The organism is Flavobacterium cupreum (assembly GCF_003996965.1).
GTDB classification, from domain to species: domain Bacteria; phylum Bacteroidota; class Bacteroidia; order Flavobacteriales; family Flavobacteriaceae; genus Flavobacterium; species Flavobacterium cupreum.
This window is the reverse complement of sequence record NZ_QWDM01000009.1, coordinates 115,343-230,685: the sequence shown is the minus strand read 5'-3', so window position 1 is coordinate 230,685 and position 115,343 is coordinate 115,343. Positions and strand designations below refer to the sequence as shown.

79 protein-coding genes and 1 pseudogene (2 of these 80 running past the window's edge) are annotated in these 115,343 nt (G+C 39.6%); 46 read left to right on the top strand and 34 right to left on the bottom strand.

The genetic code is table 11. The annotated features are described in order from the left end of the window. Window positions 1–393: the 5' end (the start) of an exonuclease domain-containing protein gene (locus tag D0817_RS15550; RefSeq protein WP_127339299.1), read on the bottom strand. 996 nt of this gene lie to the left of the window's left edge; only the first 393 of its 1,389 coding nucleotides appear in the window; it begins with the start codon at window positions 391–393; its stop codon lies off the left edge, out of view. A 220-nt stretch (window positions 394–613) separates the two neighbouring features. Further along, window positions 614–1,534 carry a phytanoyl-CoA dioxygenase family protein gene (locus D0817_RS15545; RefSeq protein ID WP_127339298.1) on the bottom strand — a complete coding sequence of 307 codons (921 nt, stop codon included), beginning with the start codon at window positions 1,532–1,534 and terminating at the stop codon, window positions 614–616. Between the two features lie 239 nt (window positions 1,535–1,773). Between D0817_RS15545 and D0817_RS15540 the strand changes: the two genes are divergently transcribed. Both D0817_RS15540 and D0817_RS15535 read left to right on the top strand, forming a co-directional pair. Then, on the top strand, window positions 1,774–2,358 hold the full coding sequence (locus D0817_RS15540) for a Crp/Fnr family transcriptional regulator (RefSeq protein ID WP_127339297.1): 585 nt from the start codon (window positions 1,774–1,776) through the stop codon (window positions 2,356–2,358). A gap of 85 nt (window positions 2,359–2,443) precedes the next feature. After that, the gene (locus tag D0817_RS15535; protein ID WP_127339296.1) at window positions 2,444–3,544 is read left to right on the top strand and encodes an SDR family oxidoreductase; all 1,101 of its coding nucleotides are present in this window, start codon (window positions 2,444–2,446) and stop codon (window positions 3,542–3,544) included. A gap of 469 nt (window positions 3,545–4,013) precedes the next feature. Here the strand turns inward: D0817_RS15535 and D0817_RS15530 are convergent, their stop codons facing one another. The 3 genes from D0817_RS15530 to D0817_RS15520 form a co-directional block, all read right to left on the bottom strand. Then, a complete protein-coding gene (locus D0817_RS15530; RefSeq protein WP_127339295.1) occupies window positions 4,014–5,555 on the bottom strand; it encodes a hypothetical protein in 1,542 nt (513 codons plus the stop codon). A 428-nt stretch (window positions 5,556–5,983) separates the two neighbouring features. Then, window positions 5,984–6,721, bottom strand: coding sequence for a hypothetical protein (locus tag D0817_RS15525; RefSeq protein WP_127339294.1), 738 nt, complete (start codon window positions 6,719–6,721; stop codon window positions 5,984–5,986). 241 nt (window positions 6,722–6,962) lie between these two features. Further along, entirely contained in the window at window positions 6,963–7,334 is a 372-nt protein-coding gene (locus D0817_RS15520; RefSeq protein WP_127339293.1) for a hypothetical protein, read from the bottom strand. A gap of 395 nt (window positions 7,335–7,729) precedes the next feature. Between D0817_RS15520 and D0817_RS15515 the strand changes: the two genes are divergently transcribed. After that, entirely contained in the window at window positions 7,730–8,758 is a 1,029-nt protein-coding gene (locus tag D0817_RS15515; RefSeq protein WP_127339292.1) for a rod shape-determining protein, read from the top strand. A gap of 117 nt (window positions 8,759–8,875) precedes the next feature. Here D0817_RS15515 and D0817_RS15510 read toward each other — a convergent pair whose 3' ends face one another. Then, entirely contained in the window at window positions 8,876–9,814 is a 939-nt protein-coding gene (locus D0817_RS15510) for a ring-cleaving dioxygenase (protein WP_127339291.1), read from the bottom strand. Between the two features lie 319 nt (window positions 9,815–10,133). On the opposite strand from D0817_RS15510, the gene D0817_RS15505 reads away from it, so the two are divergent. Continuing rightward, window positions 10,134–11,720: a sigma-54 interaction domain-containing protein gene (locus tag D0817_RS15505; protein WP_127339290.1), complete on the top strand. Its 1,587-nt coding sequence runs from the start codon at window positions 10,134–10,136 to the stop codon at window positions 11,718–11,720. An 8-nt stretch (window positions 11,721–11,728) separates the two neighbouring features. On the opposite strand, the gene D0817_RS15500 is transcribed toward D0817_RS15505, so the two are convergent. From D0817_RS15500 to D0817_RS15425, 15 genes are all read right to left on the bottom strand, one after another. Continuing rightward, window positions 11,729–12,346 (bottom strand): TMEM175 family protein, encoded by a 618-nt coding sequence (locus tag D0817_RS15500; protein WP_127339289.1) that lies wholly within the window; start codon window positions 12,344–12,346, stop codon window positions 11,729–11,731. A 306-nt stretch (window positions 12,347–12,652) separates the two neighbouring features. Then, window positions 12,653–13,003, bottom strand: coding sequence for a cupin domain-containing protein (locus D0817_RS15495; protein ID WP_127339288.1), 351 nt, complete (start codon window positions 13,001–13,003; stop codon window positions 12,653–12,655). After that, entirely contained in the window at window positions 13,003–13,623 is a 621-nt protein-coding gene (locus D0817_RS15490; protein ID WP_127339287.1) for an alpha/beta hydrolase, read from the bottom strand. The genes D0817_RS15495 and D0817_RS15490 overlap by 1 nt, the downstream gene beginning before the upstream one ends. 156 nt (window positions 13,624–13,779) lie before the next feature. After that, window positions 13,780–14,073, bottom strand: coding sequence for a GNAT family N-acetyltransferase (locus D0817_RS15480; protein ID WP_127339286.1), 294 nt, complete (start codon window positions 14,071–14,073; stop codon window positions 13,780–13,782). 6 nt (window positions 14,074–14,079) lie between these two features. Further along, window positions 14,080–15,438 (bottom strand): sigma-54-dependent transcriptional regulator, encoded by a 1,359-nt coding sequence (locus D0817_RS15475; protein ID WP_127339285.1) that lies wholly within the window; start codon window positions 15,436–15,438, stop codon window positions 14,080–14,082. 9 nt (window positions 15,439–15,447) lie between these two features. After that, the gene (locus tag D0817_RS15470) at window positions 15,448–17,724 is read right to left on the bottom strand and encodes a tetratricopeptide repeat-containing sensor histidine kinase (protein WP_127339284.1); all 2,277 of its coding nucleotides are present in this window, start codon (window positions 17,722–17,724) and stop codon (window positions 15,448–15,450) included. A gap of 54 nt (window positions 17,725–17,778) precedes the next feature. Further along, window positions 17,779–18,441, bottom strand: coding sequence for a YoaK family protein (locus tag D0817_RS15465; protein ID WP_127339283.1), 663 nt, complete (start codon window positions 18,439–18,441; stop codon window positions 17,779–17,781). A gap of 7 nt (window positions 18,442–18,448) precedes the next feature. After that, on the bottom strand, window positions 18,449–18,922 hold the full coding sequence (locus tag D0817_RS15460) for a Dps family protein (RefSeq protein ID WP_127339282.1): 474 nt from the start codon (window positions 18,920–18,922) through the stop codon (window positions 18,449–18,451). Between the two features lies 1 nt (window position 18,923). Next, window positions 18,924–19,352 carry a DoxX family protein gene (locus D0817_RS15455; RefSeq protein WP_127339281.1) on the bottom strand — a complete coding sequence of 143 codons (429 nt, stop codon included), beginning with the start codon at window positions 19,350–19,352 and terminating at the stop codon, window positions 18,924–18,926. An 11-nt stretch (window positions 19,353–19,363) separates the two neighbouring features. After that, entirely contained in the window at window positions 19,364–21,250 is a 1,887-nt protein-coding gene (locus D0817_RS15450) for an amidohydrolase (RefSeq protein WP_127339280.1), read from the bottom strand. A gap of 7 nt (window positions 21,251–21,257) precedes the next feature. Then, window positions 21,258–22,007 carry a M17 family peptidase N-terminal domain-containing protein gene (locus tag D0817_RS15445; RefSeq protein WP_127339279.1) on the bottom strand — a complete coding sequence of 250 codons (750 nt, stop codon included), beginning with the start codon at window positions 22,005–22,007 and terminating at the stop codon, window positions 21,258–21,260. Between the two features lie 17 nt (window positions 22,008–22,024). After that, window positions 22,025–23,413, bottom strand: a complete 1,389-nt coding sequence (locus D0817_RS15440) for an alginate export family protein (RefSeq protein ID WP_238160890.1) — start codon at window positions 23,411–23,413, stop codon at window positions 22,025–22,027. A 119-nt stretch (window positions 23,414–23,532) separates the two neighbouring features. Further along, window positions 23,533–24,165 carry a hydrolase gene (locus tag D0817_RS15435; RefSeq protein ID WP_127339278.1) on the bottom strand — a complete coding sequence of 211 codons (633 nt, stop codon included), beginning with the start codon at window positions 24,163–24,165 and terminating at the stop codon, window positions 23,533–23,535. A 149-nt stretch (window positions 24,166–24,314) separates the two neighbouring features. Next, the gene (locus D0817_RS15430) at window positions 24,315–24,632 is read right to left on the bottom strand and encodes a phosphoribosylpyrophosphate synthetase (RefSeq protein WP_127339277.1); all 318 of its coding nucleotides are present in this window, start codon (window positions 24,630–24,632) and stop codon (window positions 24,315–24,317) included. A 70-nt stretch (window positions 24,633–24,702) separates the two neighbouring features. Beyond that, window positions 24,703–25,521: an alpha/beta fold hydrolase gene (locus D0817_RS15425; RefSeq protein WP_127339276.1), complete on the bottom strand. Its 819-nt coding sequence runs from the start codon at window positions 25,519–25,521 to the stop codon at window positions 24,703–24,705. Between the two features lie 597 nt (window positions 25,522–26,118). On the opposite strand from D0817_RS15425, the gene D0817_RS15420 reads away from it, so the two are divergent. Further along, the gene (locus tag D0817_RS15420) at window positions 26,119–26,310 is read left to right on the top strand and encodes a cold-shock protein (RefSeq protein ID WP_127339275.1); all 192 of its coding nucleotides are present in this window, start codon (window positions 26,119–26,121) and stop codon (window positions 26,308–26,310) included. 91 nt (window positions 26,311–26,401) lie between these two features. Here the strand turns inward: D0817_RS15420 and D0817_RS15415 are convergent, their stop codons facing one another. The 3 genes from D0817_RS15415 to D0817_RS15405 all read right to left on the bottom strand — a co-directional run bounded on the left by D0817_RS15415 (window position 26,402) and on the right by D0817_RS15405 (window position 28,779). Continuing rightward, window positions 26,402–27,028, bottom strand: a complete 627-nt coding sequence (locus tag D0817_RS15415) for an NAD(P)-dependent oxidoreductase (RefSeq protein WP_127339274.1) — start codon at window positions 27,026–27,028, stop codon at window positions 26,402–26,404. Window position 27,029: 1 nt separating this feature from the next. After that, complete coding sequence (locus tag D0817_RS15410) at window positions 27,030–27,842, bottom strand: inositol monophosphatase family protein (protein ID WP_202866484.1); 813 nt, start codon at window positions 27,840–27,842, stop codon at window positions 27,030–27,032. A 76-nt stretch (window positions 27,843–27,918) separates the two neighbouring features. Continuing rightward, window positions 27,919–28,779, bottom strand: a complete 861-nt coding sequence (locus tag D0817_RS15405) for a helix-turn-helix transcriptional regulator (protein ID WP_127339273.1) — start codon at window positions 28,777–28,779, stop codon at window positions 27,919–27,921. Between the two features lie 360 nt (window positions 28,780–29,139). On the opposite strand from D0817_RS15405, the gene D0817_RS26530 reads away from it, so the two are divergent. The 6 genes from D0817_RS26530 (at window position 29,140) to D0817_RS15375 (ending at window position 34,329) form a co-directional block, all read left to right on the top strand. Further along, on the top strand, window positions 29,140–29,415 hold the full coding sequence (locus tag D0817_RS26530) for a DUF1565 domain-containing protein (RefSeq protein ID WP_127339272.1): 276 nt from the start codon (window positions 29,140–29,142) through the stop codon (window positions 29,413–29,415). 56 nt (window positions 29,416–29,471) lie between these two features. Then, window positions 29,472–30,836, top strand: a complete 1,365-nt coding sequence (locus tag D0817_RS15395; protein ID WP_127339271.1) for a right-handed parallel beta-helix repeat-containing protein — start codon at window positions 29,472–29,474, stop codon at window positions 30,834–30,836. A 53-nt stretch (window positions 30,837–30,889) separates the two neighbouring features. Further along, window positions 30,890–31,459, top strand: coding sequence for a Crp/Fnr family transcriptional regulator (locus D0817_RS15390; RefSeq protein ID WP_127339270.1), 570 nt, complete (start codon window positions 30,890–30,892; stop codon window positions 31,457–31,459). Between the two features lie 130 nt (window positions 31,460–31,589). Next, window positions 31,590–32,384 carry a type 1 glutamine amidotransferase domain-containing protein gene (locus D0817_RS15385; RefSeq protein ID WP_202866483.1) on the top strand — a complete coding sequence of 265 codons (795 nt, stop codon included), beginning with the start codon at window positions 31,590–31,592 and terminating at the stop codon, window positions 32,382–32,384. 110 nt (window positions 32,385–32,494) lie between these two features. Beyond that, window positions 32,495–32,803, top strand: coding sequence for a putative quinol monooxygenase (locus D0817_RS15380; protein ID WP_127339269.1), 309 nt, complete (start codon window positions 32,495–32,497; stop codon window positions 32,801–32,803). Between the two features lie 131 nt (window positions 32,804–32,934). Next, a complete protein-coding gene (locus tag D0817_RS15375; RefSeq protein WP_127339268.1) occupies window positions 32,935–34,329 on the top strand; it encodes an aldehyde dehydrogenase family protein in 1,395 nt (464 codons plus the stop codon). Window positions 34,330–34,534: 205 nt separating this feature from the next. On the opposite strand, the gene D0817_RS15370 is transcribed toward D0817_RS15375, so the two are convergent. Then, on the bottom strand, window positions 34,535–34,945 hold the full coding sequence (locus tag D0817_RS15370) for a VOC family protein (RefSeq protein ID WP_127339267.1): 411 nt from the start codon (window positions 34,943–34,945) through the stop codon (window positions 34,535–34,537). A 348-nt stretch (window positions 34,946–35,293) separates the two neighbouring features. On the opposite strand from D0817_RS15370, the gene D0817_RS15365 reads away from it, so the two are divergent. The 9 genes from D0817_RS15365 (at window position 35,294) to D0817_RS26255 (ending at window position 42,966) form a co-directional block, all read left to right on the top strand. Further along, the gene (locus D0817_RS15365; RefSeq protein WP_127339266.1) at window positions 35,294–38,239 is read left to right on the top strand and encodes an Ig-like domain-containing protein; all 2,946 of its coding nucleotides are present in this window, start codon (window positions 35,294–35,296) and stop codon (window positions 38,237–38,239) included. Window positions 38,240–38,551: 312 nt separating this feature from the next. Continuing rightward, window positions 38,552–39,898: a hypothetical protein gene (locus D0817_RS15360; RefSeq protein WP_127339265.1), complete on the top strand. Its 1,347-nt coding sequence runs from the start codon at window positions 38,552–38,554 to the stop codon at window positions 39,896–39,898. An 18-nt stretch (window positions 39,899–39,916) separates the two neighbouring features. Beyond that, window positions 39,917–40,327, top strand: coding sequence for a hypothetical protein (locus tag D0817_RS15355; RefSeq protein WP_127339264.1), 411 nt, complete (start codon window positions 39,917–39,919; stop codon window positions 40,325–40,327). Between the two features lie 109 nt (window positions 40,328–40,436). Further along, window positions 40,437–40,793: a hypothetical protein gene (locus D0817_RS15350; protein ID WP_238160888.1), complete on the top strand. Its 357-nt coding sequence runs from the start codon at window positions 40,437–40,439 to the stop codon at window positions 40,791–40,793. A 5-nt stretch (window positions 40,794–40,798) separates the two neighbouring features. Continuing rightward, the gene (locus tag D0817_RS15345; RefSeq protein ID WP_127339262.1) at window positions 40,799–41,230 is read left to right on the top strand and encodes a hypothetical protein; all 432 of its coding nucleotides are present in this window, start codon (window positions 40,799–40,801) and stop codon (window positions 41,228–41,230) included. A gap of 3 nt (window positions 41,231–41,233) precedes the next feature. Continuing rightward, the gene (locus D0817_RS15340) at window positions 41,234–41,650 is read left to right on the top strand and encodes a hypothetical protein (RefSeq protein WP_127339261.1); all 417 of its coding nucleotides are present in this window, start codon (window positions 41,234–41,236) and stop codon (window positions 41,648–41,650) included. A 5-nt stretch (window positions 41,651–41,655) separates the two neighbouring features. Continuing rightward, entirely contained in the window at window positions 41,656–42,066 is a 411-nt protein-coding gene (locus D0817_RS15335; RefSeq protein WP_127339260.1) for a hypothetical protein, read from the top strand. Window positions 42,067–42,110: 44 nt separating this feature from the next. Further along, entirely contained in the window at window positions 42,111–42,542 is a 432-nt protein-coding gene (locus D0817_RS15330; protein WP_127339259.1) for a hypothetical protein, read from the top strand. A gap of 244 nt (window positions 42,543–42,786) precedes the next feature. Next, the gene (locus D0817_RS26255) at window positions 42,787–42,966 is read left to right on the top strand and encodes a hypothetical protein (RefSeq protein WP_238160887.1); all 180 of its coding nucleotides are present in this window, start codon (window positions 42,787–42,789) and stop codon (window positions 42,964–42,966) included. Window positions 42,967–43,042: 76 nt separating this feature from the next. Here D0817_RS26255 and D0817_RS15320 read toward each other — a convergent pair whose 3' ends face one another. Continuing rightward, window positions 43,043–43,804, bottom strand: coding sequence for a phosphatase PAP2 family protein (locus tag D0817_RS15320; RefSeq protein WP_127339258.1), 762 nt, complete (start codon window positions 43,802–43,804; stop codon window positions 43,043–43,045). A 194-nt stretch (window positions 43,805–43,998) separates the two neighbouring features. Then, window positions 43,999–47,949 carry a hybrid sensor histidine kinase/response regulator transcription factor gene (locus D0817_RS15315; protein WP_127339257.1) on the bottom strand — a complete coding sequence of 1,317 codons (3,951 nt, stop codon included), beginning with the start codon at window positions 47,947–47,949 and terminating at the stop codon, window positions 43,999–44,001. A 389-nt stretch (window positions 47,950–48,338) separates the two neighbouring features. On the opposite strand from D0817_RS15315, the gene D0817_RS15310 reads away from it, so the two are divergent. The 8 genes from D0817_RS15310 to D0817_RS15275 all read left to right on the top strand — a co-directional run bounded on the left by D0817_RS15310 (window position 48,339) and on the right by D0817_RS15275 (window position 61,894). Beyond that, window positions 48,339–51,344, top strand: coding sequence for a SusC/RagA family TonB-linked outer membrane protein (locus tag D0817_RS15310; protein WP_127339256.1), 3,006 nt, complete (start codon window positions 48,339–48,341; stop codon window positions 51,342–51,344). Between the two features lie 18 nt (window positions 51,345–51,362). Continuing rightward, entirely contained in the window at window positions 51,363–52,889 is a 1,527-nt protein-coding gene (locus tag D0817_RS15305) for a RagB/SusD family nutrient uptake outer membrane protein (protein WP_127339255.1), read from the top strand. Window positions 52,890–52,967: 78 nt separating this feature from the next. Then, window positions 52,968–54,146, top strand: a complete 1,179-nt coding sequence (locus tag D0817_RS15300; protein ID WP_127339254.1) for a glycoside hydrolase 5 family protein — start codon at window positions 52,968–52,970, stop codon at window positions 54,144–54,146. Between the two features lie 1,082 nt (window positions 54,147–55,228). Continuing rightward, window positions 55,229–56,269, top strand: a complete 1,041-nt coding sequence (locus D0817_RS15295; RefSeq protein ID WP_127339253.1) for a glycoside hydrolase family 43 protein — start codon at window positions 55,229–55,231, stop codon at window positions 56,267–56,269. Between the two features lie 318 nt (window positions 56,270–56,587). Continuing rightward, complete coding sequence (locus D0817_RS15290) at window positions 56,588–58,408, top strand: glycoside hydrolase family 2 protein (RefSeq protein ID WP_127339252.1); 1,821 nt, start codon at window positions 56,588–56,590, stop codon at window positions 58,406–58,408. A gap of 147 nt (window positions 58,409–58,555) precedes the next feature. Then, window positions 58,556–59,584, top strand: coding sequence for a glycoside hydrolase family 43 protein (locus D0817_RS15285; RefSeq protein ID WP_127339251.1), 1,029 nt, complete (start codon window positions 58,556–58,558; stop codon window positions 59,582–59,584). Between the two features lie 24 nt (window positions 59,585–59,608). Continuing rightward, window positions 59,609–60,781, top strand: a complete 1,173-nt coding sequence (locus tag D0817_RS15280) for an aldose epimerase family protein (protein ID WP_127339250.1) — start codon at window positions 59,609–59,611, stop codon at window positions 60,779–60,781. A gap of 135 nt (window positions 60,782–60,916) precedes the next feature. Beyond that, complete coding sequence (locus tag D0817_RS15275; RefSeq protein WP_127339249.1) at window positions 60,917–61,894, top strand: glycoside hydrolase family 43 protein; 978 nt, start codon at window positions 60,917–60,919, stop codon at window positions 61,892–61,894. Between the two features lie 72 nt (window positions 61,895–61,966). Here D0817_RS15275 and D0817_RS15270 read toward each other — a convergent pair whose 3' ends face one another. The 4 genes from D0817_RS15270 to D0817_RS15255 form a co-directional block, all read right to left on the bottom strand. Beyond that, a complete protein-coding gene (locus D0817_RS15270; protein WP_127339248.1) occupies window positions 61,967–62,590 on the bottom strand; it encodes a methyltransferase family protein in 624 nt (207 codons plus the stop codon). A gap of 69 nt (window positions 62,591–62,659) precedes the next feature. Continuing rightward, window positions 62,660–63,226 carry a Crp/Fnr family transcriptional regulator gene (locus D0817_RS15265; protein ID WP_127339247.1) on the bottom strand — a complete coding sequence of 189 codons (567 nt, stop codon included), beginning with the start codon at window positions 63,224–63,226 and terminating at the stop codon, window positions 62,660–62,662. A 96-nt stretch (window positions 63,227–63,322) separates the two neighbouring features. Beyond that, window positions 63,323–64,843 (bottom strand): PAS domain-containing sensor histidine kinase, encoded by a 1,521-nt coding sequence (locus D0817_RS15260; protein ID WP_127339246.1) that lies wholly within the window; start codon window positions 64,841–64,843, stop codon window positions 63,323–63,325. A 99-nt stretch (window positions 64,844–64,942) separates the two neighbouring features. Beyond that, window positions 64,943–65,248, bottom strand: coding sequence for a TIGR03643 family protein (locus D0817_RS15255; RefSeq protein ID WP_127339245.1), 306 nt, complete (start codon window positions 65,246–65,248; stop codon window positions 64,943–64,945). 310 nt (window positions 65,249–65,558) lie between these two features. On the opposite strand from D0817_RS15255, the gene D0817_RS15250 reads away from it, so the two are divergent. The 8 genes from D0817_RS15250 (at window position 65,559) to D0817_RS15215 (ending at window position 78,822) form a co-directional block, all read left to right on the top strand. After that, window positions 65,559–66,242 (top strand): SDR family NAD(P)-dependent oxidoreductase, encoded by a 684-nt coding sequence (locus D0817_RS15250; RefSeq protein WP_127339244.1) that lies wholly within the window; start codon window positions 65,559–65,561, stop codon window positions 66,240–66,242. A 15-nt stretch (window positions 66,243–66,257) separates the two neighbouring features. Continuing rightward, window positions 66,258–67,691, top strand: a complete 1,434-nt coding sequence (locus D0817_RS15245; RefSeq protein ID WP_127339243.1) for an SDR family oxidoreductase — start codon at window positions 66,258–66,260, stop codon at window positions 67,689–67,691. 318 nt (window positions 67,692–68,009) lie between these two features. Next, on the top strand, window positions 68,010–68,390 hold the full coding sequence (locus D0817_RS15240; RefSeq protein ID WP_127339242.1) for a response regulator: 381 nt from the start codon (window positions 68,010–68,012) through the stop codon (window positions 68,388–68,390). A 120-nt stretch (window positions 68,391–68,510) separates the two neighbouring features. After that, window positions 68,511–69,953: an ATP-binding protein gene (locus D0817_RS15235; RefSeq protein ID WP_127339241.1), complete on the top strand. Its 1,443-nt coding sequence runs from the start codon at window positions 68,511–68,513 to the stop codon at window positions 69,951–69,953. A gap of 3 nt (window positions 69,954–69,956) precedes the next feature. Then, entirely contained in the window at window positions 69,957–70,388 is a 432-nt protein-coding gene (locus tag D0817_RS15230; RefSeq protein WP_127339240.1) for a response regulator, read from the top strand. Window positions 70,389–70,433: 45 nt separating this feature from the next. Further along, window positions 70,434–76,793, top strand: a complete 6,360-nt coding sequence (locus D0817_RS15225) for a HAMP domain-containing protein (protein WP_127339239.1) — start codon at window positions 70,434–70,436, stop codon at window positions 76,791–76,793. A 10-nt stretch (window positions 76,794–76,803) separates the two neighbouring features. Beyond that, entirely contained in the window at window positions 76,804–78,039 is a 1,236-nt protein-coding gene (locus D0817_RS15220) for a response regulator (RefSeq protein WP_127339238.1), read from the top strand. A 180-nt stretch (window positions 78,040–78,219) separates the two neighbouring features. Next, window positions 78,220–78,822: a murein L,D-transpeptidase catalytic domain-containing protein gene (locus D0817_RS15215; RefSeq protein WP_127339237.1), complete on the top strand. Its 603-nt coding sequence runs from the start codon at window positions 78,220–78,222 to the stop codon at window positions 78,820–78,822. 97 nt (window positions 78,823–78,919) lie between these two features. Here D0817_RS15215 and D0817_RS15210 read toward each other — a convergent pair whose 3' ends face one another. The 3 genes from D0817_RS15210 to D0817_RS15200 form a co-directional block, all read right to left on the bottom strand. Continuing rightward, complete coding sequence (locus tag D0817_RS15210; protein ID WP_127339236.1) at window positions 78,920–79,339, bottom strand: helix-turn-helix domain-containing protein; 420 nt, start codon at window positions 79,337–79,339, stop codon at window positions 78,920–78,922. 21 nt (window positions 79,340–79,360) lie between these two features. Next, the gene (locus tag D0817_RS15205) at window positions 79,361–79,765 is read right to left on the bottom strand and encodes a helix-turn-helix domain-containing protein (RefSeq protein WP_127339235.1); all 405 of its coding nucleotides are present in this window, start codon (window positions 79,763–79,765) and stop codon (window positions 79,361–79,363) included. A 186-nt stretch (window positions 79,766–79,951) separates the two neighbouring features. Continuing rightward, entirely contained in the window at window positions 79,952–81,007 is a 1,056-nt protein-coding gene (locus tag D0817_RS15200; RefSeq protein ID WP_127339234.1) for a serine hydrolase domain-containing protein, read from the bottom strand. A gap of 800 nt (window positions 81,008–81,807) precedes the next feature. Between D0817_RS15200 and D0817_RS15195 the strand changes: the two genes are divergently transcribed. The 10 genes and pseudogenes from D0817_RS15195 to D0817_RS15155 form a co-directional block, all read left to right on the top strand. Then, window positions 81,808–84,999 carry a SusC/RagA family TonB-linked outer membrane protein gene (locus D0817_RS15195; protein WP_127339233.1) on the top strand — a complete coding sequence of 1,064 codons (3,192 nt, stop codon included), beginning with the start codon at window positions 81,808–81,810 and terminating at the stop codon, window positions 84,997–84,999. Window positions 85,000–85,011: 12 nt separating this feature from the next. After that, entirely contained in the window at window positions 85,012–86,436 is a 1,425-nt protein-coding gene (locus tag D0817_RS15190; protein ID WP_127339232.1) for a SusD/RagB family nutrient-binding outer membrane lipoprotein, read from the top strand. Between the two features lie 447 nt (window positions 86,437–86,883). Further along, the gene (locus tag D0817_RS26435) at window positions 86,884–87,018 is read left to right on the top strand and encodes a hypothetical protein (protein WP_262708222.1); all 135 of its coding nucleotides are present in this window, start codon (window positions 86,884–86,886) and stop codon (window positions 87,016–87,018) included. 17 nt (window positions 87,019–87,035) lie between these two features. Next, window positions 87,036–87,335, top strand: a pseudogene (locus D0817_RS15185) (response regulator); the annotation flags it as partial. A 53-nt stretch (window positions 87,336–87,388) separates the two neighbouring features. Further along, window positions 87,389–90,754, top strand: a complete 3,366-nt coding sequence (locus D0817_RS15180; RefSeq protein ID WP_127339231.1) for a CheR family methyltransferase — start codon at window positions 87,389–87,391, stop codon at window positions 90,752–90,754. Between the two features lie 446 nt (window positions 90,755–91,200). Beyond that, window positions 91,201–100,068 (top strand): non-ribosomal peptide synthetase, encoded by an 8,868-nt coding sequence (locus tag D0817_RS15175; RefSeq protein WP_127339230.1) that lies wholly within the window; start codon window positions 91,201–91,203, stop codon window positions 100,066–100,068. Window positions 100,069–100,080: 12 nt separating this feature from the next. Continuing rightward, window positions 100,081–105,639: a non-ribosomal peptide synthetase gene (locus tag D0817_RS15170; RefSeq protein ID WP_127339229.1), complete on the top strand. Its 5,559-nt coding sequence runs from the start codon at window positions 100,081–100,083 to the stop codon at window positions 105,637–105,639. 60 nt (window positions 105,640–105,699) lie between these two features. Continuing rightward, window positions 105,700–108,081 carry a TonB-dependent receptor domain-containing protein gene (locus D0817_RS15165; RefSeq protein ID WP_127339228.1) on the top strand — a complete coding sequence of 794 codons (2,382 nt, stop codon included), beginning with the start codon at window positions 105,700–105,702 and terminating at the stop codon, window positions 108,079–108,081. A 70-nt stretch (window positions 108,082–108,151) separates the two neighbouring features. After that, window positions 108,152–109,777 (top strand): MBL fold metallo-hydrolase, encoded by a 1,626-nt coding sequence (locus D0817_RS15160; RefSeq protein WP_127339227.1) that lies wholly within the window; start codon window positions 108,152–108,154, stop codon window positions 109,775–109,777. Window positions 109,778–109,885: 108 nt separating this feature from the next. Further along, a protein-coding gene (locus D0817_RS15155; protein WP_127339226.1) for a non-ribosomal peptide synthetase crosses the window boundary here: on the top strand, window positions 109,886–115,343 show its 5' portion. Its footprint extends 4,718 nt past the window's final position; only the first 5,458 of its 10,176 coding nucleotides appear in the window; the start codon lies at window positions 109,886–109,888; the stop codon falls past the right edge of the window.

Below are 115,343 nucleotides of genomic sequence, written 5' to 3'. Positions count from 1 at the left end.
ATACGAACTCAGTCCCGGTTTAATTTTTCGGGCAGCGCGAACGGTACAAAGTTTTCGGGCGGTCCATTTAAAACCCGCCTTTTCAATCTCATGACGCACAAAAGAATAATCGAAGTTGACATTATGGGCAACGAATATCCTGTCGGTCAGGAGTTCCAGTACTTTTTCGGCAATATCATCGAAAATAGGGGCATGCTGTACCATTTCGTTGTTAATACCGGTTAGGGCAAAAATCGGAAGCGGTATCTCTTTTTGCGGATTTACGAGTGTTTCGTATTTGTCTAGTACAGTTGTGCCGTCGTGAATAATAATGGCAATTTCCGTAATCCGGCTGCCACTGGCATTACCGCCTGTGGTTTCGATATCTACTATGGCATATTGCATTTTTTTCATCCGGAACTAAATTAGGGGCAGCTTTATTAGTTGATTTTCATTGATTCTTAAGAAGTTGAAAATCGCACCTGCAAAAATAGCACAGATTAGAGTAGGATGTATGGACGGGATTGTTCTAAATTGTAACAAAAATAGTGGTCGGTTTCAGTATTCTGATGCGAAGTTATGCAGCTGCCGCAATACCGGAAAAAGATTCTCGCTGGAGTGCTGCTGAGAGGAATTACAGCCATTCCCCCGACGTATCATAATCTTCCGGGAAATAGGTAAGATACTGAACCATTCTCGGGCTTTTTCCCCTGTTTGGAGCGGCACAGTGCGGTAAGGTATTGTTCCAGATGATAAAATCGCCGGCGTTTCCTGTGATGGGTTTTGGGTGTAAAGTCTGAATTGCTTTTTCTCTTGGATTTTCATGTGGTTCCAGGTTTTTCAGCCAGTCTTTTACTTCGTTATGAAAGCCGGGAACGCAATGGAATGCACCATCGTGAATTCCGCAATCGGTGAGGTAGAGCAGGCCCTGAAGCCCAAACGGAATGGGCTGCCTTAAACTCGTATCCCAATGCAGCGGACTTCCTAAAAAAACAAATGAGTCATTTTCAGGAGGATTAAAACTCACTTTGTCAATCGTTTTGTAAATTTTGGTGGTGTTATAAAGCTGTTCGTATGCTTTTTTTATTCTTGGGGAAAACCGGTTGCGGTTTAACGTTTCATGATCTGAAAAATTAAGCATCAGTCCTTTTTGATTTTCATGCCGATTGTACCAGGTTTCTTTGTTGGCGGGATCCATTTTCAGGAAATCCCAGATCGCCTGCTGGGTAGCTTCGCAATCTGCTTTCGAAATAGCGTTTTTTACAATAACGTAGCCATTTTGATTCCAGAATTCAAGATCCTGTTCAGAAAGCACTTTATCCTCAGAATCCTCAGCCCCGCTGTTTTCGTTTTTCTTTTTAGCCGTAATCCAGGTTTTAAAGGTTTCAAAATCAGGTTTTTCAAAATATAAAAACTGTAACGTATCTTCCATGCCAATACCCAGCTGATAGAGCGTTTTCATTTCGGTATCCCAGTCCTGACTGTCAGTTGCACCAGCTAAGCCGGTGGGATGCAGCGTGCGTTTCCATAGTTTTTCAAGAATAATCCAGGGCATATTTTGGCAGGTTAGGAGTGAGATCGATTTTAGAATGAACCAAAATTAATCCATTTGTGGCTTTCCGCTTAAAGTATAAATACGTGTTTTTAGGTTCACGCTAAATTTGGAGTTACCGGATATTTTTAAATGGTATTCTTAATCATGTTTTCAATAAGTCTGTTATCGGGATCATTTAAGTTAAAAAATAAATACCCTACATTTGTTTAAACTTCATAATTCCTAAAGTAAACATCAGAATGTACGATATCATTTTTAAACATCTTGAAGAAAAAGTCCGGTTAACGCAGGAGGAAAAAGAAGTAATAAAGACTTTTTTTAAACCTAAGAAACTGAAGAAAAAACAGTTTGTCGTGGTAGAAGGCCATGTCTGTACCTACCTTACATTTGTTTCGAAAGGACTTTTAAAATCATACCATTCCGATGATAAAGGCAATGAACATATCAACCAGTTTTCACCGGAAGGCTGGTGGACATCAGATATGAGCAGTTTCTTTAGTGGCGGCATTTCCTTTTACAGTATTGATGCTATGGAAGATTCGGAAGTCCTGCTCATTACGAGGGAAGATTTCGAAAATTTAACGATTGAAGTTCCTGTAATGGACCGTTATTTCCGTTTGCTTTTTCAAAACAGCTTAATTACAAAAGAGCGGAGATTAATAAGTTCGCATACCCATACTGCGGAAGAAAAATACAGGCATCTGGTAGAAAACAACCCTGATCTGATGAAGCGGATTCCCCAAAATTTATTGGCTTCGTATCTTGGCCTTTCGCCGGAAACACTAAGCAGGTTAAAGAAAAACGTCATCATTGGACCCAAATAGTTGATCTGGATCAATTGAATTTCTTGTTTTAAGTCATCTTCCCGAAGCCTGTTTTGAAAGTACCTTTGTAAAAAATAAAGTACTTATGAATTCTCAAAAATTACCAATACAGGAAACAGCAGGCAATAGCGCGTTGGTGGTAGGAGCAACCGGTATCGCCGGAAGTAATCTTGCAAAAAAACTGCTGGAAATAGGATGGACTGTCTTTGGACTTTCCCGCAATCCGAAAAGTGATACCGAAGGTTTGATTCCGGTTGCCGCTGATTTGCTTAATACCGAATCATTAACGGCTGCCTTAAAAGATATTGCGCCTACACATGTTTTTTTTACGACCTGGATGCGAAAGGATACCGAAGACGAAAATATCAGGGTCAATAGCGCCATGGTTCGAAATGTACTGGACGTATTATCTCCTAAAAAATCCATACAACATGTTTCTTTAGTAACGGGCTTAAAACATTATTTAGGGCCCTTTGACGCTTATGCCAAAAGCGGAACGTTACCGGAAACTCCATTAAGGGAAGAACAGCCGCGATTAGACCTGCCCAATTTTTATTACGCTCAGGAAGATGAAGTGTATGAAGCTGCTGCGCGTGATGGCTTCAGCTGGAATGTACACCGCCCGCATACTTTGATTGGAAAAACGATCGGGAATGCGATGAATCTCGGAACTACATTAGCAGTTTACGCGACGATCTGCAAACAGGAAGGAACTCCGTTTGTATGGCCGGGTTCAGAAGCACAATGGAAAGGGGTCTCTGATGTTACGGATGCTAAAATCCTGGCCGACCAGATTATATGGGCTGCAAGTACTCCTGAAGCCCACAATCAGGCTTTTAATACCGCTAATGGAGATGTTTTTCGCTGGAAATGGCTTTGGCCAAAGATTGCGGAGTGGTTTCAGATTGAATTCGAGGGGTACAGCGGGACGATTCAGCCACTGGAAACAGTACTAAATACCAAACATGAAAGCTGGCGTGCCATCACAAAAGAAAACCATTTGATCGAAGGAAACCTGGATCAGCTAGCATCGGCATGGCATACGGATCTTGATTTAGGGCGTCCGCTGGAAGTGATGACTGATATGTCAGGAAGCAGAAAGTTAGGGTTTACGGGGTATAAGGATACTAAAGATTCGTTTTTTGAATTATTTGAAAGGTTAAGAAATGATAGAATAATTCCCTGATTTAATTAGATAATTAGATAATTGGATAATTGGAAAATGAGATAATTGGATAATTGGGAATGAGATAATTGGGTAATTAGATAATTGGAAAATGAGATAATTGGAAAAATGAGATAATTTGAAAATGAGATAATTGGATAATTGGGAAATGAGATAATTGAAAATGAGATAATTGGAAATGAGATAATTGGAAAGTGAGATAACTAGATAATTAGATCATGGAATGTAATCAAAAACAGTGTCAGGCTGAGCGTAGTCGAAGCCCCGTTCATGTGAAAAAAGCCTTCGACTCCGCTGAGGGTGACAATCAGGTAATTTAAAGCATTGTGTTATTTGATAATTGGACAACAATTGTTATTTTGTTATTTGATAATTTATGGCACTTTGTTATTGAGTATAAATCTCCTTGAATAAAAAACGGGACAAAGAAGTTTTTCTTTGTCCCGTTTTTGTATTTTTTGGATATATTTTAGTTATCGCAGAACGAACCGATTTGCTGTAAATGCCTTTCGGTTTGGTATTTATTGAAGTTGTCCCATTTTGGAGGGAAACTTGCTTTTTGTCCGTACATCGCATCCACGCAGAAATTGTTGTCCTTGTATTTGTCATGTAAAACAGCCAGAATTTTAAAGAAAAATTGATCGAGCATGGTGATGGCTTCAAATTCTGATTGTAGCGTGCTGTAATTAGAATCTGATGGATTTAACAGTTGCAGTAAATCCAGAAGCTCTTTCTTTTCCTCTTCATTGATTTCAGTAGCATAACCCATTTTTAAGGTTTTAAAAACCAGGTTATTCCACGCTTTGCTGTCGTGTCCCCACTGCACATCAGGCAGGTTTAGGGAATGTTCGCAAATCAGAATAATGGAGAAAAGAACATCGTTTAAGTACTCCGCCGGGAATTCGTCAAAACTTCTGAATTCGAAACCGCTCTGGTACATTTTTTCCTGATTAAAATCAAGTCCCACTTCCGAAAGCATTTCATATTCCATTTCGGCTTCAATCTGATCGCGCCACCAAATGTTTTCTTCTTTTTCAAATTTCAGCAGTTTTCTGAAATCGTCTACCTTGTAGGTTAGGATTTTGCCTTTTGGCATTGCCTTATTGTAAGTTCCCACGCCAATGTAACGGGACATGGCATTTCTCATGGAACCCAAAGTAAATTTTTTGTCTAAGCTGTATTTATCACTGATCACGCCCATAATATCAGGACTTCCAAGAGTGGCTATGAAAAAAGGCTCAAACCATTGTAATAAATAAATGGCGTTGGCATGTGTTTTTTCAAATTCATTGTAATCCACAATTCTGCTGTCTTCCGTTAATGACGGTAAGGTGATATGAAAATGGTACGTTCCGTTATTGAACAACACCAGGTTTTCCTGATTCGTCATAAACATATTCAGGCCGTTGTTGTAATCCGGAAAATTTAATTTTCCGTTGAGCACAGACGATTCGTTGATTTTGTCCAGAAACAGTTTTTTCGTCGCTTTCAGTTCTTTGCAGGAATCAGCGATGGTTCTGTTTTCAAAATATTTGGTTACAAATTCGATCGAATCACCATCAAAATGTACAGATCCCATCGTTTTGTTTCTCTGGGTAATCATACTCTGAATGTTGTACGGCTGATCTTCCAGGAAAAGTTCCATAATCGATTTGCCCAGATACTCCGGATTTTCAAGCGGTTGTGCAATCGTCTCACCACTTTCCGTATCGATTAATGGTTTTATGGGCGATAACGTTTTGTGCTGATAATTGATATCGAGCTTTTCCAGAGAATGACTGTTCATCATCCGGCTTACTTTATAGCTTTCCGTAAGGCTAAAAGCTTTTTTCAGCATAGGAGCCAGGCTTTCAGGTTTATAGCATTTTCTGTAATCAATACTATATTTCTCAAAGCCAATTTTTTCTTGTATAAATTCACCAGAAACTATCAGGGGTTCTTCAAACTGCATGTAGGTTTCGTTTTCCAATCCTATTCCCCAATAATATTTTTTTGTCTGATTGTCTTTCATTTATACTTACTTTCTTTTTTAAGGTTAATTATAATTTTTAAAGCATTATTTCATTTGAAGATACAAATCCGCGTTACCATTAGAGACAGGAAACCTATAATGGATGAAGCACATTACTGCCTCCATTATAAAAGTTTTCGTTTACTTTTAAAAATATAGGAATTTGTATTTTAGAAATTTCGCACTTTTTATCGACGGAAAGATCAAATAAGGAGTAAAATTTTATAATAAGGCTATAAAATTACCAGTGTTATTAATCGCTTTTGTATCAATAATTTAAGCAGGGGAACGGCTAAATCACAACTTTTGCTGTTCTTGTTTTTTCTAAGTTGCAAAAGTAGTTTTTTATTATCGTATTTCCAAGTAGTTAACTCACTGATAATCAATATTTTTTTTTGAATGTTGAAACCATCCGGCGAATTGTATTTTTATTCGTGGTAATAAAACACATAAGAGGAATACAGTTCATCATTCCACCAGTCTTTTCTGACCTCCGAAAAGTAATTGTAATTCAGTTTTCCTGCCTGTGACTGCAGCGGATACACCACAACACCATTTTCACGGTACGCCTGATGCAGATCAGTTTCAGGAACTACGGGCACAATATGTCCGGAGAGTCCTTTTTCCCTTCTTTTGGCGCAGATTATTCCAATTCCGCCATGGGCATTTACCTTCTGCTGGATTTCTTCAGCGGTAAACATTCTTTCCCACCCAAAATTCGGTCCCCATTGTAAAAACCAGTCGTGTATGGCACTGGAATAAATGCGGTCTACGGTTTGTTCAAAAACGGCTTCTACATCTTGTCCCTGCAGAATTTTTTCCAGGGATTCGGGTGTCCACCAGACTGTTGGGACATATACTTGGGCAAAATAGCAGTAATCGTAAGAGTAGACATTGCAGTAGGTGTCCTCTACAGTTCTTTGATATCTAAGACTGGTTTCCACGTCCAGTTTATCAATAATCCGGGCAATACTTTCTTTTTTGCTGGCGGTATCTGTCAGGTCCCGGTATGGAATGGTCGCATCCATTAGTGGTTTTTCTTTCATTTCCATAGAATCCAGCCGCGATTCCGGATCCGGCAACAAATGGGCTTTCTTAATTTGAATATTCGATAGTGTATGATCATCTAAGGGTAACGATGCTACTGATACAGTATGTTTTTCCATCTTGACTGCTTAAAATTAATTGGCCTGACGCTGCTGAATTGATTGTTTGTACAGCGTAATTTGGTTAGCCAGCGGGTAAATGTAAGGATTTTAAGTTTCTAAAGAGTTTTAGAAAAAGACAAATTACAGAAAATAATGTGATTTATGTACTTGTTTTGCCGCGTTTAAACACGAAAAAAGGCCTACTGTTACGTACGCCTTTTTGCTTTGAAACTATAATATGTTTACTAATCCTACTCTTTTATACTTCCTCTTCCTCGTCTTCATTGTTGATCACATCGTCATCATCATTGGTAATTGACTCGTCGTCCGGATCATTTTCTGATCTGACGTCTGAATGGTTTTGAGATTCAGTCGGTGTGATTTCCATCTCTTTGATGAATTCCTCCTGATATTGGTACGGATCTTCGTCCTTTGCATAATTATCAGGATCAACGGGCGTATTCTGATCTATATAATCAGGATCACTTTCTCCGAATTCGGGTAGTTGTTCTGTATTGGTTTTATGTCTGAACTGATCTTCGTTTTCAATTGTATTTCCATCAACCAGCGTATTCTGATCAATAAAATCCGGGTCTGTGTGACCGTATTCGTTGCTGTTTTGCTTTTCCATGACGCTGTTTTTTTTAATTAATTATATTTTTCTTCTGAAATAAGCCGATCGTATTTTTTCAAATTAATTACGATTCGGAATTACTCTTAAAGCTGTATTACAAATTTACCCAGAGATCTTTCGGATTTATTATAGAAAAATAAATTATAGTTGCATAATTTATAGGTGTTTATGCGAAAAATAATCGTAAATTCACTTCATTCTTCCGGTTTGGGAAAACACATTTCAATTCGAACCCCATACTGCTTATCATTTTAAACCTCAGACCTTTCCGACGAAATATTTCACCGTATCTGCAACGGCTGCTGTTGTTAAATTTTAGGGCTGCGTTCGAATTTTCTTATTTTGGAGAGAATAAAACAATAACAATCAACGTTCTTAAACAAAACTATATTATGGGCTTATTTGATTTTATGATAGTGGAAATAGCTATGGATTTGGGAACCGCAAATACTTTGATAATTTACGATGGAAAAATCGTAGTAGATAGTCCTTCCATAGTGGCCAGGGATATTCGAAACGGGAAAATTATTGCGGTAGGCCAGGAGGCCAGTTTGATGCAGGGTAAGACACACGAAAATATTAAAACCATTCGTCCGCTTAAAGACGGGGTAATTGCAGATTTTGATGCTTCTGAAAAAATGATCAGCTGGTTTATCAAAAATATTCCGCAGATCAAGAAAAACTTTTTTACGCCCGCACTGCGAATGGTCGTTTGTATTCCCAGTGGTATTACCGAGGTGGAAATGCGAGCGGTAAAAGAATCCTGCGAACGCGTAAACGGAAAGGAAGTGTTCTTAATTCACGAACCTATGGCCGCTGCTATCGGAATTGGTCTGGATGTGATGCAGCCGAAAGGAAATATCATCGTGGATATTGGCGGTGGAACTACAGAAATTGCGGTAATTGCACTTGGAGGAATCATTTGCGATAAATCGATAAAAATTGCCGGTGATGTTTTTACTAATGATATCCTGTATTATATGCGAACACACCATAACTTGTATATTGGGGAAGGTTCTGCCGAAAGAATAAAAATTGAGGTGGGTGCCGCAACGGAAGACCTGGAAGACGCTCCTGAAGATATAACCGTCCGAGGAAGGGATTTGCTTACCGGAAAACCGAAAGAGGTACGGGTGAGCTTCAGGGAAATTGCAAAAGCACTGGACAAATCCATACAGCGAATTGAAGATGCCATCATGGTAACGCTTTCCGTAACACCGCCCGAACTGGCTGCCGATATTTACAATACGGGTTTGTACCTGGCAGGAGGAGGCGCCATGCTGCGTGGTCTTGATAAAAGGCTTTCCCAAAAAACAGAATTACCCGTTTATATTGCAGAAGATCCTTTGAGAGCCGTTGTAAGAGGCACAGGTATTGTCTTAAAAGATATCGTGAAGTATAAAAGTGTACTGGTGAAATAGTTTTCAGTCTCAGTTTACAGTTTACAGTCTCAGTTTACAGTGCCAGTAAAACTGAAAACTGCGACTGCGACTGAAAACTGTAGACCGCGACTGTAAACTGAAAACTGAGATTGAAAATTAATTAATCTTCACCAAATGGGCTTCAATGGCAGCTCTGTCTGATTCATATTGTGCCGGAAGTTTTAAGTTCTGACCTAATTCTTCTAAAGCTTCGTCAACAGTGAATCCGGGGTTTTCTGTAGCGATTTCGAACAAAACACCGCCCGGTTCTCTAAAATAAAGCGAGTGGAAATACTGTCTGTCAATCTGTGGTGTAATAGACAATCCGTAGGCTTCAATTTTTTCACGGAAGTGCATTAGAATTTCGTCATTTTGCACGCGGAAAGCAACGTGGTGCACCGATCCGTTGGCCACATGACCGCGTTTTTCTTCTGCGAGCTCGACCAGGTCCACAATGGCAGCATTTTCTACCATATCTGTTGCATAACGGTAACGGTTTACATCCTGATCAATCAGTTTATAACCAAAGATATCAGTCAGGATCGCAGCAGTGGCTTTGATACTGTTTAACGTAAGCGTGATATTGTGAAAACCTCTTGTTGCCACATCCGCTTTTACTTCGTCAGTCTCCCAGGCTTTTCTGTTGTCTTCTGTTTTAGATTCGATTAACTCTAGTTTCAGTCCGTCCGGATCTAAGAAAGTCAGGTATTTTTCCCCGAATTTTTCAGCCGGTTTGTTGTAGATTACATTGTATTTTTCAAAACGTGCCTGCCAGAAATCAAGACTTCCTTTTGGTACGGAATAGCCAATTTCTGTTGCCATTCCGGAGCCTTTTCTTCCTTGCTGAATGCCTTCTCCCCAAGGGAAAAAAGTTAAGATCGTTCCGGCACTTCCTACTTCGTCACCAAAATAAAAATGGTAGGTTCCGGGATCGTCAAAATTCACTGTTTTTTTAATGAATCGCAATCCTAATATGTTGGAGTAAAAGTTGAAATTACGTTTGGCGTCCCCTGCAATTGCAGTAATATGGTGTAAGCCTAAAATTTTATTTTCCATGGTATTTTATGTATTAAGTTGTTATTGATTTTCTTTTACAAATTTACGGCTGTTATGAATCTGCATCGATTAACCTAGATTAAGAAATAAAAAGCCGATACATTTTTTTATCGGTAAACGAATAACCAAATAACGTTCCGTTTAGTATAATGTATTGTTGGTTACGTGTTTGTGTGTTTGTTATGGCTTTTGACGATACGATATATCGTAATTTTATGCGTCCAAAATGTTATATTTAAAAAATCAATAGTAATTTAATAGGCGCTATTTCTTAAATTTACGCATTAACCGCATTCAATAGCCCTGCCAATTCGTACTTATGGAAAAACCTGCCGATCAGACTGCAATTATGATGAACAGATTGCAGGAAAGGGAAAGAGAGCAAATGCTGATCCTGTCGATTTGCAGCGCACTTGCACAGGCTTTGACCAGGGAAGAATTTCATACTGTTGCAGGCAGCCTGCTGAAAGAACATTTTCAATTTGATGATTTCATTTTTGCCACGGCGGCTGAAAATGAAACCGTATATCAGGTGTTTTATCATTATTCACAGCAAAAAGCAGCGCCAAAGAGCTATTCCATCAATGATGATTTTTTTGGGTCCTGTATGGATTCGGCCGATACTGTAGTTTTTGATTTAAAAGCCTCAGCGGACAAAAAGAATCCTTTTCCGGATTACATCACTACAATAGCAGACAAAGGATTTAAAAACGGAGTAGGGATTTGTCTTCCTTACAGTAAAGGAAATCGCGAAGCCGTTTTTTTATTTTTTAAAAATGCGTCGGCTTTCAGCAGAGAAGCAAACCGGATTATTCGCGGTATCGGGCTGCAGCTTTCTATTACTGCCCGAAATATTAAGTTGGCAGAAGAATATCAAAGCCAAATTGCCGAATTGCAGCTTTTGAAAAAGAATTTTACCGAAAAGAAAATACAAACAACTCCTCTAAATGCCGAAAGTTTTCACGGAATTGTCGGCAGTAGTGATGCCATGCAAAAGGTGTATGCATTGATCAGTCAGGTCGCGGCATCTCCTTCTACTGTCCTGATTTCCGGTGAAACAGGGACCGGCAAGGAGCTAGTAGCAAGTGCGATTCATATCTTATCGGCGGTTACCAACGAAAAAATGATCAAAGTCAATTGCGCTTCCATTCCCGCCAATCTGATCGAAAGTGAATTATTCGGACATGAAAAAGGGGCTTTTACCGGAGCGACGGAGGTAAGAATCGGTAAATTTGAACAGGCAGCTAACGGCACTATTTTTCTGGATGAAATAGGAGAGCTGCCCCTGGAATTGCAGGGGAAACTGCTTCGTGTTTTGCAGGAAAAAGAAATAGAACGGATCGGCGGTAAAAACACCATCAAAATAAATGCACGTGTTATCGCTGCAACCAACCGTTCTTTGGAGAAAGAAGTGGCTGAAGAGCGCTTCATAAGTGATTTGTATTACCGTCTCAATGTCTATCCGATTCCTTTGCCTGCCTTGCGCGACCGTCCTGAAGATATTGAAATACTGGGAAATTTTTTCCTTGAAAAACATTCCGGTAAAATCGGAAAAAAGATAAAAGGTTTCTCTAAAAAAGTCCTCAGCAGCATGAAGGCCAATGCATGGCCGGGAAATGTCAGGGAACTGGAAAATATGGTCGAAAGAAGTATTTTGTTTGCCAAAGAGGAAGTGATCAAAGAAATGACTTTTCCGGCAGTTTTTATACCTGAAACAGAGACTGCCGGAAACAATTTTTATCCCAAAACATTACAGGAAGTAGAGAAAGAGCATATTTTAAATGTCGTCAAAAAATGCAACGGAAGAATTTCCGGTCCACAGGGAGCAGCTGTCTTATTGGGACTTCCTGGCACCACACTGATTTCAAAAATGCAGAAACTGGGCATTAAAAAGAAATATTTCTAAGCTGATTCCTATTCCTGTGCAAGCTTTATTTTTCCCGAAGAAATAGCCCAGAAAACCAATAAAAGCATACTGATGGCCAAAGCAATTACAGGAAACCGGAAGGAAATGCCAAACGCAATTACATACGTGGGCAGTCCGTACAAATAATTATTCCTGATTTTTCTGATGGCCGAATCTGTAATTCCGGGACGTAAAAGCTTTTTGTTACGGCTTGCAATGTACCACAACAGATTGTACGAAATATTGATCAGCACAAAGATTCCGGTGTAAAGCGCGACCGCAATCGAAGCCGCTTCCCCGTTGAAAAAACGTGCGAGTAAAGCGGTAGGATACGATACCGTTGTAACCAGAAACAGAATGAGGCCGTTGGCAAACATGATCGCTGTATTGCGGCTGTAAATCTGCTTGAAGATTTTGTGATGATTGACCCACATGATAAAAATACTGAAAAAAGAAAGTGTAAAAGCAAGGTATGTGGTCCATTCGCCCTTTAAAAAAGCAAGCAGTTCAGCACCGTTTTTTACCGCAGTGATGTCCGGAGCGTGAAGATCCAACACCAAAAGCGTAATGGCAATGGCGAAGACGGCATCACTGAAATTCTCTATTCGTACAGTTTCTTTTTCCATTTTATAATCATTTTTTTACCGCAAAATGCGCAAAGATTTTTTCTGATGGTAATCGTCAGAAACGCAACGTTCGCAAAGCCAGATGAGCACAATGCTTAGCGAACTTTGCTTTTTTTAAAACCAAATAATAAAAACTTTGCGAACTTTGCGGTTAAATTTTTTTTCCGGATCTAAAAAATCTATATTTTTATTCTTTTAGAAATCAGTGTCACCCTGAGCGGAGTCGAAGGCTTTTTACACCGAAATGGCTTCGACTCCGCTCAGCCTGACACTGGTTTTGAATTACATTCAAAAAGCTACTTAAAATTAGAGTTTTATAAATATCGATTTTCGCAGTTTCGGTTCCAGATTTTTTGTCCTGTGGCCTTTTCCGGTAGTATCTTCCACTAATAAAATGGATCCGGTTTCAAATTTTCTTTTTTCTCCCAGAGAAGTTTCGATTTCGACGCCTCCTTCGAGTAAAACAATATATTGGCGGTCCGGCGCATTATGAAAATCGTAATCATACGCCGGTTTTACTTCCCTGAAAACGATCGATTTCACGGGTTCATCATCCGATAAAAAACCGATATCGCCGTTGTTTTTCAATGAAACTTCGAAATCTTCAAAATGACTTTCACCATTTTCATCGCTGTAAACTCTTGTAATTTGTATCATTATTTCTTAGTGAAAACGAGTTCGTTGGCCAGATCGATTTCATCCTGACTGATGGTATGTCCCATATCAGGATAGATTTTTTTAGTCACCGATGCCCCTAATTTTTCAAAAAGTGCTTCAGATGCATTTACTCTCTCCACCGGAACATGAAAGTCGGGATCGCTGGTTCCGATAAAAACGGGTGTATTTTCGAAGTTTCCTTTGTAATGCTCCTCGTATACTTTATCACCAATCAGTCCGCCTGTAAAAGCTACAACGCCTCCATACTTCGCGGCATTTCTGGCTGTGAATTCCAAAGCAAGACAGGCACCCTGTGAAAATCCAAGAAAGTAAATGTTTTCCTTTTCAATTCCGTTTTGCTGAATGGCAACCACTACCTGATGGATAGTGTCCAGTGATTTTGAAAACGAAGGTTCATTCTCTTCCAGCGGTACTAAAAAAGAATAGGGGTACCAGCTCCTGTTTTCTGCCTGAGGGGCGACCAGGGCAAAACCTTCCACATTCAGGTATTTTGCAACGGAAAGGATATCATGAACACCCGCTCCACGACCATGAATCATGATCAGGGCTTTTTTGGCCTCCGCTAAGGGAACTCCGGCTGTTATAATTTCTGTATTCATGCGTTTTATTTTTTAATTAATAAGTAGTAATGATTTTTTTTCCCGCAGATTCAGCAGATCGAGCAGATTTACTCTTTATTCTATATTCTTTACTCTATATTCTATAATCTTTACTCTTTACTCTTTACTCTTTATTCTATACTCTATACTCTTTTTTTAACTCTTCACCCAGATATCCTCATATTCATCCGGATGCTTTTTGAATTGCGCGTGTACGTAAGGACAAAGCGGCAAAACTTTTAAATGATTGGCACGCACATACGCGACCATTTCTTCCAGAAGTTTTTTGGCGTAGCCTTTTCCTTCGGCTTCGGGCTCTACTCCGGTATGGTAAACCGTTAGTACGTCCTCTTTAAGGCTTACGGTCATTTCGCCGAGTTTTTTGTCCCCGACATAGAGATTGAAAGCACCGTGTTTTTTTTCGTTTAATTCCAGTTGTATTGTTTCCATAATTTTTTAATTATATCCTTGTTTTATACCTAATTTTTTCATTTTTGAATACAAAGTCTGCGGCTGCATTTTTAGTAATTCCGCAGCACCGCCCGGTCCGGATACTTTTCCGTCGCAGGTTTCCAGAGCCTTCATAATATGTTCTTTTTCCATTTCCTCCATCGATTTCATTTGTCCGGAAATCATTTGTACCGGATTCGAAGCAGGGGACGGAAGATCAAATTTTTCGATTTCAGTGGTTTTGGCCAGCAGTACATTTCTTTCGATCAGGTGTTCTAATTCGCGAATATTTCCGGGCCAGTCGTACTGCAGCAGTTGTTCTAAAGCTGAAGCACTGATAGCACTGACGTTTTTTCTGGCACTTGCCGCATATTTCTTTAGAAAATAAAGGGACAACGCTTCAATATCTTCCCGGCGTTCTTTTAAGGCCGGCAATTGAATTGGAAATACATTCAGCCTGTAATATAAATCCAGCCTGAAACGTCCTTCAGCGACTTCTTTTTCTAAGGATCGGTTGGTTGCGGCGACGATACGGACATTGATTTTAATGGTTTTATTTCCGCCAAGCCGCTGGATTTCCTTTTCCTGAAGTACGCGTAATAACTTTACCTGGGAATCTAAGGGCAATTCGCCAATTTCATCCAGAAAAATAGTTCCGTTATCGGCCTGTTCAAACTTTCCGATCCGTAATGCATTGGCTCCCGTAAAAGCTCCTTTTTCATGTCCGAAAAGCTCCGATTCGATAAGGGAATGCGGCAAAGCAGCACAATTGACCACTACAATCGGATTGGATTTATGAAGGGAAAGGTCGTGTATGGCATGCGCGACTCTTTCTTTTCCGGTACCGCTTTCGCCCAGAATCAATACGGAAGTTTCGGCAGGTGCTACTATTTTTATTTTTTCAATCACGTCCTGTAAAAGCGGACTTGTTCCGATAATGCCTTCAATTTCCTGATTTTCCGTTGCTGTTGGAAGTGCTGTAAATGCTCCTTTTTCCTGGTCAAACCGGTATCGCGCAATGTCCAGCATCACAATAAGATCCCTTTCGCGGAAAGGTTTTACCATAAATCCGTACGGATGTGTTGCTTTTACCGCTTCAAGAGTGGTCTGATTGGTATTTGCTGAAATGTACAGAAAAGGTAATTGCAATTCACGCAGTTCCCAGGCAAGGTCAATTCCGGTGAGATCTCCTTTTAGCATGATATCGAGTAATACCCAGTCCGGTCTTTTTTCGCCAATTAATTTTCGGGCCTGAACCACGGAAGAAGCGATACCGGTTACCTGATAACCCGCTTTGACCAGCATGATTTTTAAATCATTTGCGACAATAAATTCATCTTCAACAATTAAAATTTTCTCCTTCATTACCTAAATTTATATTATTTCCGGATTTTCAGACGATTCTTCAAATTCGGTGTTTCTTGTAAATGCAATTGTAATCGTAAGCCCGTTATTATTTTCCATATTGAAAGTCCCGTCAATCTGATCGCTCAACCCAATCATCAGATTCATGCCGAGGGAATTTCTTTCCAGGGTTTCAAAATGATCGGGAAGCCCGACTCCGTTATCCGTAATGATCAGCTGATAGTTGTTTTCTCCGATATTTTTGAGCGAGATCATCACTTCACCCATTCTGTCGGACGGAAAAGCATATTTAATCGCGTTGTTTATCGCTTCATTTATAATTAAACCAAGCGGAACTGCCTGAGCAACATCAAGATATACTTTTTCGGTATCTAAAATAAAAGTAATGTTTTTATCGGTATCAAAACATTCTTTCATATAACTGATCAGCTCATAAATGTACCACGACATATCGATATTGGCCAGATTATCAGACTGATATAATTTTTGATGGATCAGTGACATGGCGTGCATGCGGTGCTGGCTGTTTTGTATGGCCATCAAAGCATCTTCGTTATCCAGATAAGCAGATTGTGTGTTTAATAAACTGATCACAATCTGAAGGTTATTTTTAACGCGATGGTGAATTTCCTTTAAAAGCCATTCCTTCTCGATCAGCATTTTTTTATTCAGTTCATTCTGTTCGTTAATCTGTTGCCGCTGAATTTCCAGTTCTTCGTTCTTTTTCTTTTTGGACCTGAAACTATTGTACAAAAATGCCAGAAAAAGTACCAAAACCAGTACGCTTCCAATGAAAACATAGCGTACGACAGTGTCGTTCTGAATTTGTATTTTCTGCAATTTGGCTTCCTGGGTCAGCAAATCGATATTTTTATCCTTTTTTTCGCTTTCGAATTCCACCTGAAGGCTGTTAATCTGCTTGCTTTTCTCTCCTTTAAAAACCGAATCGGAAAGGCTTTTATACAGCTGGTAATGTTTGATCGCACCCAGATAATCACCCGTTGAAGAGTCTGCCTTGAACCATATCAGATGACTCTCGGATCTGATATTGTTATTACCGGAGGCTGCCGCAAGGGCATCTAAATGTTTAATGGTCCTGTAGAAATCATCGTATTTTTTTATTTGATACTGGTAAGAGGCAAAGCTTCTTAAAATTGCAACGCTGTTACCGTTTCTGTCGGCATTCTCTCCATAGTAGTCCTTCAATATTTTATAGTAAACTGTTGCTTTAGGAATGTTTTCCTGTATTCTGTAAATATTAAACAAAAGGTAATTTTCAACCATTTTTCGTTCTACATTCGATGTTGGAAACTTAACCTGCATTTCTTTAATCAGTTTCAGGGCATCATTTTCTTTTTTCTGGCGAATAAGCAATGAACACAGGTTCTCGGCAATTGTTCTGACATACTCGGTATCCTTATAATATTTGGCAATTTCTAATGCTTTATACCAATATTCTTCTGCTTTGTCATTTTGGCGTAAGTAGTAGTAAACTACGGCAGCATGGTTGTAAACAGAACTTAGCTGTAGCGAATTATCGTGCAGGGCTAAGGCCGTTTTTTCGGCTAAAAGGGCGTATTTCAGTGCTTCGGAGTAATTTCCTTTTTGGGTGTTCACTTCACAAAGTATATTGTAAACCCCTTGCAATTCCGTAAAATGGATGGTTTTATAAAGTGCCAGCGATTCCTGCAGGACTGCATCTGCTTTATCAGGATTTTCGTTACTGCTGTATAATTCACCAAGTTCTTTTAGTGTGGTGGCCTGTTTTTCTTTTGCTCCCGATTTTTTAAAGAGTTGTATTGCCTTTTCTTTGAGTATTGCTTTTTTGTCCGGATCATTTTCATAAACAGCAAGTTCATTATAACTTTCCCCTTGCTGTTCCGTTACATTGTTTTTTTGAAAATAGGCGAGTGCTTCCTTTGTTTTTTTCAATGCCTTTTCAGAATCACCTTTTTCCCTGCAAATCTGTGCCTCTAAAAGAATTGCTTTTCCTTTTCCGGATTTATAATTTAAGTCATTGCTTAGGTTTTTGGCCTGGATATTCAGGATATAGGCACTCTCAAGATCTGTTTTAAACTCCCCGGGCTTCGTAAGATAATAAGTGCTTAAAGCCAAAAGCAATTCGACTTTTTGGCTGTCATTTTCAGCGGAAGCTATTTTCTTTTTTAACTGTTCAGGATCTTCCTTCGACTGTGCAATTACGGAAATGCCCGTACCTAAAAATAATACAGCTGTACATAAGATTCTTATGTGTTTTATGGCAGAAATAAAAGGGATAAAATTCATTTTTTAAAGATACTATATTATCAGAAATCCGCAACTCCATGCCTGTTTTGTTTACTATTCACGGTGATAGCCGTAACATATAATCATGGCTGCTCCTGGTAAAACCAACGTTCCCAAACCGAAAAATTTTCCGGCAATTGCCCCCAGAAAACAACCCACAAGAAACCCTGTTATGGTAACCAGTTGTTTCTTAAAACTTAGCAGCACTTCAGCATCTTTTAAGCCATTTTTTAAGAGGTTCCCAAGATCAAGAGAGGCTTGTGTTACATTTCCCGTCATCATGGTGGTCGGCCCGTGTGTTTCCTTAGCATACAATTTTCCAAAAGCATTCTGAAGTCCCATGGCGAATACGGTTGTCATAGCGACGGCATAGATCGTCCATTCGGAGAAAATTTCCAGATAACCAAAAATATAAGTCGCCATACCGCTTAAAACTAACAGAATCCCTTCCCAGAATAAGATGGTGTAATGATTGACACTTTTTAAAGCAATTCTTCCTCCCGCAATAACGGCCAGAATAAAAACCGGAAAAGTGAGCAGTTTTACCCACGCATGCAGGTCGGAGCCTTTGATAATCTGATAGGCAAAGACAATAAAGTTACCCGTAACATGCGCCGAAAAGATCGAATCTGCGGCCACAAAGGTTACGGTATCGCAATACCCTGCTATCATGGTGAGCAACAGGGTAACGTACCAAATATTTTTTTGAATTTCCATAATTTGATTATTTCAGGTGGGCGCGAAGCATCCAGGCCATTTTTTCGTGATTTTCCAAAAGTCCGGTGATATAATCGCTGGTGCCGGCATCGTGTAATTCAGCAGCAAAATTGTTGATGTTCTCCCGTAAGTGGATTAAAATACTTTCGTGGTCCGCCAGTAATTCCTTGATGTAACCGGTGCTGTCGTTTTTCTCTCTGGTTTCTTCGGTAAGATGGGTTAAAGCCAGGTATTCTTTCAGTGTTCCCGGAGCATAATGGCCTAAAGTCCTGATGCGTTCTGCAACGGTATCAACAATGTCATCCAAGGTTTCGTATTGTTGCTCGAAGAAAAGGTGCTTGTTGTAAAAATCAGGCCCTTCAACATTCCAGTGTGCTTTTTTTGTTTTCGTATACAGTACAAATTCGTCCGCCAGAACTGTTGTCAGTACAGCTGCTACTTTTGTGATGCTTTCTTGTTTAATTCCGATGTTGGCTTTCATTTTAAAGGAGGTTTAATAAATAATAATCAAGTGAATATTTTCCGGCACCAAGTGCCAGGATTAATAAAAGGGAGAGGGTATACATGTACGGAACGTCACGCACTTCGAGCGAATCTTTTCTGTGCACGACAAAATACCCGACGGCTGTCACGCCAATTGTTGGTAGTATGGCAAGTCTGGTTCCGATTCCTAAAATAATGAGGAACGGGACAACGGTATCGGAGAAAGTGGCCACTAAACTATTTAGTTCTTCCGGTAAATGCAGCGGATTCGGAACATGTTCCCTTTGCCCGTTTTCCACACGGAATTTTTTCATTCCGTGAACCCTGAAAAGTTCAACGGCGAGTAAAACCCTAAAAACTAAAAGTGCCGCGTTATTGAATGACGTTCCTAAATCGGAATACAGGATTTGTTTTATAATTTCGATCATTTCTTTAAAATTTAAAAAGCAAAGCAGGAGCAGCCCAATGCGCCCCAAAATGCAGTATAGTTATTAACCGGAACATTGCTCATTCGGGCCACATCATGACTGTGAGCGTGAACATCGCAGCTTCCGCTGCAGCTGTGTATCTGAGAAGTCAGGCCTGGTTTGGCGTTTGCTTTTACATTCTTTTCAATCGCGCCCTGCAAATTGCTTCTGACCGGATATCCGTTGTAAATATTGGTAGGGGACCAGTCCGGCAGGATCGGGATGTGGGGTGGTGAAAACGAGGAGAAATCTCCGTTGGCATACACAATTTTTCCGTCGACAATGGTCAGGTCGGCTTCAATTTTTTTAATGTCTTCATCGTCGATCGCAAAGTAATCACGGTCTAAAACCACTAAATCGGCAAACATTCCGGTTCTGATATCACCTTTTTTGGCCTGTTCCTGTGAAAACCAGGCACTTCCTCTGGTGTACAGTTCCAGGGCGGTTCCCCTGCTTAATCGGGTTTCATTGTACAATTGCAAACCTCCAACGGTTTTTCCGACGGTCATCCAGTACATGGAAACCCACGGATTGTAACTGCTGACTCTTGTCGCATCAGAACCCGCACCAACAGGCACTTCCATCTCGATCATTTTCTTGATGGGTAGCGTATTTTCGGCTGCTTTTGCACCATAGCGGTGTGTGAAATATTCGCCCTGATACGCCATTCTGCTTTGTACGGCGATACCGCCGCCCAACACTTTTACACGTTCGATGTTTCTTTCATCAATGGTTTCGGCATGGTCAAATATCCACGGAAGCCCGTTAAACGGAATATCCTGATTTACTTTTTCAAAGACATTTAGAAATCTCGAAATGCTTTCGTTGTAGGTGGCGTGAAGGCGGAACGGCCAGCGGTTTTCTACCAGAAGACGCACTACTTTTTCCAGTTCTGCTTCCATCGTTTCAGGAAGATCAGGTCTTGGCTGAAGGAAATCCTCAAAATCGGCAGCAGAAAAAACCAGCATTTCGCCCGCACCATTATGGCGGTACATGTCGTCTCCCTGATATAATTTTACAGTATCAATCCAGTCTTCGAAATCTTCAAACTCGTGTTTTGGTTTTTGTGTGAACAAATTATAGGCAATTCTTACCGTAAGCTGTTTTTTTTCATTCAGTTCATTAACTACTTTGTAATCGTCCGGAAAGTTCTGAAATCCACCGCCTGCATCAATAACACTGGTGATTCCGAAACGGTTCAGTTCTTTCATGAAATGGCGCGTCGAATTGATTTGATGCTCGTAAGAAAGTGTCGGACCTTTGGCCAGAGTCGAATATAAAATCATCGCGTTTGGCGTCGCAATAATAAGTCCGGTGGGTTCTCCGTTTGAATCACGTTCGATTTGTCCCCCGGGAGGCGCCGGCGTATTTTTAGTATAGCCAACGGCTTTTAAGGCTGCCCTGTTCATAATCGCCCTGTCGTATAAATGCAGGATAAAAACCGGAGTTTCAGGAGCAATCGCATTGATTTCTTCCAAAGTCGGCATTCTGCGTTCTGCAAATTGAAATTCCGACCAGCCGCCTACCACACGAACCCATTGCGGATTCGGAGTGCGGTCTACCTGTTCCTTCAGCATTCTGAGGGCATCTGCCAGAGATGGAACACCATCCCAGCGCAGTTCGAGATTGTAGTTTAATCCGCCACGGATCAGGTGAATGTGCGAATCATTGATTCCCGGTACCACTCTTCTGTTCTGAAGGTCGATTATTTTGGTTTCCGCTGCTGCAAATTCCATTATAGTGCTGTCACTTCCTACTGCAATAAACTTTCCGTCTTTAATGGCTACCGCTGTAACATTTGGCGTTTCCGCATTGAAACTGTGAATTTTGCCGTTGAATAAAATCAGATCTGCTTTCATAATACGATTATTTAGCGTTAAGTTTTGTAATGGCTTCTTTGATTCCTTCCCCGGCAACAGTATAAAATGCAGGGCCCGCCAGCAGAATGATTTTGCTTAAAGGTTTATGGTCGGATAATTTTTTATCTTTCAGGAAGGTTTGGGTTCTATAGGCTTCAAAAGAGCCTAAGACTACATTGGTCGCAATTAAAGCTGTTGGAGAATCGATTCCCGCATCTTTGATATCGCTTGCAAAAGCATAATCGCTTACACCCAGACGCAATGCTTCTCTCATGGCCACACTTCCCACACTGATCATTAGGTCGGGCGTAAATTTGTTACGGTCACCCAGGCCAATAAGCAATAGTTTTTTGGCTGCCAGCGTTCCTTTTGGAGGCGTTATCAATAAGGTTTCCAGAGAATGTCCTGTAAATTTGCCGCTTTTACGCAATTCGGTAATAATACCTTTTAAGGCATCGTCTAAATGAACCATTCCGTTTAGGTTGGCAGGAAGGGCAGGAGGGTTGAAGATGTCTCCTTCTGTGTATTCAAAAACACAGGCCACCTGTAATTCCGCTTCAGCCGAAGAGGGACCCTGAACCAATCCGTTTATGGCAACGCCGTCTACTTTTCCCCAGGTAACGGTTGAGCCAAGTGCAGCCATTTTGGTTTCAGGAGCCGTTTGGGCAAAAGACAGGGGAGCAGTAAATAAAAATGTCAAAAGAAATACAGAAAAATAGCTAAGTCTGTAGTGGTTTAAAATTGCTATGTTTTTCATAGTTATAAATTTAGTTGTTAAAATTTAAATCCGAGTCTGGCGTTAAAGAACACACCATCTTTGGAATTTGGGATTATGTCGTCGATAAAAGCACCGGTTTTAAAATACTGAATCCCGCTGACGACCGAAATATATTTGTTGACGCTGTATGAAAAATTGGCCAGATAGGCGGTCCCGATATAACGTTCTGCCGAAGCACTTCCGGGAAGATTTAGGCTTCCGCTTGGCCTGTAAACCCCGTCTTGCAGTGAATACCTCCAGTTAAAAACCACATCGACCTGCATCTTTAACTGTGGCAGTAAATCCATAGTAGCATAAGGATGAATATCGATAAGGTTTACCGGACCCACCTGCGGACTGAAACCAAAATAACCTCCTTTTGGGTACAACGGATTGAACGTTTGCAAGGTGCCTTCGTTTTTGTTTTTGTCTCCGGAGATGTAGTCATTTCGAAGATTTATGGAGGGCTTGAATTTTATATTTTCGAAAGAATAGCCTACATCAACAGAACCTGTCCAGGCGTTGATATTTCCGGAACCAAAATGTCCAAACTGATAGGCAGCTTCCAGATTGTAAATAAAGCCACCGCCATATTTCCAAAATCTGGTACCTAAGGTATGTCGTTTTTCGGGCGCCATTCCATCTTCAAACACTGATTCGTTTCTTTTAATTCCCAGATAATAAAGGTCCAGATTTCCGGCTTTTGGGAATATTATTTTCGAATAAGCACCCCAAAGATTGAGCTGTTTCGACATTTTATTGTCAAAAACTCCGGTGTTTATGGTGTCTGCCATCATCGCAAATCCGTCAATCGAAAATCGGGCGGAAGAGTACATTATTTTTCCTCCTGTAAAATAAAGCCGCGCATTCGGACCTTCCCTTACCGAGATCAATCTTCCGGAACCATAATCCAGTTCCTGTCTTCCGGCACGAATGATTAGTTTTTGGTCTTCTTTCTTCCAGACATTCACATCCAGAAAAAGATTCTGCACATTCAGCTGATCTTCGTCAATACCACGCGGGCCGTTGCTTCTTCCGTCCTGCAAGGCACTTCTTAGTTGTGCAAATAGCCTGAACGTTTTTCCTAAATGAAGATCGGCATGAAGATCGTATCGCTGCAGCAGGAAATTGTTATGACCAATATTGAGCCTTCCCCAGTCTTCATTGTTGAAATCCACATATTCATATCGCGCTTCACCACCAAAAGAAATATAAATGTCTTTCTGTTTGTTTAAGGGAACGAACTTTAAGTCCTCATAAAAATTTCGGCTTGAATCTTTTAGGAATTCATAATTTTCATCATAGCGCAACAGCTTAAAATTCTGAGCGGACGCCATGCTTCCCATCAATAGAAAAGACAGTATAATTATCGTGATTTTTGGCGATATGGATTTTATTGAAGTCAAAATGGTTTGTGGTTTTTGGTTTATTGTTTATTGTTTATGGTTTATGGTTTGCAGTCACAGTCTCAGTTTGCGGTTCACTTAGTACTGCTTACTGTGACTGTAAACTGTAAACTTTTCAATTAGTGCTTAAGCATGTTGTGTGCATAATGAATTCCTAAACCGTAAGAACCGCCGTATTTTTTCATTAGGTTCGTTACCGGAACATAGGTTTCCTGACGTCCCCAGTCTCTTTGAAGTTCTAATAAGTACTGAATAGAAGTGATAGGCTGTGCACCCGCCTGAATCATTCTCTGAACGGCACGTTCGTGAGCTTCCTTGCTTACATCACCACAGGCATCTGTAATGACATAGACTTCGTAGCCTTCTTCGATAGCCGACAAGGCTGGCCCGACGATACAAACGCCTGTCCATAATCCCGCAAGGACTATTTTCTTTTTGTTTTTACCTGTAATGGCTTTGTAGGCATTTTCGTCTTCCCAGGTATTCATAGTGGTACGGTCAATGTACCCTGAAGTGGCGATCGGATAAAATTCTTCTACTTCCGGAAAAACAGGACCAGAAAAGCTTTCTTCGGCAACCGTGGTAACAACCGTGGGAACATTAAAGATTTTTGATGCGCCGGAAATGATGGCAACATTCGTACGTAATTCGCTTAACGCAATATTGGTTGTAGCGAAAGCCATTTGCCCTTCAAAGTCAATTAATACTAAGGCGTGATTGTCAGGTGACAATAAATTTACTGATGGTTTCATAATATTTTGATTTATAGTTATTTAGTATTGTTAGGCCAATAATATGCCAGATGTATAACTTGTTGTTATATAGGTGTTTATGCCTTTGGCAAGAAAAATTACTTGTGATATATCGTAAATTTAGTAACGATACAACAGAATTTAGGCTGCTAATGTGTCGAAAGTTTTCGAATCATTTCCGCAGAAACGGTATCCGCGTAGATTCCGAAGGCACTTGTCAGGACACCTTTTATATGGTAGATCTCCGACAGGATTCCGTAAACGATATCTTCATCCCCGGGATCAGTATCTCCTTCAAAACGAAACAGGTATTCAATTTTGAAATCTTCCGGAGACATGGTTTGTGTATTATTGTTGTAGCGGATGCAGTTCGTGTCAAGATTAAAGTTTTCTGTATAACCCTGCTGATTCAGCCACTGCAAAGCTTCAGTAACCGTATCAAAAGAGGGCTGTTGTAATGAAGTCATAATTTAAAAATTTTAAAACTGCCTGAAAAATTGAACCTTTGCAGGCAGTTTTGGTTGATTTTAGGTTTGCTTATCCTTTAATAAAAGCGAGGATATCGGCATTGATTGTTTCTGCTTCTGTAGTTGGCATACCATGAGGAAAACCGGGATATGAAATTAATTTTCCGTTTTTCAAAAGTTTTGCCGCTCTCGGTGCCTGACCGTAAGGCACGATCTGATCGTCTTCTCCGTGCAAAACCAGAACAGGAATATCTAAACTTTTAAGATCTTCCGTAAAGTCAGATTCAGAGAAAGCTTTAATTCCTTCATAATGTGCTAAAACAGAACCCATCATTCCCTGACGCCACCAGTTGTGTTTGATACCTTCCTGAACTGTTTGCCCTTCACGGTTCCATCCGTAAAACGGAATCGGGAAATCATAAAAATATTGTGCTCTGTTAAATCCGGTACCTTGTCTGATCTCATCAAAAATAGCTAAGGGTACACCTTCAGGATTGGATTCGTTTTGAATCATGATTGGTGTAACGGCACTAATAATTACAGCTTTTGCCACTCTTTCCTTACCGTATTTTGCAGCGTAACGAATCACTTCACCACCACCGGTGGAATGCCCTACGTGAATAGCATTTTTTAAATCAAGAGCCGCTGTTAATTCGGCTACATCTGAAGCATAGGTTTCCATATTGTTTCCTTCTGAACTCTGACCGGATCGTCCATGACCGCGTCTGTCATGTGCAATAACTCTGTATCCCTGTTTCAGGAAAAACATCATTTGTGCATCCCAGTCATCACTGGATAAAGGCCATCCGTGGTGAAAAACGATTGGTTGTCCTGTTCCCCAGTCTTTGTAAAAAATTTCTGTTCCGTCTTGTGTTTTAAATGTGCTCATTTTTTTAGTGGTTTTAGATTATTAAATTTTTCAGGGTTGATGTTCAAAAATCAGGATTGCGATGCATTCTGATTTTTTGAATTATTTTATGTTGTTAATTTCTTTTACAAACTTACTTCAGGTTCAAACAGCTGTCGATTAACCTAGATTAAGAAAGAAAATAATTGCATATTTGAAAGAAAGATAATTTGCAGGTTTCCTTTTAAGTGCTGTTTTCATGTGGTACATTTTTTAATTTGTAGTGATGCAGAACACTAGCCAAAAAATATGCCCTAACTGCAAAGGTCCATAAAATCAGGGATTTAGGATTTTTAGAAGTATTTTTTAATTACGATATTTCGTAAATTTATTGATGTGAAAGATGAATTTTATGTAAATTCTCTTGAAACCCATTTAATATTCTTTTATATTAATAGAAATTGGAAAGACTAAAAAGTATGGTTATTAAAAAAGAGGATTTTTGAACAGCAGAAAAACAATAATTTTCCATGCTGTACTAACGCAGGAGCATATTTATTAAAAAAAAGAAAATAAAAAACTCAAATTCAGCGAGTTCTCATTTTAAAGTATTACATTTGGACAATTAAATACATTAAAATGCAAGAAGGTACAGTAAAATTCTTCAATGAAGAAAAAGGTTTTGGATTTATAACTCCTAATGATGGAGGAAACGAAATTTTCGTTCACGTTTCAGGTCTATCAGAAAACATCCGTGAAAACGATCAAGTAAGATTTGACGTAGAAGAAGGTCGTAAAGGTCCAAACGCAGTAAACGTAGTCATAGCATAATTATACTATAACAGTGAACTTATAAAGGCACCCGCAGTAGCAGGTGCCTTTTTTATTTGTATTTTGTGCTTTGTTTCAATTTGCACCTTTGCTAATTAGTAAGTGTTACAAATTGCATTAGATAACGTGTGTTTTCGGCTTCATTCACTAAAAAATGAGCTACATCTGCGCGTGAAATTTTGCCTGTTTTCATTCCTTTTTTAAGTTCAGGCAATGATTTGTAGGATCTAATCAGCGGTCCGTTGGTAAGCATGACCGGCCGGACGATTTCCCAATTGACAGCGCTGTTTACAATAATTTCTTCCATCAACGTTTTGTCAATATACTGCTCTTTAAGGAAAAGTTTGATGACAGTCCGCATAAAAAAGTTCAGGTATTTTTTGCTTTCCCCGGCTCCAAAACCTGTAATGATGAGTACCGGAGACAAGAAATTTAATTCTGCTGTGGCCGTTACCAGTGTTTTGGCGATGTCTGAAAATAAAGTAGTTGCTTTTTTGTTTTTTGTTCCAACGGTTATCAAAACGGCATCTGAATCTTTTATGGCTTTTTTTAAATCTGTTATAGTAGTGGCGCTTCCGTTTATTTTGGTCAGCAATTCATGATCCGGAATTGCCGATATATTTGTTGAAAGTGCCGTAACTGTATGTCCTTTTTGTAATGCCTGAATGACGGTCTGCAAGCCAATACCTGCACCAGCTCCTATGACTGCTATTTTCATATTATGATTGTTTAGCGTTTAAGTGTATAAATTTCTGAGCCGTTTCTTTTTTTGCTACTAACAAACTTTCGCTTCCCCATTTCCAGGGCGTTCCGTCGGTGGTTAGAATTACAGCGCCCGCTTCTTTGGCAATAAGTATACCTGCCATCCAGTTATAGGTGTCCAGATCTTCCTGTACAAATAAATCAATTCTGCCGGCACCCACATAAGCCAATTGCAAACCGTGTGGTCCATAATTTCGAACGATGCCAAAATTCTGAATCAGACTGGTTATAGTTGAGCCTATTTTTTGATAAAAAGCAGTATCTGATTTGTCCTGATGACCGTATTCAAAAACAGAAAGCATCACTGCAGCGTCGGTTTTGCTGCTCAGCTGCAAGGGCACATCATTCATAAAAGCACCTTCGTTCTCTTTTGCCCAGAATAACTCATCTGAAAGCGGGTCAAAAATCACGGAAAAACAGGGTTTGCCCTTTCGAACCAGTACCAGATTTATAGTCCATCCCGGAATGTGCTGCAGGTATTGTATGGCTCCGTCCATGGCATCACAAAGCCAATAGTCAGCTTGCTGTGCAGGATTTCGCTGGGCTTCGGTATCAAATTCATCCCCGATATGCCACGGGATATTGGGAAATTCAGCAGATAAATCTTCTTTTAAGGACGTCAGGCAAAGGGTGTCTATGTTTTCTAATTCCGCTACAAGTTCATCCATTGTTTGTGGTATGGCTTTTTGTTTGTAGTCTTTTAAAAAGAGATGTCCGGCTTTTTTTACTGCTTCGAGTACGATTGGGATATTCAGTTCTTTTTGCATCATAATTGTTTTTAATTAACAATGCAAAGCTAGAAGACAGGGCAGACTTAAAGTAGAACGAATGGCTGGAAGGATAGTCCTAATCGCGGAATTGTTTCCGAAATTCAAGAGGAGTCATATGAGTTAGCTTTCTGAAAAGCTTTCCAAAGTAAACCGGTTCCTCATATCCGACTTCATGGGCAATTTCTTTTACGCTGTTATCCGTAAAGTATAAAAGTCTTTTGGCTTCGAGAATTGAAGCTTCCTGTATGTGAACAGATACCGGATTTCCTGTTAACGCTTTTACGGTATCGTTTAAATGAGCCACCGTAACAGCAAGTGCAGCGGCATATTGTGCAGGCTGTTTCCAGGTTTTATAATGCTGTTTGACCAATTGGCTGAAGGTATCTTTGATAATAACACCGCGGCTTGTTTTCTGGTTTTGACCGGATAAACTGCCAATAATTTCTCCGGCGATCAGGTTAAGGAGGCCATTTAATAAACTATGAATGGCTTTGTGGATGAATTTACTGGTATTTTCGGACTGTGATTTTTCGATCAATGCCAGTAAAGAAGTGGCCTGGTAAAACAAAATGGAGTCGGGCTCTAGGGACAGTGGCGTACTCATTTTGTTTTGCATTAACTGAAGCAATTCCTGATCTGCCAGTGAAGGGTCAAAATTAAGGATCCATCCTTTGGGAGCATCTACTTCAATGCTGTAATGAACCTGTTCCGGAAAGACACAAATTAAAGCAGGGGTACTGAATTCTACATTTTCAAAATCAATATTCAGCTGAAACCGGCCTTCGGTAGCCAGCATCAACTGACAATGGTTATCCCGGTGCGGTTTCGAAATATCGTGTTCTTCAACAGTTTTACCCTGCATATTGCGAATAAAAACCCCTGCTTTTGCATTAGGGGTCAGTGGAAATTGTTCGATATGCTGGTTTTTGTTCTTCAAAGTGTAAAAAGATAGTTTATTTTAAGTCCTGTGTTTTAAGAAACAGCCAAAATTTCGCAATGCTATAATGACCGGAATAATTCCTTTTCCGTTTTTGGCTGACTATTTTTTTTCTATTTTTTCGTTTATAATGGGCTAGTTTTGTGCAAATCTAACCAATATGTTATTACGTAACCTAATAAATAGAAACAGGTTTTAATAATGAAGCAAGCAATAGATAATACAGCGACTATTTTAAACATTTTAGCTGTTATTAAACAAAAATAACAGCCCGGATTTCAGTCTTTAATTAATACATTTGGCTTACCAAATCTGTAACAGAAAGTCAAACCAAGTGGCGCTGTTTAAAAAAAAAAGAAAATGAACAGAAAAAAAATAATTTTACTCTTTTGCATTTTGTCAAATTTTTGTTTTGCACAAACCAATTATTATGTAGCTCCGACAGGTAATAATGCGAATTCGGGTTCGGTTGCCTCACCTTGGAAAACAATACAATACGGCTTAAATCAGTTACCTGCCAATGGTATTCTAAATGTATTTCCGGGAACGTACAGCGAAAAAATCACAATTCCGAACACGCCATTACCCTTAAGAATTACTCGGCGACGCTGCCCGTTATTGATGCAACGGGAATAAAAACTCAAAATGCGGTTATTGCTGTCAATAATAAAAGCAATGTAACGATTGACGGGATGGAACTGCAAAATAACATTCAAAATGATGCGCAGGGTATTTTAATTGAAGGAAGCGGCACCAATATTACCATTAAAAACTGCAAAATACACGATATTCATTTCTCTCCTAATGCGAATGCAGCGGTAAATGAAACCGTCAATGCACAGGGCATTATCGTATTTGGCACCAACGCCACAGCAGCCATTACAAACCTGAAAATACAGGATAACGAATTGTATAATTGCAGGTTAGGGTACAGCGAAGGAATTGCGGTCAACGGAAATGTCAACGGATTTGAAGTCACCAGCAACAATGTCCATGATCTGACCAATATTGGTATCGATATCATCGGCCACGAAGGAACCTGCCCAAATCCTGCAAATGATCAGGCAAGAAACGGATTGGTTAAAAACAACACCGCGCATCATTGTATTGCTGCCTACTTCACATCGGGCGGAATTTATATCGACGGCGGGAAAAACATAACCGTTGAAAACAACACCTCCTATCACAATGGTTACGGAATTGAAGTTGGCTGCGAAAAAACGGGTCAGACTACCGATGGAATTATAATCCGGAATAATGTTTTTTACGACAATGAGATTTGCGCGCTGGCGATGGGCGGATTTGCTTATCCTTCGGGTTCGGGAAAGGTAATCAACTCGTCTTTTATAAATAATACCTGCCTGATGAATGATTACAGCAGTTCGGGAAATGGCGAATTGTATCTTTCGTATAGTGAAAACAGTACTATTGAAAACAATATTTTTTATACCGGAACACAAAACATACTGGCTTATGCTGAACTGACACAGCCCAGCTTAAAATTCAATTACAACACCTTTTTCTGCCAGGGTGGAGCGGCCAGTTTAACAACCGACTGGAACGGCAACGGATACGAAGGCTACAATGCTTTTTCAACAGGAACAGCCACAAACGCCAATTCGGTATTTGCCAATCCGCAATTGACTGCTGCCAATAGCACAAATCCTGATTTTCATCTTCTGACCGGCTCTCCGGCTAAAAATGCTGGAAATCCGGCTTATATAGCTGCAAATACCGAAACAGATTTTTACAACCAGCTAAGAATTGAAGGAGGCAGAATTGATTGTGGAGCAGATGAATTTGGGACTGTTACCCTTGGAATCGATAAAATGGAAATTTCGAAATTCAGTATTTATCCCAATCCGGCAACCAATTTCATCACTATTGATACTGAAATACCGGTAGAGAAATACCAAATCTTTACGATCAGCGGACAAAAACTTATGGAAGGAGCTGACAAGAATAAAATTAATATTGCAGAACTGAATCCGGGAATGTATTTTATAAAGTTTCAGATTGAAAATAAAAGTTACGTCTCTAAAATAATAAAAAGATAAATTTGCTATATGCGTTTATATATCTTCTGTCCTGCAGAGGATAAAAGTAAATTATGGAAAAACTAAGAAAACATATTGAAGAGATTATACCCATCAGTGACGAGGAGTTTGAGTCAATCAAACCATTTTTTACGATACGAAGGGTATTAAAAAATCAATATCTGATTCAGCAGGGTGATGATGCCAAATATGAATACATCATTATGAGTGGTATTTTCAGGGTTTTTTATCTTGATGAAGACGGAAAAGAACACATTGTGCAATTTGCAACAGAAAACTGGTGGATGTCTGATTATATCGCTTACTTCAATCAGAAGCAGGCGAATATGTATGTGGTCTGTATGGAAGCAGGAGAGGTTTTATGCCTGACCCTGGACGGAAGGGAGAAACTCTCGGTCACAATGCACAAAATGGAGCATTTTTTCAGGGTGAAACTTACCAAAGGATATATTGCACTTAAGCAAAGGGTAATCTCGCTGCTTTCCAACAATCCGCAACAGCGCTATAAAGAATTTGCCGATCTATATCCCAATCTGATGCAAAAAATTCCCAAAAAATACATTGCGGAATATCTCGGGGTGAGCCGCGAAACCCTTAGCAGGCTGTACTCTAACAATAAATAAGATACCAATTTAACTTTCAAGTGTGATTTTCATCACACTTTTTTTGTGACTTTTCTCCTCGTTCTGAGGTGGGTGACTGCCATAAATTTGCCTTATAAATAATTCATTAACAACTTTAAAAATTATAGCAATGAAAAAACTTATGATGGTAACAGCGGCACTTGCCTTTTTTTCTTCTTATGCACAAAATCAAAAAGAAAACACCTCAGTAAAACAAAAAACAACCCTTAAAAACGAAACAAAAATGAACAAGAAAATTTTAATTATCGTATCGAATGCCAATGCAATTGGACCAAACAACAGAAGAACCGGAATTTTTCTTCCGGAAGTAGCACACCCTTATGCCGAATTCGACAAAGCAAATTACCAAATTGATTTTGCGAGCTTAACCGGAGATACGCCTTATTTAGATGCACTTAATCTGGCCAATGATTCTGACAACCTTGCGTTTCTGACAGGAAAAGGATGGGAAGCGATGCAGAAAGCCGTTAAACTGTCTGATGTGAATGTGGGTCAATATGATGCTGTTTTTGTACCGGGAGGTCTGGCACCAATGGTCGATATGCCTGAAAATGTACTTCTTAAAAAAGTAATCAAAGAAACGTACGAACGAAATGCTGTTGTTGGAGCGGTCTGTCACGGTCCCGTATCTTTATTAAATGTAAAACTAAGCGATGGGTCTTATCTCGTTAACGGTAAAAACATCACTTCTTTTACCGATGAGGAAGAAAGAGGGTATGCCATAGCCGATGTACCTTTCTTACTGGAAAGTGCCCTGACCAAACAAGGAGCCAAATTTCATGCTGCGGCCGTATGGTCAGCGCACAGTATTGCCGATGGTAATCTGGTAACCGGACAAAATCCTGCTTCTGCTAAAGGAGTGGCTGAAAAAATGATTTCGATTCTGGAATCAGCAAAAAAATAATGATGTAATACTATTGGCCTCTTTCAAAACACGGGTAGAGGTCAATATGTTTTTAGTATCATGACATCAAAAATGGGTAATCATAAACGAAAATTTTAAAAATAAATAAAATGGAAAATCAAAATCCGGTTCATGTTTTTGCCACATGGAAAGTTAAAGAAGGAGAAATAGAAACTGTTTTGAATTTGCTGGAAACCGTACAAAAAGAAAGCGGGAAAGAAAAAGGCAATCTGTTCTATAAAATTCATCAGAGTAATTCAGATGTAAATACACTGGTTTTATTTGAAGGGTATACGAATGAAGCAGCCGTCGCAGCACATCGAAATTCAGCTCATTTTCAGGAATTTGTTCTCGGAAAAATTGTTCTTTTATTAGAAAACAGGGAGATTGTTTTAACAACACCTGTACATTATTTATAGACCTCAAATGTTAAATAGTACAAAATAAGACATTGCAGCCATTGATAATTTGATTAAATTTAGAAAACAAACCAGCAGACAAACTTCAATTCAAACGGAAGCCTGGTTTTAAATTCAAGTAAAAAAGCACTATGGAAAAGACAATAAAAATAATATTCCCCTACGATCAGAGTCTTGTAAAAGAACTGCCCCTGATAGATAAAAGCGATGTTGAAAAAGTACTGACTATTGCCCAAAACTTATTTGAGGACCAATCTAACTGGATTCCGGCTTACAAAAGAATTGAAATACTGGAAAAGACAGCTTTTTTAATGAAAGAAAGAAGCGAGGAATTAATCCATCTGGCAATCAGTGAAGGAGGAAAACCCTATAAAGACTCAAAAGCAGAAATCGTAAGAGCGATCAAAGGTGTAAAATTAGCCGCTGAGCATATTTCACAACTAAAAGGAGAACAAATTCCAATGGGACTTACTGAAGCCGCCTTAAACAGGATTGCCTTTACAACAAAAGAACCTATTGGTATCGTGGCTGCTGTTAGCGCCTTCAATCACCCCTTAAATCTTGCGGTTCATCAGATTGCGACTGCTATTGCTGCCGGTTGTCCGGTTGTATTTAAACCAGCGGGCACTACGCCATTATCCGGTCTGGCACTTGCTGAAATTTTAAAAGAAGCCGGTTTGCCTGAAGGCTGGCTGCAAGTGGTTTTATGTGACAATGAAACGGCAGAATTACTGGTGACAGATAAGAGAGTTCATTTTTTATCTTTTATTGGTTCAGCGAAAGTAGGGTGGTACCTGAAAAGTAAATTAGCGCCCGGTACCCGAAGTGCCTTAGAACATGGCGGAGCAGCGCCGGTTATTGTTGAAAGTGATGCCGATTTTACCGAAATGATTCCCGATTTGGTAAAAGGAGGTTTTTATCATGCAGGCCAGGTTTGCGTCTCCGTTCAGAAAGTGTATGTGAATGAGGAAATTTGTGACCGTTTTACAGCACAGTTTTCGGAGGCAACTAAAAAATTGATCGTTGGAAATCCGTTTGATGAAACTACCGATGTTGGGGCACTTATAACACCAAAAGAAGTCGATCGTGTAGAAGAATGGGTCAACGAAGCTGTTGCTAAAGGAGCCAAAGTAATCACAGGAGGTAAAAGAATTTCCGACACTTGTTTTGAGCCTACGGTTTTGTTTAACCCTTCAGAAGATTCGAAAGTGTCAACTCATGAAATCTTTGGGCCTGTGGTTTGTATCTATCCTTTTACAGACCGGGACGAGGCGATAAAAAAAGCAAATGCGCTTGATGTTCATTTTCAGGCGGCTGTTTTTACAAAAAATGTCGATATTGCCCTGGATACGGTCAAAAAATTAAATGCTACCGCTGTGATGGTAAATGACCATACGGCCTTTCGCGTGGACTGGATGCCTTTTGGCGGAAGAGATGCTTCCGGTATTGGAATGGGAGGGATCTCGTATTCGATCAATGAAATGACCAGAGAAAAAATGACTGTTTTTAAAAGTAAATTCCTTTAATTTTTTTTACCGCAAAGAGCGCAAAGTTTTTTTTACTCTTAGCTATTATTAAACGCAAAGTTCGCAAAGCTGGATCTAGAGAGCCTTTGCGAACTTTGCGTTTAATAAGGTAACTTAGATAAAAAAAATTGCGTTCCTTGTGGTAAACTTTTTTTGCTCTCCAATTTTTTAAGCTTGATCCGCTAAGAAAAACCGGATAGTGTATCTAATTTTCCCCTTCAAACTTTTTGATGGCTTCGGGTGTAACAGGGGTAAATAAATTTACTAAATTACCATCAGGGTCCCGAAATAAAAGCGACTTGTTGCCCCAGGGCATGGTAGTGGGTTTTTGAACGATGCTGTTTTGAAGAAAATCCGTTAATCTTTCATACTCTTTTTCTACATCAGCTACCCTGAATTCGATTATGACACTACTATTTTGCGCTGGTTTTGCCACGTCATCGCCTCCGAAAAAAACCAATGTTTTTGTGCTCCCAATAGCTAAAGTAGTGGTGGGTGTTTTTAATTCGGCAAAGTCCGGGGTGTATTGCACTGCAGACAAAGCCGTCACCTGCTCATAAAAATTCACTAATTGCGCTACATCAGCAGTAATAATTCGAATGGACACTAAATTCATTTGCTTATTTTTTAAGTTATGCCGCAAATGTACCCGGGCCCTATGACAACAGTTTGTCAGCAGTCCCGAATATTTTTTTGAAAGATGTAGGCAATAAATTAAAAACGAACCTGATTTTTTTCATATTCTAATTGCATTCTCTTTAAATAAGAAACTTCTGACCTGTATTTTTTCTTGATTTTTTATTTTTATTGAAAATTTATAATATTGATTATCAGCTGTTTGATTAAACGAAATCGTTGTATAAATCTTGATTTTCACTATATCTTTTCTTTATTTTTCTTTTTAAGTCTAGTTTCGTTATATCCTTTTTTTAGGAACAAACTTACTAATTAAAAAACCAAAATTATGAAGAATCGATTACTTGCTATTTTTTCTACAAGAGAAAAATATGGCCTTTTCACAGGGCTCTTTTTCCTTCTCTTAACCTCAAATTTGCAGGCACAGCGTGGCTACTACGATGCGCCTTATAAAAGGTATGAAGCCAATGTGGGCCAATTGTCCAACGGTGCTGCTGCTACTTCAAAATCCTATGTGCAGGCTGATCTGCAATCGGAAGCTACTGACCAGCAATGTGTAAATCTGTCTGCCACCAATGCCACCGTTCAGTGGACACTTACTGAAGCTGCAGACGGGCTTGTCATTCGGTACAGTGTTCCCGACGGACAAACAGGAACTTTGGGTGTCTACAACGGCAACACAAAAATTACGACCCTGACATTGACTTCCACCTGGTCCTGGGAATATCTGTGGAGTAACGGAAATCCAAATAATGGCGGCATTACCAATCAAAACCCAAGAATGCGATTTGACGAAGTCCGTTATAAACTTCCTGCCAAAATCGCGGTATCCGGAACTTTAAAACTAGTGAGGGAATCAGGTAATATCCATTTGGATTTTGCAGAGCTGGAACCCGTTCCGGCTGCTGTTACCGCTCCATCCGGTTCCGTGACTTATACCGGAAACGGAAGTGATCTTCAGACTTTTATTGATGCAAACGGCGGCAAAAAAATATTTGTCCCGACTGGTGTTTTCAACGTTAACAGGGAATTGTATTTCGGCTCTGCCAATACTTCATTAGTAGGTGCCGGAATGTGGTATACCCAAATTAATTTTACGAATACGAGCAGCGGTAATGGCGGATTGCGTGCCAATGCCAGCAATATTTCATTTTCGGATTTGTATTTAACGACAAATTCCGCGTCAAGAAGCAATTCTTATAAAGCTATAAATGGTGTTTTTACGGCAACTTCAACAGTGAAAAACATATGGGCAGAACATTTTGAATGCGGGGCCTGGATTGCACAGTACAATGTCGGAGGCCCTGCAATTGCCGATGGATTTACACTGTCGCATTGTCGTTTCAGAAATAATTATGCCGACGGAATTAATCTGTGCAAAGGAACTGCTAATTCCGTTGTAGAACACTGTAATTTTAGGAATAATGGCGATGACGATCAGGCGATCTGGTCGGCGGACGGACTGGAATGTATCAATAATACGTTTAGGTACAATACTTCGGAAAACTGCTGGCGTGCATGTGGTCTGGCTATTTACGGCGGAAAAAATAACAAAGCCTACAATTTAATTATAAAAGACAATCTGGAAGCGGGTATCAGAGTCAGTAATAACTTTCCCGGCGCGCCATTCAACAATGACGGAATGCACGAAATTCATGATATTACCGTAACCACCTGCGGAACTTTTAATGATACGTATAACAATCCGGTAGCGGCAGTAGATATTTTCAGCGCCACTAATGCCGGCTCTCAGGTTAAAAATGTTCAGCTTTATAATCTCGATATTATTGATTCGAGAAATGATGCTATTTCGATCAGTAAAAGATCAGGAGACGGAATTTATAATCTTAGTTTTAAAGATATAACAGTTAACGGTACGGGTAAAGAATTCCCCAACAATAACGCCCTTAACAGAAATTGGGGAAGAGGATTTTTTGTACTGATAGCAGGTTCTCCGGCGGGGAATGGAACCTATTGCAATATGAATTATTCCAACAGGGGCGGAAATGCTACAGCTAATGAAGAAATCAGCGCAATTGGCTCCTTTTCGTGGACGCAAAGCAGTACCTGTTCCAGCACATCAGTGGCAGTCACAGGCGTAACGGTGACGCCGGCAACAGCCACTTTAAGCGTTGGCGCCACACAACAATTAACACCAACTGTTGCTCCGGCCAATGCGACAAACAAAACGGTGACCTACAGTTCTAATAATACCGGCGTTGCAACCGTAAACGGGACGGGTTTAATTACTGCCATTGCTTCGGGCACAGCCACCATTACAGTCACTACGCAGGACGGTTCTAAAACAGCGACTGCCGTAATTACAGTAAATTCATCAGCAGTGGCCGTTAGCAGTGTGAGCCTTAGTCCGGCCTCGGCAACATTGGCCGTAGGCGGAACCCAACAATTGACAGCAACAGTGCTGCCATCCAATGCAACGAATAAATCGGTTAGTTATGCTTCAAACAATACTGGCGTAGCAACGGTTAACGCTTCAGGTTTAGTGACGGCAATTTCAAACGGTACAGCCACCATAACGGTCACAACAGCAAGTGGAAACAAAACAAGTACGGCCATAATTACCGTGAGCACGGCAACAGGAAGTTATTTTACCATTAAAAACAGGTGGACGAACAATTATTTATACGATGCCGGTGCCAATGTAGGGTACGGTGCAACAGTAGCCAACAACAATTACAAATGGGAAAAAGTTGCTGTAGATGCCACTTATTTTGTATTGAAAAATGTAGGTACGGGAGATATAATGCATATTGAAAACTTAACAGGAGCCGTACAATGTACTGCCGGGTCAACCGGCTGGTGGAGTGCCCAATGGTCAAACGAAAATGTAGATGGTACCTGGGTAAGAATCAAAAACAGATGGCAGACCGGAAGTATGATCCATATCGAAAACCTTACCGGTTCTGCTCAATATGCCGGAGGCCAGAACAATTGGGAAAGTGCACAATGGCAATTTCAAAGCACGACCACAGCTAAAATGAGCAGCGAAAAAGCAGCATTAAGTATCGAAAATAATGCTTTTATCGGAATTTATCCAAACCCGGCGACTAACAATGAATTTAATATTGTATTCCCGGAATTAAAACCCGGTGATGTGGCAACAGTAACCGTTACTGATTTAGTGGGAAGAAAAGTTTTGGTAAACAAGCTAAGCGCCTCTTCAAAAATCAATCACAATTTAGCTAAAGGGATGTATGTGGTTACCATCAGCACCAGTGATTTTACTATTTCTAAAAAACTGATCGTTAAATAATTGGGTTGAAATAACATTCCGGAAAGACTCATTCTAAAATACAGGGAACGATTTTATAATACCTTAAAGTAAAACCAGTGGTAAATCACTGGTTTTTTTATGGGCTAAAATACTTTTTGTGCCGTTTTTACCCTCAGCGAATCGACTAAAATACATTAAAATTTATCCTGACAAAAACAAGTTATGCTAAATATCAGACCAGTTATTACATGAATAATAGGGTTTGTTTATTCCTGATGGATGCTCTCCTTTATTAAGTATAGTTTTAAGTGATGTTTTTAATAGAGTAATTAACCTTAATTTCTGTAAATTATGGATGGTAAACTAAAAAAGGCAGCTTCTATCTTTATCTTAATAAGTGTAGGAGTTTTTCTGTCACGATGCCAGCAAGATGAAAATGAGGCACCCGGCATTCAAAAAAAGGAGCAAAACAAAGCCGTTACTGCTGCAAAAAAATGGTTTGAGAACAGTAGGCTGCAGCTCGAAGCATTAGCCTTCACCGAAACGATTGACTGGAACAATGCCATTGTAACGAATGGAGAAATGGGAAGGACGATAGAAGTTCCTCTTATGCTGAAACCAAATACCAATACCAATGTTGTGACTGATGAAGACTACAAAACGCATATGAGATTATTATTTGTTCCCGACATAGCAGGTCAATACAAAGTGTACGACATTGTTTACACAACAAAAGACTACGCTTTTGACAATACGAATAGGGAACAAAATTTCTACCATATCGATCCCAGATATTCGGGCTACATCACCATTCAGGACAGTCAAAATAAAATTATATACTCGGGGGAATTTGTAAACGGAATGGTGACAGCCCTGCACAATTTAAGTAGGGAATCAAACGAAACTTCGCGAACATACTGCAGATATTGGGTTTATGTAGGTTCTTCTGTAAACTGCAGCAGCTGGGTTTGGGAACCTGATTATGGAAGCGGATACAATTGGGGACCTCCCGGTATGTCAGGTGCTGTTCCCCGGACGTATTTCCCTTCTTTTAAATTAGATCCCTGCGGTGCCGCTAAAACAACAACAGGAATTTCAGCGAAAGCTGGTTATTTAAACGCTAAATCCGATATTATGCAGGCGAGTACTGACGGAAAGGAACACAGTATTACCTTGGGGAATGGTGCAGGAGGCGCTTTAACCCAGGCACCTATGAACAACGGAGGGACAAACGGAGTAAAGGTCAACCAGAACTGGCCGGGAGCTTTTGCCGTGATGCACAATCACCCGAATAATACACCCCTATCATCAGGAGATATCTATACTGCGGTAACGCTGAATACAAAAAACAGTAATTTTACAACTTCTTTTATCTTAACAGGAGGTGAAACCTATGCCATTGTAATTACGAATTTAACAGCGGCAAAAGCTTTTGTGGCGGCTTATCCGGCGGACATATCTCCTATATATCCGCCGGAATTTCCTCAAATAATATTTGACCAAATTCAAGATGTAAAAACTAAATTTGGTGAATCAAATGAAGCACGAACAATGGTCATAGCCTTAGTTTTAGATAACAATAATGCCGGAATCACATTAATGAAACAAGATAGCAGCGGAAAATTTAATCGCATTAAAATCCAGCAAACCACAAACTCAGATGGCTCTAAAACATTTTCAGCCGTACCGTGTAATTAACTATAAAATTTAATAAAAATGAATGATACTTTCAAAATTTTCGTAATCCTATTATTTGTAATAAATACTAGCTGCAAAGCACAACAAATTGTTCAGACACCTGAAGATGTTTATAAGTTAAAAACGAATGAGCAGCAATTCATAAACAAACCTTTGAAAAATTTATTAAATGAGATAAAACCGGAAATTAAACTTGTACTAGGTACAGTAGACTACCCACCTTTTTTTTCTTTTTATTTTATAAGTCGAGAAGAATTGAACAAAAAAACACTTGGAAGTACTTTAAGATTTTATGTATATGTAAAAGAGCCTTTAGACTGGAATTTTGATAAAAGACCAAAGAGTACAGCATACAATTGGACAAAAGAGGATTTGGAAAAGTACGGAAATCTTACTGTAGAACGAATTAAAGTTAGTGGTAAAGAATAATTTTGTTAATCTTCAAATCCTTAAAATAAGACTAAGTACCATGAAAATCATATTAAAAACATTTATAATTCTATTCGTATTTGCAAACATTAGCTGCAAAGCACAACAAATGGTACAAACTACCAAAGATGTGTATCTATTAAAAATAAATGAACAGCAATTTATCGATAAACCTTTAAAAAATCTTCTCAAAGAAATAAAACCGGAAATCAAAACTGCAGATGCTACTAACGAAAATAATCCTTATTATTTTAGCTTTAAATTTAGAACATTGGAACAACGAAGAAAAAATATGGGAAGCAAAGAAGATCGTGTATCGTTATATGTCTATGTAAGAACTCCTATTGACTGGAAATATGAGGAAAGACCTAAAGGTCAGGAATTAAGGTGGGCCAAAGAAGAAGTAGAGAAATATGGTGATCTAATTGTAGTTCGAATCAAAGTAATTCAACCCGTAGAGGAATAGATGCTATGAAAAACATATTAAAAATATCCGCGCTTATAGTTCTATTTATAAACATTAGCTGCAAAGCACAACAAATGGTTCAAACTCCTAATGATGTCTATAAATTAAAGAAAAATGAGCAGCAATTTCTTAACAAGCCATTAAGAAATCTTCTGAAAGAAATAAAACCAGAGATAAAATCAGCTTTTGGAACGTTGAGCTCAGTAGGTTATCCATCGTATTTTTCATTTTCGTTTATTAGTTCACACGAATTAAAACAAAAAAAGGAAGGAAGAAAACTTATAGGATTATACGTTTATGTAAAAGAGCCCGTTGATGAATGGGATTATGGTACCAGACCAAAAGAAATAGAATTCTCCTGGCGAAAAGAAGATGTGGAGAAGTATGGTAATTTTACTGTAGTGAGGATTAAAGTAATTGAACGAATAGAAGACTAAAGTATGGAAAGTACTATAAAAATATTAGCAATATTATTTGTTATAAATTCTAACTGCAAAGCACAACAAATGATACAAACACATGATGACATTTATAAATTAAAAGCAAATGAACAGCAATTTATCAACAAGCCATTAAAAAATGTTCTGAAAGAAATAAAACCAGAGATAAAGATGGCTTTCGCAATAGTAGATTATCCATCATTTTTTGCTTTCAAGTTTTTTACTGCCACTGAGATTAATCGAAGGGTCATTGGGAGAAAACATAATAGTATTTATATATATGTAGAGGAACCGATTGACTGGAATTTTGATACAAGAATTAAAGGAAAAGAATACCAATGGACAAAGGAAGATTTAGAAAAGTATGGTAATCTTACTATAACTAGAATCAAGGTAGTTCAACGAATAGAAGACTAAAAAAAATGAAAAATACCTTGAAACTCTTACTGTTGTTTTCTGTGATACACTGTAGCTGCAAAGCACAACAAATGGTGCAAACTACCAAAGATGTCTATCTATTAAAAATAAATGAACAGCAATTTATCAATAAACCTTTAAAAAATTTATTGAAAGAAATAAAACCGGAAATAAAATTTGTTTCAGGTACGGTAGAATATCCGTCTTTTTTTTCTTTTCGATTTATAAGCCGGGAAGAATTAATTAAGAGACCATTAGGTGGAAATATATTAGGTCTATATGTATATGTAAAAGAACCTTTAGACTGGAATTTTGATAAAAGACCAAAAGATACAGCTTATAAATGGACAGAAGAAGATGCGGAAAAGTACGGAAACCTTACTGTAGAACGAATTAAAGTTATTGGTAAAGAATAACCTAATAATGATAATCTTCAAATCATAACGATAAAACTAAGCATATGAAAATCATATTTAAAACATTCATAATTCTATTCCTGTTTGCAAACATTAGCTGCAAAGCACAACAAATGGTACAAACACAAGATGATATTTATAAATTAGTATCCAATGAAGAGCAATTTCTCAACAAGCCTTTAAAAAACCTTCTGAAAGAAATAAAACCAGAGATACAATCAGCTTTTGGAGTCAAGGTTCCAAAAGGTTATCCATGCTATTTTATGTTTTCATTTAGTAGTTCAAACGAATTAAAACAAAAAATGATAGAGGGAAAATTTACAGGATTATATGTGTATGTAAAAGAGCCTGTTGACGAATGGGATAATGGTAAGAGATCACAAGAAACAGAGTTTGAATGGACCAAAAAAGATGTTGAAAAATACGGAAGTTTCACTGTAGTTAAAATTCAGGTAATTGATCAGACAAAAGATTAATAACATGAGAAATATAGTAAAACTATTCTTATTGTTGTTTTCTCTGATTCAATATAACTGCAAAGCACAACAAATGGTTCAGGTACCAAATGATGCACATAAATTAAAACTAAACGAATAACATTTCATTAATAAACCGCTAAAAGATCTCCTAAAAGAAATAAAACCGGAAATAAAACTTGTATCAGGTACAGTAGATTATCCACCATTTTTTTCTTTTCGATTTATAAGCCGGGAAGAATTAATGAAGAAATCAATATACGACACTACGTTTGGTGTAGGTTTATATGTATATGTAAAGGAGCCTTTAGACTGGAATTTTGATAAAAGACCAAAAGATACAGCCTATAAATGGACAAAAGAAGACGTAGAAAAATACGGCAACCTTACTGTTGAACGAATTAAAGTTATTGGTAACGAGTAATCAGACGATAAATTTTGCTAATCCTCAATCGTTTAATCGGTTGGGGATTTTTTTTAAAAGAAACGGAAAGTCGGCATTAAAATGTTTTAAAATAACAGAGGCTAAACTGTTTTCCATCATAGGAAGGCATAAGAAGAGAAGTTGATTTATTTTCTTTGGCGCCGAATAATTTTCGGGAAAGGTAAGGATTGAGCCAGTACGCTGCTTTCGTGCTGAGTATTCCGATTCCGGCTCCGGCAGCTACATCAGTTAGCCAGTGCCTGTTGTTGTACATTCTGAATACTCCTGTTCCGGTAGCGATGGCATAACCTGCAACCCCGTACCAAACCGACTGATCTTTGTATTCCTGATATAGAAATTCGGCACCTGCAAAGGCAATAGCCGTATGCCCTGATGGAAAAGAATCATTCGAAGTCCCGTCAGGCCGCTCGACATTTGTGATTGATTTTAGGCCAAAAACAGTGCCCACACAAATAATGGTGGAAGTAGCCAGGATAACAGAACGGTCTCTCATGTTGTTTTTGCCTTTCACCCCAAAAGCATTCAGTGCGTATACCGAAACTGCCGGGACATATCTTGAAAAATCATCGATAGTTACTTTGGTGTCTATGCTTTCTTTAACTTCATTACGAATCTGGAAATTAAAACTTTTAATCTGCCCGCTTTCAGCGCCCCAAAGACCATAACCCACTAAGATTCCGGGAATGATAAGCTGTTTGTAACCAAACCGTGTATTGATGACAGTATCAGCAGCGATACTATCCCTTTTCTGGTAATCCTGCGCAATTGCGGTACAGGATATCGAAAGCAAAAACAGAAGCAGACTAATTTTTCTCATTTAAATCTCTGAATTATTAAACAATACTGTCGTTGACTTTCAAAATTGAAGCAGAATATTTCCCCTAATTTAAAGTCATAAGTCTAAAGATATTAATTTTATGGGAGTCTGCCATACGTTACGTTTTCAATTTCACTTAATTTCTCCTTAAGTTTTGAACACACTACCTTTAAAAAGGAACATACTGCCGGTAATTATTTATTCATCGTAATATACTCTGAAGGCGTCATCGAAAAATGCTTCTGAAAGTTTCTTCCAAAACTCGTCTGCGATTTATAGCCTACCATTTCGGCAATTTCATACATTTTGAAATTCTCATTCAAAAGCAGTTCCGCGGCTCTCTTCAGACGTACGATATTAATCAGCTCATTCGGACTCAGATTCGAAATATCCTTGATTTTTCGATATAAAGTAGAACGGCTCATGTTCATGATTTCTGCGAGGGATTCCACACTTAAATCCGGATCCGTAATGTTTTTCAGAATTTCATCGTCAAGTTTTTTAAGGAACTTTTCATCGGTTTTATTGTGTGCGATACTTTTGATGTGCGAAAGGGGCGAACTCGCATAGTAATTCATAATCTGTTTTCGGTTTTCGATTAAGTTATGCGCCTGCACCTTTAGGTAATCCATCGAAAAAGGTTTTGCAATATAAGCGTCAGCCCCGACTTCCAAACCGTCAATTTGTGATTTAAGGGAGTTTTTTGCCGTTAATAAAATCACCGGAATATGACTGGTTTCCAGGTTGGTTTTGATCTCTTTGCACATCGTAATTCCGTCCATAACCGGCATTGAAACATCACTGATCACGAGCTGGATATTTTCATCATGAATTATTTTCAGTGCTTCTTCGCCGTTTTCCGCTTTTGAAACGGTATAAGTAGAAGCCAGTCCGGCAGTAATGAAATCGAGTAAATCAGTATTGTCTTCGACCACTAAAATCTGGGGTTTCTCATGTTTGGTTTCCACTTCCTTTTTTTCTGTTTCCGTTGGGCTCAGGTCTTTTTCAGAATCGGTGTACAGCATAAATTCCTCTTCCTGATGCAGCGGTACCACTAGTTCGAAAATATTGAGTCTCGAATGCTGGATTAATTGTAAAGTCCCGTTGTGCAGCTGTGTCAGCGCATGTGCCAGCGAGAGCCCGATTCCTGTTCCGGAAGTGCTGTCCATATTATCCACCCTGAAAAACGGTTCGAAAATTTTTTCTTTGAGCTGAAACGGAATCAAATTCCCATCGTTTTTAACCGCCAGTGTCAATTTCTTGTCATCGCTGGAAAGTGTTATTGAAACCTTTTCTTTGGAGTATTTGATCGCATTACTGATGAGGTTACTCAGGATCTTTTTTAAAGCTTCCTTATCTACAAAAGCCAGAATATCCTTTTCGCCCAGCTGCATTTCAAATTCAATTTCCCTTTCTTCAATTAACGGACTGAATCTCAAATGCAGATTTCGGATTATAGACGAAATATTGGCCTCCACAAAAGTCAGTTTCAAACCGCCAATTTCTGATTTTCGGAAGTCCAGCAATTCATTTACCAGCTTCAGTAATCTCGAAGTGTTTTTTTTCATGATCGAAAGATTCTGCGGCACTTCAGGCAGTTGGTGTTCCATAATCAGAAGCTTCTCGAGCGGTCCTTTTATGAGTGTCAGCGGTGTTCTGATTTCATGCGCAACGTTGGTAAAAAAGTCAATCTTGGCCTGATAGATTTCTTTTTCTTTTTCGTCGTTGAGGTGTTTTATTTTGCGGTTGTTCTTAATCTGTGTCAGATTTTGCGAATAACGAATGATGTAATAAAACAATCCGCAGATCAGTAAAAAATAAAAGAAATAAGCATACGAACTCGCCCAGAATGGCGGCAAAATCCTGATTTTGAGTTTCACTTCCTTGCTCCATACCCCAAAACTGTTCAGCGATTTGACCTTGAAAACATACGTCCCTGGAGCCAGTTCGGTAAAGAAAACTTTATTGTTTCGTTCAAGATACACCCAGTCGGTATTGACATTCTCCAGCTGATACCAATATTCGGTCAGTTCGGGAGCGGTGTAGTTTAAGGATGCAAATTCAAGATTGAATGACGACTGATTGTTGTTCAGTTCCAGTTCGTCCAGATGCGAAATCGATTGTTTGATAGGCGAGTCGTTTTTATCGACATCCACATCTTTATTGTTGATCTGAAGGTTGGTGATAAAAGTAGAAGGCGTATATTTATTTTTGGTAAAATGCTTCGGATTAAAACTGATCATTCCGTTCAGGTTTCCAAAATACATATCACCATTAGTGTCTTTATAGGCCGAACTGTAATTAAACTGATCGCTTAGGAGGCCATTGGCTGTAGTGAAAATTTTGATGCTTTTATGATCCTGACTGAATTTGACCAGCCCTTTGGAAGTCGTCAACCATAAATTTTTGGCATCGTCTTCTAAAACAGAATACACCACACTGCTCGGAAGGCCATTTTTGCTCGTGAATTTGGTAAAAGTCCGCGTTTTTTTATCAAAAAGATTCAGTCCGTTTTCAGTGGCGAACCAAAGGTTTTTATGGCTGTCTTCAAAAATAGAATTAACCGAATTGTTGCTGATGCCATCCGGATTTTTATAGTCGTATGTGAAAACTTCCCTTTTATGGCTTTTCGGATTGTAAAAAAACAAGCCGTCCCTGTAGCTTCCCGCCCAGTAATTGCCGTCGCTGTCTTCTTTGAAATTGGTATAATGCGTACTTTCCGGAAATATTTTGAGGATCTCGAAATTGTCGTTTTTTTCGTTATAGCGATAAATTCCCATAGTCGTGACCACCATTAAATCTTTGTTTCTGGTTTCTGCGAAAGAAAATATAAAATTGCTTCGTAAACCCGTTGAAGGGTCATTGGCACTATAATGCCTGATAACGGCACCTGTTTTCTGATCCAAAACATCCAGACCATGTTCAAAAGTACCCACCCAGATTTTGTTTTTTCTCGGCAATAACGCGTGGATGTTATAGTACGAAACCCCGCTTTTACTTCCATTGGGGAGGTACGCAGTAAATTGCTGCGTTTTCGGATTAAAGCGGTTCAGTCCGGCATCCTCGGTTCCGATCCAAAGATCGCCGTAATCATCCTTATGGATTTCCCTTACTGCGCTTCCGCTAATGGAATTCTGGTTCTTCTGAGGGAAATATTTCTTAAACTGCGTGTATTGTTTCTGATGATAATTGATTCCGCCAAAATAAGTGCCAATCCAGATTCCGTTTTCCTTATCAATGGTGATCGAGTAGGCGGCATTGTCTGAAATCGCATAAGGATCGTTAAAATTCTTGCGGAGATTAATACTGGTTTTGGTTGTAAGGTCATACACATACACCCCGGATTCACTGGCTATCCAAAGTGCTTCGTTTCCTTTCTTTTTAAACTGTCGGACAAAAACGGGTTCCTTACCGGAGAACTTTAAATCGGTGGTGCTTTTTGTAGTTACATTATACACCAATACACCATGATCCTGCGTACCGATCAGAATATTGTTTTTGTCTAAGGCATAAATAACGGTGATCCTGAAATTAACCTTATTCGCAGGCGCATTTATACTGATATTTTCAAAGGAAAGACTCTCTTCAGAGTAATGGTATATTTTATTTAGTGAGGAAGCCCAGATTTCTCCCTTTTCATCTCTGGTGATTGAGGTGGTAATAAAGTATTTGTTCGGATTGAAAGTTTTGGTTTCTTTTTTTGTTGGGGAGTATTTGTATAAAATATTTCCGGATATAAACCAGATATTTCCCTTCTTATCATGGTTTATATCGTTGATCCTGTCATTAATAGCTTCATTCAGAATGGTGAACTGATCTGTCTTTTTATCATATTGATACAAACCTTTATCGGTTCCTACCCAAATCACACCTTTATATTGGTGCAGCGACTGTATATAGTTGCTTCCTAAGCTGTGAACGGGATCCGACTGGCTTCTGTATGTCTTAAAGCGATAACCGTCAAAGCGGTTCAGTCCATCTTTGGTCCCAAACCACATAAAGCCGTCTTCGTCCTGCATGGAAGTAATTACAGTATTGTTCGAAAGCCCTTCTTCAACCTGGAAATGCTTAAAGTAATATTCCTGTGACTGAATAAAATTTATCGAAAAAAAGAATAAAAACAAAAAAAGAAAGAATTTACGCATCGTTACATTTTTTTTAATAAAAACAGGTTTCCTCATATCGTGTCAATGTTCAACAAAATGTTGCAGCACACTTAAAAGATCTAATTTTTTATACCATTTGAATCATTTGAGATAGAAATTGACACAAATCAAAGGTTTTATTTTGAATAAAAATCATCTACTTTGAATTTTAAATAAATGATATTGATAATTTTTAGGCTAAAAAAATAAACTATCGGTAAAATAAAGTTTGAAAAAATACGTCAAATATAATTTTGAAATTAAATGAACAGATTTTTACCAAACCACAATATTAATTATTTTTTGCTTCGCATCAGGGATGATTAAAATTTTTAATAAATACTTGTAAAAACCAACCAAAAAAGAAAACTATCTAAAATGAAAAATCAATGAAAACAACGTTCACTCAAATTTTAAAGCAGAGATATTACCTCTTGTTTTTCTTTAGTTTATTAGTACAGCAAACGTATGCACAACAAATTACTATTAAAGGAAAAGTAACATCGGCGACAGGAGATGCCATTCCGTTTGCCAATGTGCTGATCAAGAATACTTCCAATGGTGCCGTGACGGATTTTGACGGAAGTTATTCAATCGCAGCCAAACCAACAGATATTTTGGTTTTTAGCTCACAAGGATACAAATTAAAAGAAGTAGCGATTAACAACCAGACTACCATAAATGTTTCCATGGCAGAAGATGCGCTTGCGCTGAATGAAGTGGTTCTGGTAGGATACGGTTCACAACAGAAGAAAGATTTAACCGGAGCCATATCAGTAGTAAAGGCAGATGAAATCCAGAAAAGACAAATTACGACAGTAGCCGACGGACTTCAGGGTCTGGTTACGGGTGTGAAAGTTCGTGGCGGAGGGCGCCCGGGTCAGGAAGCGAATATTGAAATTCGTGGTCTGAAAAATCTTCAGAATGCAAATCCGTTATACGTAATTGACGGTCTGGTTACTTCAGCCAACAGGGATTTTAACCCGAACGATATCGAAAGTATCCAGGTTCTGAAAGATGCATCGGCAGCAGCAATCTATGGTTCAAGAGCGGCCAATGGTGTCATCATCATTACCACCAAAAAAGGGAAGAAAGGACCGCTTAAAGTAGAAGTTTCAGCCAAAACAAGTTTTACGACAATGCCGACCTATAGTTTAACGGGAACAGAAGAGTTCGCAAAATTAAACAATCAGGCGTATGATAATGCCGGATTTCCAAGACAAAACTTAAATATGGCAGTTAATACAGACTGGCAGAAGGAAGTTTTTAGTACCGGAATGATTCAGGATTATAACGCCAGTGTTTCGGGAGGTGGTGACAATTCCACTTTCTTTATGTCGGCCAATTATTTTGGAAATGAAGGAACGGTAGTTTCAACAGATTTTGACAGGATTTCATTCCGTGTCAATTCAAGCGGATCAAAAGGAATTTTCAGTATTGGGGAAAATCTGGCCATCAGCAATTCAAAAACAGATGAAATGTCCGGAAACCCAATCATTGACGTGTACCGTCTAACCCCAACCATTCCGGTGTATGACGCTTCTAATCCGGGTGGTTATGGTTACGGAAAACAAGGTGTAGCTGATACTTTTGGGACCAACCCTCTGGCCATTGCTGATTTTGCGGATACCCAAAATGAAAATTTCAGGATCAGGGGAAATATCTGGGCCGAAATAAAATTTGCATCCTGGTTAAAATACCGTTTCAATTTTGGTTATGAATCCAGTTTTGATTCGTACAAATTTCTGAGAAAAGTGGGGAACTGGTCTTTAAACCAGCCGCCGGATCAATCGTATACCGACCAGAACAAAGGAAGATCAGAAACAAAACTGTTTGAAAATACCCTGACTTTCAAAAAAGAATTCGGTAAGCATGACCTGACTATTTTAGTGGGGCAGACTTTTCAAAAAGACGATTACAATCAAATTTACGGAACAAAGAGAAACCTTCCGATAAATTCAGCAACTGGACAATACTATGATGTTTTAAATCAGGGCGATTCGCCTGTCGTGGGAGGCTTTATCAATGAAGCGGCGCTGGCCTCATATTTAGGAAGGTTAGAGTACAATTATGATAACCGCTACTTATTCAACGCTGTAATCAGACGTGACGGATCTTCAAGATTCAGTAAAGGTAATCAATGGGGGAATTTCCCTTCGGTTTCTGCCGGATGGAGAATTAGCAATGAATCTTTCTTTAAATCAGAATTCATTAAAGATTTAAAATTAAGAGCAAGTTACGGAGAATTAGGTTCCGGAAATATCAGGGAATACGAATCTAAAAGCTTTATCAATAATTTCGGGCAGATTGTTTTGGGAGACGGACAAAGTTTATATCCTTCTGCCACTCAGGTTAAACTTTCAAATGCACAATTGCGTTGGGAAAAACTAAAACAGACCAATTTTGGTTTAGACGTTGCCGTTTTAAATAATGATTTACGTTTTACGGCTGATTATTTTATTGCCCGTACGGAAGATGTATTGTTTGGTTTCCCGATTTTATTAACTACCGGTAACGACGGAGGAAACCCAATTTCAAATGCAGCAACAGTAGAAAATAAAGGGATTGAACTGGAATTGGCCTACAGCAAAAAAATCAATGACTTCTCATTTAATGCTTCTTTAAATTTTACAAAAGTAAATAACAAACTCGTTGCCTTAGGAAACGGACAAAACGAAAATATTGTCGGAAACACCATGACACGTGCAGGAAATGCTGTGGGAATGTGGTATGTTTTGCAAACTGACGGATTGTTTCAGTCTCAGGAAGAAATTCAAAATTACAAAAATGCAGCCGGAAAAGTAATTATGCCAAATGCTGTACCGGGAGATATTCGTTTTAAAGATGTGAATGGCGACGGTGAAATTAACAATAAAGACAAAGACATTGTGGGAAGCCCGTGGCCTGAATTTGAAATGGGATTCAATGCCGGAGCAGAATACAAAGGTTTTGATTTTTCTATGAACTGGATTGCGTCGCACGGTGCAACTGTGTATGACGGATTTAGAAGCGTAGTAGATCGTTTTGATGACAATAGTAATTACAGAACAGGAATTCAGCCGTGGACACCTGAAAATCCAAATACCGATTTCCCGAGAATCACAAAAGGGTCAACATTAAATTCAAGAGGAGACAGTGACCGTTTTCTGGAAAGCGGAGATTTTATCCGACTTAAATACATTGGATTTGGTTATAATTTACCCGACAGCGTTTTAAAAAATTCCGGAATTACAAGAGCAAGATTAACATTATCAGCACAAAACGTTATTACCATTACAAAATACAAAGGCTTAGATCCGGAGTTTACCAACAGTAATATTTTCGAAAGAGGTGTAGATAATGGTGCGTTCCCGAATCTGCAGACGTATTCTTTTGGTGTTGAGTTTAGCTTTTAATTTTAAAAAAACAGCATAATGAAAAAAATAATAATAGCAATCGTAGTTTTTTCAGGCCTCTTTTTTGCATCATCCTGCGAAAATGAACTGGACCTGAACAGCCAAACTGATATTGAAACAGGACAATATTGGAAAAGTGAAAGTGATGCCCAGGCAGGTGTCAATTCTATTTATGCCATGTTCTACAAAGACGGATTATGGGCAAGATGGATGTATTTCCGCTTAGACTTAACTTCCGACGAAGGATTCAGCAACAGCCCGTGGACAGAACTGGCCGACTGGACCAGATTCAATTATATCAATTATAATTTCTGGGAAGGAAATGCTGTAACGTGGAGAGATACCTACAAAGCTGTTTTCAGATGTAATCAGGTTCTGGCTTACGTTCCCAACATTGCTTTTCAAAATGAAGATGATAAAAAGAAAGTTTTAGCACAAGCTAAATTTTTCAGAGCGATGCATTACTATTACGCAGCGATTCTTTGGGAAAATATTCCATTGGTTTTAGAGCCTTCAACTCCGGCCGATTTACCACAACAAAGAAATGTGACCGAAGTTTGGGCCCAGATCGAAAAAGATTTAAACGAGGCTTATACCGATTTACCGGCAGACTGGACAGGAGATAACACAGGAAGACCGGATAAAGGTGCCGCAAAAGCTTTTCTGGCAAAAGTATACATGCAGCAGCACAAATGGCCTGAAGCCAAATCAGCTTTAGAATATTTAATCACAGGTCCGGGAGCCAAATACAGTTTAGTAGCAAACTACAGGGATAATTTTACAGATGTAAATGAAAACAACAACGAGTCTGTATTTGAAATTCAGTTTGGCGATCAGAGAAAGGGCGGAACCGGTGAAGATCCAAATGCTGCAGTTTCCAGCAATCGTGGTCAGTTTTTCGCACCAAGAGGAATTGGATGGTCTGACGGACAAGCACGTTACTGGTTGGTAGATGCCTTTAAACAGGAAAAAAATAAAGACGGAAATTTAGATACAAGATTAAGATATACTTTATACTATCCGGCTTTAGAATCCGATTTTGGAGACAAAACCTATGGAAGAAACTGGGAGTGGGGTAATAATGAAGCCTGGTTTAGAAAAGGAAGCCGTGATTATTACCGAAACAACGAAGATTATTACAGTCAGGTCAATTACAGATTAATTCGTTATGCCGATATCTTGTTACGCTACGCCGAAGTTTTGAATGAAACAGGAAATACGGCAGGAGCTTATCAATATGTTGATTTGGTAAGAGCACGTGTAAACATGAATACTTTAGCCGTTTCACATCCTGAAATCGGAAATGATCATGATAAATTTCTGGAAAGGCTAAAAACAGAACGCGTTTTAGAATTAGCCGGGGAAAGTGTTCGCTGGGAAGACTTAAAACGCTGGGGAGATTTAGATACCCAGGCTTCTGTGGATAAAATTTCGCTTCGTGATCCTGATTTCAAAACCTTTACAGTAGGTAAAAACCATAGATTGCCTATTCCGCAGGTAGACGTGGACAATAATCCAAACTTAGACCAGCATCCTGAATATTAAACTATTTTTTAAGGGAATCAGACGCTTTCTGATTCCCTTACTCAACAAAGAACGTTCGTTCTAATTAAGAAATTGATAATGAGAGAAATTAAATTGTATCTGACACTTGTGTTAGCAGGCACACTATTGATAAGCTGCAACAACAAAAAAAATAATTCTGAAGAAAATAAAAAAGAAGAAACAGCCGTAGTTGAAAAAAGAGAAATCTGGACCAAGGATCAGGCTAATAAATGGTATGCCGAACAACCGTGGTTAGTAGGCGCAAATTACTACCCGAGTACCGCCATTAATCAGTTAGAGATGTGGCAGGCCGATACTTTTGATGCTAAAAGAATTGATCAGGAATTAGGCTGGGCAGAAGGAATCGGCATGAATGTCATGCGCGTTTACCTGCATGATTTATTGCACCAACAGGATGCCGAAGGCTTTTACAAACGAATGGATACTTTTTTAGGAATTGCCGATAAACACCACATCAAAATTCTGTTTGTTTTGTTTGATTCCTGCTGGGATCCGTTTCCGACCTTAGGAAAACAAAGAGCCCCGAAACCACATACACACAATTCAGGCTGGGTGCAGAGCCCGGGCCAGAAAGTGCTTCAGGATGCAACGCAATACCCGCGTTTGGAAAAATATGTAAAAGAAACTGTTTCGAAATTCGCGACTGACAAACGTATTTTAGGCTGGGATGTCTGGAACGAACCGGATAATATGACCGGTCCTTCTTATGAAAAAGTAGAAATTAAAAACAAAGCGGCGCTGATTCTGCCTCTTCTGAAAAATGTATTCGTCTGGGCAAGAGAAAGCAATCCTTCACAACCGTTAACTTCCGGTGTCTGGGTAGGCGACTGGAGTGATGAAGCGAAAATGCTGCCGATGCACAAAATGCAGATTGAACAATCTGATGTGATTACTTTCCACAATTACAACAAACCTCAGGATTTCGAAAAAGTGATCAAACAACTACAGCGTTACGGAAAACCATTAATCTGTACAGAATATATGGCCCGACCAAACGGAAGTACTTTTGAAGGTTTCCTTCCAGTCGCCAAAAAATACAACGTAGGAATGATCAACTGGGGATTAGTGGACGGAAAAACACAAACCAAATACGCCTGGGACAGCTGGACTAAAACGTACGATGCAGAACCAAAAGTCTGGTTCCACGAAGTATTCCGCAATGACGGAACGCCTTACATCAAAGCAGAAACGGATCTGATTAAGAAAATGACAGCAGAAGCGAAGGAGAAGAATTAGATAATTAGACTTCTTAGATTTTTAGATAGTTAGATTTTTTTTGCCACGGATTGTGCGGATTAGACGGATTTTTAGCGGATCATTTCACTAAGTAAGCACAAAAAAAATCTGCATAATCTGCGAAATCTGCGAGAAAAAATTAGTGAAAATTAGCGCAATTCGTGGCAAACATTTAGCAACAGGTAAACAAGAATTAGATAATGTGTCAATGAGATATGAGATTTCTTAGATTTTTAGATCGTTGGATTTTTTGCCACAGATTACACGGATTAGACTGATTTTAGCGGATCATTTCCACTAGGCACGCACAAAAAAAAATCTGCATAATCTGCGAAATCTGCGAGAAAAAATTAGTGAAAATTAGCGCAATTCGTGGCAAAACTTTTAATCCGTAAAACCCGCGAGAAACAAATCCTAATAATCCTTTAATCTGTGGCAAGAAAAAAAAATAGCGAAAATTAGCGCAATTCTTGGCAAAAATTAGCAACAGGTAAACAAGAATTAGATAATGTGTCAATTAGATAATGAGACTTCTTAGATTTTTAGATCGTTGGATTTTTTGCCACAGATTACACGGATTAGACTGATTTTAGCGGACATTTCCACTAGGCACGCACAAAAAAATCTGCGTAATCTGCATAATCTGCGAGAAAAAAATTAGTGAAAATTAGTGGAATTCGTGGCAAAACTTTTAACCCGTAAAACCCGCGAACAACAAATCATAATAATCCGTGCAATCTGTGGCAAGAAAAAAAATTAGCGAAAATTAGCGCAATTCGTGGCAAACATTTAGCAACAGGTAAAAAAGAATAAGATAATATGTCAATGAGATAATGAGACTTCTTAGATTTTTAGATAGTTGAATTTTTTTTCTTGCCACAGATTGCACGGATTAGACTGATTTTAGCGGATCATTTCACTAGGCACGCACAAAAAAATCTGCATAATCTGCGAAATCTGCGAGAAAAAATTAGCGAAAATTAGCGCAATTCGTAGCAAAACTTTTAACCCGTAAAACCCGCGAGCAAAACATCATAATAATCCCTTAATCTGTGGCAAAAAACATTTTAATCGTAAACAGAATGAAAAAACAAACAATAAAACAGCTCTGTGCACTGGCAATATTTCTTTTTGGTTTATCGTCCTATGCACAACAGCCAGATCCGCCGGGACAGGTCAAAGGAAATGCGAAACCCAAAAACGAAGCCTATCTTTTTGCGCACATGACGCATACCGATTACGGAAGATTGTATTATTCCGTAAGCCTTGACGGTTTGCACTGGGATAATCTAAACAACGGCAAAAGAGTTTTCGAAGACTATAAAGGGCATCCCGATATCTGCAAAGGACCGGACGGAAAATATTACATCGCCGGAAATACAGGCGATGATGCAAAAACAATCAACATCTGGGTTTCAGATGATTTAATCACCTGGAAAAAACACGCCGATTATACGCCCGATTTAAAAAGTACACCCGATTATTCGAATGCTTTGCAGCGTATTGGTGCTCCAAAATTGTATTACGACAAAGACTCGGAAAAGTTTATTATGACGTGGCACACCCCGCATTTAGACGGTACAAAAGAAGATCCGGAACGGTATTGGGCAAGCCAGCGAACTTTGTATGTCCTATCTAAAGATTTAAAAACATTCGAAGGAGCCCCTAAACGTTTGTTCGACTGGGATATGGGAACCATTGATGTCTTCATTCGTAAAGTTGGCGATTCCTACTACGCAGTGATAAAAGATGAAACCTACCCAACGTTGTACTGGACCACAGGAAAAACCATTCGGATTGCAAAGTCGAAATCACTCTTAGGACCGTATTCTTTGCCCCAGCAATCCATAAGCCCTAATTTCAGGGAAGCCCCAATGTTGATTCCTTCTCCCGATGATAAAATCTGGTACATTTATTACGAACAATATCCGGGAGTCTCTTACGGATTATCGATCGCGGATAACCTAAACGGACCGTGGTTTCAGGCCTCAGGCTACACCTTTTTTTCCGACTGGGACAAATACAGTTTTCCCGAAAAAGTACGCCACGGCTGTATGATTACCATTTCAGGAAAGGAATACGATAGTCTGGTGAAGAAATTTGGTCTTGTGAAGAAGTTGTGAGTTATGGGGTGTGAATTATGAGTTATGAGTTGTGAGTTATGGGTTGTGAGTTATGAGTTATGAGTATGGGTTATGAGTTAGGATGAAGGTATTGTTGTGTATTTTGAGTTAATACGAAAACAGAGATTATTGTACCGGAAATAAATAGTTAAGCATTTCATCCGACTCATAACCCATAACTCATAACTCAAATATAAAAATTTGGTTAGTTAAAGTTAGTGTTTGAAATTACCAGGCTGTGTGGATATAGTCTGGTAATTTATTTAGTAAAGAAGAAATAGCAATAGTCACGGAAATTATTGCATAAAACGATAGAGAATGAATACAAAAACTACAGTTTTGGTGGCGCTTTTTTTAAGCTGCCTGGTTCATGCGCAATGGAAACCACAAGGAGATAAAATCAAAACGAAATGGGCCTCACAGGTAGATCCTGCAAAAACATTACCGGAATATCCCCGTCCGATTATGGAGCGCAGCCAATGGAAAAACCTGAATGGTTTATGGAATTACACCATTCAGGATTTTGGAAAAACGGCACCTTCAAAATATGACGGGCAAATTCTGGTTCCGTTTGCGGTCGAGTCCAGTTTGTCGGGTGTGATGAAACAGGTGGGCGCAGAAAAGGAACTTTGGTACGAAACGAATTTCACAATCGACTCCAATTGGGACGGACAAAATATCCTGTTGCATTTTGGCGCTGTCGACTGGAAAACCGAAGTCTGGATCAACGATGTCAAAATCGGTTCGCATACCGGCGGATATACTCCGTTTTCATTCGATATTACCCCTTTTATTAAAAAAGGAAATGCACAAAAATTAATTGTAAAAGTCTGGGATCCTTCTAACGATGGCACACAACCAAGAGGAAAACAGGTAAAAAATCCCGAAGGAATCTGGTATACGCCCGTAACGGGTATCTGGCAAACCGTATGGATCGAACCTGTAAGTGCTAAAAATATTACGGATTTAAAAACCACTCCGGATATCGATCAGAACAGCATCAGCGTAAAAGCCGATGTTGCAGGAGCCGAAGCGGGAGATCTAATTGAAATTTCGGTTTTTGACGGCACAAAAGAAATTGCAAAACAAAAAGCAGTGGTGGGAGAAAGCCTGGATATCGTACTCGACAACCCGAAACTATGGTCGCCTGAAAGTCCGTTTTTATACCAGACAAAAATCAGCCTGATAGTTAAAGACAAAGTCGTTGACGAAGTAAAAAGCTATTTTGCCATGCGAAAAATTTCGTCTAAAAGAGATGAAAATGGCATCATGAGAATGCAGCTGAACAACAAAGATTATTTCCAGTTTGGCCCTTTGGACCAGGGCTGGTGGCCGGACGGCTTATACACGGCACCAACCGATGAAGCCTTAAAATACGATATCATTAAAACCAAAGAACTGGGTTTCAACATGATTCGAAAACACGTAAAAGTAGAACCGGAACGCTGGTACACCCATTGCGATCAGTTAGGAATTTTAGTTTGGCAGGATATGCCAAGCGGCGATGCACAGCCGATCTGGCAGGACAGGAAATATTTTGACGGAACCGAATTACAGCGCTCTGCAAAATCGGAAGCCATCTATAAAAAAGAATGGAAGGAGATCATGGATCATTTGTACTCCTATCCGAGTATTGTGGTCTGGGTGCCGTTCAACGAAGCCTGGGGACAATTCAAAACCGTTGAAATTACAGAATGGACCAAAAATCATGACCCAAGCCGCCTGACCAATTCATCGAGTGGCGGAAATCATTTCCAAACCGGAGATATTCTGGATTTACATCATTATCCCGGACCGGAATTGTATTTGTACGATGCCAGAAGAGTAACGGTTTTAGGGGAATATGGCGGAATCGGCTTGCCGCTGGAAGGACATTTATGGAAGGCAAAAGACAATTGGGGCTATGTTAAATTCAAAAACGAAAGTGAAGTTACCGCTGAATATATCAAATACGCGCAAACACTTAAAAACTTTGTAACAGCAGGATTTTCGGCAGCAGTTTATACGCAGACCACTGATGTGGAGGGAGAAGTAAACGGTTTTATGACGTACGACAGAAAAATAGATAAAATGGATTTCAAAAAAGTAAATAAAATCAATACGGAGGTTATTGATGTCTTAAATAAAAAGAATAAATAAAATAGCTTTTAGAATAAAGAATAAAGATTAAAGATTAAAGATTAAAGATTAAAGATTGTTGATTTTACAGTTCCCTAAATATGAAATCTAAAATCGTTAATTAACAATCTAAAATCTCAACACCCGGCGGGTAAAAAAAATATATAAATGAAAAAATACCTAATTCTCTTTCTTTTCGCGATTGTTTCTTTGGGATATGCGCAGGGACAAACCTTCTCAAATCCTATTTTACCTTCGGGGGCAGACCCTTACAGCACGTATTATAAAGGATATTACTATTACACCAATACACTTCAGGACCGTTTGGTTTTATGGAAGACAAAAAGCCTGACCGATCTTAAAAATGCGGAAAGCAAAGTAATCTGGAAAGCACCAGAGGGAACCGATTATTCGAAAGACATCTGGGCACCGGAATTTCATATCATCAACGGAAAATGGTATGCATATTTTGCCGCAGATAATGGTGACAACAATACGCACAGAATGTATGTTTTAGAAAATAAAGCGTCAGATCCGTTTAAGGGAAAATGGGAATTTAAAGGAAAAATTGCCGCAAAAACAGATAAATGGGCGATTGACGGAAATGTTTTCGAATACAAAAAACAGCTTTACATGATTTGGGCCGGCTGGGAAGGCGATACCAACGGACAACAGAATATTTACATCGCCAAAATGAAAAATCCGCTTGAAATTGAAGGCGACAGGGTTATGATCTCCTCTCCGACGCACGACTGGGAAACGCATGGTGCTTTACACGATGACATCAATCCGGCTCAGGTAAATGTGAATGAAGGGCCCCAGTTTTTAGCGAATGGGGATAAAATCTTCATCGTATTTTCTGCCAGCGGTTGCTGGACCGATTATTACGCTTTGGGATTGCTGACCTTTAAAGGAGGAGCTAATTTACTGGATGCGGCTGCCTGGGAAAAATCACAAGAGCCTATTTTTAAACAATCCGATAAAAATAAAGTGTATGCACCGGGTCACAATTCATTTTTTAAATCCCCGGACGGTAAAGAAGACTGGATTTTGTACCATGCCAATTCAAATCCCGGAGAAGGCTGCGGCAATAAAAGATCACCAAGAATGCAAAAAATCAGTTGGGATGCAAACGGTTCTCCGGTTTTGGGCGAGCCTGTAAGCGAAGCCACCCAATTGGCAATTCCTTCAAAATAATCTGATAACATTAAAATTATAAAAATGAAAAATATAAAAATAGCAGCTGTTGTAGTACTGGCACTTTTTCAGTTCAGTTGTAAAGACAGTAAAAAAGAAGTTCACACTAAGGAAACTGCTGAAATCGCAACAGATTCGGTACAACCGGTTTTGGAAACTAAAAATTTCGATACGATCATTGACGGTAAAAAAGTCAGTTTGTACTGGATTGAAAATAAAGGAATAAAAGCCGCATTCACCAATTACGGAGGAAGGCTAATCGGACTCTGGGTGGCCGGTAAAAACGGAAAACAAACAGATGTTGTCGTAGGAATGAACAGCGCAAAAGGCTTTAAAACCTCCACAGAACCCTATTTCGGCGCCACAATCGGAAGGGTTGGAAACCGAATAGCAAAAGGGCAGTTTACTCTGGAAGGAAAACACTATCAGGTGCCTGTAAATAACGGGAAAAATGCTTTGCACGGTGGTATCAAAGGCTTTCAGGATGTGGTTTGGGATGTGGATAAAACCAATGAAAATACTTTAGTTTTCAATTATACGTCACCGGACGGAGAACAGGGCTTTCCGGGAAACCTGAAGGTAAAAGTAACCTATACGCTGGAAGCAGATCAGACCGTTAAAATGGAATACGAAGCGACAACCGATAAAACTACGGTGGTCAATTTAACCAATCACGCTTTTTTCAATCTGAACGGAGAGGGAAGCGGAACGATCCTGAAACACGAACTGCAAATTTATGCCAACGAATTTACTCCGGTAGATGAAGGTCTGATTCCAACAGGACAACTGAAACCGGTTGCGAACACCGTTTTCGATTTCACTTCAAAACATACCATTGGAGAACGCATTGAAACGAAAGACGAACAGTTGAAATTTGGAAAAGGATACGATCACAATTATGTCCTAAACGGAACAAAACAAAGAGGAATGAACCATGCCGCGACAATTTCCGGCGACAAATCAGGAATTACACTGGATATCTATACCCAGGAACCGGGCCTGCAATTCTACAGTGGAAATTTTATGCAATCAAAAAATACGTTTAAATCAGGCGCAAAAGATGATTTCAGAACTGCTTTTGCTTTAGAAACACAACATTTCCCGGATGCTCCGAACCAGCCAAAATTTGCATCGATTGTTTTGAAACCTGGACAAAAATACCATACGGTTTCGTATTATCAGTTTTCGGTGAAGTAGAGGAGGTAGATAATTAGATAATTAGTCAATTAGATAACTTGAAACCTGAAACCTGAAACCTGAAACTAGAAACTTTGGAATTTGGAATTTAAAATTTTTGGAATTTAACTATGAAATAACAGCAAAAGCAATTAGATGAAAAAAATAATAACCTTAGTAAGCTTTATGAGTGTGTTCGGGGCTTGTTCGCAGGAAAACAATTCAGCGGCGAAACCTGTTGAAGCGGTGGCAAAAAACATTTTTGTGGCCGATCCGACTATTTTTTATAGTAAGGGAACTTATTATTTGTATGGAACCACAACCGGAAACGTAGCCAATGGCGAGGGATTTTTAGTATATACTTCTCCGGATTTAAAAAAGTGGAGTGAACCGAAAGGAGCGCAAAACGGACTGGCCCTGAAAAAGGGAGATGCTTTTGGAGACAAGGGATTCTGGGCGCCGCAAATTTTAGAATACAATAAAAAGTTCTACATGATTTACACTGCCAACGAAAATATTGCTGTAGCCAGTAGTGACAGTCCGTTAGGGCCTTTTAAAAATGAATCGAAAAAGCCAGTTATAGAGACCGGAAATCAAATTGATCCTTTTATTTTTATTGATGAAGACGGCAAAAAATATTTATATCACGTAAAACTGACCAATGGCAACCGAATTTTTGTGGCGGAGATCAACGATGATCTGCAAAGTATTAAACCGGAAACCTTAACCGAATGTATTTCAGGAACTTTACCCTGGGAAAATACCGAAAACACCAGCTGGCCCGTCACGGAAGGACCAACGGTTTTAAAACACAATGGTTTGTATTACCTGATTTATTCGGCAAATGATTTTAGAAATATTGACTATGCTGTGGGCTATGCCACCAGCAAAAGTCCTTTGGGACCGTGGGAGAAATCAAAAGACAGTCCGGTCATTAGCCGAAAAAATACCGGTCAAAACGGAATCGGTCACGGCGATATTTTTTGGGATCAGAATCAGAAAATGCATTATGTGTTACATACGCATTTCAGCACTGCAGAAGTTTCACCAAGGAAAGCTGCCGTTATCGATGTCGAATTTACGGGTAACGAATTAAAAGCAGTCCCGGGTAGTTTTAACTTTTTGAAGAATTAAAGCATACAATCCAGCTTAATGGAAAGAAGGCAGGACTGGTCAAGATAGAATGTTGACGAGTCCTGCCTTTTATCATTTTAAAAATTTAGGCAGCAGTATTCCTGTTTTCGCTTTATAAAGATCAAACGACGCATGACGCGACATCGATCGGTCTTTATTGCGCATATTGCGAAAGAAGTAGGCTGTCCAGCAAGCTAGTATCAAAAAAGGAAGCCAGTGCCAGGATAGAAGTGCATACGATCCGTAGATTAGAATTTCTCCTAAATAGTTGGGGTTGCGTGTACGGGCAAAAAACCCCTGATCGATGATTCCTTTTTTTAATTGCAACGTATAGTGCTTCTGGGCATCGCTTACATAGTGCATAAAAATTCCTAAAGTATAAATAGCAGGTGCGGCAGCGAATACCCAGGCAGGCAGCATTATATTTCGTGATATCAGCAGAAAAGGAGCAATGTAATAGGCAGCGAGGGGCAAAGATGGAGTAAGAAAGCCAATCCATACCGGGATTTTTTGTTCAAATCTTTTATCGGGATACAGGTCCTGTTTTAAGAGCCATAACAGGGAATACGTACCATGAAGCCCCAGATAAAGAAAAGAAGAAGCTCCCCAGTTATTGTAGAACCACATTAAAAAAAGAACAACAGGTACTACAAGTATTTTGTGTGCATTGATAATAAAATTAACAGTCAGTTTCATAAGTTCTATCTTTTATAATTATTTGATGCAAAATTGTAAAAGATAGTGATGCAGGACAATGAACCCAGGTTAAGAAATTCGTTTTCTTATCCGGCTTAAAGCCTGAGGCGTAATGCCTATATAAGAAGCGATATATTTTAACGGAATATATTTTATTAAATGAGGCTGATGGGTGAATAATTGTAAATACCGCTGTTCGGCAGAGTCTTTCAGAAAGGAAATTTCCCTTTTTGCTTTTTCAAGGAAAAGAGCTTCTCCGGCAAGTCTGCCAATATAATTGCCTTCCTTAGAGGAGTGATATATACTTTGGAGATCATCGAAGGATATTTGCCATACCACGGTATCCACTAAAGTTTCCAGAGCATAAGTGCAGGGCATCCGGGTGAGAAAAGAATCATAAGCACTGACGAATTGCCCCTCAAAAGCAAAGCCAAAAGTTATATCTTCCAGTTCTCCGGGAATAAAAAGCCGTACAATACCTTTATCTATAAATGAAAGCCAGTTTTCTGTGTCACCGCTGTTAATAAGCAGTGTTTTTTTTGGAATCTTTTTTTGTTCCAGTTTTGATGAAAATAAAATCCAGTGCTCTTCGGTCAGCTGTAATGTCTTTTCAAAATAAGCCTTTATTTGCTCCATCCTCCTTTTTTAATTTGCATTGTAATTTAGGATAAATTAAATGAAAAAAGCAATGGGTTGAGAAAGTAGTGTTGAAACTCATGAATTTTAAAAGTTTTAATTGATCGCATTATTTAGTATAACATCCTGTTTTAAAGGCAGCGTTACAATAAATTCTGCACCATTATCTTTTTCTCCGGTAGCGGTAATCGTTCCGTTATGTCGTTTCGTGATTTTTCGGCAAAGAGCAAGACCAAGACCATTTCCTTCATATTCGTCTTTTGAATGCAGTCTTTCAAAGGCAGTAAAAATCCTTTCGGCAAATACAGGGTCCATACCGATTCCGTTATCTTTGATGGTGATCGCCACTGCGTCAACTCCATTAATTGTTGTTGACGAACAGGTTATAATTACACGCGGAGGCAGATCCGCTTTTGAGAATTTAAGGGCATTTTGCATCAGGTTATAGAAAAGCTGACTGATAAGAATTGGGGCTCCTTCAATTTCCGGCAGGTCGCAACTAACGAAGATGGCACCTTTTTCTCTAATAACAAGCTCGAGATCTATCTTTATATTTTCAATAACTTCATTGAGATCAATGGGTTCAATCGGCTGTGTGTTTTTGCTCAAAGTCGAATACGATAGTATCCCCTCAATGATATTCTGCATTCTTTGTGTGGACTGATCAATTTTGTTGAGATACTTTTTACAATTTTCATTAAAGTCCGTTTCTTTTTCATTGCGTAAAAGTGCGTTGAAAATTTTTATTTTCCGGACAGGCTCCCGCAGGTCATGGCTCACAACATTGGCAAAATGCAAAAGATCATCATTGGATCTCCTTAATTCTTCGGTACTGTCGGCAACCTGTGTTTTTAGTTCTTCCTCAAATTGCCGCTGCTCATTAATATCCTGAATGATCCCGATAATCGTAGTTGGGACGCCGTTTTCATCCTTGATAATTTCACCGTTGATTTTGGCCCATTTTATAGACTTGTCCTCATTTACGATACGGGTTTCATAAGATATTTTCCCTGACAGGAGTGCCTGCTCATGCGCTTTTTCTCTGATACTTACGTCATCGGGGTGCAGCTTTGCAATGAGTTCTTCATTGGAAACATCCCTGTCTACAGACCAGATAGAATTAAATTTTCCGGATGTTTTTATTTTTTTTGTCGCCAGATCAATTTCGTAGGTCCCCATGCCAGACGTGTCAATCGCCATTCTGAGTCTTTCCTCTGAACTTTTGATCTGTTGTTGCGCCAAATGAAGGTCTGTTACATCTGTACCGGTATTCATTACTCCGTAAATACTGCCTTCAGCATCTTTGAGGGGTATAAAACTATAGTTGAAATAATAAGTTGTCATTGTCCCGTCAATAATCAGATCGACTCTTTTATTCTTGCCGTGAAAAGGTATACCGGTTCTGAGTACGCTGGTGGCTTCTTTAAAGAAATCCTCATTTTTAATTTCAGGCAGCACCTCCAGATAATTTTTTCCTATTACCTGATCACCTTTGCCCCAGGTTTTAATCATGGCACTGTTGGCGAGTTCTATTTTGAGCTCACTTCCTGAGTACACTGCAATAGGCAGGGGTGTATTATCCACTATATCATTTAAGAGTTCAATATTTCGGTACATGGCGGGGTCTTTATTTTTTTAGCGAATCTATACTTTTATTTGATTTATTTGTTACATCAGGTCAGGAAAGTGTTTCATAATTTCATGTATTGTATTAAATTAATGAACTGACCTGTTTTTTCGTTTAGATATTTTATTATTCGAAATGGAACGTTGTTGCTTTGATTTAAATCGGTCTATTCCGGTGATGCGTTTTGCTTCATGTTTGGTAGCGCAATGCTCCACGCGTTTACGCCATAGCTTATAACTGCTGAATTTCAGTTCTTTCTTCATAAGAGCCCTGACTTCGGCCTCAGACAAATTAAATTGATACTGAATGGCGTCAAAAGTCGTGCGGTCTTCCCAGGCCATTTCGATGATACGGTCAAGTTCTATGGGAGAAAAATCAGGATTTTTTGGTTTCATATATTTAATTTCATTTTTATAAATACCATTGGAGATTTCCAATGCAAAAACAATTTATGTGATATACTTATCAATAAGCATTATTCATGCTGCAGTATTAAAGGTAATCAATTGTAAATTATTTTGTTTAATGTTTTCTGAAAATAGTTAAACATTTTTGTATCTTTAACAATATTAAGATGAATGATATGAGTTTGTATACACTTTGATTGAATTCAAACGAAAAAATTAGTACTTAAAATCTCACTATGCTATGCGCCAAAAAATCATCTAGAGCAGATGCAAGATACAATTAATAAACTTAAAAAAAATGAACAAAATTGTAATTATTGGAGGAAGTAAAGGGATAGGCAGTGCTATTTTGCTGCAGCAGCTTGAAAATCAAATGGTGTATAATATCAGCAGGACCGCACCTCATATTTCCCATCCCAATTTGGTGCATTTTCAAGTAGATGTGCTTCATGAGGAGCTGCCTGATATTGAAAATATCGATTCCCTGATTTATTGTCCCGGATCTATTACCCTCAAACCCATTTCGAATTTGAGTATTACTGATTTCAGGGATGATTTTGAAATTAATGTCATTGGCGCAGTTCGGGTTATTCAGAAATACCTGCCTGTTTTAAAAATGGGAAACAATCCCTCAATTGTATTGTTCAGTACCGTGGCCGCAAAACTAGGCATGCCTTTTCATGCCAGTATCGCTGCTGCAAAATCAGGAGTTGAAGGACTGGTGAGATCACTTGGCGCAGAACTTGCTCCGACAGTCCGAATAAATGCGATAGCACCAACAATCACAGAGACATCGCTTTCAGCTTCAATTTTGCGAAACGAACGGATGAAAGAAAACATGAAAGAACGCCATCCGTTGAAAAATTACCTGAAAGCAGAGGAAGTTGCCCAGATGGCTGATTATCTTATTTCGGAAAAAGCAGCTTCGATTTCAGGACAGGTTTTCCAGATGGATTACGGCCTGGTGAGTTTTAAATTATAACTAAAAAAAATAAAAATGAAAATTCTTCTCACCGGTGCTACAGGTTATATTGGAAAACGTCTTTTGCCTTTGCTAATGGATCAGGGGCATGAGGTTATCTGTTGTGTACGCGATAGCAACAGGTTTTACTATCCTGAAGAATTTACCAAAAATATAAAGGTTATTGAGGTTGATTTTCTAAATCAGCAGAGCCTGAAAAACATTCCGGCTGATATTGACGCAGCGTATTATCTCATTCACTCCATGTCCGGAGCCGCTTCGAATTACGATGAACTTGAAAGTATCTCGGCACGTAATTTTACAGAACAGTTAAATCATACAAATGCCAGACAGGTCATTTACCTGAGCGGGATTGTAAACGATACCTCATTATCCAAACATTTGTCCTCGCGAAAAGCAGTAGAGGATATTTTAAAGAGCGGGCCAATTCCGGCCACTACCTTAAGGGCGGGAATTATAGTAGGCTCCGGCAGTGCCTCATTTGAAATTATAAGGGACCTGGTAAATAAACTGCCGGTCATGATCACACCCAAATGGCTCAATACCAAATGCCAGCCTATTGCCATTAGTGATGTTTTGGAATTCCTGATAAAATCACTCCTGAATCCTGCTACCTATCAGCAGAGTTTTGATATCGGAGGGCCTGATATTCTTACTTATAAAGAAATGCTGCTGCAATTTGCCAGGGCAAAAAAACTCAAACGATATATTTATACCGTACCCGTGATGACGCCAAAATTATCCTCTTACTGGCTCTATTTTGTAACGTCTACCTCCTTTAAATTAGCGGCTGCGCTTGTGAGCAGTATGAAAGTAGAAGTAATATGCCGGGATAACCGGATCAATACATTGCTGGGAGTAGTACCGATGACTTACGAAAAAGCGCTGGCAAGGGCTCTGGTTAAAATCGAGGAAGATGACATCCTGTCCAGTTGGAAAGATTCCATGATTAGCGGACGATTTAGCGGGAGTTTGGCACAATACCTCAAAGTACCTAAAAAAGATTGTTTTATCGATCGTAGAAAAAGAGCCATCATAGACAGGGAGTATACTATTGAAAAAGTATGGGCTATAGGTGGCGAAACAGGATGGTATTACGGAGACTGGCTTTGGAGCCTCCGGGGAGTCATTGACAAGATTTTCGGAGGGGTTGGATTAAGAAGGGGGAGAACCCATAAAAAGAATATTAACGCAGGAGACGTGATCGATTTTTGGCGTGTGGTGTACGCAAACAAAAAAGAAGGAAAATTGATTTTGTATGCCGAAATGAAATTACCGGGAGAGGCATGGCTGGAATTTAAAATAATTAACAGTACGTTATATCAGGCCGCTACTTTCAGGCCAAAAGGAATTTTAGGTAAACTATACTGGTATTCTGTTTTGCCCTTTCACGGTTTTATTTTTGACGGTATGATTCAGAAATTAATTGAAACAGCCCGAAATGATTGAATCAATATAAAGAGGAACGAGTAAGTATAGAAAAATAAATATCCTTTTTTATTTTCAACTTAAAATTTAAAATGCCATAATTAAAATAGGTCATCTTTTAACAGAATTCCTGGTCCGGACTATGATTGAAAACAAGAAGGGTAATTATTCCTGCTACTAGCAGATGCTATTGTAATTTATCAAATGATTTCATTCGTTATTCTGCTTTTATTTGTTAATTTATTTGTTTTTTTATAAGTAATTTAATTACTACATTTGAGAAGCAAAATACATTATTGGCCAATATGGTCAGTAATGGTGTGCGCTGACCAAAGCAAAATGACCTATAAAAATATTCTCCAGATTGATGATGACTCAGATGACTGCGAATTGTTCATGGAGGCGTTACAGGCTGTTTCTTCAGCTTTTTGTACGTCAGTTAATGATCCGTTGGAGGCCTTGAGAAGGCTGGTTGAAAAAGAAATTCAGCCGGATGTTATTTTTCTTGATCTGAATATGCCCATTATGTCGGGTATGGAATTGCTGGGGGAATTGAAAAAGCAGGAACTTTTAAAAGACATTCCCGTTATTATTTTTTCTACCTCTGAGCTTGATAGTATTAAAAGAGAAGCCAAAGATTATGGTGCTTTCGATTTTATTTCCAAACCCAACAACTTTAGCGAGCTTAAAGGAATTCTTAGAAAATATACAGTGGATTAGCAGCTGGTTTTATGAAGTAGGCTTATTCACTATAATTTATTAGTGATATATAAAATACTTTTTTTAGTGTTTATGGATGATTATTAACGGTTTTAAATATCTCGCTTTTAATTTTTGAGAATGAAGTTATCGACCCAGATTCTTTTAGCGTTTACCCTCATAATTTTGCTGTCCGTTGCGGACTCGTATACCAATTATATGCTGTCAAAGAAGGTGCAGCGCAATTCGTTATTTCTGGCCAGATCAGAAGAAATCATTCGTAATTCCAATAAAACCCATAAAACAATTATCGAGATGCAGAGTGCTTTTCGCGGTTACCTGCTGACAGATGACCGTACTTTTCTGCATTCTTATTTCAAGGGAATAAAGATGGTTCCTCTTCTAATAAAAGAACAGCAGCTGCGAATAGGGAACACGAGTAAACAGCGGATCATATTGGATTCCATCAATACACTTCATGCCGACTGGCTCAAATACTCGGAAGGACTGGTTCAGGCCAGAACCACTAATTCAGAATCCTATAAAAACCTTTTCGAGCATTCACTGAAAAAACATGTCGGAAAAAAAATAAACGACGCCATCGCCGGAAAGTTCTTGCGCTTTGATAAGATAGAATATAAGAAGCGGAAATATCACACCGACATGCTGATCGATTCTATGCGATATGCGCGTTCTTTTTCCCTTATTTTTCTAACGCTCACAGTTATAGTAGGCGTATTAAGTACGTTGTTTATCATGTATGTAACCCACAGGAGAATTAATTCTATGGTACGTCTTGCCGAAAACATCTCAAAAGGAAATTTTACTATAATGAAGGATACGCGAAACGACGAGCTCACCCAGCTTGCCACTTCCCTCAACAGTATGTCATCAAAACTCGATAAAAATATTCGGGAATTAAAAAACAGAAACACCGAGCTCAATAAGTTTGCCTATGTAGTGTCGCATGATCTAAAAGCACCTATTCGCGGAATCCATAATGTCGTCAGCTGGATCAATGAAGATCATGACCGGGAGCTTTCCCCCGAACTGAAAAAATATCTTCAGATCATTCCGCAGAAAACCCAACGTATGGAGGCTCTGATTAACGGTTTGTTAGATTACGCCAGACTTAACATAAAAGCAGCTCCCGAAAAAATCAACACCAATGCACTGGTTCAGGAAATTACCGATTCGATAATCACCAGAAATATAATTCTGGAAATCGACGACCTTCCCGATTTGTACACCGAAAGAATTAAACTGGAGCAGGTATTTTCGAATTTAATCAGCAATGCCGTAAAATATACCCCTCAGGAGGAAGGAAAAATTAAAATCAGCTGCAGGATATTTTCGGAATTTTACGAATTCTCGGTAAAGGACAATGGTATTGGAATTGCACGGGAATATCATCAGAAAATATTTGAAATATTTCAGACGCTCCGGGAACAAAATGAACAGGAAAGCACCGGGGTCGGGCTGGCAATTGTAAAAAAAATAATCGATGACCACCAGGAAGATATCATGGTTAAATCGGAATTGGGAAAAGGAACCGAATTTATCTTTACCTGGAGAAATAATTAAGTTATGAAAAAACCAACCATTTTATTAATCGAGGACGATGAGCTCGATATCATAAGCGTTGAGCGATCTTTAAAGAAATTAGAAAGTGACTATGTGCTTCATTCGGCGTACAATGGCATTGAAGCCTTAAAAATGCTTAGGGATGTCAATTTAGGATTAGTTCCCGATGTGATACTTTTAGATATCAACATGCCCCGAATGAACGGAATAGAATTTCTGAAAGTAATCAGGGAAGATAAAAACCTCACCGATTTAAAAGTGTTTATCATGACCACTTCCTCAGAAGGAGATGACCGCCTGGAAGCCGAAAAACTCGGAATATCAGGGTATATCATAAAACCGCTTAACTATACAGAGAATACAAAAAGATCAGATTCTATGGATGCCTTCGTACAATTTCACTTAAGGAAAATATTGCTTGACGAAAGTATTTAGGATTGGCTTATAATTTTTTAATCATTCTATAAAAGAATTGAGAACATGAAAAAAGTAAAAGAAAATAAGAAAGAGGCTGCAGAAATAGTACTGGCTCTTCCTATTGTTTCCGGTGAAAAACCAGTAAAAAATAAAACAAAAAAGGCAGCCGCAGAAGAATCTATCTTAACCGATGCAGAGTTTTTAAAGATCTTGCTGAAAGTCAAAAATGGTAATTTTACGCAACGTTTCCCAACCGATCAGAACGGAATTAAAAGATCGATCTGTGATACTTTAAATGAAATCATCGATCTTAATGAAAGAATGGTTTTTGAATTTCAGAAAGTAGGGAAAAGCATTGGTAAACAGGGAAAATTAACCAACAGGGTAGCCCTTGATGGTGCAAGGGGCTCCTGGAGTTCCTGTGTAGATTCGGTAAACACGCTTATTTCGGATCTGGTGCATCCTACCATCGAAATTGCACACGTAATTACCTCGGTGGCAAAAGGAAACTTATCGCAGGAGATGCCGCTGTCTATTGAAGGGAATCCGCTTCAGGGAGAATTCTTAAGGATTGCCAAAGAGGTAAACGGAATGGTAAAACAGCTGAACCTGTTTTCCATGGAGGTGACCCGTGTGGCACGTGAGGTAGGTACAGAAGGTAAATTGGGAGGTCAGGCAAAAGTGAGGGGAGTTGGAGGAGTTTGGAAAGATTTGACCGACTCCGTAAATAAGATGGCCTCTAACTTAACCGGTCAGGTACGTAATATTGCCGATGTAACCACGGCGGTAGCAAAAGGAGATTTATCCAAAAAGATTACCGTTGACGTAAAAGGAGAAATCTTAGAATTAAAAAATACCATCAATACCATGGTGGATCAGCTGAACTCGTTCTCCTCTGAGGTAACGCGTGTGGCACGTGAGGTAGGTACTGAGGGAAAACTGGGCGGACAGGCACAGGTAAAAGGAGTCGGGGGAACCTGGAAAGATTTAACGGATTCGGTAAATCAGATGGCTTCTAACTTAACCGGACAGGTACGTAATATTGCCGATGTAACCACGGCGGTAGCCAAAGGAGATTTATCGAAAAAAATTACCGTTGACGTAAAAGGGGAAATCCTCGAACTTAAAAATACTATCAACACCATGGTGGATCAGCTGAATTCCTTTTCTTCCGAGGTGACCCGTGTGGCCGTAGAGGTGGGATCGGAAGGAAAACTGGGAGGCCAGGCAAGAGTGCGTGGTGTCGGTGGGGTTTGGAAAGATTTAACGGATTCGGTAAATCAGATGGCATCCAACTTAACGGGACAGGTACGTAATATTGCCGAGGTAACCACAGCGGTAGCCAAAGGAGATTTATCCAAGAAAATTACCGTAAACGTTGCGGGAGAAATCCTGGAACTTAAAAATACCATTAATACGATGGTGGATCAGCTGAACTCTTTTGGAGCCGAGGTAACGCGTGTGGCGCGTGAGGTAGGTTCAGAAGGAAAGCTGGGAGGCCAGGCAAAAGTAAAAGGAGTTGGGGGAACCTGGAAAGATTTAACCGATTCGGTGAATCAGATGGCTTCTAACCTAACCGGTCAGGTACGAAACATTGCCGAGGTAACAACGGCGGTAGCGAATGGTGACCTTTCGAAAAAAATTACGGCTGTAGCCGAAGGAGAAATCCTGGAGCTGAAGAAAACCATTAATACGATGGTGGATCAGCTGAACTCCTTCTCTTCAGAGGTTACGCGTGTGGCACTTGAGGTAGGTACCGAAGGAAAACTGGGAGGCCAGGCAAAAGTAAAAGGAGTTGGGGGGACCTGGAAAGATTTAACGGACTCGGTGAATCAGATGGCGTCCAACTTAACCGGCCAGGTGCGTAATATTGCCGAGGTAACCACAGCGGTAGCCAAAGGCGATTTATCACGTCAGATTACCGTAGATACAAAAGGAGAGATCCTCGAGCTTAAAAATACCATTAATACGATGGTAGGCCAGCTGAACTCGTTCGCCTCGGAAGTAACCCGTGTGGCGCGTGAGGTAGGAACCGAAGGAAAACTGGGAGGTCAGGCGCAGGTGGAAGGTGTTGGAGGAACCTGGAAGGATTTAACAGATTCGGTAAACCAGATGGCATCGAATCTTACCGGACAAGTACGTAACATTGCCGAAGTAACCACAGCGGTAGCAAAAGGCGATTTATCGCTCCAGATTACCGTTGACGTAAAAGGAGAAATCTTAGAGCTAAAAAATACGATTAACACGATGGTAGATCAGCTGCGGGGCTTTGCTTCGGAAGTAACCCGTGTATCGAGAGAGGTAGGAACCGAAGGAAAACTGGGAGGTCAGGCGAATGTACCGGGAGTTGCCGGAACTTGGAAAGATTTAACCGATTCGGTGAATCAGATGGCGGGGAACTTAACCGCCCAGGTTCGTAATATTGCCGATGTGGCGATTGCGGTAGCCAATGGGGATATGTCCCGAAAAATTACCGTGGACGTTCGCGGGGAAATTCTTCAATTGAAAGAAACCCTAAATACGATGGTGGATCAGCTTCGTGAATTTGCCTCCGAGGTAACCCGTGTGGCGCGTGAGGTAGGAACCGAAGGAAAACTGGGAGGCCAGGCGAATGTGCCGGGTGTTGCGGGAACCTGGAAAGATTTAACCGATTCGGTGAATCAGATGGCAGGTAACTTAACCACTCAGGTGCGTAACATTGCCGAAGTAACGATTGCCGTGGCCAACGGGGATATGTCGAAAAAAATTACCGCAGACGTTCGTGGAGAAATCCTGCAATTGAAGGAAACCGTAAATACGATGGTGGATCAGCTGCGTGCCTTCGCCTCCGAGGTAACCCGTGTGGCGCGTGAGGTAGGAACGGACGGAAAACTGGGCGGACAGGCGTTCGTACCGGGAGTTGCCGGAACCTGGAAAGATTTAACGGATTCGGTGAATCAGATGGCATCGAACTTAACCGATCAGGTGCGTAATATTGCCGAGGTGACCAAAGCCGTAGCCAATGGCGACCTTTCGAAACCGATTACGGTTGACGTAAAAGGAGAGATCCTGGATTTGAAAAACACCTTCAATACGATGGTGGAACAGCTGAACTCTTTTGCCTCCGAGGTAACGCGTGTGGCGCGTGAGGTAGGAACCGAAGGAAAACTGGGAGGACAGTCGGAAGTGAAAGGGGTTGCCGGAACCTGGAAAGATTTAACAGATTCGGTTAACTTAATGGCCTCCAACTTAACCTCACAGGTTCGTGGAATCGCCAAAGTAGTAACTTCTGTAGCCAAAGGAAACTTAAAACAAAAATTATCAATTGATGCCAAAGGGGAGGTGGCCCAATTAACAGATACTATCAACGAAATGATTGATACGCTCGCAACCTTCTCCGATCAGGTAACTACCGTGGCGAGAGAGGTGGGAGCCGAAGGAAAACTGGGAGGCCAGGCCAACGTACCGGGAGCATCAGGAACCTGGAAAAACTTAACAGAAAACGTAAATCAGCTGGCGGCGAATCTTACCACTCAGGTACGTGCGATTTCTGAGGTGGCTTCTGCGGTAACACAGGGAGATTTAACGCGAACCATTGGTGTGGAAGCCAAAGGAGAGGTTGAGGCCCTGAAAGATACCATCAACCAGATGATTTCGAACCTGAAAGCCACCACTTTGAGAAATCAGGAACAGGACTGGTTAAAATCGAATCTGGCGAAATTTACCCAGATGCTTCAGGGGCAAAAAGAACTGAATTCGGTGACCAAAAAAATCCTGTCAGAGCTGGCAACGGTGGTGACCGCCCAGCACGGATTGTTTTATATCCTGCAGGAAGACGAACAATTCATGGATTCCAAATTAAACCTGATTGCTTCGTATGCCTATATTAAAAGAAAAAATTCCCCGACGCAGTACGCGATGGGAGAAGGACTGATTGGACAGGTTGCTGTAGAAAAAGAAAGAATTATTCTGAGCAATGTACCCAAAGATTATATCAGAATCAATTCGGGCCTTGGAGATGCCAAACCCAAAGACGTTATTATCCTGCCCGTATTATTTGAAGGCCAGTTAAAAGCGGTTATCGAACTGGCATCGCTGGATACGTTCAGTGAGACGCATCTCGATTTCCTGGAAGGATTAACAGAAAGTATCGGTATTGTACTGAATACGATCGAATCGAACTCCAGAACCGAAGAATTGCTGGTACAGTCACAATCATTGGCAGGAGAGCTGAAAAGCCAGCAGGAAGTATTGAAAAATACGAACGAGGAACTGGAAGAAAAAGCCTTTTTATTAGCGAACCAGAAAGAAGAGGTAGAGCTTAAAAACCAGGAAGTTGAGGTAGCCAGAAAAGCACTGGAAGAAAAAGCCGATCAGCTGACTTTAACCTCCAAATACAAATCGGAATTCCTTGCGAATATGTCGCACGAGTTAAGAACGCCGTTAAACAGTTTGCAGATTTTAGCGAATGAACTGATTGCGAATCGTGACGGAAATTTATCTGAAAAACAAATTCAGTTTGCAAAAACAATCAATTCGTGCGGGGATGACCTTATCCAGCTGATTAACGATATTCTTGACTTATCCAAAATTGAATCCGGATACATTTCCGTGGATTACAATCCGATTAGTTTTGAAGAAATCAGCCGATTTGTAGCTTCTACTTTCAATCCGATTTCAGAAGCCAAACACCTTCGTTTTAATATTATAATGGACGACAATCTTCCGGAATTGATGGAAACCGATTCACAACGTTTAAATCAAATCCTGAAAAACCTGCTTTCCAACTCCTTCAAGTTTACCGAAAAAGGAGAAGTTAAACTTAAAATATACAAAGCCAACAACAATTGGAAAACCAATAACATCAGCCTTGAAAATGCAGAAGCGGTGGTCGCTTTTGAAATTTCAGATACCGGAATTGGAATTTCGAAAGAAAAGCAAAACATCATTTTTGAAGCCTTCCAGCAGGCGGAAGGTTCGACCAGCCGTAAATATGGCGGTACAGGTCTGGGACTGTCCATTAGCCGTGGACTGTCGGATTTATTAGGCGGAAGTATTGAACTGGAAAGCGAAAATAATGTGGGAAGTAAGTTTACGTTATTTTTGCCTTTGAAATTTGTACATATTGCCGAAATTGAAAATATCGATGTCACTGAAGAAGCCGATCAGAAAGGCCGTATCAAATCGTTACCGTCAGAAAAATTCAACAGATCTGATATTGATTTGTTCTTTGTGGATGAGGTAGGCGATGACCGAACCGATATAAAGCCAAACGATAAAGTGTTACTGATTGCGGAAGACAACCTTACTTTTGCTAAAATCATGTTAGAACAGGCCCATAATAATGGCATTAAAGCGATTGTGACGACAAAAGGGAACGACGTTATTGACTTTATCAATCAGTTTCATCCGCACGCGATCACCATGGACCTTAACATGCCGGATACCAGCGGCTGGAAAATCCTGGACCGTTTGAAAACCGATTTCAATTTACGCCATATTCCCGTTTATATTATTTCCGGTGAAGATGAACGCAACAAAGGACTGAAACGCGGTGCGAGAAACTTTCTGCTGAAACCGGTAAAAAATGATTCGCTGACACAGTTATTTAATGATATTCATGACTTTAAAAACAAGAAGATCAAAAATCTGCTGGTCGTAGACGACAACGAGGCAGAGCTGAACAGAATACTGGAAGCCGTAAGCGGAGATGATATTGTGGTTTCGGCAGCAAAAACAGCCAAAGAAGCCGTTACTTTATTAGGAAAAAAATCATTTGATTGTATTATCTTAGATTTGGTATTGCCGGATGCAGACGGTTTAGATCTTATTAATGATCTCGAAAATAATATTGCAGGACAGGAAACAGCGATTATTGTGCATTCTGCCGGAGATGTCAACAAGCAGCAAAAAGCAAAACTGAACCGGTTTGCCCACAGCATTATTGTCAAAAGCGTAGATTCTATAGAAGAACTGGTAGATCAGACGGCCCTGTTTATGCACCGTGTCCATAAGGAACTTCCGGAACTGATGCGCGAAAGAATTGAATCTTTTTATTTAAAAGAAGATGTATTACAGGGTAAAAAAGTACTTTTGGTCGATGACGATGTTCGAAATTTATTTGCCCTGACAACCGCATTAGAGCGCTACGGTCTTGATGTTATCAGTGCCGAAAGTGGTCAGGAAGCCATTGATCTTCTCAATGAAGACGAGGCAATAGATATTGTTTTAATGGATATTATGATGCCGGAAATGGATGGATATGAAACCATGAAACACATTAGAAAAGACCCAAGACATAAAGATCTGACTATTATCGCCGTAACGGCAAAAGCCATGAAAGGGGACAGGCAGCGCTGTATTGAATCGGGGGCTTCAGATTATATGACAAAACCTGTAAATGTTGAACAATTATCCACGTTGATGCGTGTATGGCTTAAATAATTAATATCGAATGAAAAACAGCACTGCAGATGGCCCGATCAAAATTCTGATTGTGGATGATAAAAAAGAAAATCTGCTTTCCTTACAGGTAGTCCTGGCTGACAGAGGTTATAAATTCGTCGAGGCATCTTCCGGAAAAGATGCCCTGCGGATTTTGCTGAAAAATCAGGATTTTGCAATCATCTTAATGGATGTGCAAATGCCGTTAATGGACGGTTTTGAAACAGCAGAACTTATTCGTCAGAGTGAGAAGCTTAAACATGTCCCGATTATTTTCCTTACCGCCAATATGGATACTACCGAGTATATTTTTAAAGGATATCAGTCCGGTGCGGTAGATTATATGATTAAGCCCCTGTCGCCCGAAATACTGCAGGCCAAAGTGATGGTTTTTACCGAGCTGTTTAAGAAAAACCTGGAATTACGCGTTAAGGAAGAAGAAGCTACGCGATTAAACGAAATTATTTTAAAAGCGAATAAAACGCTTGCTGCCCAATATGCAGCAATCGAAAAACATGCAGCAGAACTGAAGAACAAAAACATGGAACTGGATGCTTTTACCTATATCTCCAGTCATGATTTGCAGGAACCCCTGCGCAAAATACAAACGTTTGCAAATGTGATCCTGACGAACGAATATCCGAATCTTTCCCCTGACGGAAAACTGAAATTTGACCGGATTTTGTATTCGACAACCCGAATGAGAGAACTGATTAACAGCTTGCTGACATTCTCCCGAACCAATATTATAGACCGGAAATTTGAAAGCACCGACCTCAATATCATCCTTGCGGATGTAAAGGAAGCACTGCGCGAAAATATTCAGGAAAAGAAAGTAGTAATCGAAACAGATTTTAACGGAAAAATAGATGTTATTCCGTTTCAGTTTGTGCAGCTGATGGAAAATTTATTAAGCAATGCCATCAAATTTGCCAAAAAAGATACGCCTTTGCAGATCACCATTAAAAGCACCATCACTGACGGTGCGGCATTGGAAAATGAAAAACTGTCTCCTCACGAAAAATACTGCCACATTACCTTTGAAGACAACGGAATAGGATTTGAATCGCAGCATAACGAAAAGATTTTTGGCGTTTTCCAAAGGTTACACGGCCGGGATATTTATGAAGGAACAGGGATTGGTCTGGCAATTGTAAAAAAAATCGTGGAGAACCATAATGGTTTTATAACGGCATCGGGCGTTCCGATGGAAGGGGTAAAGTTCAATATTTACCTTCCAATTTAACATATTGTGCACGTTTTAGTGGTTTATTGAACACGTTTTCAAATATTTACATAAAATTTAACAGTGCAGACATGGGAATTATGTAAATATTTTTTCTATTTTTGCAACATCAAGTAATGAAAGTATTACGTTTTAAAGCATTTTATCCCAAATCCTTCTTTATAACTTATCAGACTGCGTATGAAAATATTTTTTATTTCACTTTTTGTTAGCCTGTGCTCTTTTACTACCTACAACAGAGGAACCAGCGAAATGGAGACCATTACGGAACTCGAAATAATGAGACTTACTGATCACGTAAAAGAGATCAAAGCAACAGCGGTTATCGACCGTCGATACAGCAGTAAAATCGCTTTTTTGGTGGATATGAGAATCAAATCCGGTAAAAACCGTTTTTTTGTATATGACCTTGAAAATGATAAAATTTTAGATCAGGGACTTGTAGCTCATGGCTGCGGTTCTGAAACCGGAATAAAAGGAGAGCTGAAATTCAGCAATGAGCCTAATTCCAATTCTACTTCACTTGGTCGCTATTCGGTAGAGAAATCCTATAAAGGAATGTTTGGTAAAGCTTTCAGACTTAACGGACTGGACGAAAGCAACAGCAATGCCTTTAAAAGAGCTATTGTACTGCACCAATATTCAGCTGTTCCTTATGAAGAGCAGGAATATTACATCGCCAGAAGTCACGGTTGCCCGATGGTAAACGAAGTGTTTTTCAAAAGACTTGAAAAAGTAATTGAAAGTTCTGATGCGAAAATCATGATGTATGTTTATTATTGATAGCCGTATCGCGATAGAGAAATAATAATTCACATAAATAATACCATAAAAAAAGAGCTGTATCGTACAGCTCTTTTTTTATGGTATTTGTGTTTTTTTATTTAGTAATTAATTTTTCAAGCCTTGCCATCATTTCATCTTTCTCTTTTAGCATACGCTCGTATAACGCAATTTTTTCATCGTATAACTGAACAATTTTATCAACAGGATTGAAAGAGGGCTGGAAGCTAAATCCAGAAGCCACCGCGTTATCCTTAAAATCCTGAAATGAATAAGTATTCGCAATCACATTTACCGCCTGCTCTTCATCAAAATTCTGAAAAGCTTCCACAGGAATTTTTAAGGCATGTGAGATTTGGTCCAGTATATCCTCTTCAATTACATCTTTCTGCTCCAGCATGGAAATTTTCTTCTGATTCCAGTCATTTCCCAAATCAAAAGCCAATGCTTCCTGTTTGATGCCAAGCATTTCCCTGAAGCGTTTTACGTTTCTTCCCTGATGTATTTTCTGTTCCATAATGTTTACCAATTGAGAATCTTATTTATTAATTAATTTTTCAAGCCTTGCCATCATTTCATCTTTCTCTTTCAGCATACGCTCGTATAACGCAATTTTTTCATCGTATAACTGAACAATTTTATCAATTGGATTAAATGAACAACTATCATACTTTTGATAACCAACTGCACCGTTGTCGAATTGATTAGAAATAAAATTTACGGCCTGCTCTTCATCAAAATTCTGAAAAGCTTGCACAGGAATTTTTAAGGCATGTGAGATTTGATCCAGTATATCATCTTCAATTACATCTTTTTGCTCCAGCATCGAAATTTTCTTCTGATTCCAGTCATTTCCCAAATCAAAAGCCAATGCTTCCTGTTTGATGCCAAGCATTTCCCTGAAGCGTTTTACGTTTCTTCCCTGATGTATTTTCTGTTCCATAATGCGTATCAATTTTCTGAAGGCTCAAAGATAAAGCCATTTTGATTATAAACTGCGAGTTTCAAAGATAAAAAAATATCCGGTAAATGATTTATTTTGTAAGATATTATTTATTTTTAAGTTGTTTCCTCTAAGTCGTTTCGACCGAAGGGAAATTTGGAAATCCTGCTTTCTTTCTGGGAATGCTTATTTTAAAAGGGCACTTTCCTTACTGATTTTTCTAATTTGCTGTTCAAAATAATAGGCAATGTCAAAATTTTCGTTTGCCTGGTTTTCCAGAACAATAATACTGGTTTTGGAGTCCGGATAATATAAATTGACCGCTGTAAAACCTTCGCGGGGATGAAAGCCCGTATGGCCAATTTCCAGTAAGCCTTCTTTATCGTTGATCCGCAATCCGTAACCGTACCCAATAGCGTTTTTGCTGAAAAGCGGATGCGTATTGGTTATCGAATAACTCGTCATCATTTTATAGGCAGCGGGTTTAAGTATTTTGCCATTATGCAAACATTCATTCCATTTGGCCAGATCGGGTGCCGTCACGATTAAATGGCTTCCAAAATAATGAGTGGGTTCAAAATTGACTTTGTCGTTACCTTTAAAAGTTCCGTCTGTTTTTACCGTATGCCCTTTTACTAAAAATGTACTGTTGACTGTGTTAGGGTAATAGCTGTTATTCATTTGGCATTTTTTGAATAAGGCCGTGACCAATTGCTCAAAACTTTTGTGAGTTTGTTTTTCAAGAACAAGTCCGGCCACGTAATATCCCATATTCGAATAACTGAAAGCGGTTCCCGGAACAAATTTTAGCGGTTTGTCGAGATCTTCACTGCTCAATCCTGAGGTATTATTTAGTAATTGGTGTACGGTGACGGTGTCTGCCCAGGAATATTTGAAATCGGGCAAATACCTGCGAATAGGGATTTGCAGGTCAATTGTACCTTTCTCTGCCTCTTGTAAAATAAGGGCAGCCGTAAACTGTTTCGCTATGGACATCGTCGAAAACTTATCCGTTACCTTCAGGGCTGTTTTTTTGTTAAAATCAGTATAACCGTATGCTTTTGCGTATTTTATCTTTCCATTTTGCTGAATAAAAACAACGCCATTAAAACTCCTTGGATTTTTTAGTTCAATCAGGCTGTCAATTTTGGCTGCATAGTCGGCTTTTGTTTGCCCAAAAGACTGACAGGAAGTAAAAAAGAGAAGAAAGACAAAGCAGGTGAGAGTAAAGAAATGCTTCATTTAGATGGTAAAATAGTGAAGGTGAATGGTTGTGTGTTATGGTTCTGTTTGAAAATTACCTCGGTAACCTGTGCCGGAGCGTTACCATTTTTTACTTCATTTTGAGAAATAATTGAGATTTTGATTCACTAGCAAATATAGGAATTATCCTCACTATAATTCATTTAAAAATTTAGTTTTGCAAATTTCTTTTAATGATATAAAAACAACGCTCGTTAAAACGAAACACCTTGTATTTACACCACTCTTATACGCTTGTTTTGTGAATAGGCGAGTTGAAAAAAGCTCAATTTTTCTAATCGAAGGCCCTTGTTTTAGAAAAATTCTTACACGCTGCAAAAAATCCGCAAAACTTCTAACGTTCTTATTTTTAGTAATTTAAAATTTAAAAATTATTTTGATTAACATTTTTTTTGCAAAAAAAACAATTTAAGTTTTTGTCTTTAACTTTTTAATATACCTTTGTTCTATCAAATTAGTGTAATTTAAAAGTAAGGAAATACAGGGGATGAAGGCTTGTTAAATGCACGTCATTTTTGATCGGGAGGAAAATTCTGGTCATTTATACTTCAGAAGTTGTCATTACGAACTCTTCAATCTCAACTTTATACCAATTCAAAAATAATAATTCAAAAAAAAAAAAGAAATGAAAAAACGAATGTGTTGCAGATAAAAAAAAAACCATTTCTGTTGCAGCAGAAATGGTGAAGCTTAAAGAAATTGTACATCTCTGATAAGGAAAGCGAGAGTGGAGTAAATCCGTTTTCGGCTCCCCTTATTTATTAAACCAAAACAAAGTAATGAAAAAAAAATTAAACAGCTATATCTGGTTCTGTATTTTATTGATTTCCATCGGAATTAAAGCTCAGGAGACCAAACCGTTAATCCAGTCCAAACTCGAAGGAACAGTAGTAGATGCTGTTACAAAAGAGCCGGTTATTGGTGCTTCCATAAACATTAAAGGCACCACTCACGGTGTTGTAACAGATTTTGACGGAAAATTTTATTTCCAGACCGGACAAAAATTTCCTTACACCCTTATAGTAAGTTATATGGGGTATAAAAGAATGGAAGTTGTCGTAAATGCAAACTCAGTAGTGATTGATATTACCCAGGAAGAAAATGCATTGTCAGAAGTAGTTGTGACCGCACTGGGTATTACAAAAGAAAAAAAATCACTGGGTTATACGACACAATCGCTTAAGAACAGGGATCTGGCAGAAACCAAAGAAACCAACTTTCTGAATAGTATGACCGGTAAATTGGCCGGAGTACGTATCACCAATTCACAGGGAGATATGGGATCTTCCCGTATTGTTATCCGCGGAGAAACCTCTATAGGCGGCAATAACCAGCCCTTGTTTGTGGTAGACGGAGTTCCGGTAGACAACTCGCAATTGGGAAGTGTGGGCGGAGCCACCCGTGATTTCAAAAATGCCATTGCCGATCTGAATCCTAATGATATTGAATCTTTAACAGTATTAAAAGGCCCAAATGCTGCAGCCCTTTACGGATCCCGTGCAGCGCATGGTGTTGTTTTGATCACGACCAAATCAGGAAAAAGCCAAAAGGGACTAGGCATCAGCTTTAGTACCGGTATCACGCTGTCTCAGGTTGCTACATTGCCAAAATTTCAAAATTCATTTGGTCAGGGATCAAACGGAAGATTCAGCTATGTAGATGGTAAAGGCGGCGGTGTCAATGACGGAGTTGATGAAAGCTGGGGCCCTAAACTGGATGGAAGACTAATTCCTCAGTTTAATTCAAATGGGGCAGCCGTACCTTTTGTGGCTCATCCTGATAATGTGAGGGACTTCTTTAATACCGGAATTACGTACGATAACAGTATCTCTGTGGCGAAGTCAGATGAAAAATCAGATTTCCGTTTGGGGGTAAATAATCAAAAACAATTAGGGACAGTACCGAACAGTGAAGTAAACAAAACAAACTTTTCGATTAATTCCAATTATCAAATATCCAAAAGTATAAAAGTAGGGGTAACGGGGAATTATATTGTGACTAATGCACCGGCACTTCCCGGAGGTCCGTCGGGTAACCGTGCTGCCGGCGTAATGCTTCAGTTTCTGTGGTTCGGACGCCAGGTCGATATCAATGACCTTCGTAATAACAGAAATGTGAACTGGAACAACAGCTACTACAGCAATCCGTACTGGAATGCTTATTATAACACGACAAGTCAGCAGCGTAATCGTCTGATAGGAGATATTCACCTGGACGCAAAGCTTGCCGAGGGACTTAATTTTAAATTCCGTACCGGCGTTGATTATTATAACGATCGCAGAAAATACGAGATTAAATACGGTACCAACGGAACTCCTTTTGGATCCTATGCGGAAGACGCGTATACGGTAAACGAACAAAACACAGAAGGTATTTTTACGTATACCAAAAAACTAAACGATGATTTCACCGTTGATGCTCTTGCCGGATTCAATATTCGTAACCACAGCGATGCAAACAATTATCAAAAAGCACCACGTCTGGCTGTGCCTGATTTGTATACACTGACCAATTCACGTGATCCGCTAACATCATCAAACACCTTGTCAAGATTGAGAGTGTACAGTGCCTATGCCTCAGCGCAATTTGGTTATAAAAACTATGCCTACTTAAACGTTACGGCGCGTAATGACTGGTCATCGACATTGCCGAGCAATAACCGCTCTTATTTCTATCCTTCTTTTAATGGAAGTCTCGTGTTGTCTGAAGCCCTTAATCTGAAAAGCAGTACGCTTGATTTCTTAAAAGTACGCGGCGGATGGTCTGAAGTTGGTAATGACGCAGATCCGTATCAACTGGCTACCGTTTACAATTTTCAGACGGCATTCGACGGAAATCCGATTCAGACTTCTTCCCAGAAAAAACTCAATGAGAATCTGAAACCGGAAACAACCCGTTCTACAGAACTTGGTTTAGAAGCTTCTTTCTGGAAAAACAGACTGCATTTTGATTTTGCTTACTACAACACCAATAGTTTTGACCAGATCCTGGAAATCAAAACAACGGCCGGAAGCGGTTATAATTCGCAGTTAATCAATGCCGGAAAAATAAACAACCGTGGTATAGAAATTCAACTGGATGGAAACCCTGTTCAAAACGAAAATTTCAAATGGAATGTTGCTTTCAATTATTCAACCAATAAAAGCAAAGTAGAAATTCTGGACTATGATAAAAAGATTCAGAACTACACCATTGGTACTTCAGGAGGTGTTGATGTACTGGCGTCAGTAGGACAAGCCTATGGTGCACTTTACGGCACAGCCTATCAGCGCGACGCAAATGGAAACATTGTAGTAGGGGCCAACGGATTGCCAAAAGCAGATCCGACAAAAAGAGTATTGGGACATTATACCCCGGATTATTTAGCCGGTATTACCAACACCCTGACCTATAAAAATCTTGAACTTTCATTTCTTGTGGATGCCAGTGTAGGCGGAGAGATTTTTTCGGGAACGAACAGAACAGGTACGTACACAGGTGTTTTAGCTGAAACGCTTCCGGGCCGTGATGCTGCCAATGGCGGATTAAATTATTATATAGCGACTAATGGTACCACAAATACAAAAACGTTAGTTTCAGGCGGTAATGCTCCGGCCGGGGCTGTGATCTACGATGATGGAATGATCTTTAAAGGAGTATATGCTGACGGAACTCCGAATACTTCAGTACTTAGTGCCCAGGAATATTACAAAGCGTCCTACAATATTGGCGAAGCTTATGTTTACAGCTCCACTTTTGTAAAACTGAGAGAAATAAAACTGGCTTACAATTTCAATAAAAAATTTGCCAAAAAGCTCGGATTAGATGGTGCCAGTATCACTGCGGTAGGTCGTAATTTGCTGTTTATCTATAAAGATGCACCAAATATAGATCCTGAAACGGCTTTCAACACCGGAAATGGTCAGGGATTGGAGAGTCTGTCTTTGCCAACTACCAGAAATTTCAGTCTTAACGTTAATCTTAAATTTTAAAAACACAAAATCATGCTAAAAAAATTAGCCTACATAACGTTGTTTGCAGTGGCACTGACCTCTTGCAGCGATACCCTGGATGATATTAATAAAAATCCAAATGCAACTGAAACCCCATTGGCACCTTACCTGTTAACAGGAACCTTAAAACAGGGTGCTGATTTATACTGGGGATCCACCAATAATTTTGATTCGTCTTTATTATTTGCCCAGCACTGGGCTAAAATCCAATATACGGAACCGGACCGATATGATGTGTCGAATACCTCTTTTACGACCTTGTGGAATACCGGATACGCGACTTTAATTACAGATTTGAATACCATCCTGAATTTCCCGGAACAACAGGCCAATTCAAATTATAAGGGAATTGCACTAACGCTGCGCTCGTGGACGTTTTTATTGCTTACCGATGCTTATGGAAGCATTCCTTATAAAGAAGCAGGCCTAAAAGTGACTCCTGCCTATAATACCCAAAAAGAAGTGTATACCGGATTACTGGAGGATTTAAAACAAGCTCAATCTTTACTAAGTCCTTCCAAAGGTACTGTGACGGGTGATTTGGTTTATAAGGGAGATGTTCTGAAATGGAAAAAACTGGTGAATTCGCTTCGTTTGCGTATTGCCCTGAGAATTGCAGACAGGGAACCGGCTTTAGCAAAACAGGCTGCTATTGAGGCCACCACAGATGCCGGAGGATTAATTGGCAGTAACAGCGAAACCTTTCAGTTTATTTACACCAGTTCACCGCAGCAAAATCCGGCTTCGGCCTGGTTCGAAACGCGTGATGATTACCGTATTTCAAAAACAATGGTAGATAAGTTATATGAGCTGTCAGATCCGCGTTTACCGGTTTATGCGCAATTACCATCGGATGCAAGTGTCGGTAAATATGTTGGTGGTGGTAACGGATTGTCAAACAGTGATGCGAACAGTCAGGGTTTTGCCAAGACATCAAAACCGGGAACTTATTTCCTGACTTCGGCATCGCCTGCTGTCATCTTTTCGTATGCTGAAGTGCTTTTCAATCTTTCCGAAGCAGTGGCCCGAGGGTATATTGCGGGAGATGCAGAGCAGCTTTATAAAAATGCCATTACCGCATCACTGAACCAGTTTGGGATAACCAATGCGACGGTGATTTCAAGTTACCTGAATCAGCCAACGGTAAAATATGATGCTGCAAATTATGCCAAATCGATAGGCACGCAGAAATGGATTGCTTTCTTTGGACAGGGTCTTGACGCTTTTGCAGAGTGGAGAAGACTTGACTATCCGGTATTGACTGCCGGTCCGGCCACCGTTCTGGACGGAAAGATACCTTCGCGTTTCTTTTACCCGGGAACAGAACAGTCGCTGAACGGATCAAGTTATCAGGCTGCAATAGCGGTTCAGGGAAAAGACCTGCTGACTACAAAGTTATGGTTTGATGTAAAATAAGCCGATTCAGCAAGGATCCTGAACTAAAGCATAAGGTTCAGTATGCTGTTGCGAACACAACAATACTATTAGTTAAAAAAAACGATCTTAAGGATCGTTTTTTTTTTTTTTTCAATCCAAAATAGTACTTCGAATCAGGCGGCCGGTTTTCGGCTTAAAAATTTAAAAATGAAACATAGTGGCTCTTCTTTTTAAATATTGTGCTTACTAAACCTTACTATTCTTCTCCGGATTTTATAATAAATCAATATTTGTGTAGCTAAAAGACTATAATTAAAGAATAGTACGGCGCTTTCTTTTTTTAATAAAAGCCAGATTTACCAGTGAGGCAGTCCTTTTTTTTCAGAATCAAACCCTTTTGCAGGTAAAACGAATGTAAGTAAATACTTTGATTGGTCTCTAACCCTTTATTTAAACGTACATTTGAGTTAAACAGTAAACGGACTAATGAAAAATAAAGAGAATATAAGGATTTTGCTGACGGATGATGATCCGGACGACCGGGAATTTTTTGCTGATGCGCTTACAGACATTCTCTTAATTTTCCGGTTGAATTTTGTAAAAACGGGCAGGAGCTTTTAAATCGTCTTTATGATAAAAATCTTGATATCCCGGATATCATTTTTTTAGACCTGAATATGCCTGTCATGTCAGGGTTTGAAAGTCTGAAGCAAATTCGCGATGATAGTAAATTTAAGGATATTCCCATCATAGCGATTTATTCAACCTCGGCAACAGAAGAGGGAATCAGGAATACTTTCGGATTAGGTGCCAATGCCTATATCGTAAAACCAACTGATTTTAATGATTTAAAAAAATTACTAAAAAAAGTAATCGAAATGGATTGGGAGAAAAAATTAAAACATTTAGAAATCGAATCCTTCATTATTACAGTTTAGATGCTGCACTATTACCTTTACAATGTTAAGCTTAGAAATTAATACTCGAAATCATGGATGCTCATACAAATAATTTACCGGAAGCGACACGTCAGGACTTTCCTATCGTAGGTATTGGGGCTTCAGCCGGAGGGCTGGAGGCTTTTACTAAGTTTATCGAAGCTATTCCGGATAATTCTGAAATGGCATATGTTATTGTACAGCATTTGCATCCTACGCATGAAAGTATCCTTACGGAGCTTCTTTCACGTGTGGCAAAAATTCCGATTAATGAAATTACAGATGAGATTCATTTGGCTCCCAATCATATCTATGTCATTCCGGAGAACAAAATGCTTACTTCTTTTGATGGCGTCCTTAAGCTGAGTCCGCGTGAAAAAGAGACCAAAAATCAGGCAATAGACGTTTTTTTTACGTCATTGGCCGAAGTCCATCTTGATCTGGCCTATGGCGTATTGCTTTCGGGAACCGGTTCTGACGGAACAATCGGCTTAAGATCCATAAAAAAACACGGAGGTATTACCTTTGCACAGGACATAGATGCCCATTATAATGAAATGCCCCAAAACGCTATTAAAGCCGGAGTGGTGGATTATGTGCTGACTCCTTCAAAAATAGTAGAGAAACTGATAAAGTTGTCAAAACTGAAATATAGCATTAGTGAAGAAAATGATTACAATGATGAAGCAGTGTTTCAGGAAATCATTAAAATCCTGCACCAGCAAAGCGGTGTTGATTTTACGTATTACAAGCAAACCACTATTCGCAGGCGTATTGCCAGAAGGATGGCACTAAGCAAAATCGTGAATCTCAGGGATTATCTTAAATTTTTGCGGGGGGATAAAGTGGCATCGGAAGATTTGTTTAACGATATGCTGATACCTGTGACGGAATTTTTCAGGGATACCAAAATATTTCAGATCATAAGAGAAAAAGTTTTCCCCATAATAACCAGCAGGGTGCCTGACGGAAACACCATACGAATCTGGATTGCAGGCTGTTCTACCGGGGAAGAAGCGTACACATTAGCCATTGCGCTTCATGAATTTCTGGGCGAAAATCTCCAGGGAAAAGAAATCCAGATTTTTGCGTCAGATATTTCAGAAGTGGCGATTGCCAAAGCCCGAATTGGATTTTACCGAAAATCCCAGATGCGAAATGTTTCCGAGACGACACTTTCCAAATATTTTACGTCAAATACAGCGGGTTATACCATTAAAAGGCAAATCAGGGATTTATGCGTTTTTGCAGTTCATAATTTTCTCAATGATCCTCCTTTTGCCAAAATGGATTTAATTACCTGCAGGAATGTGTTTATTTATATGGATTCTTTTTTACAAAAGAAATCGCTTACCACCTTTCATTACGCCTTAAAAGAAAACGGGTTTTTACTTTTGGGGAAATCAGAAACGGCTGTTCCTGCGGCTGAACTTTTTCAGTCATTTGATAAAACAGGCAAAATATATATCCGTAAACAGGTTTCGGGTAGATTTGTACATTCCGGTTTAGGAGCCAATGGCAAATTGAAAAGTTTTAAATCTGATATTCAAAGAAAAGAAATTATCAAAGAAGATTTTAGAAAGAGCGCCGAGTCTGTATTGCTTGCCAAATATACTCCGGCCAGTGTTATTGTGAACGAACAAATGGATATCGTTCATATCAACGGATCAATTGCTGAATTTATTGAGCTTTCTACGGGTAAACCGACTTTCAATTTATTGAAAATGGCAAAGGAAGGACTGGCTTTCGAGCTTCGTAATGCCTGGCATAAAGTCAAAGAAAACGATTCAACTGTCAAAAAAGAACGGATTCAGATCAAAAGCAAAGGCAGTACAGAAGAAATTACCATAGAAATGCAGCGATTGGAAGACACTTCCGACCCTTATTTTTTAGTATTGTTTTATAAAAGCAGGACTGACCAGGAGCATGTGCCCTCCGGTAAATTCACTTCTGAAGAATTGCGCGACAATGCCTATCTGAAAAGGATTGCGCAGCTCGAAAAGGAACTGGCAAAAATACACGATGATGTAAACGCGATCAGTGAAGAGCATGAGGCCTCCAACGAAGAATTGCAGAGTGCCAATGAAGAACTACTGAGCGGCAGTGAAGAACTGCAAAGTTTAAACGAAGAACTCGAAACTTCAAAAGAAGAATTGCAGTCCAGCAATGAAGAGCTTTTGCAAATTAATCAGGAACTTTTAAATAAGCAGCAGGAGATTCATATTTCCAAAAATTATACAGAAGCGATAGTTGCGACCCTCAGGGAACCTATAGTAGTGCTCGATACCAATTTGAGAATAAAAAATATCAACAGGGCTTTCTCTAAAAAATACAATATTGCCAAGCAGGAAGCTACCGGGAAACTGATTTATGAAATTCAGAACCATCTGTTTGATAATGTTCCGATGCGCGCGATGCTTGAAAAAGTACTTCCCGAGAAAACACAGCTGGATGATTACCAGATAGCGGTAAATCTTTTGCCGTACGGCGAAAGTATCATGCTGCTGAATGCACGACAGGTGACCAATGAAACCAGTAAGGAACAATTAATCCTGCTGGCTATAGAAGATATAACAGAACGCAGGATTACAGAAAAGAGACTGCAGGTACTTTCAGACGGTTTTGAAGCCAAAGTTCAGGAACGCACCGCCGATTTGCTCAATGCCAATACAGAACTGGAGAGTTCGGTTAAAAATTTGCATGGCGCTAACGTGCAATTACAGGAATACGCTTATGTGGCCAGTCATGATTTGCAGGAACCGCTTCGTAAGATATTAATGTTTATCAGCAGGCTTTTGGGGATGGACGAAAAAATTTCAGATGAAGGTCTGGTGTTACTCGACAAAATCAGCAAGTCCTCTACAAGAATGAATACGCTTATTAAAGATTTACTAGCCTATTCCTATCTCAACAATCCGGAGAAACAATTTGTAAAAACAGATTTAAATGTGGTTGTCGCCAATATCCTTATTGATTTTGAACTGCTTATACAGGATAACAGGGTTCAGGTGAAGCTCGGAAAATTGCCGGTGATTACCGCTGTTGCCTTACAAATGAATCAGCTTTTTTATAACCTCATCAGTAATGCCCTCAAGTTTTGCAAAAATGACGACTCCATTTGTAAAATAGAAATCAGTTCCCGTAAACTTAATAAAGCACAAATTAAAAAGTATCCCACTTTAAATGCTGACCGCGAGTACTACAAAATAGTGATCAAAGACAACGGTATCGGTTTTAACAAACAATATGAAAATAAAATTTTCACTATTTTTCAAAGGCTCCACAACAATGAAGTCTACAGTGGTACCGGTATCGGGCTTTCTATTGGAAAAAAAATTGTCGAAAACCATAAAGGTATTATTTATTCCAGAGCAGAAGAAAATGTTGGTGCTGAATTTCACATTATACTAGCCGTTTAAGATTCATTCTATACTTCAAACAAAACTATTTTTACTGTCCATTACAGTTTATTTACTTCCAATGAAAAACCCGCGATAAGCGGGTTTTTTTATGCGATGCAGGGAATTAATTTCAATCTTCCCTTTCGTGTTTCTTCGATACAATTTCCGAACTGTTTCCAGCTCTTTGTTAACAAATTGGTACTGAATAGTTAAGCTGTGTTCAATTTAGGCATGGAAAGCGGGAGACCGTAATTTTTATATGAAAAGTCCGTAATTTTTGAGAGAATTAACTGCTATTTTCGTGCGAAATAGAGGTCATGAATGAAAAAAGACGCTACTATTTTAAGGAACGGCCGGACCTTATATAAGTGTTCCGGAAATAAAAAACCTTAGTTTTTTCATGCTTAAAAAGAGACAGTATAATAGCATACTGATTGTAAACAAGAAATACGAATTCTGAAATTATGGATAAGAGCGCAGTGTCAAATAATTTATACTTAGTTACAAAATATTGGAAGAAAAAAACAGCCGGCAGAGATCAGGTTCACAGGCTGCAAGATAAGGAAAATAGTCTTCCGTCTGTTACTATTAAGGCAGTGGACCTGAATTATTTCAGCAAGCTTACCAATGGCAACCCGATAGCTCAGGCTACAGTCCTAAATGCGGTTTATTCTTTTTTGCTGAAAAAACTTAATCCTGAATTTGACGGCTATGTTGTTTCGGATTATAAAGGACAATCTCATCCTTTGCTTTTTTCATTTCCGGAAGATTTAAATTCCTCCTTTAAAGAATATCTTCAAAAAGTAAAAACTGAAATTTTGGAGACTTTACAATACTCCGAATTTAATCCCGATGACTTCTCTGAGAAGACCGGTTTTAGCGATTTAAGTATCTTTTCCAATTACAGCATTGACATTAACAAAGTGAATCCTTTGGCATGTAACGGAATTTCGTTTAGTATCAAAATAAATGAAACGGAAGATATTGAAATTACCGTTTCGTACTTAACCGATTTTGTAAAGAAAACAATTGCTGTCCATCTGGTTCAGCAGTTTGAGCAGTTTTTACTTAACCTGGAAAACAATATAACAGTTCATTTATCCAATTACGACTTACTATCTGAAACCGAAAAGAGGCAGCTGTTGGTAGATTTTAATGCTACCGATGCCGCTTATCCGAAAGAAAAAACAATTGTGGATCTATTTGAAGAACAGGTTGCAAAAACACCGGACAATGTTGCTGTTGTATTCAAAGAATCGAACTTAACCTATTCCGAACTAAACAAAAAAGCCAATCAGTTAGCCCGTTACATTTCCTCGAATCATACCCTGAACAAAGGAGATATCGTGGGTGTGTTTTTGCCTAAGTCCGATAACGGAATCATTTCGCTATTGGCCATACTAAAGTTAGGTGCCGTTTATTTACCCATAGATACCCATTATCCTCAGGAAAGAATCGATTACCTCATAAAAGACAGTGGTTTGAAGCTTCTGATTACAGATAATGCCGGAGACTTCAGTACTTGTGAGACCATAGCTTTGCCATCCGTTGTTTTTGATCGTAACAGCGATGAGAATATCAATACTGCAATTTCACCAAGAGATTTGGCGTATGTGATTTATACCTCAGGATCTACAGGACATCCAAAAGGGGTAATGATCGAACATACGAGCAATATCAATATGGCTCTGGATCAGATTAAATTTTTCGATATCCGTAAAGAGGATACCATTGTCTGGTTTGCTTCAGTCGCTTTTGATGCTTCTATTTCAGAGATTATGATGAGTTTGTACAGCGGGGCAACCTTATGTATTCCGACCGAAGAAGTCATAAAAGACAAAGATCAGTTTATACTATTTTTAAAGGCAACAAACGCCACCGTAGTCACTTTTCCTCCGAGTTATCTTGGACTATTATCCGAAGAGGATATCTCGGGATTGCGCTGCGTCATTACGGCGGGTGAACCGGCCAATCCGACTAAGGCCATTGCTGTTGTAAAATCCGGAATAGCGTATTATAATGCTTACGGACCTACCGAATGTGCGGTTTGTGTGTCGATTTACAAGCTATCCGAAAATGATTTTGATAAAACGGTCATTCCAATTGGCAAACCCATATCGAATACCAAAATTTATATATTGGACGAAGCGTTGCAGCCTGTACCAATAGGCGTAGCCGGAAAAATATATGTTTCCGGAGCCGGAGTAGGAAGAGGCTATCTAAACAAGCCGGAACTTACACAGGAGAAATTCATCGCAAATCCTTTTGAGACAGGCGAGCGGATGTATGATACCGGAGATTTAGGCTGCTGGTTGCCCGACGGAAATATTGAATTTTTGGGTCGAAAAGACTTTCAGGTCAAAATAAGAGGCTACAGGATTGAATTGGGCGAAATAGAAAACACCATTCTACAATATTCCGATGCGGTAAAACAAGTCGTTGTGGAAGTAAAAGAAAACCGTCACGAGAAAGTACTCGCTGCCTATCTGGTAAGTACTACGCCCATCAATAAATCGGAACTGAGAAGTTTTCTTCAAAATGCACTGCCTGACTATTTGGTTCCTGGTTTTTACATCGCATTAGATCAACTGCCTTTAACCCCAAATGGAAAAATAGACAGAAAAGCACTGCCTGGTATCACCAGTGACGATGTGATCCGAAAAACATATGTCGCACCGCAAAATGAAACCGAAAAAAGTTTAGCAGCGATTTGGGAGGAAGTACTGGGAATTGAAAAAATAGGTATAACAGACAATTTCTTCGAATTAGGAGGACACAGTTTAATAATCGCTCAGGTCATTAACAGAACCCATAAACAATTAGGCAAAACGGTTTCTTTCAAAACATTTTTCACAAGCCCGAGCATAGCGGAATTAAGCAGACACTTGCAGGAGAATAGCTATCTGGCAATCCCTAAAGCTCCCGGGGCACAGTCGTATCCGTTAACGGCTTCGCAAAAAAGGTTGTGGATCTTGAGCCAGTTAGACGGAGGTACCTTAGCCTATAATATGCCCGCCACGGTAAAATTAACCGGAACTGTTGATGCAGAGAAATTTGAAGAATCGTTTAGGCTGTTACTTCATCGCCATGAGATTTTAAGAACCGCTTTTAAAGCGACCGAAGAGGGAGAAGTCCAACAATATATAGTGCCGGCAGAGCAGGTCAACTTTACGATAGCAGAGAAAGACTTCAGTTCGGAAGAAAATACGCATGAAGCTATTGCCGGGTATCTTTTACATACAAACAGCCAGCCTTTTAATTTGGAAACAGCGCCGCTGGTAAGAACTTCTTTAATCAAAGTAAAAGAAGAAGAATATGTGTTTTTCCTGTCCCTGCACCATATCATTGGCGATGGCTGGTCAATAGAACTCTTAATCGCCGAGGTGGTAAAAACATACAATGCCTTACTGCAAGGCAAAAAAATCAGCTTCCCCGAATTAAACATTCAGTATAAAGATTATGCGGTATGGCTGAAGGAAGAACTTCAAAATGAAAGACAGCAAGAATCAAAAGAATATTGGCTGGCACAATTTGCAGGAGAACTGCCTGTATTAGATTTGCCGGGGCTTAATGCCCGTCCGTTAGTACAAACGTATAACGGAGATACGATAACCCATCAGTTTTCGAATACTTTTCTGGAACGTTTAAAAGGGTTTTCAAAGGAGCATGATGTGACCTTGTTTATGACTTTAATGGCCGGTATTAATGTCCTGTTGAACAGGTACACCGGTCAGAACGACATTATAGTAGGAACCCCGATCGCGGGAAGAGAACATCCGGATCTGGAAAATCAAATGGGATTGTATCTGAACACGCTTGCGATTCGAACGCAATTAAAAGAAGAAAGCAACTTTCTGGATGTCCTAACATTGCAAAAAGAGACGCTGTTAAGTACCTATGACCATCAAAATTATCCTTTTGATGAGTTAGTCGGCAAACTGAACTTAAAAAGAGATACCAGCCGTTCCGTTTTATTCGATGTGCTGGTGGTACTGCAAAATCAGGAACAGCTAAACAACCTGAATACCGAAGTACTCATTGACCTGGAAATAAGCAAGTACGAGTTTAAAAGTAAAACCTCGCAATTTGATGTTAGTTTCATTTTCGTAGAGAAAGAAGGGCTGGATCTTAGAATTGAATACAATACCGATATCTACGACGGTTACCTGATCAAAAGAATGTTCGGTCATTTTGAAAATTTGATGCTGAAAACTTTAGCACAGCCCGAAATACAGATTCAGGAAGTCGATTATCTAACTCAGGAAGAAAAAAATCACCTCCTGTTTGACCTGAACAATACGGTTATCGAATACCCGTCAGGTAAAACCGTACTGGATTTATTTGAAGAACAGGTGGCGAAAACCCCGAATAACATTGCCATCGTATTTAAAGACACGCAACTGACCTACAAAGAACTGGACGACCAATCCAGTCAATTGGCAGGGTATCTAGCTCAAAATTATACTATTGAACCTGATGATCTGGTGGGAATCATACTCGAAAGAAGTGAGCGAATGATCGTTTCTATTTTCGGGATCTTAAAATCGGGCGGTGCTTATGTGCCGATGGATGTACATTATCCGCAGGAAAGGGTTGATTTTATCACACGCGATGCAAAACTGAAACTGAGCATCAATGAGACTGAATTTGCCAAATTTAAGTCCGTTCAGGATTCGTATAGCACAAAAACGCCTGAGCGTGGGGATTTAGTAAATCATTTGGCGTATTGTATCTATACTTCAGGATCAACAGGAAACCCAAAAGGCGTACTGAACCATCATGCAGGCTTGTACAATCGTTTGGTCTGGATGAAAGACTACCTGAAGGTGGAAGAGAAAGAAGTCTTCCTTCAGAAAACCCCTTACACCTTTGATGTTTCGGTTTGGGAATTGATTTTGCCTTTCCTTACCGGAAGTTCCCTTGTCATCGCCAAACCCGAAGGACATAAAGATGTAGCTTATTTACAGGATATCATCAGTAAAAAACAAGTTTCAATTGTGCATTTCGTGCCTTCCATGCTGGGTGTTTTCCTTTTGGATGCAGACAGCGAAAAAGGCAAAAGTTTGGCACATATCATATGCAGTGGCGAAGAGCTTCCGGCCCTTATGGCACAGGAATGCAAGGAAAAATTCGTAAAAGCAAAACTGCACAACCTCTACGGCCCTACAGAAGCCGCTATTGATGTAACCGCGATCAACCTAAGCGAAATTGATGTTTTAAAAGAAGGCGTAAGTATCGGTAAACCCATTGCCAACACCAGTATCTATATCGTCAACAATTCCCTTGGACTACAGCCTTTTGGGGTACCGGGAGAGTTATTGATCTCTGGGATACAGGTGGCCAGAGGCTATCTGAACCTTCCCGAACTTACGCAAGACCGCTTTATCGCCGATCCGTTCCGCGCAGGATATCAGGTGTACCGCACCGGAGATATCGCCCAATGGAAACCTGACGGTTCCATTCATTATATGGGCAGAATCGACAATCAGGTTAAAATCAGGGGGAACAGGATTGAACTGGGCGAGGTTGAAAACGCCATCATGGCCTATGGAGGTATCCAGCAGGCCGTAGCGACCCCTAAAGAAGTAAACGGAGAGAAAGTTTTGGTGGCCTATTATCTTTTGGACAGAGGCGAGGAAATAGACAAAGCTGCCATGCGTACGTATTTGCAGGGAAAACTTCCGGAATATATGGTACCGGGCTTTTATGTAGTACTCGAAACCTTACCGATGACTTCCAGCGGAAAAGTCGACCGCAAAGCCTTACCGGGCATAGGAGGGGATGACCTTATCCGTGGTGAATATGTTGCACCGCGCAATCCAACAGAAGAAAAACTGGCTGTGATCTGGCAGGATATTCTGGGCATAGATCAGATAGGGATTACCGATAATTTTTTCGAATTGGGAGGTGATTCCATACGCGCCATACGAATTTTAGCCAAAATCAATAAAGAGCTTCACATCAATTATAAACTGGCCGATATCTACGCCTTGCCGTCTATAGAAAAATTATTGGCTATAGCAACAGAACGAACAGCAAGCGAGATTCCGGAGGCCATCAAAGCTGAAGTGGAAGCAGAATTTGAAAAACTGGAACAAGAATTCAATCCGTATGAGTTTTTTGAAGAGCGACAATTTCTGCATGAAAACAAAGAAGATTCCCAGCATTTGAATGTTCCATTTTCGGAAGAAAAAATTGTTTCCATTTATCCGATGAGTGATATCGAACTGGGAATGCTGTTTGGTTCGCTTGCCACCAGAAATAAAGGAGTGTATCACGATCAGTTCGTCTTTCCATTGCCAACAGCACAATTTGATAAGGAAGCATTTGTAAAGGCCATTTCGATTTTAACTGAAAAGCATGAAATCCTCAGAACAGCGTATAATATTGAAAAATATAGCAGCCCCGTACATCTTGTTTATGAAAAAACAGCTGTCCGCTTAGCATATGAAAATCTTTCGGCAAATCCGCAGGAGGAAATTTATTCGATAATAAATGACTTTATGGTACAGGAAAGAACTCATAATTCTTTTGTGACTTCAGAACCGGGTTTATGGAGGATGAAAATTTATAAAACCGCCGAAAAGGAATACAGCCTGCTTTTTCAATTCCACCATGCCATACTGGACGGATGGAGCGTGGCTTCGTTAATGACAGAACTGAACAACATCTACCTGTCTGTTTTAGAAAATCAGGAAGCAGCCACAACGCAACTGGCGCTGACTTATAAAGATTATGTTTTTGAGCAGCATTGCATCAAAAAGAATGAGAAGTACAATGATTTCTGGAAAGAAAACCTAAGCGACTATAAAAAGCTGGATATTTTTACGGAAGAACATTTTTCAAAACGACATGATTTTACGATTGAAGGAGCATTGTATGATTCGGTACTCCAATTTAGCCAGGGCCATGGTTTAAGTTTAAAAACAATAGCTTTTGCCGCTTATTTGTACACTTTAAAAACCCTGACGTACGAGGACGATATCACTGTAGGTCTGGTAACCAGCGGCAGGCCTTTGCAGGAAGATGCAGATAAAATATTGGGCTGTTTCCTGAACACGATTCCTTTCAGAATTAAGGAAACAAACGGAACTGCAATATCTTTTGCAGAAAAGATTAATGAATTGCTAACCCTTCAAAGACAGTTTGAAAGAATCAGTCTGAATGAATTGCAAACCCGTTTTTCCGTAAACAAAAAAGGAGAAAACCCATTTTTTGATACCCATTTTAATTATATCGATTTTCATATTTATGATGATCTGAAGGTACAGGATAATGAAAAAGTAAGCGAATTTAGATTTGCAGATCTCAACTTTGAAGCGACAAATACGTTCCTGGATTTAAATATTCGTCCGGTCGCAAACGGTATCAAAGCATCGTGGAATCAGCAGAGAGCCTTAAAATACGGACTGACCATAGAGCAACTGCAGGAATACTACACTAATTTTTTATCCGCGTTAGTCAATTCCGGTGATGCGGTTTTAAAAAATGAATGTGTTTTGCCTGAATCAGAGCTGCAAAATTTGCTTTACGATCTGAACAATACCACAATCGAATACCCTTCAGGCAAAACCGTACTGGATTTATTTGAGGAACAGGTGGCGAAAACCCCGGATAATATTGCCATCATATTTGAAGATACGCAATTAACTTACAAGGAACTGGACGAGCAATCCAGTCAATTGTCAGGGTATCTAGCTCAAAATTATACTATTGAACCTGATGATCTGGTGGGAATCATACTCGAAAGAAGTGAGCGAATGATCGTTTCTATTTTCGGGATCTTAAAATCAGGAGGCGCTTATGTGCCGATGGATGTACATTATCCGCAGGAAAGAGTTGATTTTATCACACGCGATGCGAAGCTGAAACTGAGCATCAATGAGGCTGAATTTGCCAAATTTAAGTCCGTTCAGCAGGGGTATCCAACTACAACGCCTGAGCGTGGGGATTTAGTAAATCAGCTGGCGTATTGTATTTATACCTCGGGATCAACAGGAAACCCAAAAGGCGTCCTGAACCATCATGCAGGCTTGTACAATCGTTTGGTCTGGATGAAAGACTACCTGAAAGTCGAAGATAAAGAAGTCTTTCTTCAGAAAACGCCTTATACCTTTGATGTTTCCGTTTGGGAATTGATTTTGCCTTTCCTTACCGGAAGTTCCCTTGTCATCGCCAAACCCGAAGGACATAAAGATGTGGCTTATTTACAGGACATCATCAGTAAAAAACAAATTTCGATTGTACATTTCGTGCCTTCCATGCTGGGTGTTTTCCTTTTGGATGCAGACAGCGAAAAAGGCAAAAGTTTGGCACATATCATATGCAGTGGCGAAGAGCTTCCGGCCCTTATGGCACAGGAATGCAAGGAAAAATTCGTAAAAGCAAAACTGCACAACCTCTACGGCCCTACAGAAGCGGCTATTGATGTGACCGCAATAAACCTTAGTGAAATTGATGTTTTAAAAGAAGGCGTAAGCATAGGTAAACCCATCGCCAACACCAGTATCTATATCGTCAACAATTCCCTTGGCCTGCAGCCTTTTGGGGTACCGGGAGAGTTATTGATCTCGGGGATACAGGTGGCCCGCGGCTATCTGAACCTTCCGGAGCTTACGCAAGACCGCTTTATCGCCGATCCGTTCCGCGCAGGACATCAGGTATACCGTACCGGAGATATTGCCCAATGGAAACCCGACGGTTCCATTCATTATATGGGAAGAATCGACAATCAGGTTAAAATCAGGGGGAACAGGATTGAACTGGGCGAGGTTGAAAACGCCATCATGGCGTATGGAGGTATCCAGCAAGCCGTAGCAACTCCTAAAGAAGTAAACGGAGAGAAAGTTTTGGTGGCCTATTATCTTTTAGAAAGAGGAACCGAAATAGACAAAGCCGCCATGCGAGCGTATTTACAGGGAAAACTTCCGGAATATATGGTACCGGGCTTTTATGTAGTACTCGAAACCTTGCCGATGACTTCAAGCGGCAAAGTCGACCGCAAGGCCTTACCGGGCATAGGGGGCGATGACCTTATCCGTGGTGAGTATGTAGCACCGCGCAATCCAACGGAAGAAAAACTGGCTGTGATCTGGCAGGATATTCTTGGTATAAATCAGGTAGGAATTACAGATAATTTTTTCGAATTGGGAGGCACTTCTTTTCAGCTGATCAAATTGCAAAAAATGATTGAATTGTTGTGGCCAAACAAGATGGTTATTTCGGATTTATTTGAATTTAATTCGATAAAAGACATCGCAGTCTTTATCACTAGAGATTCAGGCGAAACCGACTTAGAAGAGAAAGACGAGATGAAATTTTTTGAAATTTAAAACAAAACGATTATGGATATTGCATTAATTGGAGTTAGTATAAAATATGCTGATATAACAAGCCTGCAAGAGTTTGCAGACGTTTTAAGAAATAATAGTATTTGTGTAAAACAACCCACAAAAGAAAGAATCTTACATTCTAAGATAGATCCAAAAGAAAAGTACCATCCGTATGGTTATCTGGACAGGGCTGATCTCTTTGACCATGAATTCTTTAATTTGTCAAAAGGAGAAGCCAATACAATCGATCCCGGACACAGAATGATCCTGGAAGGTGTCTGTACGGCCATTGAAAACAGCGGTTATGATCTGGATTATATCGCATCGCAAAACACAGGATTGTTTACCACCACGCAAACGGGGCTTTATAATTTACTGTACCAATCCGAAAATAAAGGATTGGATTTTATAGGCGGATTAGCATCAATAGGCGGTGGAAGAGTAGCGAATATCCTCAATATCAGAGGGCCTGTCATGAACATCGATACGGCCTGTTCGTCGTCTTTGGTTGCCATTCATGAAGCCGTGCAGAACATAAGACGAGGCGAAATTGACTTAGGAATCGTAGCAGGTTCACGCTTGTTATTTCTCTTTAATGAAGCCGATAGTTTCGAAAAAGACGCCATCATGTCTACTGACGGGATGTGCAGGGCTTTTGATGAAGAAGCCTCAGGAACAGCAGGAGGAGAGGGTATAGCGGTGGTTATTCTGAAAAGATTAGACCATGCCATAAGAGATAATGATTCTATTTTATCAGTGATAAAAGGATCGGCAATCAATAATGACGGAAGCAGTTCGAATAGTATAACAGCGCCTAGTCCGGTGGCACAAAAGAATGTTATTCTAAGCGCCTGCAAAAACGCCAATATTCCTGTGAACAGTGTAGGATATATAGAAACCCACGGAACCGGAACCAAATTAGGAGATCCTATAGAATACAAGGGCATAAAAGATGCTTTTTCGAGCACTAATGAAGCCTATTCCGTTCGTTTAGGGACTTTAAAACCCAATATCGGCCATCTCGATAATATGTCGGGATTGTTTGGATTCATAAAAGCAGCCCTCGTACTAAAGGAAAAAGAGTTTTTCCCGCTGGCTAATTTTAATACGGTAAACAAATTCATAGAAGAAGATCCGAATATTCTTTTGCAAAAAGAGGGAGCCAAATGGCAGACCAGTAAAACAAGAAGAGCAGGAGTGAGCTCGTTTGGCCTGAGCGGTACCAATGCACATATTATTCTGGAGGAATATAAAGCAAGTGCAGCAACAACTTCAAATACAGCTACTGATAACTGGTTTAAAATCGCTGCAAAAAGCAAAAATGCCTTAAAAGAGTACATCGACAGTATTCATAATTTTATTGCAGAAACGACTCCGATAGAAGATTTGGCGTATACTTTAAACACCGGCAGAAAAGACTATAAATACCGATTGGCCGTATCAGGTAATACGATTGCTGAAATAAAAAAATCGCTTTTAAGCCAAAAAGAGAATGATGAAATTACTACAGCAAAATATTCCAAAATCGCTTTATTGTATCTCTCTGATGCCGTTCCAAATGTTGAAAATTTCTTAAAATGCAGCCAATTTAAAGAGGTGTTCCTGAATCTGCAAAAAGAGATTGACAACGATCAGACAGATTTTGCGGTGTCACAAACGCTGGCCTTCCAGGTTTCTTTATTCAGATACCTGTCAGCAAAAGGATTTAACGTAAACCAGCTGATTTGTAATGGTAGTATTGCTAAAGCTTCCAAAGAAATAATTGAAGGTAAAAGCATCATTTCTGATGATCTGAATTTTAATGAAGTATTCAGTTTAGACTTGGAAAAATTAAAAGTACTGGCCAGAAACTGTGCGGATAACAACACATTGTTAGTGGTAGTTGGGAACAGCACCCATTCCATGCCGGGTATTCTGGCAGCATTAAAAGAAGAACAGGTTCCGGGCATAGATGTATTAAAAATCATGGACTGCAATAATTGGAATTTGTTTTGGAGTACCCTGTACAATAAAGGCTTGGAATTTAACTGGAAAGAATTTTACAGCAACGAAGTTTTCAAAAAAGTGACTGCGCCAACCTATCCGTTTGAAAAAATATCCTGTTGGAATGAACATAAAAATCCGTTGTTTTTTAATACCCTGACTCAAAAATCAGCGATCGAAGAACCAAAGCTTAGTATTGAAAATCTAAGCGAGGAAGAAATTGTCGTGAGTATTTTAAAAGAAATTTTAAAAAATGACAATTTAAGCCTTACCGACGATTTTTTTGAATTAGGCGGAAATTCAATTGTGGGCGTGCAGTTTATAAACAGGGTTAATGAACTGTTCGGTATTACCATACACTTTGATGCGCTGTTTGAGTGCTACGAAATCAATGAAATTGTAACGCTTATAAAAGAGGCAATCGGGGAAAAAAGCAAAAATAATTCTGAAGTACTGCCCCTAAAAGGAGAATTGATTTTTGAAACCCTAGAGGCTTCCAATTCACAACAAAGAATGTGGATTGAATCTCTAGTAGATCCGTCGATGCAATCAATCTACAATATCACTTTAAGCTACAACACCAAAGGAAATGTGGATATTGACGTTTTTAAAGAAACCGTACAGGAATTAATCCGCAGACATGCCTGCCTGCGGTCGACTTTTTTCACAGATGAAGACGGCACGATTCAGCAGCGCATCAAGGAAATTCACAACACAGCTATTGATAGTTATTTTGCTTTTTATTCCAATAATGATTCTTTTATTCCTGAAGAAAAAGCGAAAGAAATTCAAAACGTCACCTTTGATTTAGAACACGGGCCATTGTTTCAGGCTGCTGTGCTTCAGCATGATGAAAGCAATTACAAACTACTCTTTGTTTTTCACCACATTATTTTTGATGGCTGGTCTACGGGAGTTTTTATAAAAGATTTTGTGACGGTTTACCAGCAAATCTTAAACAGGACCTATATTCCAGTACCAGTTAAGAATGACTATTTTGAATATCTGATCTGGCTGAAAGGGAACCTGCAGACTGAAAAAATAGCGGCCTACACGGATTACTGGACAGCAAAACTGGGCAACAGGAATTCAAATTTAAGATTAGGAAATCCGGATACCGGAAGTTTAGAAGGGGCCCGTTTACATTTTACTATCGATAAAAGACTGAAAGATAAATTGGCTGATTACGCCAATACAAACAGGATCACCTTATTCAGCCTTTTGATCTCTTCCGTAAGAATCTCACTATACCGACTGGCTCAGGAAAACTTTGTCATTGGTACAGCAGTTTCCGGAAGGGTTAAAAAAGAGTTTGAATCGACAATCGGTATGTTTATCAATACGCTTCCTCTTTATACGGAAATCGACAGCGATAAAAGTTTTGCCGACGCCGTTGCCGATGAAATGAATACGATTATGACAGCATTAGAGTATCAGGTTTATCCGTACGATCTGATATTAAATGATTTGAAAGTAGCAAACAAGAAGTCCTTTTTTGACGTAATGGTAGTATTGCAAAATCAGAACAACAGGGCAGGAATGGTAAGCAAAAGCGATCTGCCGTTTGAAATCGAAGAAGAAATGAATCAGACTTCGGCCTTTTCAAGATTCAATTTGTCCTTTACATTTTTTGATGTTGCAGAGGCTATTGAACTGGAACTGGAATACAAAACAGGAGTGTTTAGCCGGGAATTTATTTACGCCATAATGGATACGTTTTTCCATCTTCTGGAACAATTTGTCGATACCCCTGAACAGAAGATTTCACAGTTTTCTGTTTTAAACGAAAAACAGTCTGAAGCAATCCTATACGGATTTAACGACACCAAATCTGATTTTCCGCAGGATAAAACGCTTATAGAAATATTTGAAGAACAGGCAGACAAAACGCCACATGCCCTTGCGGTAATTTTTGAAGATACCAAAGTAACGTATCAGCAACTTAATGCAGAAGCCAATCAGCTGGGCTGTTATCTAAGGGAACTTTTCCGGATTGTACCCGACGATCTCATCGGAATCAAACTGGAACGAAGCGAAAAAATGGTTCTGGCAATATTAGGCGTACTGAAATCCGGCGCAGCCTATGTGCCCATCGATCCTTCTTACCCTCAGGAAAGAATTGACTTTATAGAAAAAGACAGCAAGTGCAAAATTGTAATTGACGAAGATGTATTGTCCTTATTTTATAAAAATCAGGACGCCTACACCGGTGCCAATATCGAAAAAATAAACAGCCCAAAAGACCTGGCTTATATTATTTACACTTCGGGAACCACAGGTAATCCAAAAGGTGTCATGGTAGAACATACGAATGTAGTCAACCTGATCATTTCACAGACCAGAGAGTTTCAGATAGACGAAAACGAAAGAATCCTCCAGTTGTCCAATTACACTTTTGATGCGTCTGTGGAGCAGATTTTCCTGGCCCTTTGCAACGGGGCGAGCTTGTACCTCATTGCAAGAGCAGCCTTGCTGGAAGCCGAACTTTTTGAAGATTTTATTACGGCAAATGAAATTACGCACCTTCATGCCGTGCCATCCGTTCTGGAAAAAATAACACCGGACAGCCGTTTTTCACTGAAAAGAGTGATTGCCGGAGGAGACAGCTGTTCTGAAAAACTGGCGGAATCCTGGAGTACAGTCTGTGATTTTTATAACGAATACGGTCCAACCGAAACCACAGTGACTTCGATTGAGCTTCTATATGATAAAAATACGCCATTTTCTATCGGTAAGCCGATTTCCAATACGCAGGCCTATATCCTGGACAATAACCTGTTTCCAACCCAGGTGGGCGTTTCGGGAAAAATATACATTTCGGGTGCCGGGGTAACCCGCGGCTACCTGAATAAACCGGAGCTTACCGCCGAAAAATTCATCGAAAATCCATTCGTATCCCATACCAAAATGTACGATACCGGAGATTTGGGACGCTGGCTGCCGGATGGAAGCATCGAATTTTTGGGAAGAAACGACGAACAGGTAAAAATAAGAGGCTTCAGAATTGAGCTGGGCGAAATAGAAACGGTCCTTTTGCAATTTTCGGACGATTTGCGACAGGTAGTAGTGCAGCCGCAACAGGTAAACGGAGAGAAAACCTTAGTAGCGTATTACGTTTCGGATACCGAATTAGACAAAACCGAAATTCGCCGCTATCTCCAAAACAGGCTGCCGGAATATATGGTGCCTTCCTTTCTCGTGGTGCTGGAACACTTGCCGGTCAATACAAACGGAAAGATCGACCGTAAGGCCCTTAGGGGCATCAGTGAGGCAGATATTATCAGAAAAGAGTATGTAGCGCCCCGAAACGAAATCGAGCAAAAAATAGCCCTGATATGGCAGGAAATCCTTGGCGTTGAAAAAGTCGGCGTTACGGATAGCTTTTTTGAACTCGGAGGGCATAGCCTGAACGCTACAAAACTGATCAGTATCATCCATAAACAGTTTGATGTCAAATTATCCATCATCGACTTATTTGACAATATTATACTGGAGGAATTAGCACTGCTTCTGGAAAACACCCTATTGTATCGTACCAGTAATGAAGAAAATATTTCAATTGAAGAATCTGAAAATTTTACGATCTAATTTAAAAAATGGAAACCTTAAAAGGTCAAAATTGAAATATTAATAAAACAAAAATTACTAATGAACCGGTTATTATTTATTGCATTTATTTTAAGTAACGTATTAACAGCACAAGTCAAAATATCGGGAAAAGTAGTTACGGCAGATCATACTCCCGTAGCGTTTGCTGAAGTTCTTCTTTTTGCAAACGGGCCTCTTCCCGTAAAAAATCAGATTACAAATGAAAAAGGGGAGTTTGTATTGGAATATAAAGCAGGCTCCTATAAATTGAAAATCAGCCAGTTTGGGACCATTTTATACACAAAAGACATAGAACTGAGTTCCGATCTGGATTTAGGGGAGATTCTGACAAATAATGTCCAGGAATTACAGGCTGTTGTGATTACGCAGAAGAAAGAAATCGTAGAGCGTAAAGTAGACCGGCTTGTTTTTAACATAGAAAACACGATTAGCACGGCAGGTGGTGATGCGCTCGATGCCTTAAAAATCACACCGGGGGTCCAGATCCAGAATGAAAGTATCACCATTGCAGGTAAAAGTACCGTCAGGGTTTTGCTGGACGATAAAATGATTGAGCTTGGACAGGAAGAACTGACCAATTTATTAAAATCAATTCCGGCCGAGAACATCAAGAGCATTGAAGTCATTACGACACCACCGGCTAAATACGAGGCGTTAGGAAACAGTGGTCTGGTAAATATCCGGTTAAAGAAAGCTAAGAAAGATTCCTGGAATCTCTCGCTAGGGACGGGTTATCTGCAAAGGCATCACGATCCGGAAGGATCAACCACCAGCAATTTTATATACAATAAAAACAAACTAAGCATGTCTGCTTCCTTAAATTACAGAGATGGCGGAATCTATCTGGAACAGGAAAGTAAAATTCACTTTGCCGATGGATTATGGGTTTTAAATTACCCGCTTCAGAAAAAACATAAAATGCTGAATGGAATTGTAAGTATGCAATATATCGCGACGCCCAAATGGGTTTTAGGTTTTCAATACCTGACCAATTTGAATAAAACAGACACCGATGCCACCAGAAGTTTACTGATTTATGATAATGATACGAATGAAGTTACACAAAATATTACCTCTGTCGGGTATGCTTTTTTAAGGCCAACGCTGCATTCTGTAAACGTATTCAATGAATACAAGCTCAATCCGGCAGGAGGAAAAATGCTGGTGAACGTAGATTACTTTAAGTATAAAAGTAATGATTCCAGGCCTTATGAGGGAACTTCCGAGGAGTACAATCCGCCTAAGAAGGAATTTTTTAAGGGGATCAATAATAACAATCAGAACATCAGCAATTTTTCGGGTAAAGTTGATTTTGAACTGCCTGTCGAATGGGCTAATATTGGTTTTGGAGGAAAAGTTTCGTTTTCAGACACCAAAAATTTAATATCCACCTTCAACAGTGATTTTACAGACCAGCCTGTCACTGATTTACCATTAGAAGATTTTGATTTCGGATATAAAGAAAATGTACAGGCCGTATATATATCCGGAAACAAAAAGTTTGCTAATAATCTGGAATCGCAGGTCGGATTGCGATTTGAAAACACGCAGGCAAAATCGTATGAAGCAGATGTACAGCAATCCGTAAACAATAACTATAACAGGTTATTCCCGTCCTTTAATATCTCCTATACGCCGCAGCCGCATTCTGTTTACCGACTGAGTTACAGCAAAAGAATAGACCGGCCGACTTTTGCCCAGTTAAATCCGAATATAGCCTATATCAACCCGTTTCAGAGTATTCAGGGGAATCCACTGTTGCAGCCTGCGTTTATCGATAATTTCGAATTTATCTATTCGTATAAAAAGCTGGAAAGCAAACTGTATTACAGCCATGACAAAAATGTGTTCATGCAGATTTCCACACCCGATCCCGACACCAATATTGTCCGCATCGTAACCCGAAATATCTTTAATATGGAACGATACGGGATTTCGGAAATCTATGTCTTTAACGAGTTTAAATGGTGGACAAGCAACAATACGGCCGATTTTAATTATACCAAATCAAGATCCCTGATTGAATCGACAAAAGGGATTGAAGGTTATAATTTGAAATTGGCCACGAATAACGATTTCATCCTAAATGATAAAAAAACGCTGCTGCTGAACCTTAATTACTGGTATGTTTTTCCAAAAACGGAAGGATTTGTAAAATTAGACGCGTCAAGTTCCACTGCAGTGACACTTCAGTATTTGCTTAACGACAATCTGAGAATATCACTGAAAGCCAATGATATTTTCAGGACCGAAAAAATAAATTTTAACCCGACCGTAAATGGTGTATACCAGGAATACAGGCTCTACAACGACAGCCGCTACATACAGCTCTATTTAAATTACAGGCTGGGAAGTAAAAAAGCAAAAATTATAAACAGAAATACCGGTAACGAAGAAGAAAGAAAAAGGGTAGGCGGTTAAGCACCTGCTGTTCTGCTACCGAAATAAGAATCAGTTAAAAGAAAAAATAAATCATTAAAAATATAGTAAGATGGAAGGATTAGTTTATTTGAAACCGAACGTTGTTATGGAGCCTTTAATAGAAAGATGGTACGCCTGGGCGCATCTCATATCGCCCGGAACGGCAGCCATGAACGTAACCAAAAGGCATATTGAAATAATGAACTCTTACCTGGAATCGCCTGCGGTACATGAGGAAGCCGTTAAGGATCCTAAAATGCTGGGCGGCCCTTTTATGGACTACAACGGCGATCGTTCGGAAGACGTAAGGAAATTACTGGAGTCAACCTTTACCAATCAAAAAGAGCTGATCAGCCTTTCCATGGCCATCAGAAAACTGGTTTTAATGTTGAATAAAGAAGCCAAAGGCCAATCGCTGGAAGGATTGTATAAAAACGTACCGGATATTCTGAAAGGGTATGTGGAATTAATTTATGACCTGAACGGCAATCCATCTTTCCGGTTTTACGAGCAGCTTTTGTACAAAAGTAAATTTTACAATAAAAGCAATCAGAGCCTGGCGTTGTGGGTGACCAATAACGATTCGCGCCCTTTTTGCCTAAGTACCCCGAGACTCGATGAGAAAGACGTTCTGCATTTAGAGATGCCATTCGAACACAAATTTATAGACGAGTTGAGTAAAATGAAAAGAACACCGCGCCCTTATGCTGAAATAAGGGAAATGCTGGGGGATTTAAATGAAACCGAGAACGCCTTATTTGAATCGTTTTTTACAGATACACCATCCGTACCCTATGTAAAATATGAGGGGGATAAAATCAGAATGCGATACTTTGGCCATGCCTGCATCCTAATTGAAACCAAAGATGTAAGCATACTCGTCGATCCTTTAATTAGCTACTACGGATACGAGTCCACTGTAGAACATTTTTCCGATTACGAATTGCCCGAAAAGATCGACTATGTGCTGATTACCCACAATCATCAGGATCATATTTTACTGGAAACGCTTTTACCGCTTCGACATAAAATTAAAAACATTATTGTGCCGCGCTCAGGAGGCGGACACCTTCAGGACCCTTCCTTAAAGCTGATGTTCAATAATATAGGTTTTGATAATATTATTGAAATTGAAGAATTCTCTACGGTAAATTTTTCAGATTGCAAGATTACCGGTATCCCTTTTACAGGAGAGCACAGTGATCTGGACATCAAGGCCAAAATTTGCTACCATGTGGAAATCTCTGAATTTTCATTGCTTTTTGCAGCAGACTCCAGGATTTTAGAAAAAAAATTATACGAGAATACGCATAGCATAATCGGCGATGTAGATGTTATTTTCCTTGGAATGGAATGCGACGGGGCTCCATTAACGTGGTTGTACGGGCCACTGGTGGTAAACGAATTGTCTAAAGAGCACGATCAGTCCAGAAGACTGGCCGGATCTGACTTTGCCAGGGGAATGCACCTGGTTGATGTATTCAACCCCTTAGAAGTCTATGTGTACGCAATGGGGCAGGAGCCGTGGTGTGAGTTCATCAGCAGTATCAAATACACCGATGAATCCAATCCTATTATACAATCGAACCGCCTTATTGAAGAATGCAGTTCAAGGGAAATCATTACAGAAAGGTTATTCGGCGAAAAAGAAATCTTATACAGCAAGAAAAAAACACAAAACTATAGTTTGGTTTAAAAACGAAATGCATGCGGATTACAGCGGGTTTATTTAAAATCCGTTGTACTGCTTGATCAAAAACAAATCAGGGAATCATTACAGACAAGTATATAATAAGATAAAGCGATGCAAACATTACTCAAAAAATTAAGGGCCTCCAATGTAAAACTTAATTTATCGGGAGATAAACTGGATATAAATGCTCCGAAAGGAGTGCTGACCAATGAGTTATTAGATGAGATTAAATTACACAAGCAAAGAATAATTGATTTCATCAAACTGTCGCAAGACTCCCATGATAGCCATACTGATATCCCCAATGTAGCTGAGGCGGAAACGTATACCGTATCCTCATCGCAAAAAAGCTTGTGGCTGCTTTGTCAGTTAGAAGAACAAAACACCGTGTACAATATTCCAAGCATCTTTGAATTAAAAGGAAACTTAAATACCCACGCGCTTGAGAAAGCATTTCATGCGCTGCTGGAACGTCATGAATCTTTAAGAACCGTTTTTGTCGAAACAGCCAATGCTGAAGTAAGACAACAGATAGTTGATGTTAAAGACCTTGATTTTCAGTTTCAAACAGAAGATTTATCTGCTGATAACGGCCAGAATCTAAATGGTCTTTTGGAACAGGAATTGAAATATTCATTTGATTTGGCAAAGGACTGTTTAGTGCGTGCAAAGCTGATCAAAACGTCCGGTGAAACTTTTGTTTTTGTACTGGTCATTCATCATATTATCAGTGATGGCTGGTCGATACAGGTCATGATGAACGAGTTGTTTGCATTATATCACGCTTTTACAAACAATATTTCCAATCCGTTGCCTCCTTTACAAATCCAGTATAAAGATTACGCGGCCTGGCAGCAAAACCAGTTGAAAGATAACAGTCAGGCACACCAGGAATACTGGCTGAAACAATTTCAGGATACCATTCCGATACTGGATTTACCGGTATACAAAACAAGACCACTTGCCAAAACATTTAACGGGGGTATCGTAAAAAGAAGTTTTAGCAGTGAAATCTTAAAAGAATTCTCCAGTTTATGCCAGTCCCATGACGCTACCTTATTCATGGGATTAACGAGCTTATTAAACGTCTTATTTTACAGATATACCAATCAGAATGATATCATAATTGGTACTCCAATTGCCGGAAGGCCCCATTCGGATTTGCAAAATCAAACCGGACTTTACTTAAACACCTTAGCCCTGAGAACGCAATTTGACGGACAGGACAGCTTTGCTGATTTACTATTGAATGTTAAAAACAGAACACTGGAAGCCTATGAGCATCAGATCTATCCGTTTGATGAGTTAATTGAAAACTTAAACCTAAAAAGAGACGCAAGCCGCAGTCCGTTATTTGACGTGATGCTGATCCTGCAGAACATGGACAGTTTCGACAGCACCCAACAACTGGACGGCATTACCATTCAACAGTATCAGAACAAACAAAATCTGCTGATCAAATACGATCTGGAATTTACGTTTGATGAGTTTGGCAATGAGTTGAATTTCAACCTGACATTCAATACGGATATTTATACCGTAGACTTTGTTGAAAAAATAACAGCACATTTTGGCGCTTTACTGCAGGGCGTTATTGCAGAACCGAACCTTCCGGTCTCTCGTATTGCTTATTTAGCACCGGAGGAACTAAAGCAGCTGGTAGTCGATTTTAATGACACTTCGGTGCCGTATCCAAAAGAAAAAACGATTGTTCAATTGTTCGAAGAGCAGGCCGCCCAAACACCGGAGGCTATCGCCATTGTTTTTGAGGAATTGCAATTAACCTATAAAGAACTAAACGAAAAAGTAAATCAGTTTGCCTCTTATCTGAGAGAAAGCTACGATATCCAGCCAGATGATTTTGTGGGCATCAAATTAAGCCGAAGCGAACAGTTGCTAATTGCCATTTTGGGAGTGCTGAAGTCAGGAGCTGCCTATGTTCCTATTGACTCCGATTATCCGCAGGAAAGAATAGCATATATCGAAGAAGATACCAATTGCAAGGCTATTATTGACGAGGATGAACTGATGATGTTTAACTTCCAGAGATTCAGGTATAAAGCTGAAAATCCCGAGACTGTAAACAGCTCTTCCGATTTAGCGTATATCATTTACACTTCAGGTTCCACCGGAAATCCAAAAGGAGTGATGGTAGAGCATCGCAATGTGGCAAGACTGGTTAAGCCTTGTTCGTACTTCCCTTTAGATTCAGATAAAATCCTGTTAAGTACCGGTTCCATCTCTTTTGATGCTACAACCATAGAGTTTTTCGGAACTTTATTAAACGGGGCTACATTACTCTTAACCAGTCAGGACGACTTGATGGATTTAGCCACCTTAGAAAACATTGTTAAAACCAATGGGGTCAATAGCCTCTGGATGACGGCTTCCTGGTTTAACAGCGTGGTTGAAAATAATATCGGTTTTTTCGAAAACATCAGTCAGCTGATTGTGGGTGGAGATGTAGTTTCGCCGAAACATACCCAAAAAGTTTTTGAAAGCAATCCGTCAATCAAAATCGTAAACGGTTACGGCCCTACCGAAAACACTACTTTTTCGATGACTTTTGATATTCAGAATCAGAAATATAACACCATTCCGATAGGCAAGCCGATCCCAAACAGCCAGGCCTATGTACTGGATCAGAATTTACAGCCCGTTGCCGTTGGCGTAAGCGGTAAGCTGTATTTATCCGGTGATGGCGTTTCAAGAGGATACTTAAACCAGCCTGAACTTACCGCCGAAAAATTCATCGGAAACCCGTTTATTCCGGGAACTAAGATGTACGATACCGGTGATTTAGGCCGCTGGCTTCCCGATGGCACGATTGAATTTCTGGGCAGAAACGACCATCAGGTCAAAATACGCGGGTACCGAATCGAACTGGGAGAAATAGAAACCGCCCTTTTGCAATTTTCAGATGATCTGAAACAAGTTGTTGTTCAGGTCAAAGAGGTCAATACAGAAAAAGTTTTGGTGGCCTATTATGTTTCAGACCTCGAAATCGACAAGGGAGAAATTAGAAATTACCTGCAGACGAAGCTGCCGGATTATATGATTCCTGCGTTTTACGTGCTTTTGGAACAGATACCATTAACATCAAATGGCAAAACCGACCGCAATGCGTTACCGGGCATCAACGGAGAAGACAGTATCCGAAGAGAGTATGTACAGCCCCGAAACGAGACCGAAAAAAAGATGGTCGAAATCTGGCAGGAAGTGCTCGGCCTTGACCAGGTAGGGATTACCGATAATTTCTTTGAAATGGGAGGACACAGCCTTATTGTGGCACAAGTCATCAACAGGCTCAACAAGCAATTGAACAAAACCGTTTCGTTTAAGGATTTTTTCTCTAACCCGACCATTGATTCGTTAAGTCAAACCCTGAACCAGAATGAGTATGCCGCCATTCCACAGGCGGAGATAATGGAAAGCTACCCTCTTACCGCTTCTCAGAACCGGTTTTGGATTCTGAGCCAGCTCGAAGGAGGTTCACTGGCTTACAATATGCCGTCGGCAATTAAATTAACCGGAGATCTGGATACCGATACCTTTAAGGAAACCTTTACTTTGTTACTGGAGCGCTATGAAATATTGCGAACAAGCTTCAAAAACAATGCAGAAGGTCAGATTCAGCAATTTATAACGCCGGTAAATGAAATTGACTTTGAAGTAACAGAGCAGGATTTCAGCAATCATAAAGAGCAGGAAGATCTGGTGCTGCAGTATCTGGAAGAGCAGAATGCGATTGCTTTTAATCTGGAACAAGCCCCTTTGCTAAGAGCTTCATTAATTAAAACCCAGGAAAAGGAACATATTTTTTCACTGTGTATGCACCACATCATTGGTGATGGCTGGTCTATGCAGTTGATCATTTCCGAAATTGTGAAAACATACAATGCCTTAGTGCAGGGAATCCCGGTTGATTTGCCCGATCTAAACATTCACTACAAAGATTATGCAGTATGGATTAACGACGAAATACAGCAGGAAAAATACCAAAATTCCAAAAAGTTCTGGCTGAACGAACTTACCGGAGAATTACCCGTGCTGGAACTGCCGGGCTTTACCAAAAGACCTTTGGTACAAACGTATAATGGCGCTGTTCAGTTATATGAGTTCTCCGGTGCACTTTTAGAAAAGCTAAAAACATTTTCAGCAGCACATGATGTAACGCTGTTTATGACCTTAATGGCCGGAATCAAAACATTATTGCACCGCTACAGCAATCAGGACGATATCATTATCGGTACGCCTATTGCGGGCAGGGAACACCCCGATTTAGAAAATCAGCTGGGACTTTTCCTGAATACACTGGCCATTCGTACCCGATTTGAGCAGGAGGATCGTTTTCTTGATATTTTAAATAAAGAAAAAGAAACCCTTCTAAACGCTTATGAGCATCAGGACTATTCTTTTGATGAACTGGTAGGAAACCTGAATGTAAAGAGAGACCTGAGCCGATCCGCTTTATTCGACATATTGGTGGTGCTTCAGAATCAGGCGCAGTTAAAAAGTATAGCCAACGATACTGCCTTAAAAGGTTTAGAAGTGGAAGGTTTTGATTTTGAGAATAAAACATCAAAATTCGATATCAGTTTCCTCTTTGTCGAAACAGAAAAACTGCTTCTTTCGGTGAATTACAATACCGATATCTACGATACGTTTTTGATTGATGCACTCTTCCGTCATCTGGAAAATATATTTAACGAAGCAATTGATAATCCCGCACAAACCATAAACAGTCTGGATTACCTGACTGAGGCTGAAAAAACAAAATTACTATTTCATTTCAATGCGACTGCGGCAGATTATCCGGAACATAAAACACTTACAGATTTATTTGAAGAACAGCTTGCCAAAACACCAGCGAATACAGCTGTTGTTTTTGAAGAAAAAGCGCTCAACTATCAGGAACTTAACGAACAGGCCAACCAGCTGGCGCATTATTTAAGAAAAAACCATACGATTGAACCGGGTGACCGCGTAGGAATAAAACTGGAACGAAGCGAGAGCATAATCGTAGCGATTTTAGGAATATTAAAATCCGGAGCGGCCTACGTACCGATTGATTCTTCTTATCCTCCCGAAAGAATTGCCTATATAGAAAGTGACAGTGCTTGCAAAATAGTACTGGATGAGGCCGTTTTTGAGGCCTTTTACACCACCAGAGAAAACTATTCAGGCCAGAATACTCAAAAAATAAATAATGCCGGAGATTTAGCCTATATCATTTACACCTCAGGCACCACAGGGAACCCAAAAGGGGTAATGGTGGAACACAGAAACGTCATCAACTTAATCAGTTCGCAGACCAGGGAGTTTAAAATTGATGAGACCGAGCGAATCCTTCAGCTTTCCAATTTTTCTTTCGATGCCTCTGTCGAGCAGACCTTTTTGGCGCTCTTAAACGGGGCAGCTTTATACATACTGCCCAGAAAGGTGTTGTTAGATGAAGTGGAGCTGGAGCAATTTGTCTTTGAGAACAAAATTACCCACTTCCATTCCGTTCCGTCGGTAGTAAGTAAACTGAAACCTTCCCAAAGACTTAGTTTAAGAAGAGTGTTGT

Bases quoted from the DNA above. Each gene is read 5' to 3' on its own strand.
- D0817_RS15545 (WP_127339298.1), bottom strand. From the start codon at position 1,534: ATGCCCTGGATTATTCTTGAAAAACTATGGAAACGCACGCTGCATCCC.
- D0817_RS15540 (WP_127339297.1), top strand. From the start codon at position 1,774: ATGTACGATATCATTTTTAAACATCTTGAAGAAAAAGTCCGGTTAACG.
- D0817_RS15535 (WP_127339296.1), top strand. From the start codon at position 2,444: ATGAATTCTCAAAAATTACCAATACAGGAAACAGCAGGCAATAGCGCG.
- D0817_RS15530 (WP_127339295.1), bottom strand. From the start codon at position 5,555: ATGAAAGACAATCAGACAAAAAAATATTATTGGGGAATAGGATTGGAA.
- D0817_RS15525 (WP_127339294.1), bottom strand. From the start codon at position 6,721: ATGGAAAAACATACTGTATCAGTAGCATCGTTACCCTTAGATGATCAT.
- D0817_RS15520 (WP_127339293.1), bottom strand. From the start codon at position 7,334: ATGGAAAAGCAAAACAGCAACGAATACGGTCACACAGACCCGGATTTT.
- D0817_RS15515 (WP_127339292.1), top strand. From the start codon at position 7,730: ATGGGCTTATTTGATTTTATGATAGTGGAAATAGCTATGGATTTGGGA.
- D0817_RS15510 (WP_127339291.1), bottom strand. From the start codon at position 9,814: ATGGAAAATAAAATTTTAGGCTTACACCATATTACTGCAATTGCAGGG.
- D0817_RS15505 (WP_127339290.1), top strand. From the start codon at position 10,134: ATGGAAAAACCTGCCGATCAGACTGCAATTATGATGAACAGATTGCAG.
- D0817_RS15500 (WP_127339289.1), bottom strand. From the start codon at position 12,346: ATGGAAAAAGAAACTGTACGAATAGAGAATTTCAGTGATGCCGTCTTC.
- D0817_RS15495 (WP_127339288.1), bottom strand. From the start codon at position 13,003: ATGATACAAATTACAAGAGTTTACAGCGATGAAAATGGTGAAAGTCAT.
- D0817_RS15490 (WP_127339287.1), bottom strand. From the start codon at position 13,623: ATGAATACAGAAATTATAACAGCCGGAGTTCCCTTAGCGGAGGCCAAA.
- D0817_RS15480 (WP_127339286.1), bottom strand. From the start codon at position 14,073: ATGGAAACAATACAACTGGAATTAAACGAAAAAAAACACGGTGCTTTC.
- D0817_RS15475 (WP_127339285.1), bottom strand. From the start codon at position 15,438: ATGAAGGAGAAAATTTTAATTGTTGAAGATGAATTTATTGTCGCAAAT.
- D0817_RS15470 (WP_127339284.1), bottom strand. From the start codon at position 17,724: ATGAATTTTATCCCTTTTATTTCTGCCATAAAACACATAAGAATCTTA.
- D0817_RS15465 (WP_127339283.1), bottom strand. From the start codon at position 18,441: ATGGAAATTCAAAAAAATATTTGGTACGTTACCCTGTTGCTCACCATG.
- D0817_RS15460 (WP_127339282.1), bottom strand. From the start codon at position 18,922: ATGAAAGCCAACATCGGAATTAAACAAGAAAGCATCACAAAAGTAGCA.
- D0817_RS15455 (WP_127339281.1), bottom strand. From the start codon at position 19,352: ATGATCGAAATTATAAAACAAATCCTGTATTCCGATTTAGGAACGTCA.
- D0817_RS15450 (WP_127339280.1), bottom strand. From the start codon at position 21,250: ATGAAAGCAGATCTGATTTTATTCAACGGCAAAATTCACAGTTTCAAT.
- D0817_RS15445 (WP_127339279.1), bottom strand. From the start codon at position 22,007: ATGAAAAACATAGCAATTTTAAACCACTACAGACTTAGCTATTTTTCT.
- D0817_RS15435 (WP_127339278.1), bottom strand. From the start codon at position 24,165: ATGAAACCATCAGTAAATTTATTGTCACCTGACAATCACGCCTTAGTA.
- D0817_RS15430 (WP_127339277.1), bottom strand. From the start codon at position 24,632: ATGACTTCATTACAACAGCCCTCTTTTGATACGGTTACTGAAGCTTTG.
- D0817_RS15425 (WP_127339276.1), bottom strand. From the start codon at position 25,521: ATGAGCACATTTAAAACACAAGACGGAACAGAAATTTTTTACAAAGAC.
- D0817_RS15420 (WP_127339275.1), top strand. From the start codon at position 26,119: ATGCAAGAAGGTACAGTAAAATTCTTCAATGAAGAAAAAGGTTTTGGA.
- D0817_RS15415 (WP_127339274.1), bottom strand. From the start codon at position 27,028: ATGAAAATAGCAGTCATAGGAGCTGGTGCAGGTATTGGCTTGCAGACC.
- D0817_RS15410 (WP_202866484.1), bottom strand. From the start codon at position 27,842: ATGATGCAAAAAGAACTGAATATCCCAATCGTACTCGAAGCAGTAAAA.
- D0817_RS26530 (WP_127339272.1), top strand. From the start codon at position 29,140: ATGAACAGAAAAAAAATAATTTTACTCTTTTGCATTTTGTCAAATTTT.
- D0817_RS15395 (WP_127339271.1), top strand. From the start codon at position 29,472: ATGGAACTGCAAAATAACATTCAAAATGATGCGCAGGGTATTTTAATT.
- D0817_RS15390 (WP_127339270.1), top strand. From the start codon at position 30,890: ATGGAAAAACTAAGAAAACATATTGAAGAGATTATACCCATCAGTGAC.
- D0817_RS15385 (WP_202866483.1), top strand. From the start codon at position 31,590: ATGAAAAAACTTATGATGGTAACAGCGGCACTTGCCTTTTTTTCTTCT.
- D0817_RS15380 (WP_127339269.1), top strand. From the start codon at position 32,495: ATGGAAAATCAAAATCCGGTTCATGTTTTTGCCACATGGAAAGTTAAA.
- D0817_RS15375 (WP_127339268.1), top strand. From the start codon at position 32,935: ATGGAAAAGACAATAAAAATAATATTCCCCTACGATCAGAGTCTTGTA.
- D0817_RS15370 (WP_127339267.1), bottom strand. From the start codon at position 34,945: ATGAATTTAGTGTCCATTCGAATTATTACTGCTGATGTAGCGCAATTA.
- D0817_RS15365 (WP_127339266.1), top strand. From the start codon at position 35,294: ATGAAGAATCGATTACTTGCTATTTTTTCTACAAGAGAAAAATATGGC.
- D0817_RS15360 (WP_127339265.1), top strand. From the start codon at position 38,552: ATGGATGGTAAACTAAAAAAGGCAGCTTCTATCTTTATCTTAATAAGT.
- D0817_RS15355 (WP_127339264.1), top strand. From the start codon at position 39,917: ATGAATGATACTTTCAAAATTTTCGTAATCCTATTATTTGTAATAAAT.
- D0817_RS15350 (WP_238160888.1), top strand. From the start codon at position 40,437: ATGGTACAAACTACCAAAGATGTGTATCTATTAAAAATAAATGAACAG.
- D0817_RS15345 (WP_127339262.1), top strand. From the start codon at position 40,799: ATGAAAAACATATTAAAAATATCCGCGCTTATAGTTCTATTTATAAAC.
- D0817_RS15340 (WP_127339261.1), top strand. From the start codon at position 41,234: ATGGAAAGTACTATAAAAATATTAGCAATATTATTTGTTATAAATTCT.
- D0817_RS15335 (WP_127339260.1), top strand. From the start codon at position 41,656: ATGAAAAATACCTTGAAACTCTTACTGTTGTTTTCTGTGATACACTGT.
- D0817_RS15330 (WP_127339259.1), top strand. From the start codon at position 42,111: ATGAAAATCATATTTAAAACATTCATAATTCTATTCCTGTTTGCAAAC.
- D0817_RS26255 (WP_238160887.1), top strand. From the start codon at position 42,787: ATGAAGAAATCAATATACGACACTACGTTTGGTGTAGGTTTATATGTA.
- D0817_RS15320 (WP_127339258.1), bottom strand. From the start codon at position 43,804: ATGAGAAAAATTAGTCTGCTTCTGTTTTTGCTTTCGATATCCTGTACC.
- D0817_RS15315 (WP_127339257.1), bottom strand. From the start codon at position 47,949: ATGCGTAAATTCTTTCTTTTTTTGTTTTTATTCTTTTTTTCGATAAAT.
- D0817_RS15310 (WP_127339256.1), top strand. From the start codon at position 48,339: ATGAAAACAACGTTCACTCAAATTTTAAAGCAGAGATATTACCTCTTG.
- D0817_RS15305 (WP_127339255.1), top strand. From the start codon at position 51,363: ATGAAAAAAATAATAATAGCAATCGTAGTTTTTTCAGGCCTCTTTTTT.
- D0817_RS15300 (WP_127339254.1), top strand. From the start codon at position 52,968: ATGAGAGAAATTAAATTGTATCTGACACTTGTGTTAGCAGGCACACTA.
- D0817_RS15295 (WP_127339253.1), top strand. From the start codon at position 55,229: ATGAAAAAACAAACAATAAAACAGCTCTGTGCACTGGCAATATTTCTT.
- D0817_RS15290 (WP_127339252.1), top strand. From the start codon at position 56,588: ATGAATACAAAAACTACAGTTTTGGTGGCGCTTTTTTTAAGCTGCCTG.
- D0817_RS15285 (WP_127339251.1), top strand. From the start codon at position 58,556: ATGAAAAAATACCTAATTCTCTTTCTTTTCGCGATTGTTTCTTTGGGA.
- D0817_RS15280 (WP_127339250.1), top strand. From the start codon at position 59,609: ATGAAAAATATAAAAATAGCAGCTGTTGTAGTACTGGCACTTTTTCAG.
- D0817_RS15275 (WP_127339249.1), top strand. From the start codon at position 60,917: ATGAAAAAAATAATAACCTTAGTAAGCTTTATGAGTGTGTTCGGGGCT.
- D0817_RS15270 (WP_127339248.1), bottom strand. From the start codon at position 62,590: ATGAAACTGACTGTTAATTTTATTATCAATGCACACAAAATACTTGTA.
- D0817_RS15265 (WP_127339247.1), bottom strand. From the start codon at position 63,226: ATGGAGCAAATAAAGGCTTATTTTGAAAAGACATTACAGCTGACCGAA.
- D0817_RS15260 (WP_127339246.1), bottom strand. From the start codon at position 64,843: ATGTACCGAAATATTGAACTCTTAAATGATATAGTGGATAATACACCC.
- D0817_RS15255 (WP_127339245.1), bottom strand. From the start codon at position 65,248: ATGAAACCAAAAAATCCTGATTTTTCTCCCATAGAACTTGACCGTATC.
- D0817_RS15250 (WP_127339244.1), top strand. From the start codon at position 65,559: ATGAACAAAATTGTAATTATTGGAGGAAGTAAAGGGATAGGCAGTGCT.
- D0817_RS15245 (WP_127339243.1), top strand. From the start codon at position 66,258: ATGAAAATTCTTCTCACCGGTGCTACAGGTTATATTGGAAAACGTCTT.
- D0817_RS15240 (WP_127339242.1), top strand. From the start codon at position 68,010: ATGACCTATAAAAATATTCTCCAGATTGATGATGACTCAGATGACTGC.
- D0817_RS15235 (WP_127339241.1), top strand. From the start codon at position 68,511: ATGAAGTTATCGACCCAGATTCTTTTAGCGTTTACCCTCATAATTTTG.
- D0817_RS15230 (WP_127339240.1), top strand. From the start codon at position 69,957: ATGAAAAAACCAACCATTTTATTAATCGAGGACGATGAGCTCGATATC.
- D0817_RS15225 (WP_127339239.1), top strand. From the start codon at position 70,434: ATGAAAAAAGTAAAAGAAAATAAGAAAGAGGCTGCAGAAATAGTACTG.
- D0817_RS15220 (WP_127339238.1), top strand. From the start codon at position 76,804: ATGAAAAACAGCACTGCAGATGGCCCGATCAAAATTCTGATTGTGGAT.
- D0817_RS15215 (WP_127339237.1), top strand. From the start codon at position 78,220: ATGAAAATATTTTTTATTTCACTTTTTGTTAGCCTGTGCTCTTTTACT.
- D0817_RS15210 (WP_127339236.1), bottom strand. From the start codon at position 79,339: ATGGAACAGAAAATACATCAGGGAAGAAACGTAAAACGCTTCAGGGAA.
- D0817_RS15205 (WP_127339235.1), bottom strand. From the start codon at position 79,765: ATGGAACAGAAAATACATCAGGGAAGAAACGTAAAACGCTTCAGGGAA.
- D0817_RS15200 (WP_127339234.1), bottom strand. From the start codon at position 81,007: ATGAAGCATTTCTTTACTCTCACCTGCTTTGTCTTTCTTCTCTTTTTT.
- D0817_RS15195 (WP_127339233.1), top strand. From the start codon at position 81,808: ATGAAAAAAAAATTAAACAGCTATATCTGGTTCTGTATTTTATTGATT.
- D0817_RS15190 (WP_127339232.1), top strand. From the start codon at position 85,012: ATGCTAAAAAAATTAGCCTACATAACGTTGTTTGCAGTGGCACTGACC.
- D0817_RS26435 (WP_262708222.1), top strand. From the start codon at position 86,884: ATGAAAAATAAAGAGAATATAAGGATTTTGCTGACGGATGATGATCCG.
- D0817_RS15180 (WP_127339231.1), top strand. From the start codon at position 87,389: ATGGATGCTCATACAAATAATTTACCGGAAGCGACACGTCAGGACTTT.
- D0817_RS15175 (WP_127339230.1), top strand. From the start codon at position 91,201: ATGGATAAGAGCGCAGTGTCAAATAATTTATACTTAGTTACAAAATAT.
- D0817_RS15170 (WP_127339229.1), top strand. From the start codon at position 100,081: ATGGATATTGCATTAATTGGAGTTAGTATAAAATATGCTGATATAACA.
- D0817_RS15165 (WP_127339228.1), top strand. From the start codon at position 105,700: ATGAACCGGTTATTATTTATTGCATTTATTTTAAGTAACGTATTAACA.
- D0817_RS15160 (WP_127339227.1), top strand. From the start codon at position 108,152: ATGGAAGGATTAGTTTATTTGAAACCGAACGTTGTTATGGAGCCTTTA.